This is a genomic window from Butyricimonas muris (assembly GCF_046365375.1).
GTDB lineage: Bacteria > Bacteroidota > Bacteroidia > Bacteroidales > Marinifilaceae > Butyricimonas > Butyricimonas muris.
Genome location: NZ_JBKEIT010000006.1, coordinates 1 through 115,343 on the forward strand (window position 1 = coordinate 1; position 115,343 = coordinate 115,343).

105 protein-coding genes, 2 tRNA genes and 1 pseudogene (1 of these 108 running past the window's edge) are annotated in these 115,343 nt (G+C 42.7%); 82 read left to right on the forward strand and 26 right to left on the reverse strand.

Translation table 11 applies throughout. The features are described from left to right. Nucleotides 1–93: 93 nt before the first annotated feature. A tRNA-Met gene (locus ACK8P8_RS10880) sits at nucleotides 94–167 on the forward strand. A gap of 117 nt (nucleotides 168–284) precedes the next feature. Here the strand turns inward: ACK8P8_RS10880 and ACK8P8_RS10885 are convergent. Then, on the reverse strand, nucleotides 285–1,058 hold the full coding sequence (locus ACK8P8_RS10885; RefSeq protein ID WP_410025873.1) for a DeoR/GlpR family DNA-binding transcription regulator: 774 nt from the start codon (nucleotides 1,056–1,058) through the stop codon (nucleotides 285–287). A gap of 345 nt (nucleotides 1,059–1,403) precedes the next feature. Between ACK8P8_RS10885 and ACK8P8_RS10890 the strand changes: the two genes are divergently transcribed. The 5 genes from ACK8P8_RS10890 (at nucleotide 1,404) to ACK8P8_RS10910 (ending at nucleotide 8,040) form a co-directional block, all read left to right on the forward strand. Further along, complete coding sequence (locus tag ACK8P8_RS10890; RefSeq protein WP_369860440.1) at nucleotides 1,404–2,981, forward strand: glycerol-3-phosphate dehydrogenase/oxidase; 1,578 nt, start codon at nucleotides 1,404–1,406, stop codon at nucleotides 2,979–2,981. A 48-nt stretch (nucleotides 2,982–3,029) separates the two neighbouring features. Beyond that, entirely contained in the window at nucleotides 3,030–4,376 is a 1,347-nt protein-coding gene (gene pgtP / locus ACK8P8_RS10895) for a phosphoglycerate transporter protein PgtP (protein ID WP_369860441.1), read from the forward strand. A 21-nt stretch (nucleotides 4,377–4,397) separates the two neighbouring features. Further along, complete coding sequence (locus ACK8P8_RS10900; protein WP_369860442.1) at nucleotides 4,398–5,819, forward strand: glycerophosphodiester phosphodiesterase family protein; 1,422 nt, start codon at nucleotides 4,398–4,400, stop codon at nucleotides 5,817–5,819. A 24-nt stretch (nucleotides 5,820–5,843) separates the two neighbouring features. After that, nucleotides 5,844–7,199, forward strand: a complete 1,356-nt coding sequence (locus tag ACK8P8_RS10905) for a putative porin (RefSeq protein WP_369860443.1) — start codon at nucleotides 5,844–5,846, stop codon at nucleotides 7,197–7,199. Between the two features lie 190 nt (nucleotides 7,200–7,389). Further along, a complete protein-coding gene (locus tag ACK8P8_RS10910; protein WP_099289762.1) occupies nucleotides 7,390–8,040 on the forward strand; it encodes a tetratricopeptide repeat protein in 651 nt (216 codons plus the stop codon). Between the two features lie 50 nt (nucleotides 8,041–8,090). Here ACK8P8_RS10910 and ACK8P8_RS10915 read toward each other — a convergent pair whose 3' ends face one another. Continuing rightward, nucleotides 8,091–8,687 (reverse strand): MarC family protein, encoded by a 597-nt coding sequence (locus ACK8P8_RS10915; protein WP_099289763.1) that lies wholly within the window; start codon nucleotides 8,685–8,687, stop codon nucleotides 8,091–8,093. A 103-nt stretch (nucleotides 8,688–8,790) separates the two neighbouring features. Between ACK8P8_RS10915 and ACK8P8_RS10920 the strand changes: the two genes are divergently transcribed. Beyond that, nucleotides 8,791–9,570 carry a short-chain-enoyl-CoA hydratase gene (locus ACK8P8_RS10920; protein WP_099289764.1) on the forward strand — a complete coding sequence of 260 codons (780 nt, stop codon included), beginning with the start codon at nucleotides 8,791–8,793 and terminating at the stop codon, nucleotides 9,568–9,570. A gap of 38 nt (nucleotides 9,571–9,608) precedes the next feature. After that, nucleotides 9,609–10,454, forward strand: coding sequence for a 3-hydroxybutyryl-CoA dehydrogenase (locus ACK8P8_RS10925; RefSeq protein ID WP_099289765.1), 846 nt, complete (start codon nucleotides 9,609–9,611; stop codon nucleotides 10,452–10,454). Nucleotides 10,455–10,529: 75 nt separating this feature from the next. On the opposite strand, the gene ACK8P8_RS10930 is transcribed toward ACK8P8_RS10925, so the two are convergent. Beyond that, complete coding sequence (locus ACK8P8_RS10930; protein WP_227217326.1) at nucleotides 10,530–12,230, reverse strand: outer membrane beta-barrel family protein; 1,701 nt, start codon at nucleotides 12,228–12,230, stop codon at nucleotides 10,530–10,532. A 466-nt stretch (nucleotides 12,231–12,696) separates the two neighbouring features. Here ACK8P8_RS10930 and ACK8P8_RS10935 point away from each other — a divergent pair, with 466 nt between their 5' ends. The 54 genes and pseudogenes from ACK8P8_RS10935 (at nucleotide 12,697) to ACK8P8_RS11200 (ending at nucleotide 61,418) form a co-directional block, all read left to right on the forward strand. Continuing rightward, nucleotides 12,697–13,329 (forward strand): UpxY family transcription antiterminator, encoded by a 633-nt coding sequence (locus ACK8P8_RS10935; RefSeq protein WP_369860444.1) that lies wholly within the window; start codon nucleotides 12,697–12,699, stop codon nucleotides 13,327–13,329. Nucleotides 13,330–13,338: 9 nt separating this feature from the next. Next, nucleotides 13,339–14,031 carry a hypothetical protein gene (locus ACK8P8_RS10940; protein ID WP_369860445.1) on the forward strand — a complete coding sequence of 231 codons (693 nt, stop codon included), beginning with the start codon at nucleotides 13,339–13,341 and terminating at the stop codon, nucleotides 14,029–14,031. Between the two features lie 12 nt (nucleotides 14,032–14,043). Beyond that, complete coding sequence (gene rfbA, locus ACK8P8_RS10945; RefSeq protein ID WP_099289768.1) at nucleotides 14,044–14,931, forward strand: glucose-1-phosphate thymidylyltransferase RfbA; 888 nt, start codon at nucleotides 14,044–14,046, stop codon at nucleotides 14,929–14,931. Nucleotides 14,932–14,934: 3 nt separating this feature from the next. Further along, nucleotides 14,935–16,389 (forward strand): lipopolysaccharide biosynthesis protein, encoded by a 1,455-nt coding sequence (locus tag ACK8P8_RS10950; protein WP_410025874.1) that lies wholly within the window; start codon nucleotides 14,935–14,937, stop codon nucleotides 16,387–16,389. Continuing rightward, entirely contained in the window at nucleotides 16,379–17,494 is a 1,116-nt protein-coding gene (locus ACK8P8_RS10955; RefSeq protein WP_227217323.1) for a DegT/DnrJ/EryC1/StrS family aminotransferase, read from the forward strand. Before ACK8P8_RS10950 ends, ACK8P8_RS10955 begins: the two co-directional genes overlap by 11 nt. Next, nucleotides 17,491–18,687 (forward strand): ATP-grasp domain-containing protein, encoded by a 1,197-nt coding sequence (locus tag ACK8P8_RS10960; protein WP_369860447.1) that lies wholly within the window; start codon nucleotides 17,491–17,493, stop codon nucleotides 18,685–18,687. Before ACK8P8_RS10955 ends, ACK8P8_RS10960 begins: the two co-directional genes overlap by 4 nt. After that, nucleotides 18,680–19,639, forward strand: coding sequence for a hypothetical protein (locus tag ACK8P8_RS10965; protein WP_369860448.1), 960 nt, complete (start codon nucleotides 18,680–18,682; stop codon nucleotides 19,637–19,639). Before ACK8P8_RS10960 ends, ACK8P8_RS10965 begins: the two co-directional genes overlap by 8 nt. After that, the gene (locus ACK8P8_RS10970) at nucleotides 19,639–20,253 is read left to right on the forward strand and encodes a GNAT family N-acetyltransferase (RefSeq protein WP_369860449.1); all 615 of its coding nucleotides are present in this window, start codon (nucleotides 19,639–19,641) and stop codon (nucleotides 20,251–20,253) included. The genes ACK8P8_RS10965 and ACK8P8_RS10970 overlap by 1 nt, the downstream gene beginning before the upstream one ends. A gap of 107 nt (nucleotides 20,254–20,360) precedes the next feature. Beyond that, nucleotides 20,361–21,419 carry a serine hydrolase domain-containing protein gene (locus tag ACK8P8_RS10975; RefSeq protein ID WP_176554840.1) on the forward strand — a complete coding sequence of 353 codons (1,059 nt, stop codon included), beginning with the start codon at nucleotides 20,361–20,363 and terminating at the stop codon, nucleotides 21,417–21,419. Nucleotides 21,420–21,423: 4 nt separating this feature from the next. Continuing rightward, nucleotides 21,424–22,566 carry a hypothetical protein gene (locus ACK8P8_RS10980; protein ID WP_369860450.1) on the forward strand — a complete coding sequence of 381 codons (1,143 nt, stop codon included), beginning with the start codon at nucleotides 21,424–21,426 and terminating at the stop codon, nucleotides 22,564–22,566. Nucleotides 22,567–22,630: 64 nt separating this feature from the next. Beyond that, nucleotides 22,631–23,365 carry an SDR family NAD(P)-dependent oxidoreductase gene (locus ACK8P8_RS10985; protein WP_186977560.1) on the forward strand — a complete coding sequence of 245 codons (735 nt, stop codon included), beginning with the start codon at nucleotides 22,631–22,633 and terminating at the stop codon, nucleotides 23,363–23,365. A gap of 26 nt (nucleotides 23,366–23,391) precedes the next feature. Beyond that, nucleotides 23,392–24,429: a ketoacyl-ACP synthase III gene (locus ACK8P8_RS10990; protein ID WP_227217318.1), complete on the forward strand. Its 1,038-nt coding sequence runs from the start codon at nucleotides 23,392–23,394 to the stop codon at nucleotides 24,427–24,429. A gap of 7 nt (nucleotides 24,430–24,436) precedes the next feature. Then, a complete protein-coding gene (fabD, locus tag ACK8P8_RS10995; protein WP_186977558.1) occupies nucleotides 24,437–25,366 on the forward strand; it encodes an ACP S-malonyltransferase in 930 nt (309 codons plus the stop codon). A 1-nt stretch (nucleotide 25,367) separates the two neighbouring features. Continuing rightward, entirely contained in the window at nucleotides 25,368–26,612 is a 1,245-nt protein-coding gene (locus ACK8P8_RS11000; RefSeq protein ID WP_186977556.1) for a hypothetical protein, read from the forward strand. Between the two features lie 30 nt (nucleotides 26,613–26,642). Further along, nucleotides 26,643–26,873, forward strand: coding sequence for an acyl carrier protein (locus tag ACK8P8_RS11005; protein ID WP_222621205.1), 231 nt, complete (start codon nucleotides 26,643–26,645; stop codon nucleotides 26,871–26,873). Between the two features lie 12 nt (nucleotides 26,874–26,885). Next, the gene (locus tag ACK8P8_RS11010) at nucleotides 26,886–27,110 is read left to right on the forward strand and encodes an acyl carrier protein (RefSeq protein ID WP_099289779.1); all 225 of its coding nucleotides are present in this window, start codon (nucleotides 26,886–26,888) and stop codon (nucleotides 27,108–27,110) included. 4 nt (nucleotides 27,111–27,114) lie between these two features. Beyond that, nucleotides 27,115–27,873 (forward strand): SDR family NAD(P)-dependent oxidoreductase, encoded by a 759-nt coding sequence (locus ACK8P8_RS11015; RefSeq protein ID WP_369860451.1) that lies wholly within the window; start codon nucleotides 27,115–27,117, stop codon nucleotides 27,871–27,873. 5 nt (nucleotides 27,874–27,878) lie between these two features. Then, on the forward strand, nucleotides 27,879–28,637 hold the full coding sequence (locus tag ACK8P8_RS11020; protein WP_099289781.1) for an SDR family NAD(P)-dependent oxidoreductase: 759 nt from the start codon (nucleotides 27,879–27,881) through the stop codon (nucleotides 28,635–28,637). 4 nt (nucleotides 28,638–28,641) lie between these two features. Continuing rightward, on the forward strand, nucleotides 28,642–30,042 hold the full coding sequence (locus tag ACK8P8_RS11025) for an AMP-binding protein (protein WP_303180947.1): 1,401 nt from the start codon (nucleotides 28,642–28,644) through the stop codon (nucleotides 30,040–30,042). Nucleotide 30,043: 1 nt separating this feature from the next. Further along, nucleotides 30,044–30,292, forward strand: coding sequence for an acyl carrier protein (locus ACK8P8_RS11030; protein ID WP_222621204.1), 249 nt, complete (start codon nucleotides 30,044–30,046; stop codon nucleotides 30,290–30,292). Nucleotides 30,293–30,305: 13 nt separating this feature from the next. Then, nucleotides 30,306–31,364, forward strand: coding sequence for a ketoacyl-ACP synthase III (locus ACK8P8_RS11035; RefSeq protein WP_099289783.1), 1,059 nt, complete (start codon nucleotides 30,306–30,308; stop codon nucleotides 31,362–31,364). A 15-nt stretch (nucleotides 31,365–31,379) separates the two neighbouring features. Continuing rightward, on the forward strand, nucleotides 31,380–32,576 hold the full coding sequence (locus ACK8P8_RS11040) for a carboxylate--amine ligase (protein WP_303180945.1): 1,197 nt from the start codon (nucleotides 31,380–31,382) through the stop codon (nucleotides 32,574–32,576). A gap of 108 nt (nucleotides 32,577–32,684) precedes the next feature. After that, entirely contained in the window at nucleotides 32,685–33,635 is a 951-nt protein-coding gene (locus ACK8P8_RS11045; protein WP_410025876.1) for a hypothetical protein, read from the forward strand. Nucleotides 33,636–33,645: 10 nt separating this feature from the next. Further along, entirely contained in the window at nucleotides 33,646–34,497 is an 852-nt protein-coding gene (locus ACK8P8_RS11050; RefSeq protein ID WP_099289786.1) for a polysaccharide deacetylase family protein, read from the forward strand. Nucleotides 34,498–34,562: 65 nt separating this feature from the next. Beyond that, on the forward strand, nucleotides 34,563–35,192 hold the full coding sequence (locus tag ACK8P8_RS11055; RefSeq protein WP_099289802.1) for a sugar transferase: 630 nt from the start codon (nucleotides 34,563–34,565) through the stop codon (nucleotides 35,190–35,192). Continuing rightward, on the forward strand, nucleotides 35,189–36,208 hold the full coding sequence (locus ACK8P8_RS11060; RefSeq protein ID WP_186977545.1) for a hypothetical protein: 1,020 nt from the start codon (nucleotides 35,189–35,191) through the stop codon (nucleotides 36,206–36,208). Before ACK8P8_RS11055 ends, ACK8P8_RS11060 begins: the two co-directional genes overlap by 4 nt. Further along, a complete protein-coding gene (locus ACK8P8_RS11065; RefSeq protein WP_186977543.1) occupies nucleotides 36,205–37,266 on the forward strand; it encodes a lipid II:glycine glycyltransferase FemX in 1,062 nt (353 codons plus the stop codon). Before ACK8P8_RS11060 ends, ACK8P8_RS11065 begins: the two co-directional genes overlap by 4 nt. 32 nt (nucleotides 37,267–37,298) lie before the next feature. Continuing rightward, nucleotides 37,299–37,892, forward strand: a complete 594-nt coding sequence (locus ACK8P8_RS11070) for an MBL fold metallo-hydrolase (RefSeq protein ID WP_186977541.1) — start codon at nucleotides 37,299–37,301, stop codon at nucleotides 37,890–37,892. A 9-nt stretch (nucleotides 37,893–37,901) separates the two neighbouring features. Beyond that, nucleotides 37,902–39,071 carry a DegT/DnrJ/EryC1/StrS family aminotransferase gene (locus ACK8P8_RS11075; protein WP_099289790.1) on the forward strand — a complete coding sequence of 390 codons (1,170 nt, stop codon included), beginning with the start codon at nucleotides 37,902–37,904 and terminating at the stop codon, nucleotides 39,069–39,071. Nucleotides 39,072–39,102: 31 nt separating this feature from the next. Further along, nucleotides 39,103–39,876 (forward strand): polysaccharide biosynthesis/export family protein, encoded by a 774-nt coding sequence (locus ACK8P8_RS11080; protein WP_099289791.1) that lies wholly within the window; start codon nucleotides 39,103–39,105, stop codon nucleotides 39,874–39,876. 24 nt (nucleotides 39,877–39,900) lie between these two features. Next, on the forward strand, nucleotides 39,901–42,246 hold the full coding sequence (locus ACK8P8_RS11085; RefSeq protein WP_303180939.1) for a GumC family protein: 2,346 nt from the start codon (nucleotides 39,901–39,903) through the stop codon (nucleotides 42,244–42,246). Between the two features lie 10 nt (nucleotides 42,247–42,256). Next, nucleotides 42,257–42,967, forward strand: a complete 711-nt coding sequence (locus ACK8P8_RS11090) for a tyrosine-protein phosphatase (protein ID WP_186977538.1) — start codon at nucleotides 42,257–42,259, stop codon at nucleotides 42,965–42,967. A gap of 207 nt (nucleotides 42,968–43,174) precedes the next feature. After that, nucleotides 43,175–43,381: a DUF6132 family protein gene (locus ACK8P8_RS11095; protein WP_186977537.1), complete on the forward strand. Its 207-nt coding sequence runs from the start codon at nucleotides 43,175–43,177 to the stop codon at nucleotides 43,379–43,381. Between the two features lies 1 nt (nucleotide 43,382). Then, nucleotides 43,383–43,730: a MarR family transcriptional regulator gene (locus tag ACK8P8_RS11100; protein ID WP_099289795.1), complete on the forward strand. Its 348-nt coding sequence runs from the start codon at nucleotides 43,383–43,385 to the stop codon at nucleotides 43,728–43,730. Nucleotide 43,731: 1 nt separating this feature from the next. Then, nucleotides 43,732–44,769: a TQO small subunit DoxD gene (locus ACK8P8_RS11105; RefSeq protein WP_410025878.1), complete on the forward strand. Its 1,038-nt coding sequence runs from the start codon at nucleotides 43,732–43,734 to the stop codon at nucleotides 44,767–44,769. 727 nt (nucleotides 44,770–45,496) lie between these two features. After that, nucleotides 45,497–46,066, forward strand: a complete 570-nt coding sequence (locus tag ACK8P8_RS11110) for a UpxY family transcription antiterminator (RefSeq protein ID WP_369860453.1) — start codon at nucleotides 45,497–45,499, stop codon at nucleotides 46,064–46,066. A 111-nt stretch (nucleotides 46,067–46,177) separates the two neighbouring features. Continuing rightward, a complete protein-coding gene (locus ACK8P8_RS11115) occupies nucleotides 46,178–46,927 on the forward strand; it encodes a hypothetical protein (protein ID WP_099289803.1) in 750 nt (249 codons plus the stop codon). Between the two features lie 19 nt (nucleotides 46,928–46,946). Then, nucleotides 46,947–48,257: a UDP-glucose dehydrogenase family protein gene (locus ACK8P8_RS11120; protein WP_099289804.1), complete on the forward strand. Its 1,311-nt coding sequence runs from the start codon at nucleotides 46,947–46,949 to the stop codon at nucleotides 48,255–48,257. Continuing rightward, the gene (locus tag ACK8P8_RS11125) at nucleotides 48,258–49,271 is read left to right on the forward strand and encodes an NAD-dependent epimerase (protein ID WP_410025879.1); all 1,014 of its coding nucleotides are present in this window, start codon (nucleotides 48,258–48,260) and stop codon (nucleotides 49,269–49,271) included. It abuts the gene before it with no gap. Nucleotides 49,272–49,309: 38 nt separating this feature from the next. After that, nucleotides 49,310–50,860, forward strand: coding sequence for an MATE family efflux transporter (locus tag ACK8P8_RS11130; protein ID WP_099289806.1), 1,551 nt, complete (start codon nucleotides 49,310–49,312; stop codon nucleotides 50,858–50,860). Between the two features lie 394 nt (nucleotides 50,861–51,254). Continuing rightward, nucleotides 51,255–51,404: pseudogene (locus ACK8P8_RS11135) on the forward strand (DapH/DapD/GlmU-related protein); the annotation flags it as partial. A gap of 43 nt (nucleotides 51,405–51,447) precedes the next feature. After that, entirely contained in the window at nucleotides 51,448–52,641 is a 1,194-nt protein-coding gene (locus tag ACK8P8_RS11140) for an O-antigen ligase family protein (RefSeq protein WP_099289807.1), read from the forward strand. A 178-nt stretch (nucleotides 52,642–52,819) separates the two neighbouring features. Further along, complete coding sequence (locus ACK8P8_RS11145; RefSeq protein ID WP_186977535.1) at nucleotides 52,820–53,914, forward strand: glycosyltransferase family 4 protein; 1,095 nt, start codon at nucleotides 52,820–52,822, stop codon at nucleotides 53,912–53,914. 2 nt (nucleotides 53,915–53,916) lie between these two features. Continuing rightward, nucleotides 53,917–54,729 (forward strand): hypothetical protein, encoded by an 813-nt coding sequence (locus ACK8P8_RS11150; RefSeq protein WP_141560851.1) that lies wholly within the window; start codon nucleotides 53,917–53,919, stop codon nucleotides 54,727–54,729. Next, on the forward strand, nucleotides 54,726–55,751 hold the full coding sequence (locus tag ACK8P8_RS11155) for a CapA family protein (protein ID WP_099289810.1): 1,026 nt from the start codon (nucleotides 54,726–54,728) through the stop codon (nucleotides 55,749–55,751). The genes ACK8P8_RS11150 and ACK8P8_RS11155 overlap by 4 nt, the downstream gene beginning before the upstream one ends. Nucleotides 55,752–55,756: 5 nt before the next feature. Beyond that, entirely contained in the window at nucleotides 55,757–57,046 is a 1,290-nt protein-coding gene (locus tag ACK8P8_RS11160; protein ID WP_186977534.1) for a phenylacetate--CoA ligase family protein, read from the forward strand. Nucleotides 57,047–57,057: 11 nt separating this feature from the next. Further along, complete coding sequence (locus ACK8P8_RS11165; RefSeq protein WP_255469577.1) at nucleotides 57,058–57,810, forward strand: glycosyltransferase family 2 protein; 753 nt, start codon at nucleotides 57,058–57,060, stop codon at nucleotides 57,808–57,810. A gap of 46 nt (nucleotides 57,811–57,856) precedes the next feature. Beyond that, nucleotides 57,857–58,465 carry a sugar transferase gene (locus ACK8P8_RS11170; RefSeq protein ID WP_186977532.1) on the forward strand — a complete coding sequence of 203 codons (609 nt, stop codon included), beginning with the start codon at nucleotides 57,857–57,859 and terminating at the stop codon, nucleotides 58,463–58,465. A 4-nt stretch (nucleotides 58,466–58,469) separates the two neighbouring features. Continuing rightward, nucleotides 58,470–59,630, forward strand: coding sequence for a DegT/DnrJ/EryC1/StrS family aminotransferase (locus ACK8P8_RS11175; RefSeq protein ID WP_099289813.1), 1,161 nt, complete (start codon nucleotides 58,470–58,472; stop codon nucleotides 59,628–59,630). A gap of 118 nt (nucleotides 59,631–59,748) precedes the next feature. Then, nucleotides 59,749–60,027, forward strand: coding sequence for a hypothetical protein (locus ACK8P8_RS11180; RefSeq protein WP_186977528.1), 279 nt, complete (start codon nucleotides 59,749–59,751; stop codon nucleotides 60,025–60,027). Next, a complete protein-coding gene (locus ACK8P8_RS11185) occupies nucleotides 59,957–60,364 on the forward strand; it encodes an RteC domain-containing protein (protein WP_186977526.1) in 408 nt (135 codons plus the stop codon). The genes ACK8P8_RS11180 and ACK8P8_RS11185 overlap by 71 nt, the downstream gene beginning before the upstream one ends. Before the next feature lie 153 nt (nucleotides 60,365–60,517). After that, nucleotides 60,518–61,150, forward strand: coding sequence for a hypothetical protein (locus ACK8P8_RS11190; protein ID WP_099289816.1), 633 nt, complete (start codon nucleotides 60,518–60,520; stop codon nucleotides 61,148–61,150). Beyond that, nucleotides 61,147–61,284, forward strand: a complete 138-nt coding sequence (locus ACK8P8_RS11195; protein ID WP_176554842.1) for a hypothetical protein — start codon at nucleotides 61,147–61,149, stop codon at nucleotides 61,282–61,284. The genes ACK8P8_RS11190 and ACK8P8_RS11195 overlap by 4 nt, the downstream gene beginning before the upstream one ends. A 2-nt stretch (nucleotides 61,285–61,286) precedes the next feature. Next, complete coding sequence (locus ACK8P8_RS11200; RefSeq protein ID WP_255301816.1) at nucleotides 61,287–61,418, forward strand: hypothetical protein; 132 nt, start codon at nucleotides 61,287–61,289, stop codon at nucleotides 61,416–61,418. Between the two features lie 51 nt (nucleotides 61,419–61,469). On the opposite strand, the gene ACK8P8_RS11205 is transcribed toward ACK8P8_RS11200, so the two are convergent. The 16 genes from ACK8P8_RS11205 to ACK8P8_RS11280 all read right to left on the reverse strand — a co-directional run bounded on the left by ACK8P8_RS11205 (nucleotide 61,470) and on the right by ACK8P8_RS11280 (nucleotide 78,128). Continuing rightward, a complete protein-coding gene (locus ACK8P8_RS11205; protein ID WP_099289817.1) occupies nucleotides 61,470–62,462 on the reverse strand; it encodes an electron transfer flavoprotein subunit alpha/FixB family protein in 993 nt (330 codons plus the stop codon). Nucleotides 62,463–62,577: 115 nt separating this feature from the next. Next, complete coding sequence (locus ACK8P8_RS11210; RefSeq protein WP_369860454.1) at nucleotides 62,578–63,360, reverse strand: electron transfer flavoprotein subunit beta/FixA family protein; 783 nt, start codon at nucleotides 63,358–63,360, stop codon at nucleotides 62,578–62,580. Between the two features lie 12 nt (nucleotides 63,361–63,372). After that, on the reverse strand, nucleotides 63,373–64,512 hold the full coding sequence (locus ACK8P8_RS11215) for an acyl-CoA dehydrogenase (RefSeq protein WP_099289819.1): 1,140 nt from the start codon (nucleotides 64,510–64,512) through the stop codon (nucleotides 63,373–63,375). Between the two features lie 47 nt (nucleotides 64,513–64,559). Next, nucleotides 64,560–65,762, reverse strand: a complete 1,203-nt coding sequence (locus ACK8P8_RS11220; RefSeq protein ID WP_369860456.1) for an acetyl-CoA C-acetyltransferase — start codon at nucleotides 65,760–65,762, stop codon at nucleotides 64,560–64,562. Continuing rightward, nucleotides 65,762–66,421 carry a 3-oxoacid CoA-transferase subunit B gene (locus tag ACK8P8_RS11225; protein ID WP_369860457.1) on the reverse strand — a complete coding sequence of 220 codons (660 nt, stop codon included), beginning with the start codon at nucleotides 66,419–66,421 and terminating at the stop codon, nucleotides 65,762–65,764. The genes ACK8P8_RS11220 and ACK8P8_RS11225 overlap by 1 nt, the downstream gene beginning before the upstream one ends. A gap of 82 nt (nucleotides 66,422–66,503) precedes the next feature. Beyond that, a complete protein-coding gene (gene kamE, locus ACK8P8_RS11230) occupies nucleotides 66,504–67,292 on the reverse strand; it encodes a lysine 5,6-aminomutase subunit beta (protein ID WP_227217283.1) in 789 nt (262 codons plus the stop codon). A 143-nt stretch (nucleotides 67,293–67,435) separates the two neighbouring features. Continuing rightward, entirely contained in the window at nucleotides 67,436–68,992 is a 1,557-nt protein-coding gene (gene kamD / locus ACK8P8_RS11235; protein ID WP_369860458.1) for a lysine 5,6-aminomutase subunit alpha, read from the reverse strand. Between the two features lie 12 nt (nucleotides 68,993–69,004). Further along, the gene (gene kamC, locus ACK8P8_RS11240; RefSeq protein ID WP_227217281.1) at nucleotides 69,005–70,405 is read right to left on the reverse strand and encodes a lysine 5,6-aminomutase reactivase ATPase KamC; all 1,401 of its coding nucleotides are present in this window, start codon (nucleotides 70,403–70,405) and stop codon (nucleotides 69,005–69,007) included. Between the two features lie 52 nt (nucleotides 70,406–70,457). After that, on the reverse strand, nucleotides 70,458–71,468 hold the full coding sequence (gene kamB / locus ACK8P8_RS11245) for a lysine 5,6-aminomutase reactivase subunit KamB (RefSeq protein WP_227217280.1): 1,011 nt from the start codon (nucleotides 71,466–71,468) through the stop codon (nucleotides 70,458–70,460). A gap of 88 nt (nucleotides 71,469–71,556) precedes the next feature. After that, the gene (gene kamA, locus ACK8P8_RS11250; protein WP_099289824.1) at nucleotides 71,557–72,801 is read right to left on the reverse strand and encodes a lysine 2,3-aminomutase; all 1,245 of its coding nucleotides are present in this window, start codon (nucleotides 72,799–72,801) and stop codon (nucleotides 71,557–71,559) included. 67 nt (nucleotides 72,802–72,868) lie between these two features. Continuing rightward, on the reverse strand, nucleotides 72,869–73,906 hold the full coding sequence (kdd, locus tag ACK8P8_RS11255) for an L-erythro-3,5-diaminohexanoate dehydrogenase (RefSeq protein WP_099289825.1): 1,038 nt from the start codon (nucleotides 73,904–73,906) through the stop codon (nucleotides 72,869–72,871). A gap of 102 nt (nucleotides 73,907–74,008) precedes the next feature. Further along, nucleotides 74,009–75,052 carry an L-erythro-3,5-diaminohexanoate dehydrogenase gene (kdd, locus tag ACK8P8_RS11260; RefSeq protein ID WP_099289826.1) on the reverse strand — a complete coding sequence of 348 codons (1,044 nt, stop codon included), beginning with the start codon at nucleotides 75,050–75,052 and terminating at the stop codon, nucleotides 74,009–74,011. Between the two features lie 31 nt (nucleotides 75,053–75,083). Continuing rightward, nucleotides 75,084–75,911 (reverse strand): 3-keto-5-aminohexanoate cleavage enzyme, encoded by an 828-nt coding sequence (kce, locus tag ACK8P8_RS11265; protein WP_186977520.1) that lies wholly within the window; start codon nucleotides 75,909–75,911, stop codon nucleotides 75,084–75,086. Nucleotides 75,912–75,921: 10 nt separating this feature from the next. Continuing rightward, nucleotides 75,922–76,308, reverse strand: coding sequence for a 3-aminobutyryl-CoA ammonia lyase (gene kal / locus ACK8P8_RS11270; RefSeq protein WP_099289828.1), 387 nt, complete (start codon nucleotides 76,306–76,308; stop codon nucleotides 75,922–75,924). A gap of 121 nt (nucleotides 76,309–76,429) precedes the next feature. Next, on the reverse strand, nucleotides 76,430–77,074 hold the full coding sequence (locus tag ACK8P8_RS11275; RefSeq protein WP_186977518.1) for a CoA transferase subunit A: 645 nt from the start codon (nucleotides 77,072–77,074) through the stop codon (nucleotides 76,430–76,432). A gap of 517 nt (nucleotides 77,075–77,591) precedes the next feature. Continuing rightward, nucleotides 77,592–78,128: a flavodoxin family protein gene (locus ACK8P8_RS11280; RefSeq protein ID WP_099289830.1), complete on the reverse strand. Its 537-nt coding sequence runs from the start codon at nucleotides 78,126–78,128 to the stop codon at nucleotides 77,592–77,594. A gap of 170 nt (nucleotides 78,129–78,298) precedes the next feature. Here ACK8P8_RS11280 and ACK8P8_RS11285 point away from each other — a divergent pair, with 170 nt between their 5' ends. Next, nucleotides 78,299–78,985, forward strand: coding sequence for an iron-sulfur binding domain-containing protein (locus tag ACK8P8_RS11285; protein WP_369860460.1), 687 nt, complete (start codon nucleotides 78,299–78,301; stop codon nucleotides 78,983–78,985). 141 nt (nucleotides 78,986–79,126) lie between these two features. Here the strand turns inward: ACK8P8_RS11285 and kbl are convergent, their stop codons facing one another. Together kbl and ACK8P8_RS11295 are read right to left on the reverse strand one after the other, a co-directional pair. Beyond that, nucleotides 79,127–80,317 carry a glycine C-acetyltransferase gene (kbl, locus tag ACK8P8_RS11290; protein WP_369860461.1) on the reverse strand — a complete coding sequence of 397 codons (1,191 nt, stop codon included), beginning with the start codon at nucleotides 80,315–80,317 and terminating at the stop codon, nucleotides 79,127–79,129. 111 nt (nucleotides 80,318–80,428) lie between these two features. Beyond that, nucleotides 80,429–81,001 carry a TlpA family protein disulfide reductase gene (locus tag ACK8P8_RS11295; protein WP_369860462.1) on the reverse strand — a complete coding sequence of 191 codons (573 nt, stop codon included), beginning with the start codon at nucleotides 80,999–81,001 and terminating at the stop codon, nucleotides 80,429–80,431. A 127-nt stretch (nucleotides 81,002–81,128) separates the two neighbouring features. On the opposite strand from ACK8P8_RS11295, the gene ACK8P8_RS11300 reads away from it, so the two are divergent. The 8 genes from ACK8P8_RS11300 to ACK8P8_RS11335 all read left to right on the forward strand — a co-directional run bounded on the left by ACK8P8_RS11300 (nucleotide 81,129) and on the right by ACK8P8_RS11335 (nucleotide 93,095). Beyond that, the gene (locus ACK8P8_RS11300) at nucleotides 81,129–81,704 is read left to right on the forward strand and encodes a sigma-70 family RNA polymerase sigma factor (RefSeq protein WP_369860463.1); all 576 of its coding nucleotides are present in this window, start codon (nucleotides 81,129–81,131) and stop codon (nucleotides 81,702–81,704) included. Between the two features lie 56 nt (nucleotides 81,705–81,760). Beyond that, the gene (locus ACK8P8_RS11305) at nucleotides 81,761–82,954 is read left to right on the forward strand and encodes a FecR domain-containing protein (protein WP_369860464.1); all 1,194 of its coding nucleotides are present in this window, start codon (nucleotides 81,761–81,763) and stop codon (nucleotides 82,952–82,954) included. Nucleotides 82,955–83,025: 71 nt separating this feature from the next. Beyond that, the gene (locus ACK8P8_RS11310; RefSeq protein WP_369860465.1) at nucleotides 83,026–86,601 is read left to right on the forward strand and encodes a SusC/RagA family TonB-linked outer membrane protein; all 3,576 of its coding nucleotides are present in this window, start codon (nucleotides 83,026–83,028) and stop codon (nucleotides 86,599–86,601) included. A gap of 12 nt (nucleotides 86,602–86,613) precedes the next feature. After that, the gene (locus ACK8P8_RS11315) at nucleotides 86,614–88,131 is read left to right on the forward strand and encodes a RagB/SusD family nutrient uptake outer membrane protein (RefSeq protein ID WP_099289845.1); all 1,518 of its coding nucleotides are present in this window, start codon (nucleotides 86,614–86,616) and stop codon (nucleotides 88,129–88,131) included. A 12-nt stretch (nucleotides 88,132–88,143) separates the two neighbouring features. Further along, nucleotides 88,144–89,088, forward strand: coding sequence for a hypothetical protein (locus ACK8P8_RS11320; protein ID WP_099289846.1), 945 nt, complete (start codon nucleotides 88,144–88,146; stop codon nucleotides 89,086–89,088). A 12-nt stretch (nucleotides 89,089–89,100) separates the two neighbouring features. Beyond that, the gene (locus ACK8P8_RS11325) at nucleotides 89,101–89,787 is read left to right on the forward strand and encodes a fibrobacter succinogenes major paralogous domain-containing protein (protein WP_099289847.1); all 687 of its coding nucleotides are present in this window, start codon (nucleotides 89,101–89,103) and stop codon (nucleotides 89,785–89,787) included. 105 nt (nucleotides 89,788–89,892) lie between these two features. Next, nucleotides 89,893–90,819: an ABC transporter ATP-binding protein gene (locus ACK8P8_RS11330; protein WP_099290040.1), complete on the forward strand. Its 927-nt coding sequence runs from the start codon at nucleotides 89,893–89,895 to the stop codon at nucleotides 90,817–90,819. 11 nt (nucleotides 90,820–90,830) lie between these two features. Then, nucleotides 90,831–93,095: a Gldg family protein gene (locus tag ACK8P8_RS11335; protein WP_369860466.1), complete on the forward strand. Its 2,265-nt coding sequence runs from the start codon at nucleotides 90,831–90,833 to the stop codon at nucleotides 93,093–93,095. Nucleotides 93,096–93,170: 75 nt separating this feature from the next. Here ACK8P8_RS11335 and ACK8P8_RS11340 read toward each other — a convergent pair whose 3' ends face one another. The 4 genes from ACK8P8_RS11340 to ACK8P8_RS11355 all read right to left on the reverse strand — a co-directional run bounded on the left by ACK8P8_RS11340 (nucleotide 93,171) and on the right by ACK8P8_RS11355 (nucleotide 96,783). Then, nucleotides 93,171–94,334: an aminotransferase class V-fold PLP-dependent enzyme gene (locus ACK8P8_RS11340; protein ID WP_369860468.1), complete on the reverse strand. Its 1,164-nt coding sequence runs from the start codon at nucleotides 94,332–94,334 to the stop codon at nucleotides 93,171–93,173. A gap of 168 nt (nucleotides 94,335–94,502) precedes the next feature. Beyond that, nucleotides 94,503–95,804, reverse strand: a complete 1,302-nt coding sequence (locus ACK8P8_RS11345) for a (Fe-S)-binding protein (RefSeq protein ID WP_369860469.1) — start codon at nucleotides 95,802–95,804, stop codon at nucleotides 94,503–94,505. Further along, the gene (locus ACK8P8_RS11350) at nucleotides 95,801–96,454 is read right to left on the reverse strand and encodes a hypothetical protein (RefSeq protein WP_369860470.1); all 654 of its coding nucleotides are present in this window, start codon (nucleotides 96,452–96,454) and stop codon (nucleotides 95,801–95,803) included. The genes ACK8P8_RS11345 and ACK8P8_RS11350 overlap by 4 nt, the downstream gene beginning before the upstream one ends. Nucleotides 96,455–96,465: 11 nt before the next feature. Then, nucleotides 96,466–96,783 (reverse strand): TusE/DsrC/DsvC family sulfur relay protein, encoded by a 318-nt coding sequence (locus tag ACK8P8_RS11355; RefSeq protein ID WP_369860472.1) that lies wholly within the window; start codon nucleotides 96,781–96,783, stop codon nucleotides 96,466–96,468. A 429-nt stretch (nucleotides 96,784–97,212) separates the two neighbouring features. Between ACK8P8_RS11355 and ACK8P8_RS11360 the strand changes: the two genes are divergently transcribed. The 3 genes from ACK8P8_RS11360 (at nucleotide 97,213) to ACK8P8_RS11370 (ending at nucleotide 100,737) form a co-directional block, all read left to right on the forward strand. Next, nucleotides 97,213–99,855, forward strand: coding sequence for a sensor histidine kinase (locus ACK8P8_RS11360; protein ID WP_369860473.1), 2,643 nt, complete (start codon nucleotides 97,213–97,215; stop codon nucleotides 99,853–99,855). 509 nt (nucleotides 99,856–100,364) lie between these two features. Then, entirely contained in the window at nucleotides 100,365–100,532 is a 168-nt protein-coding gene (locus ACK8P8_RS11365) for a hypothetical protein (RefSeq protein WP_227217264.1), read from the forward strand. Further along, on the forward strand, nucleotides 100,519–100,737 hold the full coding sequence (locus tag ACK8P8_RS11370) for a hypothetical protein (RefSeq protein ID WP_369860474.1): 219 nt from the start codon (nucleotides 100,519–100,521) through the stop codon (nucleotides 100,735–100,737). The genes ACK8P8_RS11365 and ACK8P8_RS11370 overlap by 14 nt, the downstream gene beginning before the upstream one ends. A 49-nt stretch (nucleotides 100,738–100,786) precedes the next feature. Here ACK8P8_RS11370 and ACK8P8_RS11375 read toward each other — a convergent pair. Beyond that, a tRNA-Asn gene (locus tag ACK8P8_RS11375) sits at nucleotides 100,787–100,863 on the reverse strand. A gap of 233 nt (nucleotides 100,864–101,096) precedes the next feature. Between ACK8P8_RS11375 and ACK8P8_RS11380 the strand changes: the two genes are divergently transcribed. From ACK8P8_RS11380 to ACK8P8_RS11415, 8 genes are all read left to right on the forward strand, one after another. Further along, nucleotides 101,097–101,669 carry an RNA polymerase sigma factor gene (locus ACK8P8_RS11380; protein ID WP_369860475.1) on the forward strand — a complete coding sequence of 191 codons (573 nt, stop codon included), beginning with the start codon at nucleotides 101,097–101,099 and terminating at the stop codon, nucleotides 101,667–101,669. A 203-nt stretch (nucleotides 101,670–101,872) separates the two neighbouring features. Then, a complete protein-coding gene (locus ACK8P8_RS11385; RefSeq protein ID WP_369860477.1) occupies nucleotides 101,873–103,036 on the forward strand; it encodes a FecR family protein in 1,164 nt (387 codons plus the stop codon). A 103-nt stretch (nucleotides 103,037–103,139) separates the two neighbouring features. Beyond that, entirely contained in the window at nucleotides 103,140–106,550 is a 3,411-nt protein-coding gene (locus ACK8P8_RS11390; RefSeq protein ID WP_369860478.1) for a SusC/RagA family TonB-linked outer membrane protein, read from the forward strand. 15 nt (nucleotides 106,551–106,565) lie between these two features. Continuing rightward, nucleotides 106,566–108,134: a RagB/SusD family nutrient uptake outer membrane protein gene (locus ACK8P8_RS11395; protein ID WP_369860479.1), complete on the forward strand. Its 1,569-nt coding sequence runs from the start codon at nucleotides 106,566–106,568 to the stop codon at nucleotides 108,132–108,134. A gap of 20 nt (nucleotides 108,135–108,154) precedes the next feature. Further along, a complete protein-coding gene (locus ACK8P8_RS11400; RefSeq protein ID WP_227217260.1) occupies nucleotides 108,155–108,895 on the forward strand; it encodes a DUF4843 domain-containing protein in 741 nt (246 codons plus the stop codon). 19 nt (nucleotides 108,896–108,914) lie between these two features. Continuing rightward, nucleotides 108,915–110,498, forward strand: coding sequence for a PKD-like family lipoprotein (locus tag ACK8P8_RS11405; protein WP_369860480.1), 1,584 nt, complete (start codon nucleotides 108,915–108,917; stop codon nucleotides 110,496–110,498). Nucleotides 110,499–110,655: 157 nt separating this feature from the next. Beyond that, a complete protein-coding gene (locus ACK8P8_RS11410) occupies nucleotides 110,656–113,319 on the forward strand; it encodes a zinc-dependent metalloprotease (RefSeq protein ID WP_227217258.1) in 2,664 nt (887 codons plus the stop codon). An 8-nt stretch (nucleotides 113,320–113,327) separates the two neighbouring features. Continuing rightward, nucleotides 113,328–115,343, forward strand: partial view of a zinc-dependent metalloprotease gene (locus ACK8P8_RS11415; protein ID WP_369860481.1) — the 5' portion only. Its footprint extends 558 nt past the window's final position; 2,016 of the gene's 2,574 nt are visible here — the first part of the coding sequence; its start codon is at nucleotides 113,328–113,330; its stop codon lies off the right edge, out of view.

Below are 115,343 nucleotides of genomic sequence, written 5' to 3' on the forward strand. Positions count from 1 at the left end.
AGTTAAGCCCGTTAGCGCCGATGGTACTGCCGAGAGGTGGGAGAGTAGGTCGATGCCAGATTTCCAAATCACTGGATAAGTTCAGTGATTTATGGCGAGGTAGCTCAGCTGGTTAGAGCGCATGATTCATAATCATGAGGTCGGCGGTTCAAGCCCGCCTCTCGCTACGAAGAGAAAAAGTCTTTCAGTATTGAAAGACTTTTTTTATTTTAGATTGAATGATTTTAGATTTCTACAAATTGAGAGTGTGTTTCAAAAAGTATATAAATACTTGAAGTATTTGATTAATTTGCGATAGTGACTTCCAAGCCTCGTTCTCTTAACTCTTCCAAAATCTTGGGTTGGATGTGGCTATCGGTAATGACGTGTTCAACTGCATCCAAATCGCAAATTTTTCCAAAGCCCCTGCGTCCGAACTTGGATGAGTCAGCAAGGACGATAGTTTTTTGGGCAGCTTTCATCATAATTCGATTCAAGTTGGCTTCCATCATATTGGTTGTAGATAGTCCATATTCCAAATCAATACCATCAACTCCCATAAATAGTTTACTACAAGAGAAATTTTCCAGCATTTTTTCCGCGTAACTTCCTACGGCAGATACAGAACGATTACGCACTACACCTCCTAGTTGAATAATATCAATGTTTTTATTACATGCAAGTATATGCGTTACATTGATTGCAGCCGTGATGACTGTAAGATGTCCTTGTGGGACGATTTGGCGAGCTAAAGCGTGCATGGTTGTGCCGGAAGCGATGATAATGGAATCGTCCGGGGTGATCAGATTAGCCGCTTGCATTCCGATAAGACGTTTTTCTTCGGTATAGAATTTTTCTTTTTCATTGACGTGGCGATCATTAATATAAGGATTGATTAAAATCGCACTTCCGTGAGTACGGTATAACATTTTCTTTTCTTCAAGCAACGTGAGATCCTTGCGGATGGTTACTGAAGATACTTTTAGTTGATTGGCAAGATCGATTACAGCAACAGAGCCTTGCTGCCGCAACAGATCAAGTATGTAGCTATGTCTTTCACTTAAAGATAATGATTTCATCCTATTCCGATTATCAATAATATACTCAATGACTTACGTGTACGTCTAAATATTAGATCATCCCTCAAAAAGGTATGACTAAGATAGTGATTTATTTTAAATGAATATTGCTAATTTCTAAAAAAAAAGAAACTTTTATAGCCTAATTCCGTAAATTATTTCGATACCAAAGGAGTCAAATTCTTATCTATTGAATTGACGTAGACCAATAACAAAAAAGGATTGTTGTTTCAATATTCCGATTCACCCGTGTGTAGGCACGAGGAGGACGGAGGGGCTTTCATAGGTAGGATTGATTGGTTGTTGAACTTAAAATTAATTGTAAAACAAATAAATAATTGCGTTATGAACCGAGAGGATATGTTGAATAAACTTCAAGAATCCGAGAAGGTATGGGATATGGTTGTAGTGGGAGGAGGAGCCACGGGTTTAGGTGTTGCGGTTGATGCCGCAACACGGGGATATAGTGTCGCCCTTCTTGAAATGGCGGACTTTGCAAAGAGTACTTCAAGCAGGAGTACGAAATTGGTACACGGGGGTGTACGTTATCTGCAAAAAGGAGATGTTGCTTTAGTGTTGGAGGCATTGAGGGAAAGAGGGCGAATGAAAGCTAACGCCCCGCATCTGGTAAAAGATCAAGCATTTGTAATATCAAACTATACGTATTGGGATAATTTCCTTTATTTCTGCGGACTTACTTTTTATGATTTACTTTCGTTCGGTTTCGGGTATGGAAGGAGCAGGTTTATTTCTTCCAAGAAAGTAATGGAGTATTTACCGACGTCCGTGAAGAAAGGGTTGAAGGGGGGAATCGTGTATCATGACGGACAATTTGATGATTCGCGGATGGCTATAAATCTGGCACAGACTTGCGTGGAGAATGGTGGAGTAGTGTTGAATAAGGCGCGAGTATCGGGTATCGTACATGACAAGAACGGAAAGGTTGCCGGGGTGAAATTCGTGGATACCGAGTCGGGTAAAGAAATGCAACTGGCAGCCAAAAGCGTGGTCAATGCTTGCGGGGTGCTTGTGGATGATTTGATGGCGATGGATTCCCCGGGACACAGCAAGATGGTAACTCCAAGCCAAGGGGTACATCTTGTGTTGGATATGAAATTTTTGAAAAGTGATTACGCGATAATGGTACCCAAAACGAGTGACGGACGTGTGCTGTTTGCCGTGCCTTGGCATGACAAGGTGGTTGTGGGGACAACGGATATCATGCGTCCTACTCCGGAGATTGAGCCGAAGCCGTTGAAGGAGGAGATTGATTTTATTTTGAAGACGGCATCCTTGTACATGGATCCGGCGCCTACTTATGACGATATTGAATCCGTGTTCGCGGGACAACGTCCTTTGGCTGCGCCGAAGCACGAGGGAAAAAGCACGAAAGAGATTTCCCGGGGACATAAGATTATCGTTTCGGACAATAATCTGGTCACGATCACGGGAGGTAAGTGGACTTCTTACCGGAGAATGGCAGAGGACACGGTGGATAAGGCGATAGCTCTCAAATTGCTTGAACCGAGGAAATGTATAACCCAGAAATTTCATATTCACGGGTATCGGAAGAATCCGAACCTAAAAGATCATATGTACGTTTACGGAAGTGATCAAGACGCTATTTTGAAATTGATAGCGGACCATCCGGAATACGGTGAAAAATTGTCGGATAAATATGACTATACCGTTGCCGAAGTGGTATGGGCCGTTCGGAAAGAAATGGCCAGAGAGGTCGAGGATGTTCTCGCTCGAAGGGTTCGTTTGTTGTTCGTTGATGCTAAAGAGGCTATTAAAGCAGCCCCGAAAGTAGCGGAAGTGATGGCCAAGGAACTTGGGAAGGATCAGACATGGATAGATGAAGAAGTGAAGGAATTCACGGAATTGGCAGAAAATTATATCGCGGCTAAGATCATTATTTGATCTTAGCTGATGTATATGTATAAATAATAATTTATAAAAATTGATGACATGTGGAGTTTTCTAAAACCTGAACCCCACAAGCCTTTATTGCCCAAGGAGAAGATCGATCCGACATACAAACGATTGCGATTGCAAGTCTTCCTCGGGATTTTTATCGGTTATGCGGGTTACTATCTTGTTAGAAAGAATTTTACGCTGGCAATGCCTTATTTGCAGGAGCTGGGATTTGACAAAGGAGATTTGGGAGTGGCGCTTTCGGCAAATGCTATTGCTTATGGCATATCGAAGTTTTTGATGGGAGGGGTTTCTGACCGGAGTAGTGCCCGCAAATTTTTGCCGTTAGGATTATTGTTGTCGGCTTTTGTTACCTTATTCTTGGGGACGAGTGCCGGAATATCTTCTATTGTGATGATGTTTGTCACGCAGTTCTTGATCGGTTGGTTTCAAGGAATGGGCTGGCCCCCGAGTGGGCGCGTGATGACGCACTGGTTTTCACATAACGAACGGGGAACGAAGATGTCGATCTGGAACGTGGCGCATAACGTGGGAGGAAGTTTGGTTGGTATCATGTTCTCGCTGGGGTTGGTATGGTTCGGTTCATGGCAGACCGCCACGTTTGTTTTCCCGGCAGTGGTCGCTCTTGTTATCGTGGTAATTTCTTTCTGGCTTATCCGGGATACCCCGCAATCGGAAGGATTACCGCCTATCGAGGAGTATCGTAATGATTACCCGAAGAATTATAGTGCCAAGTCGGAGGAAGAGTTGACGGCGAAAGAGATATTTTTCAAGTACGTGTTGAATAATAAGATATTGTGGTATATCGCGATTGCCAATGCTTTTATTTATCTGGTGCGTTACGGGGTTTTGGACTGGGCCCCGACCTACTTGAAGGATGTGAAGGGGTATGATAGCGGTGCGGTAGGTTGGATTTATTCGGCTTACGAGATTGCGGCTATTCCCGGAACGATCATTTGTGGTATCGTGAGTGATTATCTGTTCAAGGGACGGCGTGCGCTTACCACGATGACTTATATGGTATTAGTAGCTTTATTCGTGTTTATATACTGGAAAACGGATCATAATCTTGTAATGGATAGTATTTCATTGATTGCTATCGGGTTCTTGATTTATGGTCCCGTGATGTTGATCGGAGTACACGCTCTCGATCTGGCCCCCAAGAAAGCTGCCGGAACAGCTGCCGGGTTGACCGGATTTTTCGGGTATTTTTTTGGAACGGCGCTTTTGGCGAATATTATGATGGGGTACGTGGTTGAAAACCTTGGATGGGATTGGAGTTTTATCATCCTGTTGGTTGCTTGTGCCCTTGCATTTGTATTCACCGCATTTACCGTGAAAGAGGAACAATATTTAGTGAAAGGAGAAAACAAACATTAACCGCTCTAAAATTCAAAAACTATGATCAAAAAGTTTTTTTATGCAGCAATGGCATGCGGGCTATTAGCTTTCGTCATGTCGTGTGAAGACCAAAAATTCAACAATATCAATGTTGACGTGGATCGGGTGGAGCTCGATCATCTCACGGAGGACATGATAAAGGTTAGGGATTACGTGCCGGAGTATGCTGTTGTTGCACACCGGGGATCTACATTCTGGGCACCGGAGGAAACAGAAGCCGCTTATCGCTGGGCAAGAGAGATTGGTGCCGATTATTTGGAATGTGATATGCAGGTGTCAAAGGACGGGGTTGTGCTTGCTTTGCATGATGATAATCTGAAACGCACGACGAATATCGAAAACGTATTCGGGGAGACGTTGCCGTTTGATATACGGAAAGCGTATTACCGGAAGATCGGGTACACGGAAGCCGAGGCCGATTCTCTTACACGGGTGGATGCTAAGAATTTTGTACCGAATCTCCCGGCTTATTACACTTACGAGGAGTTGTCCATGCTGGATGCCGGAACGTGGTTTAACGAGACAAGTATTGAGCAGGCACGTCCGAGTTTCTCGGAGCAACACCAGTATGTCTCTACCTTGGAGGACCTTGTTAATTTCGCCCGTGGGAAAATATTGAAGAGAGATGGCGACGGACAACGTGTTTTCACGATAGGTCAGAAAACCGGGGAGAAGATCAAGAGTTTGAGTGGTACTGCCGATTTGATCAAGTATACTTTCGAGTACGAGGCGGATCCGGAGGACACGGGACACAGACCGGGTATCTATATCGAGTTCAAGGAACCGTGGTTGAATCCGACCGGGTTCGAGGAACTGGTTTACGAGGAGCTGGATCGTTTGGACATGAATATTATTACCAAACCGGAGGCGGAGAATACGCCTTTCTACGTGAACGGTAAGGTGAACACGGGGAACACGAACGGTAAGGTGATTTTACAGACTTTCTCGTTGGAGAGTTTGGTACGTATAGCCGAACATTACATGGGGCAGGTTCCGATGTGTTTCTTGTTATGGAAAGGAACGGGAGCAACCGATCTGACTTATGATGATCCGCTGGGATACGCTTCATTTATCAACTTGGGCGTGAAGTACAAGGCACATTTTATAGGACCGTGTATTGCCGGAGCCCCGAATGATTACCCGGAGTTGAATAATCCTTGGCAGGATTACCTGATACATAAAGCGGGAATGAAGAATCATCCTTATTCTTTTGACACGTATGACCAAATGGCAAAGTATTTCGGCCAGTATAATTTCGGCGTGGAGATTGACGGGAAGTATAAAGCTCCTTATCTGGATGCGTTGTTCACGAATCACTCTGACATGAGTATCAATTACATGATTACGCAGGGATGGAGAAAGAGTCCGGCATCACAGGATTTGGTGGATGCGAGAGTTGTGTTAGAAAGGTTAGGATACTAAATCATCATTTAAATACAGATCAGTATGAAAAGATATATATTATTTCCCGTGATGTTGGTCGCCCTCGTGATGTTATCTAACGGGGTAAAAGCTCAGGTCGAGGATGTGCCGAATCCCTTGTTACAATATATAAATAAGGAAAACGGACTACGGTTTACCGCGGGAGCCCGCCTGTTTGCCGATGTCGCTTATTACCATTCGGAGTACACCCCGATGAAGTCCGGTGCGGCGATTACCGATGCCCGTATCCGTACGTCGTTGACATATAGACAATTCTATTTTTATGCCGATTTCGATTTCTCGAAAGGCAAGTTTACCCAAAAGAATATTTTCGTGCGGTATAATTTCTGTGAATCTCCATTCGCGATTCATAGTTTGAAAGCGGGATATTTTAATGAACCGTCAAGCATGAGTCTGAACGCCAGCTTGTATAATTATCATTTTATTGCCCGTGCGGCTCCTGCCATGGCGTTATCTGCCGGACGCGGTTTAGGTATTACTTACAAGTATTACGATGCCAGTTTCTTTGCCGATCAAGGTATTTTCGCCGAGAACAAGTATAATGATCAAATCTCCGGATTCCAAGGAGTGAGTCTTAGCGGGCGTTGGTTGTACAAACCGATTAATGACGAGGATATCACGTTACACGTGGGGGCTTCTTTTCATTATGCCAGAACGAACACGGGTGAAGTGGTCGATAATGTTTTCCGGACGAATATGGAATTGGAGTCGAATATGCAGACCTACGTGGATGCCACGACCAAATTCCTGAGTGCTGATGTACCTTGGGCAAAGAATACAATTACTTTCGGACCGGAGGTTTTGTTTAAATCTGACGATTTCTTTTTTAGAGGGGAGTATATTTATAAGCGCATTTACAAGAATAGAAATGACCGGGAGCTTTTCGAGAACCAATTGGGAGGAGTTTGGAGTTGGACAACGCAAGAGTCTTGGTTAGCGGGTAACCCGATAAGAAGTTCTAAATTTCAAGGTGCTTACGCGGAGATGGGATATCTGATTCGCGGAAATGCATACAAGTACGATGATGAATACGGTTTGCTGGGAGGATGTAACAGTAAGGGCGACTTGGAGGTTGTTGCCCGCTATAGCTACACCGAATTGAATGATATTAACAAGGGGGATTTCTTTCTGATCGGTAAACATGTATTCTATCCGGACGGGGTGGTTTCCGACTATCCGCCTGTTTCGACCAGCATCGGGGGAGGACGTTTGCATACTGCCACGGTGGGGATTAACTACACGTTGAACCAGTACGTGAAGGTGATGGGTGAATATCAATACAGTAACTTGAAGAACGTGTATTATCCTTTGGATAAGAATTTTCATCAATTGCAGATGCGCTTGATGGTATCGTTCTAATACAGGTTTATAAAGTTGTCCCATTGGGATTTAAAGTTCATAAGGTATGTTATTTTTGACATACTTTATGAACTTTATAAATTTCATGAACTTTACAAACTAAATTCTTCTCTTGCATTTTTAATTCCGTTTTATTATTTTTGACTTTTGATACACACAAAACACTAATCTATAATTTAGCGGGAAAACTATGAGAAGAATTACTTTACTCTTGGTGGCGTTGGTTTCTGTGGCAAAGTTTGCGGTGGGGCAAGTTGATGTAAGTGCGATTAATAAGCCTATCGAGTTGTTGCAGGAAGCGAATAAAGACATCGAAAACGGGGATTATCAAGATGCCGTGCAAAAGTTAATAGCGGCAAATCGCTTGAATCCTAAGCTAAGGGAAGTTTATTTATCACTGAATGTAGCCTGTTCGCACACGAATCAGATTTCTTTATTGAAAGATTATTTGATTAAGGCAAAGAAAATTTTCGAGGAAGACGATGAATTATGTTATTATCTGGGGAACCTTTACCAAAATCAAAAAAAGTACACGGAAGCGGTGAAAGAGTATTCTCTGGCAATTGACTATTCGAAAAAGAACGGTGAGGATTACGAATTGGTATACGCCTATTATTTGAACCGGGGAAATTGCTATCTGAAACAGAACGAGTTTGCCAAGGCTATTCCGGATTACACGTATTCGTTAAAACTGAACAAGGACAACGGGGCTATTTACGCTAACCGGGGCATTGCTTATTTCCAAACGGGTAAACGGAAAGAGGCATGTGTTGATTGGCGGAAGGCAAAAAGTTTAGGCGTTACCAGCGTGAATGCGTATATTAATCGCTATTGCAGATAGCGATTGTTGCAGGTTACATGTATAACATAAAGGGGCATTCAGCCCCTTTGTTATTTAAAAATATCGATTAGTGATGTGAGATTGCTGGTGAAAAGTTTCACGGAAATTGCCAGAAGAATAATCCCCAAGAATTTGCGTAGTATGTATACTCCGCCTTTCCCGAATACTTTCTCGACCAGCGTGACATTCTTTAATACGAAATAGACAACAATAATGTTTAGCGTTAAGGCTATAATAATGTTAATAATATGATACTCGGCACGTAACGATAGCAACGTGGTAAGTGTACCGGCACCCACGATTAACGGGAAGACCAGAGGGACAATGGAGGCAGTACCGGAAGGACTGTCATTTTTGAAGATCGGTATACCGAATATCATTTCCACGGCAAGCACAAAGATAACGAGTGAACCTGCCACGGCGAAAGAGGATATATCCACGCTAAACAAGTTTAACAGGCGGTCGCCGACATACAGGAACGCGATTAGTATGGCAAAGGATGCCAATGCGGCTTTCATGGCACTTATTTTGTGTCCGTTTTTTTGAATGTCAATGATAATGGGGACTGTGCCCGTGATATCGATGACTGCAAAAAGTACCATAAACGCGCTTGCTAATTCCTGAATGCTAAACTCTGAAAAACTCATGTCAAAAAGGTTGGTTTATTCTCAATTAATATTGTAATTTTGTGTGCAAAGATACGGAAACGGACGGTGTTATCAAAATGAATTATAATAATACGGAAAAGCTATGGCTTACACGAAATTAATCATAGAAAAGCAAGAGAATATCTGCACGGTGAAGATCAATAATCCTGAAGCGTTGAATGCGCTTAACTCTACTATATTGAAAGAGTTGGATGCAGCCTTTGCCGAGATAAAAGAAGATAATAGTATTGATGTGGTAATCCTGACGGGTGAAGGGCGTTCCTTTGTTGCCGGGGCGGATATTTCACAAATGTGTGAGATGAACGCTATCGAAGGAAAGGCATTCGGTGAATTGGGAGCATCCGTCTTTAGAAAAATTGAGTTGTTGGATAAGGTTGTTATTGCTGCCGTGAACGGTTTCGCGTTGGGTGGCGGTTGTGAATTGGCAATGGCTTGTGATATCCGTGTTGCCTCTGTGAAAGCGAAATTCGGACAACCGGAGGTCGGTTTGGGTATTACTCCCGGCTTCTCGGGGACTCAACGTCTGGCTCGTATAGTGGGGATCGGTAAGGCAAAGGAGTTGATCTACACGGCAGACGTTATTGTTGCGGAAGAAGCTTATCGTATCGGATTGGTAAATAAAGTTGTGGCACCCGAAGTCTTGATGGATGAATGTATGGCTATGGCGAAAAAGATAGCATCCAAGGCTCCGCTTGCCGTTCGTTATGCCAAGGAAGCGATAAACCGGGGTATTGAAACGGATATAGATACCGGGATCTCAATCGAGGCCGATTTGTTCGGGCTTTGTTTCTCGACGGAAGATCAGAAAGAAGGGATGCAAGCATTTTTGGGCAAAAGGAATGCCGATTTTAAGAAAAGATAGTAATGATATTTTTTTAATAAACGAAAGAATTAGATAATATGAAAATTTGCGTTGTAGGAACAGGTACGATGGGTAATGGCATTGCCCAGACTTTCGCCCAAGCAGGGCATGATGTCCTGTTGAAAGGTCGCTCGGAAGCATCTTTGGAGAAAGCTCACAAAACGATCGAAAAGAGTCTTTCCAAATTGGTTGAAAAAGGCAAGATGGAAGCCGCGGAGAAAGAGGCGATAAAGGCTCGTATCAAAGATACGATGGATTACGGGGATTGTAAGGATGTCGATTTGGTAATCGAGGGTGTTGCCGAGGATATGCCGACTAAGCTCGAGATATTCAAGACGTTGGATGCTATCTGTAAACCGGAAGCTATTCTCGCGACGAATACTTCTTCTCTTTCTATTACCGAGATCGGTGCCGCTACAAGTCGTCCGGATAAAGTGATCGGGATGCACTTCTTTAATCCGGTGCCAATGATGAAGTTGGTAGAAGTGATCACGGGACAATTGACCTCTCAAGAAACTCATGACAAGGTGATGGCTATCGCTACCGAGATCGGTAAAACTCCGGTAAGCGCGAACGAGGCTCCGGGATTCGTCGTGAACCGGATCTTGATTCCGATGATTAACGAGGGAATCAGTATTTACGCCGATGGAGTGGCTTCCAAGGAAGAGATTGACGAGGCCATGAAACTGGGTGCCAATCACCCGATGGGACCTTTGGCTTTGGGCGACTTGATCGGATTGGATGTATGTCTGGCAATCATGGAGGTATTGTTCCATGAGTTTGAAGATTCTAAATATCGCCCGCATCCGTTATTACGCAAAATGGTTCGTGCCAACCAGTTAGGACGCAAGACCGGAATCGGTTTCTACGATTATCGTAAATAATCGGGGTTGTAAATTGCTGGTTGCAAATTGTGATATGAAAGCGACGCTGTTCGGGATGAGCAAGCGTCGCTTTTTTTACTGTCCCAAACGAACGGAAGAGCGTTTGACGGGATGCGGGTCGTCCACTATTTGTCGCGGTTTGTAAGAATTGAAATGAAATGTCAGTCCGATCCAATAGGCGTGGGTGGCTTCTTTACTGTAGTTTTGGAGATAGTGTTGACCTTTGAGGGAATGAATATTCCATTCGGAAGTGTCGAAAACGTCCGTGACGGAAAAGCTTATTTGAAGCCGATCACCTAAGAAACCTTGGCGGACGGATAAATCAAGATAGTAGTCTTCTTCCAGCTTGAATTGTGGAACTTTTGTAGGGGAACGATACCGGAAATTAGCTTGGAATTCCATGTATTTACGGGGAATTATAGTTATCCTCCAATCGCTGTTCCAACAGAAAGCATTGGTGTGGAGATCGATATCCCCGGATTTGCCGGAAGAGTGCGTGTGTGTGAAGGAAAACGCGGGATGCACGGTTAGCCACGGGGTAGGTTCAAAAGGAATTTCTATATCCAATCCGATTTCGTTTTGTATGATACCGTTCATGTAACTCAGGAGTAAGCTGTTGTCCGGGGTGAACGAGTACACCGGGGAAATGAATTTTTCGGTTGCGTTGAAGTAGAGGGTGCTGTTTACTTGTATTTGTTTACCCGAATACGAGTGATTGATTTCCGCCCGATTCATAATTTCCGGTCGTAATGTCGGGTTACCTTGTTCGAATGTTACGCGGTCGATATATGTCAGAGATGGAGTTAATTGCGTGTAGTCCGGTCGTGTGGACTGCCGGGTAAAGCGGAACGCTAATTGTTGATTGTCTGCAAGCGAGTAGCTGACAGCCAGTAACGGATACGGGTAAAAATGTCCTGTATCATCGTAATCGGCTTGCAGACCTATTTTATAATGGAACTGTTTACCCGCTTGATCGGAATAGAAAAGGTAAGGCGAAAAGATATATTCATCATGGTTTAGAACCTCACGGGATGGAGAGTGGTTTGAATTTTCTTCCGGTGATTCCTCGCGGATATAATTTATTTTATTCCAGCGGGAGAAAAATTTGATTCCGGTTTCCAAATGTCTTTTGTCGGATAGTGATTCTATGTAGTCCATTTGTAGGTGAACGAAGCGAGGGATTTCTTTGCTGTTGGATACATGGACAATATTATGATTTACATGGTATTTGGATGGATGGGAATCTTTCGTGTACGAGAAAGTACCATTTAGTGACAGTTCCTGCCTGTCTTGTTCGAATATGTGTTTGTAAGCCAAGGAGGTTTCAAATGTTTTTCGGACGAAAGCGATCCTGTTATGTTCATTATCACCTATCTCCTGATTCGTGGTGATTTTAGGAAGGTGTACCTTGAAGTCCCAAAGAAATAAATTACGGGTAGAGGGATGCAGATTAATTTGAAGGTTTATCAAATGGCTTAAATGATGTTGTTCGGTTTCGATGGATTGGAATATTTTGTTATCATGAAAATAACGTGATAGTTCGCTACTGATTTCAATCCGATCGGAATGTCCGGAATAATCCATGTATAAATCCCAATTCTTCCGATTGTATCCCAAGTTGATGTTCCCTGTGAAGTTGTTCGTGAAATCATAATTCAACGAGATCGAGCCATTGAATGTGCCTTTTGCTTTTTTGCTGTCCTCTTGTCCTTGAATCTCGGAGCACACGCATAATGTCAGGAAAGAGAAAATGAGTTGAATGCCCTTTTTCTTCATGTATATCCGGTTTATTGTTTTTAAACAGGAATATGACAAGAATACCCCGAGATTCCTTGCGTTGAATGGTTCATTTTTAGGATTTATTAGAAATTAGAGAGGGAGGTCGGTATGTCGAGTTTGTGTGTATGAAAAATAATATTGAGCATACTTGTCGATTCGACAAAAACAACACATGTTTCAATAATAATGTCATAAATCGTATTTTTTCAATTTGTAGTTGTGGTATTAGGTTTCGAGAGAGAGGTAAATGTCTACGAAAAGTCACCATTTTCCATGCTTCAGCCAATACTTTTGTGGTGTCCAAAAAAGAGCGGATATTGTGGAAAATTATTAACGTGCGGTTCTGTTTTTATTTACAAAATAACATGCATGGGTAAATAGTGCCATTGAAAACTCTTGGTTGGATAGTGGAAATTTCCCAAAAGGACAGTTTTCATATATTGTACCTGTTTAAGGATGGTATATGGAACACATGGTAAAAACGTCGATTCCTGATGAAAAAGGTCAGTGCGCGAAGCGCATCCGAACGGTTTTAATGAATGATCTATTAATGCAAGAGGGTACTTTGAAAATGTCAGATAGAGAGCGAAAAATATTTTGGTTCGCGGCTTACACGAAGACAAACCAGGAATTAACAATCAAGAAGCGGTTGGATGGACTGGGAATAGAGAACTATCTGGCCATGCGGGAAGAGGTTCGAGAGACGTCTGCCGGTAAAAAAAGAGTACGAGTGATATTAATACCACATTTAATTTTTATCCGAACGGATCAAATAACCGCTTTTTCATTAATTAATGAGTTGGGAGTGAATGTTGTTTATCTTAAAGACCCTGTAACCCGCCATTCTCTAATTGTCCCGGACAGACAGATGAATGATTTTATGTTTTTACTTGATTTTTCGGAAAGTACGGTGGAAGTAATTAATGAAGAATTAAAACGGGGTGATCGGGTTCGGGTGATCAAAGGACCTTTAGCGGGATTGGAAGGCGAACTGTTGCGAATCAAAGGTCATAAAAGAGTCATTGTACGGTTGGAAGGTGTGGTTTCAATAGCGACCTCGTATATTCCGGGGTCATTCTTAGAGAAAATAGGATAATAATAATAAATGGATACGAGAGCATTTAAGGATTTATACCGTAAGGTATGGAATACGCGTGTGAAAGATTTTCCCGTGTCTTCATTATCGTGTTTGCTGCATGGTTTTTTGGCGGTTTATTCGATGGTACGTGTTTTTCCTTGGCTGGAAGATCGTTATGTTTCCCGGTGGAAAATACATGAACGTATACGGGAGATCGCGAATGTTTTGTCGCTTCAATTGGGAAGTACTTCAATCTCCGTGGAAGAACGGGTAGGGCATGTGGCGGATTTGATGGATTCTTATTTGACGTATTCGGATATGGATATTCTAAATAAGGCGTTGGATGAGGCTTGCGAGATTCTCCGAGCATTGGAAAACGGGGACAAAACAGTTGAAACTTGCCGTACCCCTGAAATGTGTCGGATGTTGTGCAGCTGTTATTATTTCATGAATGAAGAGAAGTATTTGGAATTTGCGTGGCACATCATCCATGAATGGGAGGAGGAGAAATTCACTATAAACGTGGAAAAAGGATGGAGAAAAAATCGTGCCGTGGACTTCTATTACAATATTGTCGGAAGTAATAGGAATACCGACGAAAATACGTTGTTTTTGGATAAGATGATTGTAGAGCAAGAGCCCGATGACCTTTGTACATTGGCATTGCAGTTTGATATATTGTCTGCTCGTGAATACGAGGAAATGAATTTGAATTCATAAGTATTATTTTCAATGAAAGGAATTGTATTGGCCGGAGGGTCCGGAACTCGATTATATCCTATTACCAAAGGGGTAAGTAAGCAATTGTTGCCGGTGTATGACAAACCCATGATCTATTATCCGATATCAGTATTGATGTTAGCGGGAATACGTGAAATTTTGATTATTTCCACCCCGCAGGATCTGCCTGCTTTTCAACGCTTGCTTGGGAATGGGGATGATTACGGGGTACGTTTCGAGTACGCGGAACAGCCTAGTCCGGATGGGTTAGCACAGGCTTTTATTATCGGTGAAAAGTTTATCGGTGAAGATCCTGTTTGTCTGGTACTGGGAGATAATATATTTTATGGTAGTTTCTTCACGAAACTTTTGTCCGAAGCCGTGAAGACGGCAGAACGAGAAAGTAAAGCGACAGTTTTCGGCTATTGGGTTTCTGATCCGGAACGTTATGGCGTGGCGGAATTTGATAAGGAGGGGAACGTGCTGTCCATAGAAGAAAAACCGCGGGAACCGAAATCGAATTACGCGGTAGTGGGATTGTATTTTTATCCTAATTCAGTTGTGAAGGTGGCTAAAACAATCAAACCTTCCGCTCGTGGAGAATTGGAGATAACCACGGTTAATCAGGAGTTCCTGAAAGATAACGCACTGAAAGTTCAATTGTTGGGACGAGGGTTTGCTTGGCTGGACACGGGAACTCACGAATCTTTGGCTGAAGCATCTACTTTTGTTGAAGTAATCGAAAAACGCCAAGGACTGAAAATTGCTTGTCTGGAGGCAATTGCCTATCGTAAAGGGTGGATTACTCGAGAACAAATGCGGGATGTGGCACAACCGATGATAAAAAATCAATACGGGCAGTATCTGCTTCGTGTCGTTGAAGAACTGAAAGGTAGATAGTTCATGTCTTCATTAAAGCAAAAGACAATAAAGGGTACAGCTTGGAGTTTTGCCGATAATATAGCCAACCAAGGAATAATGTTTCTGGGCGGGTTGGTATTGGCAAGATTACTTACCCCGGAAGAATACGGTTTGATAGGTATTATTACCATATTCATAGCCGTGTTCAATAGTATTGTTGACAGCGGTTTTTCTAATGCTTTGATTCGAAAGAACAACGCTAAAGATGTAGACTACAACACGGTGTTTTTTTCTAACTTGCTGTTGAGTATTTTATTATTCTTTGTTCTTTTTGCTTGTTCGCCTGCTATCAGCCGTTTTTTTGATAACTCGGAATTGATTCTCTTAACCCGTGTTATGGGAATAGTGTTGATTATTAATGCTTTTGCTATTATTCAACAGACGATCTTAATGAAGCGTGTTGACTTCAAGACGCAGACTAAAGTCTCTTTAATTGCCTCTATCTCGAGTGGAATTATCGGAATCAGTATGGCATTCGGGGGAATGGGGGTATGGAGTTTGGTCGGGCAACAGATATCCCGGCAATTACTGAACACCGGTTTTCTTTGGTTTTATAATAAATGGCTTCCCAAACTGCAATTCTCGTGGCAAAGCTTTCGTGAATTATTCGGGTTCGGGTGGAAATTATTGGTATCAGAACTGATCAACACGACTTGGAAAGAAATTTTTCAAGTGGTTATCGGGAAATGTTATAGTGCGCAAATGTTAGGACAGTACACCCGTTCCAAACAATTTGGTGCCATCTTTTCCAGTAACCTGACTACCATCGTGCAACGCGTGAGTTATCCGGTGTTGAGTTCTATTCAAGATGATAAGGAACGATTGAAGTTGGCGTACCAAAGGGTGATCAAGGTTACGATGTTGATTACTTTTGTTTGTATGTTGGGATTGGCCGCTATTGCCAAACCGATGATATTGGTTTTAATCGGGGAGAAATGGCTGATCGCGGCAGGTTTACTGCCTATTATATGTTTTAACATGATGTTGTATCCCTTACACGCTATCAACTTGAACATGTTGCAAGTACAGGGGCGTTCAGACTTATTCCTGAAATTGGAAATTCTAAAGAAGATCATTGCTGTCGGACCTATTCTGTTAGGTATCTTTATCAGTATCTATTGGATGCTTTGGGGGAGCGTGATCACGGGTTTTGTCGCTTATTATCTAAATGCTTATTACTCCGGTAAGTTTTTGAACTATACCATGAAAATGCAGATCAAAGATATATATCCTTCTTTTTGCATCGGGGGTGTAATGGCCGTTGTTGTTTACGCGGTTTCATTCCTTCCGTTATCTCCTTTCCTCTTGCTTCCGCTTCAATTATTTATCGGGGCAGGTATCGCCTTGGGGTTGTGCGAGATGACTCGTCGGGAGGAATATATCGAGATAAAAACGATCGCCTTGTCAGCATTACAAAAAATTAAAAATGGAAGATAAACAAATTACAGTAACCTCCCCGTTACTCCCGGATCTTGATGAGTTTAACGATTTACTGAAACGTATCTGGGATAAAAAGTGGATTACCAATAACGGGAGTTTTCATAAAGAACTGGAAGCCGCATTATGCGAGTATTTAAAAGTGCCTTACATTAGTTTGTTTACTAACGGTACCTTACCTTTAATGTGTGCGTTGCAGGCTTTACGAATAACGGGAGAGGTCATTACCACTCCTTATAGTTTTGTCGCCACGACACATTCTTTGTGGTGGAATGGTATCAAACCGGTATTCGTGGATATTGATCCCGAAACCTGCAATCTTGATCCGGATAAAATCGAGGCGGCAATAACTCCTAAAACCACGGCAATTATGCCTGTCCACGTGTACGGAAAACCTTGTGACACGGGACGTATTCAAGCAATAGCCGATACTTACGGGTTGAAAGTGATTTATGATGCCGCCCATGCTTTTGGTGTGGAGGTAAACGGAAAATCTATTTTGAATGCCGGAGATATGTCCACGTTGAGTTTTCACGCGACTAAAGTTTATAACACGATAGAAGGCGGGGCTTTGGTGTATCACGACGAAAAGACCAAAAAGAGGATTGATTATTTGAAAAACTTCGGTTTCGCGGATGAGGTGACTATCGTGGCGCCCGGTATTAACGGAAAAATGGACGAGGTGAGGAGTGCTTACGGTTTGTTAAATCTAAAACAAGTGGATGCCGCGATCGAAGGTCGGAAGCAGGTGGCTGTAAAATATCGGGAAGGACTCCGGAATATAAAGGGTATCCGTGTCATGGAAGATATGCCGGGAATCCGCCATAATTATTCTTATTTCCCGATTTTTATTGATGCCGAGGAATACGGGATGACTCGCGATGAACTTTATTTCAGAATGAAAGAATGGAATATCTTGGGGCGTCGCTATTTTTATCCGTTGATCACGGAGTTTTCTACTTACCGGGGATTGGAATCCGCCAACCCGGTGCATCTTCCTGTTGCGGTGAAAATGGCGGATAGTGTCATCTGTTTACCAATGTATTACGGGTTAACGGAGAATGATATTGATAAGATCTTGAATTGTATTCAATCCGGTCAATGAAAAAGTTGTTGATTCTTGGTGGTACATATTTTCAAGTACCGGCTATTAAATACGCTAAATCACAAGGTTATCATGTTATAACCTGCGATTATTTACCGGGTAATCCGGGGCATAAATGGGCTGACGAATATTATAATGTAAGTACTACTGATAAAGAGAAAGTTTTGGAATTGGCTCGCTCTCTTCATGTGGATGGGATTCTTTGTTTCGCTTCAGACCCGGCAGCTCCCACGGCAGCCTATGTCAGTGAAAAATTAGGCCTGCCGGGAAATCCGTATGATAAGATTGTACTTTTAGGGGAAAAGCATTTGTGGAGGGAGTTTTTAAGAAAAAACGGTTTCCGTGTCCCGAAAGCAAAACCTTATCTTGATGTTCGAGAAGTGAATACAGATGAATGGAGGTTCCCGGTCATGATAAAACCGGTTGATTCGTCCGGTAGTAAAGGAATTTCTAAAGTTTCGGATAAGAATGAGCTTGCGGGGGCTTTTCACTATGCTCTGTCGTATTCTAGGCTTAAAATTGTGTTGATAGAAGAATATATTGAAAAAGTCGGACCCCAGATCGGGGGAGATGGTTTTTTTGGTACTTCCCGGTTGGATTTTGTATGTTATGGAGATCAGGTGGTAGATGACAGTATTAATGGCTATGTCCCCTGCGGGATGAAATTTCCTTCTTTACTATCTTCCGTTTTGAAAAAGAATATTACGGATGACATCGAGCGGGCGATTCAGCTTTCCGGTTTAAAAAATTTATCCTTTAATCTTGAAGTGATGGTCGATAAAAACGCTCATGTTTATCTTATGGAGCTTGGTCCTCGCAACGGGGGAAATTGCATCCCGGAAGTAATACAAAATTATACCGGCGTGAATATGGTCGCCTTGGCTGTCGAGGCTTCTTTGGGAAACACGATTCCTGTAACGCCCGGTTCTAATGAGCATGTTTTTGCTTATTACGCGCTGCATAGTCATATCCCCGGGATATATAAAGGATATTGCTTATCCGGACATTTTAAAGGAAGAGTGAATAATTCCTATATATTCCTGAACGAGGGAGATAAAATAGATGTTTTTTTAGGTTCCAACCAAACAATCGGAATATTGTTGTTGGAGTTTGATACCCGGGAGGATATGGATGCTTTTTTTGAAACACCGTCGACTTATGTTGAAGTAATGATAGAGCAAGGAAATGCATAAAGAAATCGGGGGATATTTTCAGCTGGAATTGTCGAATAAAGGCAGTTTTATGCATGATAACGGGGTATTGTTGAATTCCGGAAGAAATGCTTTGGAGTATATACTTCGGGCAAAAGGGAATATCAGTCGTTTGTGGATACCATATTACACGTGCGATACCGTCTTGGAGCCTCTTGTGAAATTGAATCTGCCTTATTCTTTTTATTCGATTGACGAGCAACTGGAACTTCAGAAGTTAATAGAATTGCAACAGGGGGAATATATTCTTTATACAAATTATTTCGGCGTGAAAGATAGGTATGTCCATTATCTTTCAGAACAATACGGGAGTCAACTGGTCGTGGATAATGCTCAGGCTTTGTATGCGGAGGTTATCAAAGGTGTATCAACCCTGTATAGTCCCCGGAAGTTTGTCGGAATACCTGATGGGGGTATTGCTTATGAAGATTTGCCATTGGAGAGGCAAGTTTACGAGTTGGATAAATCTTATTGTCGATGCGGACATCTTTTAAGACGCTATGATGAACCAGCGTCAGACGGGTATATTGATTTTAGAGCAAACAGTGGCCAACTTGTGATGCAACCTGTGAGGGAAATGTCTTTGTTGACTCGTGCATTACTTTCAAACATTGATTTTATTCAAGTTAGAGAGCGCAGACTGAAGAACTTCGCGTATTTGCATAAACATTTAGGTACTTCCAATCTATTGGATTTGAACATATCCTTTTCCTGTCCTATGGTATATCCTTATCGCGTGAGGGAAGGTGCTGATATAAGAAAGAAGTTGATAGTTGATAAAATATATGTAGCCACCTATTGGCCGAATGTGTTTCAATGGTGTGCTTCCGATGCGTTGGAGTGTCGTTTGGCTGATGATATATTGCCTTTGCCCATTGACCAGCGGTACGGCAGTTGTGACATGGAGCGTATTTTGAATGTAATAAATAATTAATGATGGAAGAGAATAAAATATTTTTAAGGGGATTCGAGCCCGAAGATTATATTTTAATAAATCAATGGAGAAATGATCCGGAAATGCAGAAACTTCTTTCCGGTAATTTTCGGTATGTTTCTTTAGAAATGGAGAGAGAGTGGGTTAGACAAAAGATGATGAATAACACCAAAGAGATTTATCTGTCTGTTTGTCTGAATGATGAAAGTCGTCGGATGGTTGGTTATGCATCCGTTAATGATATTGATTACGTGAGTCGATGTGCTCACGGGGGTGGGGTTGTTATTGGAGATAAGCAATACCGGGACGGAGAAATAAGACATGAGGTAGGGAGACTTATTCGAGAATTGGTATTTGATCACTTGAACATGAATCGTTTTACTGCAGCCTGCCTCGCGGAACATAAAACATCCAGAATCATGATCGAAGCCTGTGGGTTTCAATTAGAAGGTATAAAAAGGCAGGCCGTGTATAAAAACGGAACTTATCATGACCAATTCATGTTTTCTTTATTACGCGAAGATTACTACCGTTTGTTGGAGGAAGGACAATATAGTTTGAGAGCTTTTGCACGGCAGATAGAAATTGTAAGAAAACGGTTGAGAAACAAGTAATGCATTTCATCGGAAGTTTTTTATTGATATTTTGGCTTGGTTTTTGGGGTAATCATTCTATTGCCACGGACAAGGATACCAAGGTGCAAACCGAGCTAAAAAAAATCATGGAAGAATTACACGCTATCGGTTTGTCTGTTGTTGTGGTGGATAAAGGGCAAATCGTGTATAATGAATCTTTGGGTTATAAGTCAATTGATACGTCCAATGGAAATGGTAAAGAACCGTTACGAAACGGGTATATCTTTAGAATTGCCTCAATCTCAAAAACGTTTGTGGCTACGGCTATTTTTCAGTTGATCGAAAAAGGTCAGTTAGCGTTGAATGATGATATAAATCGTTATTTGAATTTCAAGGTGTCCAATCCGAAGTACCCGGAAATCCCGATAACTGTAAAAATGTTATTATCCCATCGTTCGAGTATAAACGATAGTCAGGGATACCATTCTTTTGATCACATAAGCCCCCGAAAAGGGAAAAATTATCAATCGTGCTATAATGATTATGCCCCGGGAGAGGGATATCAGTATTGTAATTACAATTATAACTTGTTAGGAGCCATTATTGAGAAAATATCCGGAGAACGATTTGATGTCTATATAGAAAAGTATGTAACAGGGCCGTTAAATCTTAATTGTAGTTTTAACGTGGAGCAATTAGATAGTAATTTACTTGTCCCATTGTATAAATATAATGCAAGCACAAAACGTTTCAATTTGATGCCTGAAGCGTATAAATCATATAAAGATTATTTGAATAATTACAGGTTGGCTTCCTATACTCCTCTTTTATCCCCGACCGGTGGTATGAAAATATCGGCTGAAGATTTGGCGAAGTATATGATTATGCATATCCAAAGAGGCAGGGATAATAATAGTCGGATTATTACCAAAAAAAGTGAGAAGCTTATACGACAGGTGGTTACACCGGAATCCGGGTATGCTCTTTCATTTAGGGAATATAAAGGACTTATTTCCGGAGAAATATTGTGCGGGCAAACCGGTGGAGCTTATGGGTTATTTAGTGCGATGATCTTCCAACCGGAGAAAAAATATGGTTTTGTCGTTATTACGAATGGCTGTATTTCGGAATCCGCGGATGGTTATCAAGATCTTCACAAGAGAGTGATAAATTGTTTATACGATAATTTTATAAGGAAGAACTAAATATATGGGTATATTACATTTGTGTTTTGATGGTAATTTTATAAATAATAGCCTGAAAGTATTCGAGAAGTATTACCCGGGACAAAATCTGTTTATCGTAAATAAGGAAAAAAAGGATTTTCAAATGTTACAAGACGATGAACGTTTACTGGGTATTCCCTTGGAGGAAGAGGATTTTCCTAAAGTTCATCAATTGTGTATTGAACATCATATTGATAAAATTATTATACATGGCATAAAACCAAGTTTCGTGGATTGTCTTCAATATTTAAAGAAACATGGTGAATTTAAAGTTTATTGGATTTTTTGGGGATATGAACTTTATTTTGCGTTAGGGCAATTAGGGAAATATAAACTCGTGGATGGGGGTGTAAATCCATTTTTGTTACAAACCTATTATTCTTCGAATCGATATAGTTATTTCGTAAAACGGATATGGTATGGGAAAAAGGTATTCGCAGATCTATTGAAAAAGTTTTTACCTATGGTAGATTACTTTTGTTTTTGGAATTATAAAGATTATGAATTATTACAATCTTATTTTCATACTGATATAAAATATAAATTTTTTGCATATGCGGCTTATACCGGACAAGAGGAACCGGGGCATGGAGAAAAATTGCCTGCCAGAAGCTCGAGAACGATAATGATTAATCATCAAGCTTCTAATACAGGAAATCATTGTACTATAATGAACAAAATAGCTAGTTTGGATGCAAAAAATAGTTATAAAAAAATAGTACCACTTTCTTATGGCAGCCCTCGAGTAAGAAATCACGTTTTAAAAATAGGAAAGAAGTTATTTGCCAGTCAATTTCAACCGATATTTGAATATATGCCGCGGGATGAATATTTTGCATTGATTACTTCCGTGGAGGTTGCTGTATTTGGGGCAAGGAGGCAAGAAGCTTCTGGCAATATATCTACTTTACTTCGCAATGGTGTAAAAGTTTTTCTACGAGAAAATAATAATCTTTTGCAGTATTACAAAGAGAAGGGTTATATCCTTTTTTCGTTTGAGAATGATTTGCACTCGATGGAGGATTTAAAACCGTTAACGGTAGAAGAACAGAAACATAATAAAGAATGTAGTATCAAAAATAGAATCCTTCATGATCAATTTATGCCGTCTTTTTTTAATGAGTAGTTGATGAATTGAATGAAAGATATAAGCGGTTCATTCGTGTAAATTGATATTAAAAAAATAAAAAATGAATTCGGAATTTTTGTTGAATACTAAGACCGTACTGGTCACTGGGGCTTCTTCCGGTATTGGGAAACAAATTGCTTTGCGCTGTTCTGAAGCGGGGTGCTCTTCCATTGTCATAGGACGGAATGAAGATCGTTTGAATAATGTTTATCAAGCACTGGAGGGTGATAATAAATTAAAGTTTATTTGTGATTTATCTGATGAAAAAGAGATTGTTGCATTAGTGTCTTCTCTTCCCCCGCTTGATGGAGTTGTTTTGTGTGCAGGAATGGTAAAAACGTCACCTGTAAAATATAATTCACGAGCCGGCGTAGAAGAGGTATTTAAAACAAACACTTTTTCTAATATCACTTTGCTTCAATATTTACTGCGTCAAAACAAGATTAATAAAGGTGCATCAGTTATATTTATTTCATCGGTGGCTTCGTTAAAGCCTTATAAAGGAAATTCGCTGTATTCGGCTTCTAAAGGTGCGATAAATTCTTTTGCGAAAGTAATGGCTTTGGAATGCGGAGTTAAAAGTATACGTGTAAATTGTATTCATCCGGGTATTATTCGTACAAAATCTGAGAGTAATTTCTCCGAAGAGGATATGGCCAAACAGGCTGCTATGATTCCGTTAGGTTTTGGAACTCCTGATGATATTGCTTATGGATGTATCTATTTACTTTCCGATGCCGGTAGATGGATTACCGGTACCGACTTGATTATTGACGGAGGACAGGCAATTAGTTAATTACTTACATGTAAATATATAGTGTAATGAAAGTATTGATAAAGAATGTAAAGATCAAGGCTGTGGCAACTTGTCTTCCGGAGAAGACGTTTGAAATGGATTCCTTGAAAGGCGAGTACGAGGAGAAGGAGATTGATAATGTAAAGAAAACGACGGGTGTTGTCCGGGTGCACGTGGCGGGACAGAATCAAACGACCTCGGACTTATGCTTTGAAGCCGCCGAACTTTTGATAAAAAATGAAAAAATCGATCGGGATATAATTGATGGAGTTGTGTTTGTTTCTCAAACCTTTGATTATTTATATCCGGCTACCTCTGTGGTTCTACAGCATAAACTCGGATTATCGCAGGAAACCATTTGCTTTGACATATCCTACGGGTGTTCCGGATATTTGTATGGCTTATTTCAAGCGGCATCCATGATTCATTCCGGGGCATGTAAAAACGTGTTGCTAATGGCCGGAGATACGAATACAAAGATATTGAATCCGAGTAATCTCGGGGCAAGGATGGTTTTTGGCGATTGCGGTTCGGCAACGTTAATTTCAGAAGGTAATTCTTCAATCGGTTTCCATTTATGTTCCAATGGAGCGGGAGCCAATACCGTGATAAATGTTAATGGTGGTTTCCGTCATTGGCCGGATAACGTGGGGAAATTGGATTATAGTAAGAATGCCAATAAAGGGGATGATGTTTTTGCGTTTATAGTATCGTGTGGTACCAAAAGTATTAAAACGATGCTGGAATTTATGGAATGGGATAAGGATGAAGTAGATTTTTACGCTTTGCATCAAGCGACTAAGTTTACATTGGATTTTATGAAGAAGAAGATGAAACTTGATCAAGAAAAAGCTCCTTTTAATATTAAGAATTATGGGAATACCGGACCTACGACAGTTCCTTTGGTGTTGACCGATTACGCGAATGGAATAACAAAACCGGATACACGTCAGTGGCACAAGGTCGTGTTGGCGGCCTATGGTGTCGGATTATCATGGGGAAGTGCCGCTTGTGATCTGTCGGAAACGAATATTTACAAACCGATTAACCAAGATTTGAGATAATTTTTATATGAAAGTTTTCATGTTTCCGGGGCAAGGATGCCAGCACGAAGGAATGGGAAAGGAATTGTATGACCGTTTTTCTAAAGCTAGAGATATTTTTGAAAGAGCAAACGATTTGTTGGGGAGAAGGATAACTGATGTCATGTTTTATGGTACAGAGTTGGAGTTGATGGAAACTCGAAATACACAACCTGCAGTTTTCTTGTATGAAGTTGCATTGGCTTTAGCTCAGGAAGAACTGAAGCCGGATCTGGTTGCCGGACATTCGTTGGGAGAGTTTGCCGCTCTTGTTGTAAACGGCACTATTAGTTTTGAAGATGGATTGAATTTGGTATTGCATAGGGCGTTGATTGCTCAAAAGGCTTGCGAAACAGTAAAAACAGCTATGGGGGCAGTTATCGGACTTCCCGATGAATATATAGCCCGAAGGATTAAAGAAATTTGGGATGAAACCGGAGAGCCGATTTATTTTGCCAATTATAATGGACCGGGACAAGTTGTTATTTCCGGTTCAAAAAAAGGTATTCGATTAGCTTGTAAGGCTTTTATGGCAGAAGGAGCCAAAAAGGCAGTTCCATTAATGATCGGTGGTAGTTTTCATACCCCGTATATGAAAGAAGCTCGTTTGGAATTAAAAGAACATATTGATAAAACAACTTTTCATACACCTTTTGTTCCTGTTTGTCAATGTGTGGACGGGCTATTACATTCGGAACCCGAACGGATAAAAGATAATCTGATAGAACACATTACGCATCCCGTGTTATGGACTCAAATGGTGCATAACTTGGCAAAAGAGGGGGCAATGGATTTTTATGAAGTGGGTCCGGACGATACTTTGCAAAAAATTGTAGCCCGTATGTACCCGGATAAGCGTGTATGTTCGATTTGGACGCTTCCCTTGTATGAATCCTACCAGCCATTAAGTATTCATTAATATGCAGATGAATCTTGTTAGCGGATTTTCATCTTTAGCCGGATTCCTTTGGATATTTACGGCTATAAATCCTTTTTATCTTTGGAATCCGCTTGAAAATAGATTGACAACACTCGTTGGGGTTTTGGTAGTTATAGCTACGTTGTTTTTGTATAATAGAAGAAAATTGTTTTTTACCTCAAAGAGATTATTGTTGGCTTTTTCTGTGTTTGTTTTTTTTGCTTATTTAACGTGGAGGTTGGATGATGGAATTTTAGCTACGGCAATTCGTTTTTTTATTTTTTCCCCACTGATACTGTTGGCTTTTTGGCGGAATGAGCTTCTGTACAAGGTGTATTCCCTATTTAGAAATGTAATCATTTTTTTAGCCATAGGTTCATGCGTTATCGCCATTTGTGCGGTAACGGGGATTATACAGTATTTGCCCTATTACGAGTTGGAAGCACAGTCCAACGTTCATGAAATGGCAGGTGTAACCTATCGGGTGTATGGTTGTATCGTTGTTACGGCTAAAGGAGGCTTTCTATCTTCTGTCATTCCGCGGGCGTGTGGCCCTTTGCAAGAACCGGGACACTTTGCCATTATTTTGGGTTTTATATTTTTGATAGATCGATTTGCCCGAAATAGTATCAGTAAGTGGATCGTGATCTGTGGTATGTTGACGTTTTCAATAAATTTTGTCATCCTTGCCGGATTGGGAGAGTTATATGACATGATGGTCAATAAGGTAGGATGGAGAAAGTTGAAAATTTACCTGTCTTTTTTGTTATTTTGTACGATTATCTTTTTTAGTTTAGATGAAAGTTTACAAGCACAGTTATCGTTTTTACTTTATGAAAGAAATCTAGAGCAAATTGTAGGTTCTTTTATCTCAACAAATTCTTTACAGGGGGCTTTGGATGAACGTATTAACCAAACAGGGGCTTATTACTACGAACAGTTTACTCATTCGTCCAAGGTGATATCGGGTTTAGGTAAACTTGACAGTGAAGTTGTTCTTTCTGATTATCGCGGATTAATTCTTCTTTTAGGATATATCGGTTTGATTTTATCTGTAATTTTAGCTTATACAGCTTTGTTAGGTGCTAAATTCAGACAGGGAATATTCCTGATTTGTGCGCTATTTCTGGTTTATCTTCATCGGGCATGGATGATGCACCAACCTTATATATATTTTTTGATATTTATTGCTATTTGCATGTATAATTATAGCATATATAGTAAACGAGTTTACGATTCAAAATAAAATTAGTATTAATATAATTGAGTATTTATTATGATTACATTAGATGAATTTGTGCAGAGATTTGCAGCAGAGTTTGATGAAACTCCTATTGAAACTTTTACTCCTGATACAGAATACAAAAAATTGGAAGAATGGGGATCTTTGGTAGCGCTTTCAATTATATCAATGATTGATGAGGAATTTGATAAATTCCTTACGGGAGCGGATCTGCGTTCCGTGTCTACGATTAAGGAATTATATAATTTAATACAAACTCGATAAATTGATACGGATATGCAAAATTTCATAAAACAATTTGCGGAGTTATTTGAAGAAACGGATCCGGAAGTGTTTAAGGCGGGAACAAAATTCAGAGAGTTGGATGAATGGTCTTCCTTGATTGCTTTGGCATTAATCTCCATGATTGATGAAGAGTATGATATTGTACTTAATGGAGAAGATATTCGTGATGCGGTGACAATAGAAGATTTGTATAATAAAGTGTTGGAGAAGAAATAATATTATGGGTTACAATCCATACTCTCTGGACGGGAAGGTGCTATTGATAACCGGGGCAGCCGGAGGAATTGGCAGAACTACTGCTATCGAGTGTTCAAGGTTGGGTGCGAGCTTGATTTTGACAGACATAAATGAAGAGGGGTTGAAAGAAACTTTATCTTCCCTTGAGGTTGTTTCCGGTCAAGAACATCGCTATTATAAGATTGATCTTACCGAGGAACAAGAAATAGCGGACTTGGTCGAGAATGTACCTGCTTTGGACGGGTGTGTTTGTAATGCCGGAGTCATGAAACTTACCTTAACTCAATTTATTACAATAGCCGAGATCGAAAGGGTTCAGCGAATAAACTTGATAGCCCCGATGTTATTGACAAAATATCTCGTGAAAAGGAAGAGAGTGAAACGGGGTACTTCGATTGTCTTTACGGCTTCGGCGGGTGGTGTTTTTCGGGTTTCTGTCGGGAACGGGATTTATGCTACCACTAAATGTGGAATAGATGCGTTTATGAGGACGGTGGCACTTGAATTGGGACCTAAAGGTGTTCGATGCAATAGTGTTAATCCCGGTATGGTGGAAACCAATTTAGTGTGTAATGGACAATTCACGGAAGAAGATCACCGAAAAGAATTGCAAAACTATCCCTTGGGGCGATATGGGCAACCTTTAGATGTAGCCTTGGCTGTTATTTATTTGTTATCGGATGCTTCCTCGTGGGTGACCGGAACTGCTTTAAAAATAGATGGAGGGATGACTTTAAGTTAATACTTATGGAAAGATTGTTACAAGGTAAGGTTTGTATAATCACGGGTGCTGCCCAAGGTATCGGTAAAGCTATCGTTGAGCGTTTTGCCGGGGATGGAGCGGTGGTATATGCTTTTGATCGGCAGGTTGGAGTAATGGAGCAATGGGTAGGGGCTTGTGCTGAACGTTTCGGGACAAGAGTAATACCCGTTTGTTGCGATATTACGAATAGTGCAGAGATGAAAAGAGCACTGATGTCAATTCACAAGCAGGAGGGAAGAATAGATGTGCTGGTGAATAATGCGGGAGTGGTTTTCAACCGGAAGATGGGAATGATTGTTCGTGATGAAACGGAATTGATGTTTCGGGTGAATGTGATCGCCGTCTTGGAGTTGGTACAACTGGCCGCCCGATTTATGGCAAGAAATAAGACCGGTTCGATTGTGAATATTGCTTCTGTGACAGCTGTATTAGGATCGCCGGGACAAGTTGCTTATTCGGCAACAAAGGGGGCGGTTATATCCTTGACAAAATCGGCAGCGAAGGAACTTGCTTCACAAGGAATACGGGTGAATGCGGTGGCTCCGGGAATCGTGGAAACGGAACGCTTCACTGAGTTGTACGAAACCACGGGAAACAAGATTGATCAACGCATAGGAAAAATTGCTCTCGGACGTTTGGGGAGCCCGGAAGACGTGGCTAATGCCTGTGCTTTTCTGGCTTCCGAGAGGGCTTCTTATATTTCCGGACAGATTTTAGGAGTGGACGGTTGTGCGTCAATATAAAGGTATGGTACTGAATATTAATAAGCATGATGCTGATTCTTTGGCGGTAGTAGATTCTGCCGGAAACAAGTTGAGATATGGGGAACTGGTGGAGTTTTCAGAAGAATTGAAACGAGAGCTCCCCAATCGTTCTCTGGTGTTCGTTTTTGCCGATAATGACGCGGGTGGGATTGCTTGGAGTATGGGATTCATAAATACCGGAATTGTCCCTTTGTTGTTGAATCCTAAGATAGATGGGGAATTATTGGAACAGCTATACTCAATTTACCAACCCGGTTATGTATGTGTTCCAAGTAGGGATGCTAAACGATTCGGTTTTGGACAGAAGTTGAGTCGTTTCGGTTATTCCTTATTGAAAACGGGGAATATGGCTTATCCGCTACATGAGAAGTTATCGCATCTTTTACCCACGTCCGGTTCCACGGGCAGCCCGAAATTGGTGCGGCACAGTTACGAGAACGTGGAGGCTTCCGCGTTGAACATCTCGACTTTTTTTCAATTAAAAAAAAGTGCTAGACCGCTACTTGTGTTACCCTTGTATTACACGATGGGGTTATCAGTTGTGTTCAGTCATTTGTTCGTTGGAGCGACTATTCTTGCCACGGATTTGAGTATGACACAGCGGGAGTTTTGGATTTTTTTAAAAGAACAAAAAGCGACGAGTTTCACGGGAGTACCTTACAGTTTCGAGATCTTGCGAATGATGCGTTTTTTCAGGATGGCTCTGCCCGATTTGGAGTTGTTGACACAAGGCGGGGGAAAACTGTCAAGGGAATTGAATCTTCAATTTGTGGAATACGCACAACAAACAGGGAAACGATGGATAGCCACTTACGGTCAGACGGAAGGAACAGCCAGAATGGCGTATTTACCGCCGGAATTTGCTTTGTCAAAGTGTGGTAGTATTGGTAAAGCTGTGCCTAACGGGGAATTGTACCTGACGGACACGGGGGGACAAGTGATTGAGGAAAATAATCGGGAGGGGGAATTGTGCTACCGGGGAAAGAATGTGACATTGGGGTATGCCTTGTGTAAGGAGGATTTGGCTTTGGGAGATACGCGAAACGGAAGTCTGAAGACGGGAGATTTGGCGTATCGGGATAGTGACGGATTTTATTATATCGTGGGGCGTACAGGGCGTTTCCTGAAGCTATACGGGACTCGGGTAGGGTTGGACGAGTGCGAGCATATCATTAAATCGAAATACCCGATAGAATGCGGTTGTGTGGGAACGGACGTGAAGATGATGGTTTACATTACGCGACCCGAACTGCAAGAACAGGTAAAAGGAGAACTGGTGGTAAAGACCGGGATTGTGGCTTCGGCTTTCGAGGTAAGGGTGATTCCCGAGTTGCCTAAGAATAACGTGGGGAAGATTTTGTATAGTAAATTGAGTAACCAATAAAATGAAAATAATAATAATGGAGCAGAAATATAACAAGGTATTCACGGAAGTCTTTGGTGTGGCAGAGAATGTTTTGAATGATGATTTTTCAAAGGATAGTGTAAAGGAGTGGGATTCCGTGCATCAATTGAATGTAATTGCATTACTGGAAGAAACGTTTGATATCATGTTTGAGCCGGAAGATATCATGGGTTTCACGTCTTATAAGACGGGCAAAGAGATATTGAGAGTGTACGGGGTGGAAATTTAACACGGTAAGACTTATGGCAAGGTGGGAGATAAAAAACGTGAGAGTGGCAGGAGTTGCGGCAGCTGTTCCTCGAAACGTGATTCATACGACGGATTTTGACTTTTTTACCCCGGAAGAAGCCGAGGTATTCAATAATACGGTTGGTATTAAGCAAAGACATCTTGCTTCGGATGATGTTTGCGCATCGGATCTGTGTTTTGCTGCTGCGGAAAAACTTTTAGCTGACTTGAAGTGGGAACGAGAGAGCGTGGATGTTTTGATATTCGAGTCGGTAACCGGAGATTATAAAACTCCGCCCACGTCTTGTTTATTGCAGGAACGGTTGGGATTTTCGGAGAATTGTTTCACGATGGATATCCCGATGGGGTGTTGCGGTTGTATGTATGCCATTACAACAGGAGGAAATTTATTATCTTCCGGTAGCGTGAAACGCGCCTTATTGCTTGTCGGGGACACGGCTTTAAGAATGGGATCCATGAAAGATAAAAGCCGAGTACCGTTGTTTGGTGATTGTGGTACGGCAATGGCGTTAGAATATGATCGGACAGCACATGACATCGTGGTTGATTTTCACTCGTACGGGAAAGGATACGAGGCGTTGATGACTCCCCACGGGGGATTTCGTCACCCGATCACGGAAGAGTCTTTCGTGTATGAAGATTTCGGGCACGGGATTGTTCGAGCACCCGTGCACACGTTGATAAACGGAATGAACGTGTTTTCTTTTGCGATTTCCAAACCACCCAAGTCGATAGAAACCTTTATGGCGGATTATAATATTGACAGAGATCATGATATAGACTATTTTCTTATCCATCAAGCAAACAAGATGATTGTTGATCGGATTGTTAAAAAATTGAAGTTGCCATTAGGAAAGGTACCATATAATTTGGAAGAATTCGGGAATCTGGGGGGAGCTTCTATTCCCTCGTTAATGGTGACACGTTTGCGGGAACAATTGATAAAAGAAGAGAAAACTTTACTTATGTCTTCTTTCGGATTAGGATTGACTTGGGGAACCGTGTGGATGAAGTCCCAACCGATGATTGTGCCCGAGTTGGTTTTGGTATAGTAATTTGGGAGTCTTGTGCAGAATAGATTTGATAAAGTTCCGGCAAACTATATGTATAATATTTTAGTACTTGATGGCGGAACGCAGGGACTAATAATAGTCAAGTCTTTACGTAAACTGGGTAACAGGGTCGTGATGATATATCACGGAAAACATTCGTACGCGGATGATTCAAAATATATTTCGAAAAAATATTTCTGTAACTTAAAAGACGATACTGTTTTATTCTATGACTTCGTTGTTGATGTTGTAAGAAAAGAAAAGATAGATGCGGTTATTCCGATGTCAGATATGGCTTCTAAGTTTTTAAGTAAAAATAAAGAGGCATTATCACAATATGTTAGGTTCCAAGTTCCGGATTATAATGTATTTGAGAATGGATATGATAAAAACAAATTGATGAGTTTATGCAAGGCTAAAAATTATCCACATCCATTTACAATCAATTCATTAGAGAATATAGAAAAAGTCGGTAAAGAGAAATGCGTGTTTCCGCTATTAATAAAACCTAATCATACCTGTGGAGGAAGAGGTATGACGCTGGTTCATTCCTATGAAGAGTTATTGGAAAAATATCCGATAATTTATGCCCAATATGGTGATTGTCATTTGCAGAAATACATAAAACAAGGTGGAGCTCAAGTGGAAGTTCAGCTATACGTGAACGAGAAGCAGGAGTTGGTATGTTCGTCTGTCATTTATAAATATAGATGGTATCCGGAAAATGGAGGAAGTAGTTGTTGTGCCGTAACTGTTGAGAATAAGGAAGTGGTAGAGATTTGTTATAATCTGTTGAAAGATTTAGGTTGGGTAGGCTTTGCTGATTTTGATCTTATCGAAGACCCGGAAGAAGGTGATTTGAAAATCATGGAGTTAAATCCAAGAGTTCCGGCTTGCGTTAAAGCGGCGATTGTTTCGGGTATAGATTGGGGAAGAATTATTTTAGACGAGTATATGGGAAATCCTCAACAAAAATACGAGTATCGCTATGGTAAATTTTTAAGGCATATCGGTTTTGAAATGTTATGGTTCTTTTATTCATCCAAACGTTTCAATACATACCCGAGTTGGTTCCGTTTTTGGGGTAAAAATTTGTATTTTCAGGATTTAGATATTAAAGACCCATTACCTTTTATTTGGGGAACCATGCATAATATAAAAAAGCAACTAAGCCCGTCTTTTAGAAAATCTAAAGATGGAACTAGAGTTTAATGGTTTGATATTTCTTGATTGGTAACACATTTGGGTTTCTACACGAAAATGACGGATATAAAGACAGTTTTGTATACACCGGAGTGGCACGAGAGGTTATTGACTTTCATGATTGCAGAATATCCTAATAGGAGTCGATCTTATCTGGATTGGTGGTTGACTAATTTGGATCATGGAAAACAGGAAAATTGGAATAAGACCGTGATCTTGATGAATGAAAATAAGATTATTGGTTGTACAACTGCTAATGAAACAAGAATGTCATTGCATGAAGGGAAAGAAAAGAATGTTTTTTTTGTTGCGAACGTGATTATTTCCAGTCATTTCAGGGGAAAAGGATTAAGTAAAATGTTATACGGTCATATAAATCAATTTACGAATTGGTTTTCGACAGGTATTACGGATATTGCGTGGAATATACAATCTAAGCTAATGGATGTATTCATTAAGCTTGATCCGGTGAGAGTGTATATTTCATTGAATCGATTTGTTGTAACTGCCGCTTTAAAGAAAATAGGACTTTTAAGGTATAAACCCGGAGAAAATTATCCCGATACATTTGAATTAAACAAGAACGAATTATTCGTGAAAGTCGATGATGTTGAAAAAACAGATATTCCTGAAAATGGTTATTGGATGGAGGATACAGTTGAGTTTGTTCGTGACAGGTCATTCTTGAAAAATAGATTCTTCAATATGTATAGGAAGGATGAGTATCATATGTATAATTATCTGATTGATGGAATAACGAAGGGGTATCTGGTCGTGAGAAAAACACGTCTTAGCGGGATTGATATGTTGTCCCTGGTGGATTTCAGGTGTAGCCGATCTATTTACGAGAGGAGAATGATGCTAGCTGTTGTAAAATTGGCAAAAATGAATAAAATAGGTATCGTTATCACCTTAACATCGAGAAATTATTCATGGATTTCATGTAACCCGTTGACAATAAAAATGAAAAAAAAATTGCATACTGCAACAGGTGCTCCAAAGATGATGAGAAATGAAAATATTTTGATCACGTCAGCAGATTCAGATTTGGATTTTGTGTATTATTAAGTCAGGAATCATGAACATACTAACTTTTGATATAGAGGATTGGTGGGCATATGAATATTATAAACTAGGCAATAAAGTTGATTGGCTGCCTCGTTTAAATGATTATTTGGAGCGTATTTTGGATATTCTTGAGGAGCATGGTTATAAAGCAACTTTCTTTATTCTTGGCGAGATGGCTCGTTGTGCTCCGGATGTCGTTCGTAAAATAGATCGGGCAGGGCATCATATAGGAAGTCATTCCAATTCTCATACTTTTTTGTATAAATTTGATTATGCCGGAGCGGAAGAAGATACACGAGTGGGAATTGATTCTATCGAGCAGTTAATAGGTAGAAAAATCACGGCTTATCGAGCTCCTGCTTTTTCAATTTCGGATGAGAACAAGTATATCTTTGAAATTTTGCATAAGTACGGGATTGAAATTGATTCTTCGGTTTTCCCGGCTAATCGTTCTTTTGGCGGTTTTAATAATTTTCAGACAGATCGGCCTGCGATAGTAGAATACAATGGGATTCGTATTAAAGAGTACCCGATCCCCATGGTCACGTTGTGTGGAAAATCCGTGGCCTATTCCGGGGGAGGATATTTTCGATTGTTTCCTTATGGCATGATTCGTTCTTTCGTGAGGGAACACGATTACGTGATGACGTATTTCCACATGAAGGATTTTGATAATAAACAGGAAAGGCGTTATAAAGGATGGGAACGAGAACCCGCTGCAATACGTTATTTTAAAACTTATTACGGGCTTAAAGGGAGTTTTGGGAAGTTTCAAAAGTTGGTCAAAGACTTTGAGTTTATTTCTCTTCAAGAAGCTGATAATTTATTTGATTGGCAAAAACAACGAATCATAAATATTTGATTTTTTTTCTATCGTGTAATAGAAAATGTTTGTGTTTTTTCTTGTTGTTATAAAATTTCATGGTGGTGTATAAATATTTTTTTAAGCGTGTGATTGACTTTATCGCAGTATTCTGTGTATTGTCGGTTATTTGGCCGATTTTAGGAATTATTGCTATATGGCTTTTTTTCGCGAACAAGGGTGCGGGAATTTTCTTTGTACAAGAAAGACCGGGTAAAAATGGAAAAATATTTAAAGTCATAAAGTTTAAATCCATGACTGATGAGCGTGATAAAGATGGAAAGTTATTACCGGATGCGTTAAGACTTACAAGAGTGGGACGTTTTATTCGCGGGACTTCGATAGATGAATTGCCTCAGCTTTTTAATGTGCTGAAAGGTGATATGTCGCTTATAGGACCAAGACCGTTAGTTATCCAATATCTCCCTCTGTATTCCGCGGAACAAAATCGAAGGCATGAAGTACGACCCGGGATTACCGGTTGGGCTCAGGTTCATGGTAGAAATTTGCTTTTGTTGAGTAAAAAATTCGAATATGATGTGTGGTATGTCGATCACTGTACCTTAATGACTGATATAAAGATTGTTTTTATTACGATTAAAAAAATCTTTACCAAAGAAAATATCGGAGAAGGTGCGGGGAATATGAAGGAAGTGGATGATCTTCATTTTTTAGAGCGGTTAAAAAAACAATGATAGAATTTGGTTCTGATTTTCATGTGATAGATAATTTCCACGGGGAAAAATCTATCGTAAACTTTTATCCTAATTCCCAATTTTTAGCGGATGGAAGACAATGTATACTCTGGCTTATTGATTATTTTAAGTGGAAACGCATTTGGATGCCGGTCTATTTCTGCTATGAGGTTGTAGATACGATAAAGAATAGTCCAGTTGAAGTTGTCTTTTATGAAGATTCGCCTTTGGCTAACGATACATCCTTGATATCTAAAATAGACTTCAAAAAAGGTGATGTTTTATTAAGGGTAAATTTTTTCGGACTTCGGGGTTTTAGAAGTAACGTTGACATACCTGTTCCTGTAATAGAAGATCATTCGCACGATTTAATTGGAGAGTGGGCACAAAAAAGTGATGCAGATTGGTGTATCGCTTCTTTGAGAAAGACGATTCCTATTCCGGAGGGGGGGATTTTATGGTCACCGAAAGGATTCTTGGGAGAGAAAATTTTTCAACGTGTTGAAGAGAATGAAAGCCTTGCCCAAAAAAGGTGGCGTGGCATGGAATTAAAAAAGTTGTATTTACAGGGGAGCATTGATGATAAGAATTGTTTTAGAAATTTATACTTAGATACTGAGAAAGAATTTGAGCGGCTTCCTGTTTCTCGTCTGGATGATAGGAGTTTAGAATATATTGCAAGTTTTGATATCGTAACGTGGTATCTTCAAAAATCCGAGAATCAAAAAAATCTTGCCCGTATCGCCTCAGCTTATTTTAAGATACTTAACACGGAGAATAGTAAATGTAATCCATTTTCATACATCCTTTTATTCGAGGATACAAGAAGACGGGATGAGGTAAGAGAAAATCTTATAAAACGGCGTGTTTACCCTGCTATATTATGGAACATTTGTGATTCCCAGTCTATTGAGATACAAAATATTGGAGATAAAATTCTTTCTGTCCATTGTGATGGTAGATACACTGAAAAAGATATAGAGGAATTGAAACAGATAATAGAATCCGTGTTATGATAAACATTATTGGCTTGGAACACTCGGAACAATGGGACGAGATAGTTAAATCATTTAAAGAATATGATGTATATTATTTAAGCGGTTACGCTAAAGCCTTTCAAATCCACGGGGATGGTATACCAATTCTTGTTTATGTGGAGAGAAGCGAGTTGCGAGGAATGTGTGTGTATATAAAACGTGAGATTTCTCTTAACAAGCGTTCACGTGTATCTGAAAAAAATCAAATATTCGATCTGATTACACCTTACGGATACGGTGGTTTCCTTTTTGACGGGGCAGATAAATCAAAAATTGATGCAATGCTCGTCGAATTACAAGATTACTTCTTTAAAGAAGGGATCGTTAGTGAGTTTGTTAGATGGCATCCGCTTTTAAATAATGTGGATAGCCTTAGGGGTAAGATTGATATTATTGATTTGGGACATACTATTCATATGGATCTTACTTCTAAAGAAACTATTTGGCAGAATATTACGAGTAAAAATAGAAATACAATTCGGAGAGCGCAAAAGTGCGGAATTGTAATTCATCATAAACAGGAAAGATATTTCCTTTCAATATTTAAGGAAATCTATAATTCAACCATGCGGAAAGATAATGCTGAAGAATATTATTATTTTGAAGATGCATTTTATGATTCCATTCACTCTGATTTGAAAAATAATTACGAATTATTTTATGCGGAGATTGACGGAAAGATTATAGCAATGGCGATAATTCTTTTTGCTAACCGAAAAATGCATTACCACCTTTCCGGCTCATTGGTAGAGTACCGTAACTTAAATCCTACAAATTTACTTCTTTATGAGGTAGCATGCTGGGGGGCTGAACAAGGATTTGAAACTTTTCATCTTGGAGGTGGTTTAGGTGCTTCAAAAGACAACCTGTATAATTTTAAAGCGGCTTTTCATCGTTATGCGGCGAATCAATTTTCTATTTCTAAAATGATATATAATCAAGGCGTTTACGATTATTTAGTAAATGAACGTATAAAAGAATCGGATTCTTTTGATACAGGGTCACATTTTTTCCCTTTATATAGAAGTGGCAGTTAAGAAATACATCTCATTTTTCAGAAAAAACTTTGATGGATATTATTCAAGTGGTGAATGTTGTGTTTAATTCCAATACTTACGTTTTATTGGAAGAGGGGCATGAGTGGTGTTGGTTAGTAGATGTGGGGGATGTAGCTCCGGTGTTGGATGCTATTCCCAAGGGGGGAACGGTACGGGGAATATTTCTCACGCATACGCATTATGACCATTTATACGGGATTAATCGTTTGGTCGAATTGTTTCCGGATTGTGTTGTATACACTTCGGAAGCCGGAAAAGAAGGATTATTTTCTGATAAATTGAATTTCTCCAGATATCACGATGACCCCATTTTATTCTCAGGAAACAATTTGTGTGTATTGCATGATAATGATGAAATAGAATTATTTCCGGGGGAGTTGTTGACTATAATGGAAACCCCCGGGCACGATAGCAGTTGTTTGACTTACTACACGAAGAAAGTAATATTCACGGGAGATTCCTTTATCCCCGGCTTGAAGATTATAACATCTTTTCCTCGTAGTGACAAAGAAGAGGCTGCCCGATCACTACAATTTATTCTAAAGATTGCAGAAGGTCGAAACCTGTATCCGGGGCATGGGGAGTTTTATATTTTTAATGAATAATATATTAGAATGAATTCAAGAATTTGGATGTCTCTTGCCCACATGGGGGGAAGAGAACAGGAATTTATACAAGAGGCATTTGACACGAATTGGGTTGTACCGTTAGGTCCAAACGTGAATGCTTTTGAAAAATCTTTGCAGGATTTTTTGACAGGAAACGGCGAATCGGGAGATGGGGGCAGAAGTGTTGTGGCGTTGAGTGCGGGAACGGCAGCATTACATTTGGGGTTGATTCTGTTAGGAGTGAAGATGGGGGATGAGGTAATCTGCCAATCGTTTACCTTTGCGGCATCTGCCAATCCTATTGCCTATCTTGAAGCAAAACCGGTGTTTGTCGATAGTGAACCGGATACGTGGAATATGGATCCGGTATTGTTGGAAAAAGCGATTAACGATAGAATTGCCATGACTGGTAAAAAGCCAAAAGCCATTATACCGGTTCATTTGTATGGTATGCCCGGAAAAATGGACGAAATACTAGCAATAGCCCGAAAATACGAAATCCCTGTTTTAGAAGATGCGGCAGAGTCACTCGGATCCGAGTATAAGGGAAAAAAGTGTGGAATGTTTGGAGAGTATGCGGTACTGTCTTTTAACGGGAATAAAATAATCACGACTTCGGGCGGAGGGGCTTTGGTGTGTCCTTGTAACGATACTGCCGGGCGGGCGTTATTCTATGCCACGCAAGCAAGGGATAAGGCTCCTCATTATCAGCATTCTTGTATCGGGTATAATTATCGGATGAGTAATATATGTGCCGGTATAGGGCGGGGACAAATGTTCGTGCTGGAAGAACATATTAATAGAAGACGGGTAATACATGATTTATATGCACATCTGTTTGAAGGAATGAAAGGTGTGCGTGTGATGAGTCAACCGGAAGGTGGGGATTTTGATTCTAATTACTGGTTGACATGCATCACGGTGAATTCGAATGAAGCAGGATTTACGAGAGAAGACGTCCGTTTAGCATTGGACGCGGATAATATCGAGAGCCGACCATTGTGGAAGCCGATGCATTTACAACCCGTGTTTGCAAATGCTCCATTTTATGGCAATGGAACGAGTGAACATTTGTTCGAGATCGGCTTGTGTCTGCCGTCGGGACCAACGTTGACCGACGAGGATATCGCACGGGTGGTAAACGTCATTCGTGATTTACAAAAAACAAATTCTTGAATTTAGATCAAAAAATAATAATATTGAATATATGTATACTTGGGGTAGAATTATTTTATTCCTGTTTGGGGGAATGTTGCTCTTTTCTTGTGGTTCCCGTAAGAAAGTCGTGTATCTGCAGGATGTTGAAGTTAATAAAAGAATAAAGGCAGAGTGTGAATACAAGACCGTGATTCATACGGATGACTTATTATCTATTATCGTGTCATGTGATGATCTGGAATCGGCATTGCCCTTTAACACGCCAATGATCGGTTTGGGCAGGGAAGTAAATACCACGACTACCCAACAGATTCCGCGTGGGTATCTGGTAGATAAGAACGGGGAGATTGATTTTCCGGTTTTAGGAAAAATAAAAGTAGAAGGCATTTCGCGGAATGATTTGGCGGAATTATTAAAAGAGAAGTTGTCGGTCTACTTGAAGAATCCTATCGTGACGATTCAATTCCAGAATTTTAAAGTGACCATTTTGGGTGAAGTAAAAAATCCCGGCAGTTATAAAGTCGCTAGTGAACGAGTTTCAATATTAGATGCCCTTGGTATGGCAGGAGATTTGGGGATTAACGGTAAACGGAAAAATGTACTGGTGATGCGGGAGCAAGGTGACGAAAAAATCTTTACTCGTGTAGATTTGACATCGAGTGAATTTATCGATTCGCCTTTTTTCTATTTACAACAGAATGATGTCGTGTACGTGGAACCCAACAAGGGACGGATCGCGGGAGGAAGTGTCAGTGCTTTCTTGCCCTATATATTGTCAAGTATGTCGACAATCGTGGCTTTAATTACTTTAATCGTGAAATAGTGTAAATGAAATCGTGTTAGGTGCATGAAAACGAATAATCAGGAAAACAATTTATTACAGACGGAAGAAGAAGAGTATTTTGATCTGCGGGCTTTTTTCTATAAACTTTTGGCACGTTGGTGGTGGTTCGCAATCAGTGTACCTTTGTGTGTGGGATTCGCCCTGTACATTTGTTTTAGTTCAACTCCGGTATATAAAGTCGGGGCAAAAGTTATGATCAGTGATTCCAAAAAAGGAGAACTGGGAGTGAATCCCATGTTGAAGGAATTGGGATTTTTGCAAGGGAATATGTTAGTGGAGAATGAGATTGTTGAACTCATGTCCAAAAACTTGGTTATGGATGTGGTGAAAGAGTTGGAACTGAACATTGATTATACCCGGAGGAAGATGTTGCGGGATGAGAAATTATATAGAAGTACTCCGATTAAGGTACTGGTAGATATTCCCCGGAATATCAAGGACACGACAATCTATGTGATGCTCGAAAGTGCGAATAAAATAAAAGTGTATGATGCTGATAAAAATCTTGCATTCGAAGGGAAATACTCTACAGCCATCCCGATGGGAGGTTATAATATAGCAATAGAAAAAAGTGACTCTTTGGCTTCGGTAGGCGATGAGATCCGGGTGGATATTATATCATACGAGTCGGCTACAACTAAATTTCACAAGCAATTGGAAGTTGCTTTGCTTGAGAAAAACACGAGTGCTGTTCAGGTTTTATTGAAAGAAACAAATCCGGAGAAAGGGAAGGATTTTCTTTACACGATGATTCGTCGTTATAACGAGAACGGGATCGGTGACAAGCAACTTGTTTCGGCTAAAACGGTAGATTTTATCAACGAACGTTTACGGGTGATCAACCAAGAATTGGGCGACATTGAAAATGATGCGGAGAGTTTTAAAAAGGCACATCAATTGACTAATATCGCCTCTGATGCGGCGTTCGTGATGGAACGTAAAAAAGTCACTGAAGCAGAGTTGTTAAAACTTGAGATGGAGATGGAGGTTGTAAAAAGCGTGAGGGCTTATCTCGAGGGGAATGAAGGAGAAGAGTTTAGAATATTGCCGGAGCGTTTGGGATTATCAGACGAGGCATTGAATAGTGGAATCAGTAAATACAACGAGTTGGTATTGCGGAGAGGGAAGTTATTGCTGTCTGCCCGCGAGAGTAATCCAATCGTAACAGGATTGGAAATGCAACTTCGGGAGTTAAAGAAAAGTATTCTCTCGGCTATCGCGAACGTGGAAAAGGGAATGGATATTAAAATTGCTAATTTAGAGCGGGAAAGCCAGCAAGTGGAGAAAAAATTGACATCTGTACCAACGCAAGAAAAACAATACCGTTCTATCGCTCGTCAACAAGAATTAAAGGAAAATTTATTCTTGTTCTTGATGCAAAAACGAGAAGAAGCCGAGATCGCTAAATTGATGTATGTGCCTATGGCGAAGATTATTGAAAATCCGGATCCGGGAGAACGACCGGTTGCACCGAGAAAAATGTTGATCTTGTTATTCGGTATGTTCATGGGGATAGCGTTGCCTGTCGGTGTGTTGTTTGTGATGGACTTGTGGGATACGAAAGTAAGGGATGCATCGGAAGTGGAGAAAGTTATACATTCACCCCTGCTGGGTACATTGCCTCAGTTACAAGATGGTAAGACTTCCGTTGATCAGGATGATTTCATGATGTCGGAATCCATGCATTTGATTCGCGAAAATCTGAATTACCTGATCAAACAAAAAGCGACTCCTGTGATTATGGTATCGTCCACGATCCCGAGAGAAGGGAAATCTCTGGTTGCGGCTCATTTGGCGAATGCTTACGCTAAGGCCGGCAAAAAAGTGGTGGTTATCGGTTGCGACTTGCGGAATCCTCGGCTGAACGAGTATTTCAAACGGGAGAATAGAAAAGGTTTGTCTGCTTATCTTGCCGGAATGGAAGATGATCCGGGTAAAATCATGGAGAAAGTGGATGATAATCTGTACGTGATATTCGGGGGAACCGTACCGCCGAATCCGACACAGTTGGTTGCTAGTCCCCGGATGGGTGAGTTGCTGGAAAATTTGAAGAAAGAGTTTTCGTATGTCATCATGGATACCCCTCCCTTGGGAATTTTAGCTGACGGTTTCTCGTTGAGCGGGTACGCGGATGCTTGTGTGTACGTGATTCGGGCAAATGTATTGGACAAAAAAGGATTGCGAGTAATTTCCGATTTGGAGAAAGGAAATCGTTTGGAAAATCTGGGAATCGTGGTGAATGGAATCAAGTTGAGTCGCTCCGGAGGCTATGGATACGGATACGGTTATGGCTATGGGTACGGTTATGGCTATGGTCAGGAAAATACAAAGAAGAAGAAGTCGAAATAATTTCTTTCCCATGGCTTGGTTTCAAAAAGAGAATAAACAGTATTTTTTTTACGAGCATGATATGCATTCCCATATATTGCCGGGATTGGATGATGGCGTGAAGACGATCGAGGAGTCGGTCGCTATCGTGAAAAGGATGTTGGCATTGGGAGTCAGAAGATTTTCTTTTACCCCTCACATCTCTTTTCCTTCACCCATGAATACCCCGGAGATCATACGGGACAGGTTGAACTTATTAAAGGAATGTCTTTTGAAAGAAGGGATTTCTTTGGATGCGGACGCGGGGGCGGAATATAAAGTAGGAGAATACATGCTGGAGTTGATCGAGAGGGATAACATCGCTTCGTTTCAAGGAAGAAGAGTTTTGATAGAACATAGTTTTGTATCTCCTTCGCCTTCTTTTGAAGAGGTCGTTTTCCGGTTACAGGAGAGAGAGTATATCCCGGTGCTGGCTCACCCCGAACGATACCCGTTTTACGCGGGATGTATACTGGAACGTGTGAATACGTTGAAAAACAGAGGGTGTAAAATGCAGGTGAATTTGTTGTCCTTTACCGGGTTCTATGGGAAAGAAGCTACGCGTGGTGCGCAGATACTGTCGGATGCAGGGGTGATAGATTACCTTTCAGGGGATATTCATTCCATGCGACAAATAGAACATTTGGAGAAATTTATGAAATCAAAGAATTCTGCTTTTTTGTTCAAACGTATGAATACTTAGCTTTATTGAAATAATAGATGATTAACAAGGAAAACCTCGGGTGAGAAAACCCGAGGTTTTTTTGTGATGTATTTTTTATCGAGAGAATTTAAATATTTTCCATTGGAAAATTGTTTTATTGGAAAATATACGATACTTTTGTATATGTGTTTCATTAGAAAAGTGAATTTATAAATTATGAAGTAATTAAAAGCAGGAGGATTGATTATGGCGAAAGTATTTTTCAAACGATATGGTTTAACTTTGTTGGGGGTTTTATTAGGGGCGTTGGGTGGTTTCTTGTATTGGCGGTTCGTGGGATGCGCGAGCGGGACTTGTCCGATCACGTCCTCACCGCTATATAGTTCTTTGTGGGGAGCCGCGATGGGAGGCTTGTTGTTGAGTATGTTTATCCCAAAAAATAAACGCGATTAGTATGGATACCTTGTGTAAGATACGGGATATGTATCGGGCAATTGCAGAATTTGAAGCTCGTTTCGAGAAAGTTTATCAATTGGGTTTGAACGAGGGGATGGTCTTGTGCTGTCTCTCCAGAATGGAAAAACTTTCTTCCGGGGAGATTGCCGAGCAATTGAATTTAACAAATTCGAATACCTCGAAAGTGATTAAATCCATGGAAAGTAAAGGTTTTATCCGACGAACCATCGGGGATAATGACAAGCGGCAGATGAATTTTTCCCTGACGTCCGAGGGAGAAATGAAAATTAGGGAAATAGAGGGGGGAAGCATTGAAATACCGGAATTACTAAAAAAACTATTATAATATGGCTTCTCTGGATAAACAAAATGTTACAGGCTCGTACGCGTTAACGGGTTTGTTCACGCTGGCTTTGCGTTTGGTGGTAGGTTGGACTTATTTTTCGGCCTTTTGGCGTCGTTTGGTGCTGGAAAACAAATTGATACCCGATACCGCCGGGTATATCGGAGAAAAGTTTAATCACTTTCTCCCGAATTCGATAGGTATAAAATCCGTTATCGAATACTTGGTTACTCACCCGGAATTGTTATGGTGGGCGATGGTTGTTTTCACGTTGGTGGAATGTATTGTGGGATTGTCTTTTATGCTCGGGTTCTTTACACGTCTGATGAGTGTGGGAGTGATGGCGTTGGCAGGAGGTATTCTACTCGGTTCCGGTTGGTTGGGAACCACGTGTCTGGATGAATGGCAAATCGGAATACTTGGTGTCGCGGCGGGATTCACGATTTTCTTGTCCGGGGGAGGGCGATATTCGGCGGATCACTTTCTACTCTCCCGAATAACGTGGTTACGTGATCGCCAATGGTCGCGATGGTTGACTTCCGGTGACTTGCCGTTATCTGTAAAACAAGTGAATCGAGTGGTCATGGTTGGTTCTGTCGCCATCCTGTTCTTGACGCTCTTCACGAATCAGGTTTTTCATAATGGTGTTTGGGGACCTTTACACAATAAATCTGTGAAACCGAAGATTGAAATTTCTGATGCAAGTATCAAACAAGGGGAATTGCAGTTTACGGTCTATCGGGTAGAGGGGGTTGATGTGTACGGCTCATTCTTGATCGGGATTACGCTAAAAGATACAGCGGGAAATATTGTGTTTGATAAAAATGGGGAAGAGTTGTCCCGTTTCCCGGGAACAGGCATTCAAAACAAGTACGTCGCGAAGGTGCAGCCCGGCAAGCATAGTCTGGTGCTCCCTTTGGGGGGAAAGGCGGAGTTGATGATCCGGGATGAGGCTATCACGGGATTACCTGTCGGAAAATACGAGTTAATCCTTACAGATATAAGCGGTATCACTTGGAATCAGGATGTTTTTGTGAAATAAGGAAGATTCTTTGATATAACTTTTAAGAGGTCGACCGGGAAGTAAAATTCTCGGTCGTTTCTTTTTTAGTTTCTTGTGTAGCTGTTTTTTTTACTGTTTTGCCGGTGATATTCAACCGTGAAGTCATGCGGGCAAGACGTTCATGTAATTTGTGTGACCAATAAGAGGACCCAATATAATCCTACCGAAGAACTAGGGTAATCAGTACATGGGGCTGTGTTTGCTATCGTGCATCTTCGGTGTTTCTATATGGAAGATAATAGGATGTACGGGGTATGAACGGAGGAAGACCGGAGATGGGGTATGATTACGGTATTACTTGGGTAGGATTACAATGGGTTCTCTCTAGGTTCAGGTATTGGATTAAATGGAATATTCTTGTTTGTAGAAGAGTGTTTAGCAATAATTTAGAGCGTATTATTTATCGATCGTTTATTGCGTTGCAAATATACATCATTTTTGTTTATCGCAAATTTTCATGACAATATTTTTTATTACTCGCAATTAGATGATTGCGGATTTGCAGATTTGATTAAAGAGTAAATTTTATTAATGTCAATAAACGATGGTTTTTTCATATTAAAATGTCGTTTGGCGAAACAGTTTTCGTGTACCTATAAGAAATATCACTGTTTAAGTGGGGTGCGTGAAACACATGGCAATAAATAATCTAAACCCGTGATAGGGTCAGTGCGCGAAGCGCATCCGGACGTAGTGTGCCGGGAAAATGGCGAGAAGGTGGAGAATCGCTTTTCGTAACAGAATCAACAATTACATGATCGAGGAGAAAAAAATACACTGGTATGTCGCTTATACGCGGGTAAATCAGGAATTATTTATCAAGAAAAAGTTGGACGAGTTGGGGATCGAGAATTTTCTCCCGCGTGAGGAGCAGGTTCGGGATACCCCGCTGGGTCGTAAGACTATTCGTGTACTTTTGATCCATGGTATGATTTTTATCCGTACGGATAAAGCCACGAGTTTCTCCTTGATTAACGAGTATTCCTTGAATATCGTTTACCTGAAAGATATAGAAGGGCGTTGTTCTTTGATTGTTCCCGACAAGCAGATGGAGAATTTCATGTTCTTGTTGGATTTTTCGCCGGGTGGCATCGAGATATTGAACAAGGACCTCAAGCGAGGTGACCGGGTGCGGGTGCTCAAAGGTCCCTTGCAAGGGTTAACGGGAGAGTTGGTACGTTTGAGAGGGCACAAACGAGTGGTGATCCGTTTGGACGGTGTGGCATCGATAGCCACGTCTTATATTCCGGGTTCCTTTCTTGAAAAAATAGAGTAGAATAGAACAATCGAATTAATTTAAGATTCATGAATTATGATTTGCGATTAAAAAAGTATCGATAAGTACAATTGAAATCATAAATCTAAAATCATAAATCAAGAAATATAAATGGAAAAAGGTTTATTTCACGATTTGTACAAGCGATTGAACATGCTTGATATCCGGGCGTATCCCCCGGGGCAATTGTCTGGCTTGTTACACGGTTACTTAACAGTGTATTCTATGGTACGGGTGTACCCGTGGTTGGAGGGGACTTTCGGTCACCCTGGTGATATTCACGAGCGGGCGAAAGAGATTGCACGGCTATACTCGGGGCAGTTGAGGAATGAGGATATTCCCGTGGATACCCGGGTGGGGTATGCGGCGGATATGATGGATGTTTATCAGGTATACTCGGACTTGGGGTACTTGAAAAATGGTGTGGATGCGGCTTACCAGATACTCTCGGTGCGGGAGAATGGTAAAATCGCTTTGCCTTGTCGGACACCGAATGTTTGTCGGTTACTGTGTAATTGTTACTATTTTGCCGGAGATGAGGTGTGTGGTGAATTGGCGGGGAGGTTGGTGATGGAAGCATTGGGATATAGGCGAGGCGGGGAACGTGATGTGTTGTTGGCGTGGTGGAGTGCTATTTGTTTGTACAATGATGTGGTCGGGGCAATGGAATTACCCAAAGAAGAACTGGAGCGGTTGAACGAGGAACGGACTCGTTTACGGGTCAGCGTGGAGCGGGAGGAGGACGAGAGGATCGAACGTTTCCGACAAGCGGGACAGGAAGCGGACTTTGGTTTGGTATCGGAGGTTTTTTATATTTTGGCGAAGCGGCAGTTCGAGGAATTGAATAAAACGTGTGGGTAGAATTATTTAATTTATAATTATGAAGATAGCGATAGTGGGAACCGGTTACGTGGGCTTGGTATCCGGGACGTGTTTTTCGGAAATGGGAGTTGATGTAACTTGTGTTGACGTGAATAAAGAGAAGATAGAACAGTTACAACATGGGATGATCCCGATTTACGAGCCGGGACTGGAAGAGATGGTACACAAAAACGTGAAGGCGGGAAGGTTGCATTTCACGACCGATTTGACCGAGGTTTTGGACGAGGTGGAGGTCGTGTTTAGTGCCGTGGGGACACCCCCTGACGAGGATGGTTCGGCAGACTTGAAGTACGTGTTGGAGGTGGCACGAACCGTGGGACGCAACATGAATAAATATCTGGTGGTGGTGACCAAAAGTACTGTACCCGTGGGAACGGCAATTAAGGTAAAACAAGCAATTCGGGAGGAACTGGAACAGCGTGGTGTGACGCTCGAGTTTGACGTGGCTTCTAACCCGGAGTTTTTGAAGGAAGGGGCGGCGGTAGAGGATTTCATGCGTCCGGACCGTGTTGTCGTGGGAGTGGAAAGTGACCGTGCTAAAGAGAGCATGACCCGTCTTTATCGTCCTTTTATGTTGACCAATGATCGGATGATTTTTACCGATATACCTTCTGCCGAGATGATTAAATACGCCGCTAACTCGATGTTGGCAACCCGTATTTCTTTTATGAACGATGTGGCGAACTTGTGTGAACTTGTTGGCGCAGATATCAATATGGTGCGTAAGGGAATCGGGGCAGATACCCGTATCGGGCAGAAATTCCTGTACGCGGGTTGCGGGTATGGCGGAAGTTGTTTCCCGAAGGACGTGAAAGCGTTGATCAAGACTGCCGAGCAAAACGGTTACGAGATGCAGGTGTTGAAGGCGGTGGAAAGCGTGAACGAGCGTCAGAAGTCGGTTCTGTTCCGCAAGTTTGTGAATCATTTTAGCGGGGATGTGAAGGGGAAAACTGTAGCGTTGTGGGGTTTGGCTTTCAAACCGGAAACGGATGACATGCGTGAGGCGCCCGCTCTGGTGTTGATTGATTTGTTGTTGAATGCGGGTGTGACGGTGAAAGTGTATGATCCTATCGCTATGGACGAGTGTCATCGCCGAATCGGGGATACGGTAGTTTACTGTAAAGATATGTACGAGGCGACGGTCGATGCGGATGCTTTAATGCTTGTCACGGAGTGGAAAGAGTTCCGGGTACCGAGCTGGAGCGTGTTGAAAAAATCGATGAATGGTCGTGTGGTGATTGATGGGCGGAATATATACGAGAGGCGGGAGCTGGAGGAGAACGGTTTTGAGTATTATAAAATAGGATAAATGAAAATACTGGTGACAGGTGCAGCCGGTTTTATCGGGTTTCATGTTGCCCGGCATTTGCTCGAGCGTGGTGATGAAGTGGTGGGACTGGATAATATCAACGATTATTACGATGTAAACTTGAAATACGCCCGTTTGGCAGAAGCGGGGATTGATAGGGAATGCGTTGAATACGGGAAACCGGTACAAAGTGTGAGGTACCCGTTATATCGATTTATAAAATTGAATCTCGAGGACCGGGAAGAATTACCGGGATTATTCGAGCGGGAGAAGTTCGAGCGTGTGATAAACCTTGCAGCTCAGGCGGGAGTCCGTTACTCAATTGAGAACCCGTTTGCTTATGTGGATAGTAATCTCGTGGGATTTGTCAATGTTTTGGAGTGTTGCAGGCATAATCATGTTCGACATCTGGTTTACGCTTCCTCGAGTAGCGTGTACGGGGCAAACGATAAAGTACCTTTCTCGGAAGACGATCGGGTGGATGAGCCCGTGAGCCTGTATGCTGCCACGAAGAAGGCGAACGAGTTGATGGCGAGTTGCTATTCCAAACTTTACGGGATGCCTGCCACTGGTTTGAGATTTTTCACGGTTTACGGTCCGTGGGGACGACCGGATATGGCGCCCATGCTTTTCGCTAAAGCGATCATGAACGGGGAGTCTATCAAGGTATTTAATCACGGGAATATGATGCGGGACTTTACGTACATCGATGATATCGTGGAGGGGATGATTCGTGTGTTGGACAAGGTGCCGGGAGTTAATAAAGATCGTCAACATAGCGTGTATAATATTGGTTGTTCCTCTCCCGTGCGGTTGATGGATTTTATTGAGAACCTAGAGCGGGCTATGGGAAAAGAAGTGGAGAAAGTTTATTTGCCGATGCAGCCGGGGGACGTGTATCAGACTTATGCGGATATTGGGAGTTTACAAAAAAATGTAGGATATAATCCGAATGTATTTCTTAAAATAGGAATAAGGGAATTTGTGAATTGGTTTAAAGGATTCTATTTGTAATGAATTAAGTGTATGTATATTAAATATTATTATTATTAATGAAGCCTTCTAATGTGGTGATTGTCAATACTGTATTTTTGTATGTGAAAATAGTGTTGACAGCATTTATAACTTTATTTTCAACAAGAATTATTTTAGATGTATTAGGAGTAGAAGATTTTGGTATTTATAATTTGATAGCTGGAAGTGTGGCTATTTTAAGTTTTCTAAATGGGGCAATGATGGTTTCAACACAGAGATATTTGTCTGTATGTTTGGGGAGTAATGATGCCTCAAAATTGTTTAAAATATTTAATACTAGTTTTATACTTCATATTGCAATAGCGTTATTAATATTTTTTGTAATTGAGATATTAGGATTATGGTTGTTTGATGGAATATTGAAATTTGATTTAGAACGATTTGATGTTGCTAAATTGGTTTATCATATTGTTGCGTTTACATTATTTGTGACAATTGTAGGAGTTCCTTATAATGCTGCTATAAATGCAAGGGAGGATATGTGGTTTTTTGCATTAGTTGAAATATTGTTAGTCGTGTTGAAACTATTGGCAGCTTTTTATTTATATTATACACCCTATGATGCCTTGGTTGTTTTTGCTGTTTCTACTTTATTGATAACTTTTGTTGGCTATATAATTAAATGGTGGTGGTGTCAATGGCATTATCAAGAAACAAAAATAGATATAAAAAGGGGTGTTGATTTTAAAATATTAAAAGAGATTCTTGCATTTTGTGGTTGGAATACCTTGGGAGCTGCTGCTCAGGTTGGTCGAAATCAAGGGACAGCTGTTGTCTTGAATGTATTTTGGGGAACTTTGGCTAATGCGGCTTACGGAATAACTAATCAAGTGAACGGATTGTTAGTGTCTTTTTCTCAAACTTTGACTAGTGCTATTGCTCCACAGATAATGAAAAGTAAAGGTAGCGAAAATCAGTCAAGAATGCTTTATTTAGCAATGTTGTCATGTAAGTTTTCCTTTTTTTTATCTTCGTTGTGGGGAGTGATATTATTGTCTGAATTACCTTTAATATTGCGTTTTTGGTTGAAAGAAGTTCCCGTGAATACAATTGAATTTTGTCGTTGGACGATATGGATATTTTTAATAATGCAATTGTATCCGGGGTTAGTGCGGGCATTACAAGCTGATGGTAGAATAAAGTATTATCAGATAGCGATATCGATATTGTTGTTATTGCCTCTTTTGATAGGATGTGGATTATTTGCTTGGGGATTTTCGATTAATAGTATTTTTGGGGTGATGATTTTTGCTCAAGTAATGACATTGTGTGTAACGCTGTATTTTTCAAAAATATACGTGGGATTAATTATAAAAGACTATTTATGGAATGTCGTTTTAAAATCTTGTATGATGTTCTCGGTGAGTCTTTTAGTGGCTTATATTTTTCATTATATAGAAAATGAATGGCTTCGTTTTATTTCTGTTGTGTTGACGGCGTTAATTACTCAATGTTTATTTTTTGGGAAGATTATATTGTCTGGAACAGAGAGAGAAAAGGTATATAGTATAGCATGTAAGTTAATATGTAAAATATTTGGAAATGTTAATGAAAAACGTTTTAGTTAAGATGTTTTCTCTTTTTCAAAAGAGAACTTTAAGGAGAAGGGTTAAGTTGCTCGGGAGTGGGCAAACTTTTAATAGATTTAGTAAGATCATATTGAATGATGGGTCTATGCCTTCAGATATAACTTTAGATTCTCATGTAAATATGTATGGTGTACTTACATCTTGTAATCATGGTAAAATATTTATGGGTGAATACTCGAAAATAGGAGTGAATTCACATATAAATTGCTCTAATATGATTACAATAGGGAAAGATACGGCAATAGCCAGTAATACTGTAATACAGGATAATAATACTCATCCAGTTAATCCAATTGATCGTAGAATTATGAGAAGGACTCCTCATGGATCAGACTTGAGGAGTTGGAAACATGCAGCGAGTGCCCCTATTATTATTGGAGAGAATGTTTGGATTGGGGAACATGTGCGGATTTGTAAAGGGGTAACTATTGGTGATAATGCAATTATTGCAGCTTGTTCTGTTGTAACTAAAGATGTTCCAGCAAATTCTGTGGCAGCTGGAAATCCAGCTAAAATAGTAAAAACTGATATAGATAAGTCTAGTACTTCTGTTTTTAGCCAAAGTAATGAAGATTGATAATTTTTTATTACTTCTATTTTCGTTTTTTTTAGGGCTAGGAGGGGTTTCTTTCTGGGGAAGTGCAAGCTCAGAAGGTGGGTCTGTATTTACTCAACTGTTTTTATTATTATTCATTTGTGTAGCATTTTTTTCTAAAAGAAATAGACTACATACTTTTAGTTATGGCAATTATATTTTTGCTTTGCTGGGAGTATGGTTAATTACTTTCCTTTCAAGTATTTTTCACCAGATTAATCTATTTGATGTGTTTTATCTGGTGTATTTTTTGAAGTATGCGTTGGCTATGTTGACGTTTGTTATATTGTTGATCTATTTTGAAAGGGATGAAAAGTTATTATTTAAATCTTTGTTTTGTTTTTCTTTTGCTTCGGGGCTTGTCGCTTTAGTTTTTCTTTTGAATTTGCTCCCAGGAGCTTTTGATTTTCATAATGGTCGTTTAGCGATAGTTGGGGAAAATGCTAATACAACAGGAGGGCGTTTTGCATTATCATTTATAGTATTATCATCATTTATCATTTTTGATGTTTTTAAGTGGCGGGTTAAGCGATTGGTTTTGATATTTTTCGCATTACCAATATTCTTCATGGTTGTAGCAAGTGGTTCAAGAGGGGCTTTTTTAGCAATGATAATAGTAACGATGATAATGTATTGGTATTCTATTGCTAGTTGGAAAAAAAGAATTCTTGTATTTTCTCCAGTATTATTGATTTCAGTGTTGTTTGTGATTTATTGGATGGGGACAAAGGAAGAGTTTGTAATGGCGGAACGTCTATTAGACGTGGTTAAGTATGGTAGTAATGGTGGACGTGATATGTTGATGGTACAAGCAATGGATATTTTTTCTGATTATCCATTATTTGGGTGTGGAGAACCGTTGTACGTTTTGGAACGTTCTATACGTTTTAATGAACATTTACCAGTCCATAATCTTTTGATTCATACGTTAGTAACAGGAGGAGTTGTTGCTCTTTTGTGTCTAGTCGCGTTTTATGTTTTATTGTTTAAAGATTCTGTTGAAGTATTACAAAAAACACCACTTCCGATGTGTTTGTTTTTGTATATTTTAATGCTAGCGATGAAATCAGGTGGATTCGCAACATTTTTATCGATGTGGTATATTTTTTCAATTGTTGCCGCATTATCAAGATTGATTAAAAAAAATGAATCTATGTCTTTATAGAAAATATTGGATGGAACTCACTTTATCGATTGATGATTATCTGAAAATATGATTATCCGCCGCGCGGAAAAGTGTTTGGTGTGACGATAAGAATTTCGTGTGATTTTTTGAATTATGTTATCTAATGAATGATAATTATTAAAACGAAATTGATACTTGTTTATTATAGGAAATATATATGAATATTTTGTTTTGTTCTAGGATATATGCTAATAAAGATACTGGTTTGTATTGGAGTATCCCTAATCAAGTAAGAGCTCAAGGGAAATGTGATAATGTTTTTTGGTACAATTTGTGGATGGGTGAAACTGAAGAATGGAAAATAACAAATTATTATCATTCGTTACAGGATTATCCGAGCGGACGTCTTAAGGATTTACCTGCTCCTTTTGATACTCCTGATTTAGTTGTATTTGAAACAGTATATATATTTGCTTTTAAAGCAATCGTCTTTGATGTTTGGAAAAAGAAAATACCATATATTATTATCCCTAGAAGTTCTTTGACGGCTCCAGCCCAAAAAATTAAACCTGTGAAAAAATGGATTGGTAATTTGCTTTTCTTTTGGAAATTTACGAGAAAAGCACTTGCAATACAGTATTTGACAGAAAATGAATATAAAGAATCTGGTGATAAGTGGAATAAGAAGCATATTATTATTGGGAATGGGATAACTCCCCCTTCTAACAGAAAAGAATTTTTTTCACGAGAAGGATTAAAAGGTGTATTCATCGGGCGTTTAACTTTGTATCATAAAGGTCTTGATTTGTTGGTTGAGGCATGTAATGAGGTGCAAGATGAACTGCGTAAAGCTAAGTGTTCAATTCATATATATGGTCAAGATAGAGAAGGTGTAGTTGAATATTTAGATAATTATGTGCGTAAAAAACATTTGGATGATATTGTTTTTTATCATTATGGAGCTGTATTTGGAAAAGTGAAAGAAAAGGTATTGTTAGATAATGATTTTTTTATTTTGACGTCACGTTTAGAGGGGCATCCGATGGCGTTAATTGAAGCTTTGTCTTATGGTTTGCCTTGTTTGGTTACGCAAGGTTCTAATATGCGAGAGGAAATTGAGGATGTGGATGCTGGGTGGGGTACCGAAGTGAATGTTGATTGTATTGCGAAAGGATTGTTAAAGATTTTATCTGAAAAAGCCTTGTTAGATTTTAAAAGCAAGAATGCTATTATTTTAGCAGAAAGATATAATTGGGATAGGTTGGCTCTAAAAGCTCATGGTGTGTACGAAATGTTATTAAAGACCAAATGATTATGGCATGGATAAATTATAATCATGTACTTGTAAATAAATCTATTATAAATTCTAATTTGGATTTTGATGAAATGTATCACCTTCTGCATACAGAGAATGTATTCATGGCAAAGTATATAACTGATTTTGACATGAGATCGTCAACAGAATGGTGGTATGTTATTAAAGATGATAAAATAGATTTATCTAAAATGAAATCTAAATATCGTAATGAGATTAATAAAGGATTAAATAATGCAACTACTAGAAAAATAAATCAATGGGAATTTAAGGATGAAATTCATCAGCTATTTATGAAAGTTATGAAAAAACGTAGCCAACATAAAGATAGGAATTTGGAAGATATGTTTATGGATAGATTTGAGGAATCGAATGAATCAATTGAATGGTGGGGTGTATTTCTTAATGATAATAATAAATTGGTAGCTTTTGCGATAGTTGATTCTTATGAAGAGTATGTGGATTTAAGAGAATTTTTCTTTGATTATGATTATTTGAGGTATCATATAAGTAATTCACTTGTCTATGCTTTATGTGTTCATTATTTGAATGAAAAAAATAAACGCTTTATATCTGATGGAGAACGTTCCATAAATCATCCTACAAATATACAAGATTATTTGATAAGGACTTTTGGATTTCGGAAGGCTTATTGTACTTTGCATATTGTTTATAAAAATGCTATAATTAAAAATATTGTTTCCTTTTTGTGGAAAATACGGAAAGCGTTGCTATTTCTTAACAAATTCTCTTTGGGCAAACAAATAAATACATTAATAAGATTAGAAACTATATATAGATCATTTAGATGATTCATTTAGCCGGAGATATTAATTTAACGGATGGTTTTTTTGATACTGGATTCGGAGTTGGAACGAGTCTAATGAAAAGAAATAATCCATATGTACATTTGGATAGAGAAGCTGAAGATGTTTGGGTCGGAAATTTTGAGGGTGTTTGTGCAAGTTCCTCGGATAAAGAAGGAATATATAAACGACAATTTTTGATAGCCCCTCAATATTTAGCTCATATAAAGCATTTTGATTATTATGGCGTGGCAAATAATCATGTGATGCAGCATGGACAAGTTGCCTATAGGGAAATGCTCCGAAATCTTTCTGAATTGGGGTGTGGTATATTTGGAGATAATATTCGAAAAAGTGTAACATTTGAACATCAAAATAAGAAGGTTAGTATACTTGGCTTTTCTGTACGTACAGAAAATTTTTCAAAAGAACCATTATATTGGTATTGTCCGGAATATATAGAAATACAAGAAGAATATCAGAAGATTTCTGATAGTGATTTCAAAATTGTTTATATTCATTGGGGAAATGAATTTATCGACAGACCTTATGAAGAGCAAAAAAGATTTGCCCATTGGTTGGTAGATTTGGGGTTTGATTTGATTGTGGGAATGCATCCGCATTTGTTGCAAGGTTTTGAATGTTATAAAGATAAATATATATTTTATTCCATAGGAAACTTCGTTTTTAATATGGTGTGGGAACCATTGAGATATTCTGTATTGATAAATGTAGATCTGGAAAAAAGTGATCCGTCAATCTCGTATAGTTATATTTATATTGGAGATGATTTTTTCCCAAAGCAAGTTGAAGAATGTCATGTACCTAAAATATATAGGTTTGAATATCTGAATACTTTGTTATGTGATATCGTTGCTAATGAATCTTACTACGACATGGTGTTTCAACGGATGAGAAAATATAGAAGGAACAATTGGAAAAATTTTATTGGCAATATAAGTCATTTTAAATTTAAAGATATACATGCACTTGTGCGTGATTTCATATATAGAAGAATAAAGAAATAGTATTAATGCTACATCGATTAATTTATTATTTAGGGATGCTCAAAAGGAATCCTTCTCTTTTGGAGTATTATAATTTTTTGAAAGAATCTGATTTTTGGTCATTAGAAAAGTTGCAGAAATATCAATTGGAAAAGGCAAAAGTTTTTTTTCAATTTGTGTATGAGCATTCAGTTTTTTATAGAGAATTGTTTGATCAAGTAGGGTTTAATGCACAAAAAATTACGTGTGTTGATGACATAAAAGTATTACCGATTATTGATAAAAATATTCTTCTAAGGGAAAATGAAAGAATACAATCGGATTATCGTTTTAAGAAATTGTTTTTTTCTGAAACTTCAGGTACAACGGGTCAAGTCTTGAAATTTTATAGAAATGAAGAATGGGAATCGGGACATCGGGCTGCAATGTTTAGGGGATATCATTGGTATGGTGTGAAAGTTTGGGAGAAAAATGGTTATTTCTGGGGATATAATATAGATAAAAAGCAAAAGTATAAAGTTGCATTTCTTGATTTTTTGCAGAATCGTTTTAGAATGTTTTCATATGACAAAGAAGAGTTGAAACGTTTTATAAAACGTTTGAGAAGAGCAGCATATTTAGAAGGATATTCTTCTATGATTTATGAAACGGCAAAAATGGTGAATCAGTTACCAGAGAGGAAGAATGATTTCAAGTTAAAAATGGTAAAAGGGACTTCAGAGAAAATTTACGAGAGTTATCAAGAGGAAATTCAAAAAGCATTTGGTCTAAAAATGATTAGTGAATACGGTTCTACTGAATCTGGAATTATAGCATACGAATGTCCGGAAGGAGGACATATGCATATTTGCATGGAAAATGTTATCGTAGAAGAGGTGAATGGTGAAATTGTAGTAACAAATTTATTGTCGTATTCATTTCCAATTATTCGCTATAAGTTAGGTGATTATGTGAAACTTGCGGATAAGACCTTTAGATGTAAATGCGGTAGGGAGCATTCTGTAATATTGGATATTCTTGGGCGTGTTGGTAAATGTGTTAAAGGGTATGTGCAACAATATCCTAGTTTGATGTTTTATTATGTGTTTAAGAATATTGCACTGACTACTAGTATTTCTTTAAATTATCAAGCAATACAAAAGGAGATAGGAAAGGTTGATTTGAGAATAGAACAAAATCAACCGGAATATCAATATATATTGCAGCGAGAATTGGATAAATACTTTAAAAAAGATGTTGATTTCAAGATTGTTTGGGGACAAACATTACATACTTGGAATGGAAAATTACGGGATTTTATTTCAGAATTAGATTGAGAGGTCTTTTTATGGAAGATTTAGTTTCTGTTATAATGCCGTCCTATAATTCTTCTCGTTTTATAGGGGAGTCAATATGGTCTGTGTTGAAGCAAAGTTATGTGACTTGGGAATTATTAATTGTAGATGATTGTTCGCAAGATAATTCGGTAGAGATTATTAATCAATATATTGAGAAAGATTGTAGGATACGATTAATTGCACTGAAGTATAATGTTGGGGCGGCTGCGGCTAGAAATATAGCGCTAGAGAATGCTAGAGGAAGATTTATTGCTTTTTTGGATAGTGATGATGTTTGGCGAGAGAATAAATTGGAGTATCAAGTGAAATACATGTTAGAACATAATATTCCTTTTTCTTTCTCAAGTTATGATATAATGAAAGAAGATGGAGAACGATTAAATAAAATTGTAAAAGTTCCTTCTAAGCTTTCTTATTGTCGTTATTTATGTAATACAATTATAGGCTGTCTAACGGTTGTGATCGATAGAGATGTTGTTGGCGATTTTAGGATGCCTATAATTAGAAGTAGTCATGATATGGCTTTGTGGTTGTTAATAATGAAACGAGGTTTTAAGGCGTATGGATTAAAGGAGTGTCTGGCAACTTATAGACTTGTAGCAACTTCTAATACTTCTAAAAAATGGAAAGCGGCAAAAGACGTATGGAAAGTGTATCGAGATATAGAACATTTGTCTGTTTTTTATTCCATGTATTGTTTTTGTGGATATACATTTAATGCGATATGCAAAAGGGTGTTGTGAAATTGTATTTGCAGTGATGTAATAATGTTGAGTTAATCTTTTTATTATGTTTCTAAAAGAGGTGTTTGACCGTTTCATGGCATTGCTCGGCTTAGGTGTGTTATGGCCTTTTTTATTAGCCGTCGTGATTTTGATACGAGTGAAAATGCCGGATGGTCCGGTGATATTTAAGCAAAAACGGGTAGGTAAGGAGGGATGTTTATTCACGATGTATAAGTTTAGGAGCATGACGGTGAGGCATAGTGGTTCGTCGGTGTCTGTGGCGGGGGAAAGTCGTATAACTCCATTAGGAGCGGTGTTGAGAAAATATAAATTGGATGAATTGCCGGAGTTATGGAATGTGTTGAAAGGAGATATGAGTTTCGTAGGGCCTCGACCGGATGTTCCCGGATACGTGGATTGTCTAACTGGGGAGGAGCGGGAAGTGTTGAAATTGAAACCGGGGATAACGGGACCCGCTAGTTTGAAGTACCGATGTGAGGAAGAGGTGTTAGCTAAGGTAGAAGATCCTCAAAAATATAATGATGAAGTGATTTTTCCGGATAAGGTGAGGATTAATAAAAATTATATTAAGCATTGGAGTTTCGTGTTGGATATGAAAATTATTATTTACACGATTATTAGAAAAGATTTGGAAGAAGAATTTTTGAGATAATAGTATGAAAGATAGAATTTGGCTTTCTCTCGCTCACATGGGTGGACGAGAGCAGGAGTTTATACGTGAGGCATTTGAAACGAATTGGGTGGTACCGCTGGGACCGAACGTGAACGCCTTCGAGAAATCCTTGAGGGATTTTTTAATTGAAAATGGAGAATTGAAAGTTGAAAATGAGGATAAGTGTGTGGTGGCGTTGAGTGCAGGGACAGCGGCGTTGCACCTGGGGTTGATACTTTTAGGTGTGGGAGAGGGGGATGAGGTGATTTGCCAGAGTTTCACGTTTTCGGCATCGGCGAACCCGATCGCTTATCAGGGGGCAACTCCGGTGTTCGTGGATAGTGAGGCGGATACTTGGAATATGGATCCGGTGTTGTTGGAGGAGGCGATAGAGGACAGGTTGAAGAAGACGGGGCGGTTGCCGAAAGCGATTATTCCAGTGCATTTGTACGGGATGCCGGGGAAGATGGATGAGATTTTGGAAGTTGCTGATAGATATAAAATACCCGTGTTGGAGGATTCGGCGGAGGCGTTGGGTTCGGAATACAAGGGACGGAAGTGCGGTACTTTTGGGGAGTATGCGGCGTTGTCGTTTAACGGGAATAAGATTATCACGACTTCGGGCGGTGGGGCATTGGTTTGCCCTTGTGAAGAGCGGGCGAAACGGGCGTTGTTTTACGCCACGCAGGCGAGGGAACAGGCTCCGCATTACCAACACGAGAAGATAGGGTATAATTACCGGATGAGTAATATATGTGCGGGGATAGGTCGGGGGCAGATGTTCGTGTTGGAAGAGCACGTGAGGAGAAGGCGAGAGATACATGATTTGTACGTGAGGTTGCTGGAGGGGGTGAAAGGAGTGAACGTGATGTGTCAGCCGGGGGGTGGAGATTTTAATTCGAATTATTGGTTAACGTGTATCACGGTGGAACCGGAAAAGGCGGGCTTCACACGTGAGGACGTGAGGTTGGCTTTGGATGCGGATAATATAGAGAGCCGCCCGTTGTGGAAGCCGATGCATTTGCAGCCGGTGTTCAAGGATGCGCCTTTTTACGGGAACGGGACAAGCGAGAGGTTATTTGAGGTGGGGTTGTGTCTGCCTTCGGGACCGATGTTGACGGATAAAGATATTGAGAGTGTGGTTGGGGGAATTTTAGATTTATGATTTATGATTTTGGGATTTAGTGATTGCTGACGATTTGATTAATTGATGAAGATAGAGGATACGCCTCGGGAGATGAGTTCCCGGGGCTTTTTTGTTTTATAAATTAAAATATAGAATTATGAGAAATTTAATGAAAGCGAGGTTATTTTCTTGGTTGGAGGATACTCAAGAAGAGATGACAAGGGAAGAGATTGGTTTGATGGTACAGGAGTTCATGGGGGATTTGGAGAGGTGGCTTGACGAGGGACGGGATTACAAGGTGGTTGCCCGTGGGTTGGAGCGGGTACGGGTCCGATTGGCGGTTTCGTGCGAGATGTTCCGGTCTGGTGACGGGATGGAAAAAAAAGAAGATAGTCAGTCGGTGTGCGGTTGCCGTGTTGGAATTGGTGGAACGTGAGATCCAGCTGGTGCGGGAAGGATTGGAGTACCCGGAGTGGTTCGGGGCGAGGTTGAAGGGGGGACCGCTTGCCGTTTGGCGCTCGGGTTCGTTTAAGATGGAGATTGTTGAATTGGCCTTGGGGCTTTTCTTGGCAAAGGTGTTGTGGACACCGGGTGGCAAGTTGATGGAATATGACGAGATTATCAAGTTGATGGAGTCTGTATTGGGAATAGAGTTGCCTAATTACCGGGAATTGAAGCGGGATATATTTAACCGGAAAAAAGAGTTGACGGTGTTCTTGAAGCGGTTGATCGTTTTGATTGAACGGGAAAGAGATGAGAAAGATGGTTTGTAGGGGTAAAAAATAGTGCTGATAAATAGAGCGTTATAAAGTAAGTTACTACACGTGTGCTTCACGTGTAGTAATGAAGTATCGGGGCGGGTGTAATTTTGCATTCAGTAAAATGAGAGAGAATTGAAATTAGTATCCATTTAAAGCGAGAGTATTATGGCAGAAGTAAAAAATTGTTTGGGAATTAGGGGACGGATAGGGGATTATGTTCTGTTCCGGTTGGGGGGCAAGACGTTTTTAAAAAGGAGGGTGAAAGAGAATAAATCCAACACGGAAAAACAACAAGTGATGAGAGCAAGATTTCGGGCGGCAGTGTGTTTTTACCAGCGGTTGAAAGAGATGCCTTTGAAACAGGTGTTGAGTGTGGCGGCTAGAGGGAGATGTGTTAGCGGGTATGCTTTGTTCATGAAAATGAATCTGAAAGCTTTTGGGGCAGATGGGAGAATTGCGGACTTCGCGTTGTTACAGTTCACGGTGGGAAAGCGTCAACGGGCTTATAGTTTGGAGGGATGGATTGCTCCGGCGGGGAGGGTGACGTTGGAATGGAGAAACGGGTGGATTAGCGAGTTGAGAGAAGGACAGGATCGATTGGAAGTGGTGGTATTGAAAGAAGAGTGTTCATTTTCTCCGGTGTTGGTGAGCGAAGGTGTTACCCGGAATGATAGAGGAGCGTGTTTTTGGGTGGCGCATAAGCCGGGGCGGAAGGTACACGTCTATTGTTATTTTGTTTCCCCGGACGGGAAAGAGTTGTCGCAGAGTCAATATGTTTGTTTGAAAGAAAGAATATGAAACCGGTGCAAGGTATAGTTAGTGCGGTCAGCGAGTTGATTGGGCGGCTGACCTTCCCGGCGAGGGAGAAGAAGCAGTTGGAAACGGATCTGTTGAAGGTTTTTATTTTTTTACCAGAATATTTTTCACGCTGAGTTTGAATGCATTTTTCACGCAATTGGCGGATAATTTGGTGGCAGGAATTTTGAGCATCGTGGGAGGTGTGATCAGTTCGGTTGTAGTGGCTTGGTGCAAATACCGATGGGAACGGAAGCGTTCCGGAAGGTGAGAAAGGGAGAATGAAAATGGAGCCCGTTACAGGCTCCATTTTTTATCGGTTTTATTTTTTCAGTCTTTCGGTGAGAAGAGGAACGATCTTGCGAACGTCGCCAACGATACCCAAGTCTGCCACGTTGAAGATCGGGGCAAACTTGTCTTTGTTGATGGCGATGATGAAGTCGGATTCTTCCATACCGGCAAGGTGCTGGATGGCTCCGGAAATACCCATAGCGAAGTACAAGTCGGGACGTACGGTTTTACCGGTTTGTCCTACCTGACGTTCGTGACCGAGAACTCCGGCGTCAACCATTGCACGGGAAGCGGATACTTCCGCACCGATGGTACCTGCCATTGCACGCAACATATCGAATCCTTCTGCATTACCTACTCCGCGACCTCCGGAGATAAGAACTTTAGCCTCGGTGATGTCGATCAGATTTTTGGATTCTTTCACGGTTTCGATAACACGTACACGGAATTTAGATTTGTCGAAATTGATTTTCACGTCTTCAATGTTGCCTTTCCGGTTCAAGTCACGTTGTGCCATGCGCATTACCCCGGGACGTACGGTTGACATCTGCGGGCGGTGTTCTTTACAAATGATGGTGGCCATGAGGTTTCCCCCGAACGCGGGACGAGTCATTAACAGACCGCCGTCCTCGGCTATTTCCAATCCGGTACAGTCTGCCGTCAATCCGGTTTCAACCCGTGCGGACAGGCGGGGACCCAAGTCACGACCGATCGTGGTGGCTCCGATTAACACGATGCTCGGCTTGTTCTCGATGATGATTTGGTGGATTGCTTGGGCATAAGGTTCCGTCGTGTAGGTTTCGAGTTCCGGTGCGTCTACACGCAACACGGTGTCGGCACCGTAAGCAATACATTCTTGGGCTTGCGTGGAAAGGTTATGACCTAATAGCATGGCATACACTTTCTCGTTCAAGGCATCAGCTAATTCTCTGGCTTTGCTCAACAATTCCAGAGCCACGTTTTGGATAATGCCTTCTCTTTGCTCGATGAAGACATAAACGTTTTTATATTGTGCTTTATCCATCTTTCAATTTTAGATTTTAGATCCTATTAATTTCTTGATTTATGATTTTAGATTCCGATCGCATAAATTCAACGTTTTGTTCAATCGTAAATCATAAATCATAAATCCGAAATTTTTAAATAATAAATTTCTCTTTCAACTTGTTGATAATGATATCTGCGGCTTCCGCAGGTTCTACCTCGTAGATTTGTCCTGCTGCTTTCACTCCTTTCGTGAATGATTTGAATACACGGGTGGGAGAGCCGTTCAGACCGATCTTTTTCTCGTCAACAGTGATGTTGTCGAAGCCCCAGACTTCTATTTCTTTGTCGTAAGCTTCCACGATTCCTCTCACGGACATATAGCGGGGTTTTACGCCTGATGCCAAGGCGGTTAACACGCACGGGGTGTCAACTTCCACCATTTGGTAACCTTCTTCCGTTGACTTTTTCACGGTAAGGGTTTTATTACCGTCGAAAGTCAGTTTTTCCACGTAGGTTACTTGCGGTAAATCGAGGTGCTCTGCGATTTGCGGTCCTACCTGTGCGGTATCCCCGTCGATTGCCTGACGTCCGGTGATCACCAGATCAAAATCCAAAGTTTTTAAAGCGGCGGCAATGGTATTGGAAGTTGCCAATGTATCGGCTCCACCGAATTTCCGGTCGCTTAACAAGATGGCACGGTCTACCCCCATGGCGTAAGCCTCTCTCAAGATAGCCTCTGCCTGTGGCGGTCCCATGGTAAGAACTGTCACGTGTGCATCGTATTGGTCTTTTAATTGAAGGGCAAATTCAAGTCCTCCTTTATCGTCAGGATTCATGATACTGGGTACCCCGTCTCTGATAAGGGTTCCTGTAACGGGATCCAGTTTGATTTCCGTGGTATCCGGAACTTGTTTAATACAAACAACTATCTTCATTTCAATCTTCTTTTACTTTAATAAATTTGCAGCGATCACCATTCTTTGAACTTCTGATGTTCCCTCGTAGATTTCGGTGATCTTGGCATCTCTCATCATTCTTTCAACCGGGTATTCGCGGGTGTACCCGTATCCCCCGTGGAATTGTACCGCTTTGGTGGTAACTTCCATGGCTGTTTCGGCTGCAAATAATTTACACATGGCAGCATCCGTGGAATAAGCCTCTTTTTGGTCTTTTTTGTAAGCGGCTTGTCTTACCAGTAAACGGGATGCTTCAATTTTGGTCTGCAGGTCTGCCAGTTGGAATTGTGTATTCTGGAACTGACCGATGGCTTTTCCGAATTGTTTCCGTTCTTTCACGTATTTCACGGTTTCGTCCATAGCACCTTGCGCGATACCTAATGCCTGAGAAGCGATACCGATACGTCCGCCATCAAGTGTTTTCATGGCGATACCGAATCCTTTACCTTCTTGTCCTAACAGGTTTTCAGCCGGAACGATGCAGTTTTCCATGATCAATTCGCAGGTTGCAGAACCGCGGATACCCAATTTTTTCTCTTTTTTACCCACGGAGAATCCCGGGAAATCTTTTTCCACGATAAACGCGGAGATTCCTCTGGTACCCTTGGATTTGTCGGTCATAGCCATGATGATGTACACGTGAGCGTAACCGGCGTTGGTAATGAATATCTTGGAGCCGTTAAGCACGTAATGATCTCCCTCTTTCACGGCAATGGTCTGTTGTGCGGATGCGTCCGTACCGGCGTTCGGTTCGGTTAACCCGAATGCTCCGATCCATTCCCCGGAAGTTAGTTTGGGAAGATATTTGGCTCTTTGCTCGTTGGTTCCGTGTTCCATAATCGGGGCGCAGCACAATGACGTGTGTGCGGACACGATTACTCCCGTGGTGGCGCATACGCGGGACAATTCCTCTACTGCCATCGTGTAGAGTATGTTACTGCCTCCGGCTCCGCCGTATTCCACCGGGAATGGAATACCCATGATACCCAATTTCGCCATTTTTTCAACGGTTTCTATGGGGAATCTTTCTGATTCGTCCACTTCTGCCGCCAAGGGTTTTACCTCTTTTTCCGCGAACTCTCTTATCATTTGTAAGAAGAGTTGCTCTTTTTTTGATAGACTGAAATCCATTATTATTAATGTTTTTTTAGTTGAACGAAGCTAGTTGTAATTCTAAATCAGCATTTTTTTAGAATCAATGCCGTCCCCATGCCACCCCCTATACAGAGAGAGGCAAGCCCTACTTTAGCTTCACTGTTTAGCATTTCATATACAAGTGATACGATGATACGATTGCCGGATGCTCCGATGGGGTGCCCCAGAGCAATGGCACCACCGTTGACGTTTGTACGTTCGTTTATCCATTCTCTCGTTACGCCGTGTTGTGCCATCAACTCGTGAATTACTCCCAGTGATTGTGCCGCAAATGCCTCGTTTAGTTCAATCACGTCGATGTCGGATAATTTTATTCCGGCATTCTTCAACGCATTGGCGATTGCGGGCACGGGTCCCATGCCCATGATAGCAGGAGCCACACCACCCTGTCCGACACCGATGATCTCGCATAGAGGAGTCAGGTTGTTTTGTTTAAGAGCCTCTTCCGAAGCGATCATCACGAAGGATGCACCGTCGTTGATTCCGGACGCGTTACCGGCTGTGACGGAGCCCTCTTTTTTGAAAGCGGGACGTAAAGTCGATAATTTTTCCAGAGATGTCTTTCTGTTGGGAAATTCGTCCGTGTCGAATTGTAAAGTCTCTTTTTTGACTTTATACTCGATAGGCACAATTTCAGCTTTGAAGTTACCGTTATCGATAGCAGCTATAGCACGCTTCTGCGATTCCATGGCAAATTCATCCTGTTCTTCGCGGCTGATAGAATATTTTTCCGCTATATTCTCTGCCGTTATTCCCATGTGGTATCCTTCGAAAGCATCCGTGAGGCCATCGAATACCATGTGGTCGATAACGGTTACATCTCCCATGCGATGTCCGTCACGGACATGCCCGGGGAGAATATATCCCGCTTTGGACATGGATTCGGTACCTCCCGCGATGATCAGATTCGCCAATCCCGCTTTGATAGCGCTTACACCGTTTAACACGGCTTTCATTCCGCTACCGCATATCATGTTGATACCATAGGCCGGTACTTCCTGAGGGATTCCCCCTTTGATAGATGCCTGACGGGCTACACCTTGCCCCTGTCCGGCGGATAGTACGTTACCCACGATTACTTCATCGATATTTGCAGGGTTTACTCCGGTTTCCGCGATTATATTTTTGATTACCGCTGCACCGAGGTCTGCTGCTGATAATGAAAGAGTACTTCCTAAAAATTTGCCGATCGCTGTTCTTTTTGCTGCTACGATATATGTCTTCATTATTGAGGCATGGGTTTTAAGTTTTTAGAAACGATTAATTCACAGCCTGTTGCTGCTTTGATGTCATCTAATGTAAATTCACTGTTCAATTCTACCAGTTCGATTCCTGCCGGGGTTACGTTCATCACGCCCATCTCGGTGATGATCATGTCAACTTCGCCCGCGGCGGTCAACGGTAGGGTACATTCTTTTAGTATTTTGTGATTTCCTTTTGCCGTGTGTTCCATGGCAAGGATTACTTTTTTAGCGCCTACCAGAAGGTCCATGGCTCCACCCATACCCGGTGCTTTTTTGCCGGGGATAATCCAGTTTGCCAAGTTTCCTTTCTCGTCTACCTGTAAAGCACCAAGGATAGTTACATCCACGTGTCCGCCCCGGATGATGCCGAAAGAAGTGGCGCTGTCAAAGCTACAAGCTCCGTCTACAGCCGTGATGTATCCACCACCGGCATCCGTCAATTCCGGATTTTCTTTTCCTGCTTCCGGTTTCGGTCCCATGCCTAACAATCCGTTTTCGGATTGCAGCACCACGTGTACGTCACTTTGCAAGTAATTAGGAACCATTGTCGGTAATCCGATACCCAAGTTTACCACGTCGCCGTTTTTTAATTCGAGAGCTACCCGTTTGGCGATAACTTCTCTTACTTGATCTTTATCCATAACCGTTTTAATTTTTGATTTCAGATTTCGGATTTTAGATTAATGGTAATCATAAATCGTAAATCTCAAATCGTAAATGTAATTATTTATTTTTTCTTCTAACAAATTCCTGTGCGATAAATGAAGCCACGTCATCGGCATAAGTATTCATACCGAATCCGGCATCATAACCCAGTTCTTTCGCTAATTCGTGGGAGATACGGGGTCCCCCGCAAGCCAAGATTACCTTGTCCCGCAAGCCTTCCGCTTCGAGCATTTCCACGAGTTCAATCAAGTTTTGGATGTGAACGTCTTTTTGCGTAACGGTTTGTGAAACCAGAAGAGCGTCCGCTTTCAACTCGATAGCCTTGGCGATAAACTCTTCGTTGGGTACTTGACTTCCCAAGTTGTGAGCCTCTACCATCTCGTACCGTTCCAAGCCGTAGTGTCCGGCGAAGCCTTTCATGTTCATGATGGCGTCGATTCCCACGGTATGGGCGTCGGTTCCGGTACTGGCACCCACGACAATCAACGGGCGTCCGATGTTTTCACGGATAAATTCGTCCGTTTCGTGCATATCCCATTTCGTCCCTTCCACTTTAGGCACATGAATATTCGTGAAGTCCACAGTGTGCGTGCAACTTCCGTAGCAGTTGAAGAAGGTGTATCCTTCGGTCAATTCCTTGTGGAATACGACTTGCGGGTTCTCGAATCCCATTTTCTTCAATAATTGTTTAGCGGCTTCGATAGCCTCATCCCCGGCAGGTACGGGTAACGTGAAACTCAATTGAGTTTTCCCGTCGTTCATCGTGTCACCGTAGGGTTTTATTTTTTTCAGATCCAGTGTCTGGTCAAAATCATTTTTATCGGTAGAATATAATCCTCCACTCATAATTAATTGAAAATTGAAAATGCAAAATTGAAAGTTATCAATTGCATAATTGGTTAAATTTTATTTTATTCACTCTTTTGAAAACTTGAAATTAAAAATGATAGTCATAGGACATCTCATTTTCAATTTTCAATTCTCAATTTTCAATTGCTTTTCAGCATTAGCTCAATAAACGGGTTATAGTAATTGGCACCCTTGGCGGCAACTCCGTCAAGTCCTTTACCACCATTCTTCGGGCGTTTCACGTCACCGAAGATACCTTTTTCCAGCGCGGTGAAAAGTCCTTCACGCTCGATGTTTTCGAGTAGAGCGATCGCGTTGTCCAATACTTCTTTGGCACGACTCTGGATGATACCGTCCTTTTTAAATTCTACCTCGTCGCCGATGTTTTTCATGTTACTGAAAATGTATTTGGCATTCTCGATAGAGAGGTAACGGTCGGACATGAAAGGCGTGTGGATTGCTTCTGTCGGCATTCCCAACAATTGGATACCTTGTGAAGTCCATATTCCGATCATGTTGAAGAGTGCATCCTGTATGTGTCCGCGGAAGATATTTCCCGTCATGAACTTGGTTGGAGGCATATATTTTAACGTGGCTTTCGGGAAAATTTCACGAGTCATTTGTGCTTGGGAAAGCTCCAGCAGGAATCCGTTTTCCAGTGACGGGTCCATCTCAAAAGCGTGTCCCAATCCCATTTGTTCTTCTTTCAGTCCCGCGAGTAAAGCCAATTGTTCGTTGATAAGGTCAGAAGCCAGCACGGTATGCGCTTGCTCCACGGCATCGGCGGTAGTCAGATAGTTGTCCTCACCCGTGTTGATGATCACTCCGGCAAACCCGTTGATTACACGTGACATGAACTGGTCAACCAGCGTGCGTTGCATGTTGATGTCGCGGAAAAGAATCCCGTAAAGAGCATCATTCAACATCACGTCCAAGCCTTCCAAGGCTCCCATGGCGGCAATTTCCGGCATACATAACCCGGAACAGTAGTTGCACAAGCGGATGTAGCGTCCGACTTCTTCGCCCACTTCGTCCAGTGCTTTACGCATGATGCGGAAGTTTTCCTGTGTCGCGAAAGTTCCCCCGAATCCTTCTGTTGTTGCTCCATAAGGCACGTAATCCAACAAACTCTGCCCTGTTGTACGGATTACGGCGATAACGTCAGCACCCTGCCGTGCGGCTGCTTGAGCTTGTACCACGTCTTCGTAGATATTTCCGGTAGCGACGATCACGTACAGGTAAGGTTTCGGGCCTTCGCCTATCGTTTTCAGGTAATGTTCTTTTTTCGCCCGCCGGTCACTGATACGCTTGATACTTGCATCCACGTATGGTTTCAAGGCCGCTTTGATTTTCTCCATCGAGTGAACGGGTAACGTGGTCATATCCAGCTGTCCCTCCGCGACTTTCTCTGCTATTTGTTGCGGGTTCATTCCGGTTTCCACGATGGTGTTCCCGAGGAAAAAGAGAATACCTTGTCCCAATACTCCTTTGTCTTTGATCTCGTCTACCAACACGTTGGGGAGCGGTACCGTGTTGGCATCCACGCCATCGATGCCGAGTAAACGGCATAAAGTACGCTCAACGGCAACGGTCGAGTACTGAACCACGAATTTCTGTACGTCGTCGGCTATCTTTCGTGACACTTCTTTTGCGTGTGCCACTTTGTTGAAATCTAACCCTAATTTACTGTTCTGCATATTTTTGTTCTGTTATAAATTCTGTTCCAAATAGTTCTCCGCTTTGTCCAACAATTCCTCGTCTACACCCAGAATACGGGCAATTCTCATCGCTTCATGCGGCACGGAGTCTTGAGTCTCCTCGATTAGCGAATAATCGATAAACTCGTTTATGTTATTGATGGTCAACCGACCGTCTGTTTTGTCTTTAATAAATCCTTTTACCCGCATCTTTTTGCATCCGGCTTTGATGCCGCTGTAATGTGAGGTAATGAGGGAACGGACACCTTTACCCGTGAGAAAGTCGAGCACCGCGTTGACGATGGCCTTTCCTTCCGTGGGATTGGTTGTTCTTGCCAGTTCATCAATCAAGATAAGAGCGTTTTTCCCTGCTTTTACATCTTGAATGATGGTATTGAGCCTTAGCATCTCCGAGGCAAATGAAGAGAGGCCGCTAAGTTCCGATTGCTCGTCACCGATGCACAAAAGAACTTCGTCTACCAAAGCGATTTCAGCGTGTTCTGCCGGAACGTAGAAACCGAATTGGAATAAGGTTTGTGCCAGAGCCACGGTTTTGAGGATGACACTTTTACCTGCCATGTTTGCCCCGGTAATCAAGCATGCCCCGGGGGCGATGTCAATGTCGATAGCTTGAAATTTCTTACCTTCCGTCTTCAGGACTTCTTTTACCTGCGGGTTGAAGATGTTTTTGTAACGGGTGACTGTTTCCGAAATCTCCGGTTTACACAATTGCATCTCGATGGCCTGCTTTGCTTTGGCGAGCAAGATGTCAAGCGTGGCAATATTGGCGAGCGCTTCGTTGATTTCAAGTTTATACGGGTGTATTCGTGCGGACAATTTTTCCCGGATGCGGTCTTCCAGCACGGTATGCTCGAATTGTAACTGCTCCAGCACCTTGCTGTCGGTTCGCTCGTTCATTTTTAGCGTTTTTATTTTTACCCGCAAGGCTGCCAGTTCTTCGGAATAAGCATCATAAACGTAAAAATGAGGTATACGCATTCTTTCCGGGTCCAGCGTGTTGACTACCGGTTCCAAGTCCGGAAGTGATACCACGTCGATACGGGCGGCAATGAGCAGTTGCCGGATATCCATAACGAGTAAAGAGAATGCCTTTAATTCAAACAGTTCAATGTCGTCCAATGCTTGTGCTTCTGTTATCCGGTTTGCTGTACCCCGGATATCTTTCACTTGCATGAGCTTTACATTGATCTTGGTAATGGTGTCCGTCAACAAGGAATCACGCGAGATGTTGATTGTCGCTTCCGTTTTATCCAATTCGGCGATAATCTCTTCCCTCGTGTGTAAGTACGGTAGTGTGTTCAATACACGTTTTGCCAGACCGGATTGAATTTCCAGTTTGTCGATCATGTATCTGAACCCGTTTACTTCTTCTATTGCGCCGCGTAAAAACACCTTAATTCAATTTTAGATTTAATGATTTTAGATTTTAGATTGAGAATTATTTTCAATTTTCAATCCTTTTCACATCGTATACCGGGATGCCTAAACTCGTTTGCATGGCGACCCGTAGTTCGTCCGAATCCAGACAATATCCATCCGGTGATTGGGGATTTATACAGACTGCCAGTAGTTTACTTTTTTGCAAAACCTGTATGGTACCGCCTTTTTTCACGAAGGCGTAATAGGTTTCCATGGAAGCGAACATTTTCGTGAAATCCCGCATGATTAGAGTGATTTCCCGGATTTGTTTTTGCTGCCGCAGGAATTGCAATAATTTGTCACTTATGGCGCCTGCCACGTATAACGTGTTCCCGTGCTTGAAAATATCGTCTTTTTTATTTTCAAGCATAAACACGGAGGGGATGTCTAAATCGTAGATGTTCCCTTCATCATCTATCGACCACACACCTTGCTCGATTGCCATCAGCTTCCGCACGATGTCGGGTGCTGCTTCATTCAGGCAGATGAGGTCGTAAACGTATTTTGTTTTTCTTACCAGTTGAGGAATATTACAGGATAAAGCTGCTCCCGTGGCAAGTACCATCGCTTCAGTCACTGCCGGAGAGCTCAGACTGAGGCGGGAGAGAGCTCCGTCCACGATTGTCGTGTCGACATCCCAACGCTTCATATCATGAATCAAGGTACGCAGCGAACCCGTGTCAGCGGGTCCGGATAGCAACACTTTTCCCGACGAAACGGCTCTGGCGGTAACCAAGCGTCCCAAAGAGGTTTGTTGTGTGCTGACATCCATGATTTCTGCCACCAGCCTTTTGTCTCGGTAGTGCATCTCGGACGTGATGAATATCATATCCTCGAATACCTCTATTTCCGGTTTGGGCGTTTGGCAGACCTGATCTCTGCTTTCCCCGTCAATGCCTATGGAGGTGAGGGCAAAACGCTTCCCCGTATTCTTCACTCGCCGAAGAATGTAGTTCAAGCATTCTGTCTTACCGGCGTTTTTTGCCAGTCCCACGATTGCAATACTGTTGTATTTTAATATTTCCTCGATAAACACGGTTTCAATTTTAGATTTTAGATTTTAAATTTTAAATTTATTATTCCGTGAAGAATTTAAAATCTAAAATTTAAAATCTAAAATTAGTTTATTCGTGGTGATTTCTCTCGTTACGTGCCAAATGTTTCGGCTCGATAGAGAGGGCATCACCATTTAACAGGGCGGCTACCCCTTCTTTGCGAGCTTTTTCGCATTCCGGGCAGTGGCACTCTTCTTCGTATCTTTCCGGTTCCGTGTAAGTGGTAATAACACCCTCGTAGTTTCTCAACACGATGCGTTTGGGTGATTGAGAAAGGATATACGTCGGCATTACCGGGGTTTTACCTCCTCCTCCGGGAGCGTCAACCACGAACGTGGGAACGGCATATCCGGAAGTATGTCCTCGCAAGTTCTCGATGATCTCGATACCTTTGGATACAGGAGTACGGAAGTGTTCGATACCCATGGAAAGGTCACATTGGTAGATATAGTACGGGCGAACACGCATTTTCACCAATTCGTGCATCAATTTCTTCATCACGTAAGTGCAGTCATTGATACCTCTCAGTAACACGGTCTGGTTTCCTAGAGGGATTCCGGCGTCAGCCAAGCGGGCGCATGCTGCCTTTGACTCTTCCGTAACCTCGTTCGGGTGATTGAAATGAGTGTTCAACCAGATCGGGTGATATTTCTTCAGCATGTTTACCAGTTCCGGGGTAATACGTTGCGGTAATACAACCGGGGTACGGCTTCCGATACGGATAATCTCCACGTGCGGGATAGCTCTCAATTTGCTGATGATGTATTCCAAACGGTCGTCGCTAACCAACAGGGCGTCACCTCCGGAAAGCAATACGTCGCGTACTTGCGGGGTTTTCGCGATGTAATCGATACATCTGTCGATGCGCTCGGTCGGGGATGCACAGTCATGTTGTCCCGCGAAGCGTCTGCGGGTGCAGTGACGGCAATACATGGAGCATTGGTCGGTAATCAGGAATAATACCCGGTCCGGATAACGGTGTGTCAATCCCGGGACAGGAGAATCGCTATCCTCGTGTAACGGATCTTCCAGATCGGCTGCTGATTTGTGCAATTCGAGAGCCGAGGGTACGGATTGTTTCCGTATCGGGCAATGCGGATTGTTCTTGTCAATCAAGCTCAAATAGTAAGGGGTAATCGCCATTCTCAGCGTCTTTAAAGACTCGCGTATACCATCCTCTTCTTCTTTGGTTAACTCGATGTATTTCTTTAATTGATCGAGTGTTTCAATTCTGTTTTTCACTTGCCATTTCCAATCGTTCCATTGTTCGTCGGTAACTTCCGGGAAAAACTCTTTTCGTCTGCTTTCTGACATCACTTTATTTATTTTAGATTTTAAATTTTAGATTTTAGATTCCAGCCGCACAAGGCTGGCACTTTATTTATTTTACATACAGTTTTTCAAATAACTCGCGAATTTCTGCGGACTCTCGGATAATATTCAGGGTTAGTTCCGCATGTCCTTTCGCGTATCCGTTTCCTACGATTAAATTTATATCTTTTCCTACTCCCTCGGCTCCCAACGCCGCTTTCGTGAAGCTGGTCGCCATAGAGAAGAAGTAAACACATCCTTGTCCTTTGGTGACTAGAATAGAGGTCATTTCTGTCGAGGGCACGTTCACGTTGTTGATTGTCACCTCGCAACCTCTTTCGCCCGCTATGGCGGTCACTTTCTTATACACGTCCATCACTTTTGTCGCATCGGCTACAATCACGTGAGTGGCGAGATTCATTTCTTTTATTCTTCGGGCGTTCTCTTCCGAGTATTCCACCACGATGACCTTTCCGTAAGGTCCCACGTTTTTCATTGCCTGATAGCAGCAAAGTACTCCCGACTTGCCGCCTCCCCCGATGATACATACCGTATCACCTTCTTTTACCAGACGAGCCACTTGAGCCGGGGCTCCTGCCACGTCCAACACGGCTAATGCCAGTTTTTCCGGTATATCGTCAGGCAGTACGGCGTACAAGCCGCTTTCGAAAAGAATGGCTTGCGCTTCCACGTCGACCTGATCCGATGCCGGGTCAAGATTCTTGATTTTATTAATTTTCAATGGGGTAAGGGAAAGAGAAACCAACGTGGCGATTTTGTCGCCCACTCTTAATGATTTATCCGGGAATGCCGGACCTATTTCGTTTACCGTACCGATTAACATTCCCCCCGAACCGGTCACCGGGTTTTGCATCTTGCCCCGTTCTTCCACGATGGAAAGAATCATTTCTTTCATTTTTGACGCATCCTTTCCGCAAGCACCTTTGATCTGCGTGTAACTGGCAGAGTCTATATTCAGTGTTTGCACGTCTATCAACAACTCGTTGTCATAAATGCTCATCGTGTTATCCAGCTTTTGTGCCGGTTGAGGAAGTGTTCCTTCCGGGATAATTACCCTGTGTGTACCGTATCTACAACCCTTGTCCATCGAATAATTTTAGATTTATGATTTTAGATTTCAGATTATGATTTACGATTGATAATTACCGTGAAAGCAATCATAAATCGTAAATCATAAATCGTAAATTAATTAAGCGTAAAGTTCCGTAAAGATCTTTCTTAAAGCTTCTGATTCTCTCAGTTCTTGAAGAGTGATCTCGGCATGACCTTTCGTGTAGCCGTTACCCACGATCATGGTTACGTCGCTTCCCACTCCTTCAGCACCGAGAGCTGCTTTCGTGAAGCTGGTCGCCATAGAGAAGAAGTAAACGACACCCGTGTTTTTCGTGCAAAGAATAGAGGTCATTTCCGTGTCGGTGATGTTCACGTTGTTGATGGTTACGTCGCACATCTCGCCATTCGTCAATTCCTCGATTTTTTCCATCACGGGAACGGGTTGAGTCGCGTCTGCGGAGAATACATAGTCGCAGAAACCGAGTTTCTGTAAACGTTCGGTACTCTTCTGGCTGTGGCACAATCCGATTACTTTACCGGTAACTCCTGCACGTTTTTTAGCCTCGTAACAGCACAACATACCTGATTTACCACCCGCGCCGATGATTAAAACGGTATCACCCGGTTTAACCAATTTGGCAGTTTGGGCGGGAGCTCCGGCAACGTCCAATGCTGACAATGCCAAATTCTCGGGAAGGTCTGCCGGAATCTTGGCGTAGATACCGCTCTCGAAAAGGATTGCTTTCCCGTCGATGTCAACTTGGTCAATGTCCGGACGGATATCTTTAATCTTGTCGATGCGTAGCGGAGTTAAAGAAAGAGAAACCAAGGTTGCGATTTTGTCGCCTTCCTTCAAGTCGATTTTACCTTTCAATGCATCACCTATTTTTTCAACCGTACCCAACAACATACCGCCTGATCCGGTTACCGGGTTGCGGTGTTTACCTTGTTTTGCCACGATGTCCAACATGATTTCGGCAATCTTGGCTTTGTCGCCGCCTGCTTGTTGCTCGATCTGGGTGAAGCTGGCTGAGTCGATATTCAAGGTTTGTACATCAATCAAGATCTCGTTGTCATAGATCTCGTCCATGTTGTTGTCAATCTTGTTAGCGGGTTGGGGTAACACACCTTTCGGTTCAATCACACGGTGAGTTCCGTATTTGTTTCCTTTCTTTTGCATAGTATTTAAAATTTATAAGTTTGAAAATGAATTACTTTAAAGGTTTTAATCCTAAAATTTCTCTTGCTTCGGCTGGAGTAGCGATTCCGCGGCCTAATTCTTTGGCTATGCGAACCACTTTTTCTACCAATTCGCCATTGGATTTAGCGAGGACTCCTCTTTCGAGATACAGGTTATCTTCAAAACCTACTCTCACGTTACCGCCCATGGCAATAGCCGCGGCAGCAAGAGGGAAAGCGTGACGTCCGATTCCGGTTGCCGTCCAAGTAGAGCCTGCCGGAATAGCGTTTACTAACCAGCAGAGATTCGGTACAGTGGCAGGGGTACATCCGGGAACGCCGAGAACGAAATTGAATTGCATGGGAGCCCCGGGAACCTGACCTTTTCTGGCCATGGTTAGTATCGTGTCGAGATGTCCCATTTCAAAACATTCGTATTCCGGTTTGATATTGTTTTCTATCATTCTCTTGCCAAAATCCCGCATCATGGGCATGGTGTTCTCGAAAACATCGTCACCGAAATTGCAAGTACCGCAATCGAGGGTAGCCATTTCGGGGAAAAGTTCAGTCGGTTGAAGACGTTCTTCAGCGGTCATACCTACGGCGCCTCCCGTGGAGGGGATAAGGATCACATCGGGGCATACCTTGTAGATAGCGTCGATGCACTCTTTGAAGCGTGCTTTGCTTTGGGTAGGAGTACCGTCGTCTTCACGAACGTGAATGTGAACAATGGCTGCTCCCGCGTCCACTGCTGATTTGGCTTCTCTCACGATCTCTTCTACCGTGTATGGAACGGCGGGATTTTGTTCTTTGGTTACTTCAGCCCCGCAAATGGCTGCTGTGATAATTAATTTCTCCATAAATAGTCATTTAATTTTTTCTCTGGTCTTCTTTTTTGACAACGCAAGTCCCACTGGCACGGCACACCACGATCGGTTCTTCCAGCACGTCGGCGGCGGAAGCCGAGATGTCCGGACGGGCTACAACCACTTTCTTTGCCTCGAAAACCATCTTGCGAGAAGTGTTTCCTACTTTCACGATTTCTCCGGTAGCCTCGATGTAATCCCCGGCGTAAACCGGCGCAAGGAATTCGATGTTGTCGTAAGCAACAAACAGGCCTTCGTCCCCGTCATGCATGATTAACAATTCCGTGGCAACGTCACCGAACAAGTGAACCATGTGTGCACCGTCTACTAAATTTCCACCATAATGAGCATCTTTAGCGCTCATTCTTAAACGTATCATTGTTTTTTCCATCGTTTTATAATTTATGATTTAAGATTCCACGATTTATGATTCTATTAATTTACGATCCGGTTAATTTATGATTTACGACTTGTTTTTCTTTAATCGTAAATCATAAATCCAAAATCGTAAATCACTTGATTATATAGTCTACCATGATAGACGGCGTTTTCACGTTTTCGGCAGCGATTTCTCCTACTTCCACGAGTTCATTCACCTCGGCAATCACCAAATCGGCGGCGGCAGCCATCAGCGGATTGAAGTTTTGCGACGTTCCCCGGTAGACCAGATTTCCGGCTTTATCCCCGAGGCTTGCGCCCACGAGGGCGATGTCCGCTCTCAACGGTTTCTCGAGCAAATAATCTTTGCCGTCCACGTTGATCACTTGTTTTCCCTCGGCAACGATGGTTCCCATTCCGGTTTGAGTCAGGATACCACCCAATCCGCAACCGCCTGCACGCACGCGTTCAGCCAAAGAACCTTGCGGGCAAAATTCGATTTCCAGTTCGCCGCTATTCATTTGCTCGCTCGTGCAAGGGTTTGTCCCGATATGTGACACGAAAAGTTTTTTTACTTGCTTGTTAGCGATCAACTGACCTACCCCTCTGTCCGGGAATGCCGTGTCGTTGCAGATTAACGTAAGGTTCTTCATGCCGGACTTTGCCAAGGCGTCAACGAGCTTGTTAGGGGTTCCGTTTGCAAGGAATCCGCCAACCATAATGGTCATACCATCCTTTACTTTTGATACAGCCTCTTCGATAGAAATAAATTTACTCATAAGGAAGCATTTTTTATATTGTTTCAGTTAAATATTTAACACATTCGCATTGATTTGTCAAATTTATATCGTTTTCGGGAATAAATGAAATATTTTCAACACAAAAACGGAAAAAATTCTTTATTGAGAATCATTTTACGTAGTCGAAAACATCCTTTACCCGTTCTCTCACACTTCACGGCTATAAATTTACACAATTTGTAACGTGTTTCCAATTTTTTTTTGCGTATTATTTTATTCGAGCAAAAAGGGAGTAATACGGAAGAAAGCAGGATAATAGTAGGATAACTTACGGGTATTTGGCATGTCGATAGGATATATTCTAGTGCGAAGATACAGTAGCAGGTAGCGAATTTCCAAATAACAGGCATGAATATTTTATGCTGATAGGAGGTTGATAGGGGTTTCGTGGGAGTATCATAGAAGTATTTCCCACGAAACCCTAATGGAAATGTATTTTATATTGCGCGAAAAGGTATTTCTTCTCCTGTATATCCCTTGATTGTTGGTAGGAATATCAGCATCGCTTGCCCATCGTCAAGGCTTGTTCCATGGCTTTCGTTTGTTTGATTTCGCCGATTTGCCAAGCTCCCACGCCATAGATTACTCCTTTTTCTTTTGCCTCTTCCAGGCAATCGGTAAAGCCCCGGAAGCCTTCGACGGTGCGTTCCATGGCGGGGATGCTCGTGTCGGCAGCTGTCACGATAAAGTAGAATTCCTTGTTACTGATTTCGGTGTAACGGGAACATGTCCGGTCTATCAGGGTTTTCATCTGGGCATCCATCGTGTAGAAATAGACGGGAGTGGCCATTACGATGACATCCGCGGCGATCATCTTTTCCAGAATTTCGGACATGTCATCCTTTTGCGGGCAAGGCTTTCCCGCGTTACAGATGCCGCAGCCCGTGCAATAATGAATCGTCCGGTCTTTTAGAAATATCTTTTCTACTTGGTGTCCGGCCTCTTGTGCGCCTTGCATGAATTGGTCGCATAATAAGTCGGAGTTTCCGCCTTTCCGTGGGCTTCCGGATAAAATAAGTACTTTCTTGTTCATGTCGTTTTTGTTTTTTACAAAGATATGGAAAAATAGGGTGTCGGTTGTTATATATATTACGGGTATATATACCCTAATTACTGATTCCTGTTAATAATAAGGGGATGAGTGATGACATCTTGAAACGATTTCTTAGATTTGCATGATTGATTAAGAGTTAATGAAACGATATGCGAGAAGTAATGGTTCAATATTTACAACACCGTCTGTTACGGTGGTTTGATGAGAATCAGCGGGTGTTCCCGTGGAGGGAAGCTCGTGCGACGAAGTATCAGCAGATCGTATCCGAGATTCTGTTGCAAAGGACGAAGGCGGAGACCGTGGCGAGATATTATGATACTTTTTTCTCGAAATATCCGGATTGGGAAGCTCTTTGCGGCGCAACGCTGGAGGAATTGGAAGAGGTGATGAGGCCGTTGGGATTATACCGGCATCGAGCGCGGAGGCTTTATAAGCTGACGGAAGATTTGCGTCGCAGGGGAGGGCAACTTCCGGGGGACGCGAACGAGTTGAGGGATTCCGGTTTCGTGGGTTTATACGTGACGAACGCTTTCGAGTTGTTTATATTGAGAAATCGTAAACCGTTGTTGGACGTGAATATGTCCCGTTTATTGAAGCGTTATTTTGAACCGGGTGATTTTATCGATGTGCGTTTTGATAAAGAAGTGCAGGAGTTGGCGAATGACATAATCGAGGTGCGGCGCTGCAAGGAGTTGAACTGGGCGATACTGGATTATGCCGCTATGGTATGCCGGAAAAGAAACCCGTTGTGCGGGGAGTGCGTGTTGAACAAGTATTGCAAGTATTACGCCCAACAATCATCTTCTGCTATGCCATCTGTCGAAGAGAAAGAATAATTTGATTCTCGTATTGTACGAATAGGGTATTGAGAAATGTTGATTTGCCTTTTGATTGTTAACAAAAAGGTGTGATGGAAATTTAAAAGAAAGAGCGTGCTCGTGCACGCCCTTTCATAATATAATACAGGATTATCTCGTTTACTTGATGACCCCGAGTTTCTTACCGATCTTGATAAAGGCAGTCAAGGCACGATCCAGTTGCTCGCGGGTGTGTGCGGCAGACAATTGGATACGGATGCGGGCTTGTCCCTTCGGTACAACCGGGTAGTAGAATCCGGTAACGTAGATGTTTTCTTTTTGCAGTTCGGCAGCGAATTGTTGTGAAAGCACTGCATCGTAAAGCATCAAGGCACAGATGGCTGATTCGGACGGTTTCAAGTCGAATCCGGCTTCCGTCAATTTAACGCGGAAGTAGTTGGCGTTGTCCATCACGCGGTCTCTCAATTCGGTGCTCTTTGTCAGCATGTCGAATACGGCGATAGATGCACCGCAAATTGCCGGGGACAAGGAGTTGGAGAACAGGTAAGGTCTTGAACGTTGGCGCAACATGTCGATGATTTCTTTCTTACCGGTCGTGTATCCGCCCATAGCACCACCGAGAGCTTTACCGAGGGTTCCGGTGAAGATATCTACCCGGTTCATGCAATTGTGGTGTTCGGCTGAACCGCGTCCAGTCTTACCGATGAATCCGGCAGCGTGGCTGTCGTCAACCATTACGAGCGCATTGTATTTTTCAGCCAAGTCGCAGATTTCGTTCATCTTGGCGATATCCCCGTCCATGGAGAACACACCGTCGGTAACGATGATGCGGTAGCGTTGAGCTTGAGAAATCTTCAATTGTTCCTCTAGGTCAGCCATGTTGGCATGTTTGTATCTGTAACGTACGGCTTTGCAAAGACGAACTCCATCGATGATAGAAGCGTGGTTCAATTCGTCGGAGATAATGGCATCTTCCTGTCCGAACAACGGTTCGAATACACCGCCGTTAGCATCGAAGCAAGCGGCGTAGAGAATCGTGTCTTCCGTGCCGAAGAATTGAGAAATTTTAGCTTCCAGTTCCTTGTGTATATCTTGAGTTCCGCAAATAAAACGTACAGAAGACATACCGTAACCGCGGCTGTCCAATGCTTTCTTGGCACCCTCGATGACCGTCGGGTTGGAAGAAAGTCCTAAATAGTTGTTCGCACAAAAGTTTAACACTGTTTCTCCCGTGGCAAGTTTAATCTCCGCATCTTGCGGGGTCACGATAATTCTTTCGCTTTTGTATAAGCCGGCGTCTTTTATCGACTGTAATTCAGTCTTTAAAAAGTCTTGAAATTTTCCGTACATATCGCTAATTTTAATGTTTGTTTTAATGGTGCCAAAAGTAATCATTTTTTACTTACAACGTATTCGAAAATGAATATATCGTACTTTATTCGGGGAAAAAATTCGAAAGTGTTATTTTCTCGTTTGTTCGTGTTTACGGATAGTTTTGTTCTCCTTTGCTGGAGATGATAGTTTCTTGTATTTGTCAATAAGTAAGCGAATGGTGTCTTTGGTTAATTCAAATCCGGGTAATTTAGGGATCCCTTCCCAAATGACGGTTTTGTCGGGTGCGAGTAATTTGCAATGGGGAAAGGAATCAATCCAGCATTCGTTTATCGTGGTGCTGGTCGAGTCTGCTGCGCTATAATATTCTATGACGGGCTTTTTCATTTTCTTCACGTCTTTTGCTGTTTGATTGGCGACGCCGATGACCACGAGGTCGTCTTTAAATTCTTTTGCAATTTCGTTCAGGTGGGGAATTTCTTGCACGCACCAGTAGCACCAGGTGCCCCAGAAATCGATGAGAATGAACTTACCCGTGGTGTCCGGGATTTCGGATATCCATTCTTTGATGACAATCGGCGGCATTTTTTGGTTGATGAGTTCTTTGTCTGCACCGGTATCTTTCCCGTGGTTGGATTCTTGCGCCTGTCCGGAAATGCATATGCAGGCAGTCATGCAAAGTAATAATAACATTTTTTTCATAGTATAATAATTCATGTGATTTATATGAAGACAGACATGAAAAATCAAAAATGGGTGAATAATTTTTCTCTTTTTGTTGCAAATAAAATGAAGAGCAGTATTTTTGTCTATCTGAAATATCGGCGAGATGGTGATAAAAGACAGTGTTATTATACAAGCATTGCAAAAAAATTGTAATACCGGAGGAGATTTGTTGTTCGACCGGTATTATAAGCCATTGGTTTTATTTGCCGATTCTTTGATTACAGACCGGGTGTTTGCCGAGGATTTGGTTCAGGAGGTTTTTTATCGTTTTATGAAAGAACGCGTGTACGAGAATATTGTTCCCGATGCCTTGGGTACTTATTTGTTCCGGGCGGTAAAGAATATTTGCGTGAATAGTTTGAATGCTAAAAGGGAGGTGTACTCGGAACTGGAAGTGTTGAGGTGTGATGCTGTCGAGGAGGAGAGTAAGACGATAGATCCGGAACTGATTGTTGCTATTTACAAGGCGATAGAGGATTTGCCGGCGAAGACGCGTATTGTGGTGCAGGAAATTTTGATTAAAGGAAGAAAATATAAAGAGGTAGCGGAAGAGAATGGTACGTCTGTCAATACGGTGAAAACGTTGCTTTCTAGTGGGTTGAAGGTGTTGAGAAATACATTCTCCGACTCGAGTATATTATGTCTGTTTATAAAATATGTGCTTAACGGGAAAAATTGAGTGAAAATCATTCACCCATTTTCGATTTTGCTGGTCTGTCTATACAAAATCGGAAAATGATGAATAATTCGGATGTAGATATAGAAGCATTAGTGGCGGTTTTTTTCTCGGGGAATTTGGACGAACGGGAAACCGGGGAACTCTTGGCTTGGGTAAAGGAAAGTAAGAAGCACGAGGTTCTTTTTAAGAAAAGGATGCGTGAATTATACGCGTTGCAAGTTGCCGGGGAGTGGAACACGATCAATACCGGAGTTGCGAGAAATAAAGTTTTTCGAAAATTGCATCGTACTCGAAAATTGTGGCGTGTGTGTGTAGCGGCTGCAGCAGTTGTCGTGTTGTTATTTTCATCAGTTGTCCTGTATTGGCAGGAGAGGGCGGGCGACTTGTTCGTCCAGAAAAAGATATTTTCAGAATTGGTACAGCGGCAGGACAGGCAGCAGGCGATTTTATCTATCGGTACGGAGAAGAAGGTGATATTAAACGCTACCATAAAGAAGGCGATATTTACAGATTCTTGTAGCCATGTTTTCATGGATGATAGTTGTATGATGCGTTACGAGAGGATACATTCGCACGAGGCGCACGAGGTACAGGTACATACTTTGGAAGTCCCCCGGGGAAGTGAATTTCGTTTGACCTTGAGTGACGGGACCCGGGTTTGGATGAATGCCGGGTCGAAGTTGTGTTACCCGGAGTTTTTCGATGGGGAAAAACGAGAAGTGACTTTGACGGGTGAGGCTTATTTTGAGGTTGAGCATGATGCAGAAGTTCCTTTCATCGTGAAAACGGTGGATATGGATATCACGGTTTTGGGGACAAGTTTTGACGTGAAAGCTTATCCCGAGGACGAGTACGTGATAACGACTTTAGCAACCGGCAGGATCAGGCAGAAGTATGTTGCCAGTGGTGAAGAAATTGTATTGAGCCCTTCGGAGCAAGCTGTTTATATGAAAAGTAACGGGCTTTTGAAGACGGAGCGGGTGGACGTGGGGGAGGCGATCGGTTGGAAGAACGGACGGGTTATCATGAAGAATAAGCCGTTGAAGGAAATTTTCAAGGAACTCGCGAGATGGTATGACTTTGAGGTGGAGTATAAAAATGACCGTTTGCGGGATACGCGTTTCTATTTGAATATGGATCGGTATGATGATATCAAGATGGTATTGGAAAAATTACAGAAGACCAACGGGGTTAAATTTATTTTTTACGGGCGAAAGATATTCGTGTATGATGATACAATTTTAAAATAAATCAAAACAGGAGGGATTAGGGCTCCCTCCTGAAAACATCAAAAGATGTTTAACTAAAATCGAACAAAAGTATGAAAAAAAACAGGATTAATGTTTTTTGCGGGCAGCGAAAAACGGAATGGATGTTATCTAAACTCAGGGGGATATCCCTGCTTATTTTGATGGTGGTCGGTTTCTTGTCGACGTATGGGCAAACGCAGCGTGTTTCTTTGCGTTTGGAAAATGAATCTCTCGTGAAGGTGTTATCCGAGATCGAGCGACTCTCGAATTATTCTTTTGTTTTTAAGATGGAAGACGTGGAGAACGTTGTCCATTTGACCGTTCGGGCAGAGAACAAGATGGTGAAAGAAATTTTGGATTCTTGTTTGTTGAACTCCGGGTTGAGTTATTTGCAGGAAAATAATTTAATCATTATCAAGAAAATGGCTCCCAAAGTGAAGTCTGTTGTCGTTACCGGAGTGGTGAAAGATGAACAAGGTTACTCCATTCCGGGGGTTACCGTGTTAATTATGGGGACGAGTCTCGGAACGGTGACCGACGAGGATGGAAAATTTGAATTGGAATTTAACGAAGGGCAAAAGATTGTGTTGCGGTTTTCTTTTATAGGGATGAAAACGAAAGAAATCGTTTATTCCGGACAAAAGAATATCGAGGTTGTGTTGGAAGAGAATGTTACCGAGATGAATGAGGTGGTGGTAACCGGGTATCAGGTGATTGACCGGAAAAAATTGACGAGTGCGGTGAGTTCTGTAAAAGCAAAAGATATCATGGTTCAAGGTGCGATGTCTATTGACCAGATGCTGAAGGGGCGTATTCCGGATATGATGATGACAACTAATTCCGGGGAGGTGGGAGTAGTACCTCGAATCCGGATCAGGGGGACTTCCACGTTGATCGGGAACCGGGAGCCCCTTTGGGTGGTGGATGGTATCGTGCTGAACGATCCGGTACCTATTTCTCCGGAGGAACTGAATGACCCGGATTACGTGAACCGCATCGGTAACGCGATTGCCGGGCTTAATCCCCAGGATATTGACCGTATCGACGTGTTGAAAGATGCTTCCGCGACAGCCTTGTATGGGACGAAGGCTGCGAACGGGGTGATCGTGATTACCACGAAGAAAGGGCACGTGGGGAATATCTTGGTACGGTACAATGCGACAGGTACTTTCAAATTGCGTCCCCGTTACACGGATCGCAAAGTTAATGTCATGAATTCCAAGCAAAGAGTCGATTTTTCCAAGGATTTGGTTGCGAATCATCATGTTTACCCCTCGGATATGCCTCAGGTGGGGTACGAGGGATTGATTACCCAAATGTACCAGGGAGTTGTTTCCGGGGATGAGTTCACGCGAAAAGTGAAAGACTTGGAGAGGATGAACACGGATTGGTTCAAGATATTGACGGAGGATGTTTTCTCTCATCAACATACGATTAGTTTATCCGGCGGAAGTGAACAATTACGTTACTATGCTTCAATCGGGTACGCTATTGATAATGATGTTATTAAAGGTGCTAATAACGAGCGTTATACGGCTAGTTTAAATTTCGATGCTCATTTTTCGGATTGCTTTACGCTGGCTTTAAGTTTGTTGGGAAATGTCAGTTCCAGAAAATATAATCAATCGGGAATTAACGTGATAGATTATGCTTACACGACAAGCCGATGCATTCCGGCGTATGACGAAAAAGGTCGCTATTATTATAAGCCTAGTTCGACAGACTATAACTTCAATATTTTGAATGAATTGGAGAATAGTCATTCTAATCAGGAGGCTTCCGGTTTTACTTGCAACGCGAATTTGAATTATCGTGTCACGGACTGGCTGAACGCTCAAGCTATTTTGTCTTATTCCACGTCAAATACAGAGCAGGAAGGCTATTGGTCGGACAAAACAAATTATGTTGCAAATATGCGCGGTTCCGAGTATGGGGTAGAGCCTCCTAAAGGTGAATACACGCATTCCCTATGCCCGTACGGGGGTGAATTGACAAAGATTTATGACCGTAATAACTCGTACACGGCACGTTTGCAGTTGGATATGAACAAGAGTTTCGGTGAGAATTTCCAGCATAATATCGTGACTAATCTGGGATTTGAGGCTTCTTCCACGCGTGCCCATGGCTACAATCGTGTAGAACGGGGGTATTACGAGGAACGGGGCAAGCAGTTTGCCGCCGATGTGAATATTGATGATTATCCCGCTTACAAGAGTTGGCTGGGAAACAACTATCCCTCGATTTCGGATAATTTGTCTAATTTGATCGCGGCTTATATATCCGTGTCTTACACGTACAATAATTTGTTCACGTTGAATGCTAACACCCGTATCGACGGGTCTAATAAATTCGGGGACAGGAGTAACGAGAAGTTATTGCCGATCTGGTCTGTGTCCGGTTCGTATAATATTTCGGAGCACATGAATATGGATCCCCGATGGGTTAGTAATTTGGCATTACGGTTGTCTTATGGTTTTCAAGGAAATATGTTGGACGGACAATCTCCGGTGATGATATTGAAAAAACTTCCGCTAAACGCTCACTACAACGAGTTGATGTCTAAGGTGGAAGTATACCCGAATCCGAGTTTGAAATGGGAAAAAACGAGTTCATTTAACGTGGGATTGGATTTCGGCTTGTTTAATAACGCGTTGCAAGTGAACACGTCTTACTATTATAAATTAACGAAAGATGCTTTCATGAACAGGACGGTGTCTTCTGTCAACGGGCGGAAGTCTTACGTGATTAATTCCGGGGAGATTCGGAATAGCGGTTACAGCGTAGATGTTTCGTTATCTCCGGTTTCTACGGATAATTTCAGGTGGACGTTGTCAACTTCTTTTTCTCAGGTATTTAATGAAATGAATACCGTGCCCGGTGCGGAAGAGTATGAACTGGATGATTTCCTGTCCGGGAATGCATTGACGAAAGGTCACGCTGTCGGTACATTCTATTCATATAAATTTTTAGGTTTGAATCCCGTGGACGGAGGTCCGATGTTCGATACGATGCAGGAGAGAAAAGAGGAGTTAATTGGTAAAAGTAAGTATGACGTGTTCACGACCATTTTGACTCCTTCCGGTCAGCGTGACCCGAAAATACAAGGCGGGCTTAATAATAGTTTCCGTTACAAGAGTCTTCGTTTGAATATATCTTTCAATTATAGTTTGGGGTCTAAGGTGCGTTTGTTCAAATTATACGATAACGGGATCGAGTTTAGTGCGTTGGAAAATGTAAACAAGGATTTAACCAAGAGGTGGAGAAACCCGGGGGACGAGCGTTACACGAATATTCCTTGTATGGTTAATGCAACGACGGGGGCGAGTAAACGGTATGGTGCTAATGTGATCGTGGGGGAGAATATTATGGTGGGAGAGAACGCGTGGACCATGTACAACTATGGTAGTCAACGGGTGGTAAGTGGAAATTATCTTCAGTGTCAGGACTTGAGCCTCACATATGATGTACCCGAGAAATGGTTGAATCGAATCGGGTTGACCAGTTTGTCTGTTACTGCTTCGACCTCGAACGTGTTCACAATCTGTTCTTCAAAACTGAAAGGTCAAGCTCCGACACAGAGTGGATTCGCTGAAATCCAATTATCGGACAGACCGGCGTTTTCGTTGGGATTGAATGTTGCATTTTAAATTTGATGAGTTATGATACGGATATTTACGATTGGAATAATACTATTGTTGACGGTATCTTGTTCCGGCTTTTTGAAAGATTACTCACAGGATTTGGCGTATGTGCATTCATACACGGATCTGGACGAATTGTTGATTGGTGGTGCTTATCTGGCACCTGATTTTACGAGTCTGGAGGGGGTGACGCCTTACGTGCATTTGATGGCAGACGAAATACGAGAGAATATAGAGGATGCGAATGGTTTCGGTTCGGACTTGAATACACACGGGAGAGATAAATATTTCGGCTACTACACGTGGCAAAAACGAGTTGACCTTGGAATTGATAATTTGGAGAAAGTGAACCAGAGTTTAGATTGGCAATGTTTTTATGAACGTATCAACGTTGCCAACATGATTATCGCGGGAATCGCAGACCAGAAAGCGTCTAACGAAGAAGAGGAAGCCGATATAGCCCGCATACGGGGCGAGGCTTATTTTTTACGAGGTGTTTATTATTTTTGGTTGGTGAATCTTTACGGGAAGCCATATACAGCATCAACGGCATCAACTGATCCGGCAGTACCTTTAAAAACGACGGAATACGTGGAAGATAAGAAATTTACCCGTAATAGTGTTCAAGAGGTGTTCGATCAGGTGATTAAGGATCTGGATGAAGCGGAGAAAAGTTTGGAGAAAGCGGTGCATAAGTCTATTTTCCGTGCGGACATTACGGCGGCGTACTTGTTGAAAAGTCGGGTTTACCTTTATATGCGCGATTGGGAGAAGGCGAAGTTTTATGCTGAAAAAGTATTGGAGAATAATAATAGTTTGGTTGATCTCAATACATTCCCGGCAAAAGGGAAGTTTTTGGATGACGATTGTGCGGAGATAATTTTTTCAACCGGCAATAATTGGTTAGGACTGAATACTACTATGCAGCAGAAAGGAATGAGTACTTCACAAGATTTGATAGATGCGTTACAAGAGAACGAAAATGATTTGCGTTTTAATATATTTTTGTCGAAGGATTATCCTCCTTATTATCCTTGTAATAAATACGAGGGATACGGGGGAAATATATCTGATGTATGCGTGTACAGGACGGCGGAGGCTTACTTGAATCTGGCGGAAGCGTGTGCTTACTTGAATGATGAAGGCGGGGCTCGCGAAACGCTGAACGCTCTTAGAAAGTGTCGCATTCATGAAGATTATGAAGTCACTTCTTCTGGTAAAGCGTTGATGGAGGATATTCGGAATGAACGTTATCGCGAACTGTGTTTCGAGGGACACCGGTGGTATGATTTGAGGCGTTATAGCGTGTGCGAGCAGTACCCGTTGGAAAAGGTCTTGCGTAATACATACACGACATTCCTATATGATTATGACGTGTATAAGAATATTCCCCAGCAAACGTTCGTGTACAAGTTGAAACCCGGTGATCCGGCTTATGTTCTGCCTATCCCGAGAGAGGTTTTGGAATTTGATGAATTGATGAATGATAATCCTCGAAATGATAGAGGTGTAGCTGAAACTATAAATTATAATTAAAGACAGAGAGTTATGTATCGAATATTGGGTTTTATAATATTGGGACTGTTAGGTGTCGCTTGCCAGAAAGAAGGTAATTTAGTATCCGGTGAAGGTATCGAGAACTATTTTGAAGTCCCGGGTACGGCTATGGATGAGGAGTCCGTGTTGCGACGGGAATTTCAGAAAGAAACGGGTAGCTATTTACTATTTAACGATACTCTGCGGAAAGAATTTCTGGGGAGGGACGAAGACGGTTTTCCGCGATATTCTTTTGAAACGGTTGAGTTGGGATATGGCATTCTCTCTTCCTCCATGGATAAGTTCACGTTCCATTATTTGGAGAATATGGAAATAAAGAGGGCTGGCGTGAGTTTTGTAAAAGAACGTTTGTTGGCTTTGATGGATAAATCATTGGCTCCTTATTCGTTTTTGCTAGTGAATACGATTTTACAATACCCGTTTTATTTAGAGGAAGGGATGGAAGCAAGTGAAGGTTTTTATGGAGAAGGTTATCCTATAAATTTTTATTCCGGAACCCGATGTATGGCGATTTCAATGGGGGATATCTTGGGTATGGACGACGAGGAACAGGTTGGTTTTCTGAAAGAGATCATGATTGCGATGGTTAGTAATATGTTGACAGCTCGTCCTTCTGTATTGCTTGATTTTTATGCCCCGGGAAAAGATTATTACGATAAATCGGGCTATATGTATGAGTTATTTCCTGATCTTTATATTAACGATTTGCGAGAGTTGGGCTTTATTACCGGTTCGCTGGAATATGATGAGGACTATTGGGATTATCGTGTTCAATTTCCATCAGAAAAAGAAGATGTTCTTAGTTTTATGGAGGTAATGTTCGGGGACGAAGATGTATTTTTGGAAGAAAATGCAGCTTATCCGATTGTTATCGAGAAGTATAATTTATTAAAGAAGGTGGTGACGGATTTGGGAATTCATTTGGAAATGTTTTAATAGGAAGTAATTATGAGAAATAGATATATAATAGTTATTGCATTGTTTCTTCTGGCAGTTGGTGCGTGTGATGATAACGAGAGCGTTTTGCCCCGGGTCTTACCAAGTGAGGAGGGTAATTTTACGGATCAACGAGATGGTAGTGTGTATCATTGGGTACGTTATGGTGATCTGGAATGGATGACCGAAAATATGCGGGTGGAGGTGGAAAACGGTGAGAGCCAAATTTACTCTGAAATTCAGATTACCCCGGAGGAGAGGAAGGACCAAGAAGCCCAGAATTGTATAAAATACGGGTATTTATATGATTATGAGGCTGCTCAAGAAGCCGTGCCGGAAGGATGGCGGATACCTACTGATGAGGATTGGCAAAAGTTGGAGAAGCTGATGGGAATGTCCGAAAGTGAATTGTCCGTGTTCGGGTGGAGAGGCGACCGACAAGGTGAAATGTTGCAACAGAAAGAGATGTTATGGTTGCGTCCCGGCGGGTTTGTAAACTATGAGGATAAGTCGTTTGGAAGTTATACTCCTGATTTTCTCGGTTTTTATGGTTTTTTCTGGTCATCCTCAGAAGATACGGGAAAACAGAAAGCAATAATATACAGGCAAATATGTTACAATACGTCCCAGATCGGACGTTTCAGTACATTGCCTGAAAAATTATTGAGTGTACGTTGCGTGAGAGACGTTTCTAAATAGTAAAGTGTAATGAGGGATCCGATTGGGAGAGTTTTTTAACTCTCCCAGGGTTTCTATTTGTGATTAAAAACATATTCGGGAATAAAAAATGTAAAGATGTATTGTATGGAAGAACCTATTGTTTTAGTGAAAAATTTATCTCATCGTTATTCGGTTCAATGGGCGATTAAAGATATAAATTTTGAAATTAATAAAAGCGGTGTTTACGGTTTGCTCGGTTCTAACGGAGCGGGGAAATCAACCACGATGAATATCATGTGTGGTGTGCTAAAGCCGACTCAAGGTGAGGTGTTTATCAGGGGTATTAATTTGCGCAAGCATCCGGTTGAGGCGAGAAGGCATAACGGTTTTTTGCCCCAGAAACCTCCTTTACAGGTGGAATTAACCGTTAAAGAATATTTGACGTATTGTGCTAATTTACGACAAATTCCTTCCAAGATGATCCCTGGAGCTGTTTCGGAAGTCATGGCTCAATGCGGTATCGAACATTTCCAAAAACGCTTGCTGCGGAATTTGTCCGGGGGATACCAGCAGCGCGTGGGGATTGCTCAAGCGATTATCCATAAACCGGAATTGGTGGTGTTGGACGAGCCGACAAATGGGTTGGACCCGAACCAGATCGTGGAAGTCAGGCATTTGATTAAGGAGATTGCCCGGGAGCGTACTGTACTTCTTTCAACTCATATATTGTCGGAAGTGCAAGCCGCTTGCGATTATATCCGGATGATCGAGCATGGTCACGTGGTTTTTTCCGGTACGGTGGAAGAGTTTAATAATTACGTGGCATCGGATACCTTGTGTGTAACGTTTGCCAATGAAGTGAAACCGGAAGATTTGGAAGCCTTACCGCAAATCCGGAAAGTGGAAGTTGAAGATAAAAATAAATACCGTGTTCGATTTGAGGAAGGGAATGAAGCTATTCATCAAATTGTGGAAATGAGTGTGGTTCAAAATTGGGAATTGAGAGAAATATACGTGGAAAAAACTTCAATGGATACTGTTTTCGCGGAATTGTCTAAAAATAATAAATAAAAGAGTGGTGTATGAGAACGATATATAAAATAGCCAAGACAGAATTGCAGGTCTTGTTTTATTCCCCGATAGCCTGGATGATTATCATTATTTTTACTTTTCAGGCAAGCATGATTTTTTCTGTTTTATTTGAAGGAACGATAAAGTTTCACTCCATGGTAGATCATGGAACGTACAATCTGACCGCTATGACGTTTGCCGATAAGAAAGGACTTTTTATGCAGATATTATTTTCTCTTTATCTCTACATCCCGTTGTTGACGATGGGATTGATGAGTAGGGAGTATAGTAGTGGGTCTATTAAATTGTTGTACAATTCACCCATCACGAATACCCAGATTATATTGGGTAAATATCTGTCCATGATGGTTTACGCGTTGGTGTTGATTGCAATCCTTTCGGTATTTGTCGTGTTTGCCGGGATTACGATCCCGCATTTTGATTGGGGGCTTTGTTTTTCCGGGTTGCTGGGAATTTATTTATTAATATGCGTGTATTCCGCCATCGGTTTGTTTATGTCGAGTATTACCTCGTATCAATTGGTGGCGGCTTTATGTACATTGTCTTTGTTAGCCGTGTTGAGTTATATGCGGGAAGTGTGGCAAAACATTGAGTTCGTGCGGGAGCTGACGTATTGGTTATCTATATCCGGCAGGGCAAATCAATTTATCCATGGGTTAATTTGTAGTGAAGATCTACTTTATTTCTTGATCTTGATTGCTTTGTTTCTGTGTTTGACGATTATACAGCTTCAAGCAGCCCGGCAAAAGAGTAGATGGACAGTTACATGGAGCAAGTTTTTTATGTTGTTTGCGGGGGTTATGTTTTTGGGATACTTGACTTCCCGCCCGAAATTGATGTTTTTTTATGATGCAACGCAGACTAAAGCGATGTCACTCGTTCCTAAAACACAGGAGTTGATTTCAAAGTTGAAAGGAGGCATGACGATTACCACTTACGGGAATATCATGGAGAATGATTTTGGATACGTGGCGTCCAGATCCGTGAAGGAAGATATTGCTGGTGAATTGATGCCTTATATTCGTTTCAAGCCGGAAACTGATACAAAATATGTCTACTATTACCCAAAAGACACGGAGACGAGAGATTTGTATTATATGGTAGATTTGTTGGATGAGAATATAAATAAGGTATTACGTTCCGACAAGGTGGATATTCCAATAGATTCCGTGGCGGAAGGGATAAGTATTGTACGTATTTTTGAACGGGAGAATGGGCAGAAAGAGATTTTGCCCGTGTATAATGACGCGACAAAATTTCCGAAGGAAGAAGACTATTTTACGATGTTCAGGCGTTTTGTGGAAACTCCTCATCCAGTCGGTTATTTGACAGGACATGGAGAACGGAATATGTTAAAATCTGCGGATCGGGATTATCGTTTGATTATGAGGGAGAGATCATTTCGTCAATCTTTTATAAATAACGGATTTGATGTGGTAGAATTGACTTTGGAACAGAAGGTTCCCTCGGATGTCAATTTGTTGATTATTGCGGATCCTCGAGGGCAATTGACAGATCTTGAGAAAGGAAATTTACAGGAGTATATTGATCGGGGTGGTAATTTGTTTATGGCATTGAATCCGCAAAGTTCTCAGAGTTTTAAAGAGTTCATCGAGCAATTCGGGGTAGATGTTGTCCCGGGGTCTTTGGTGAGACCGAATAGCCGGACGACCGCTGATATTGTTTATTCTATAAGTATCCCGAATAGTGCGGATAAAATGGGTGGAATCTTTGGCGATTTGTTACGGGAAGAAACTTTGATGGCTGGTGCTCGTTGTTGTGGGTTTAATTATCCCGCGAATAAAGGATATGATGTAACTCCTCTTTTTACAACAGCCGGTAAAGGTGTTTGGAATGAAGTGGAAACAACGAATTTTGCTGATGATACTGTGCGGTTGAATCCCGTGGCAGGTGAAGTCGAGAAAGCATACGTGACAGGTCTTGGAGTTTCCCGGAAAGTGGACGATCGAGTGCAAAAGATCATGTTGTTCGGGAATGCAGACTACTTTAGTAACACGGGGCTTGATTTTAAAGCGGAGGAAGGAGTTCTGAATCTTGACGTTATGGGGGCATCCGTTTATTGGTTGTCGGATGGGTATTCTCCGGTTCAGATTGTTCGTCCCGTCCCGCCAGATGAATATATAAATATTACCCGAAAGAATTCAAAATGGATCAGTATTTTCTTCTTGGGGATTTATCCCGGAATATTATTATTGATCGCCTTGGGATTGTGGCTTATGAGAAGAGGAAAGTAACACAAGCGGTTATTTAATTGCTAGGTATAAAGAGAGCGATTGAAAACTTCTTTTCAATCGCTCTCTTGTATAATATTAGTTTCTGATAGCGGCAATTTCCTTTACTGCCTCGATCGCCGTGTTCACGTCTTCTTCCGTGGTGAAGGCGCCGATGCTCATGCGGACAGTGCCGTGGAGATCGAATGTGCCAATCACCTCGTGTACTTTCGGTGCGCACTGCAATCCGGTGCGCACTGCAATATTGTAGTCCACGTCAAGCATGGTACCCACGTCAGCGGAATCGAATCCGTTGATGTTGAAGCTAAGTACCGGGTTCTTGTTTTCGGGGCTGTTGGCGCAATAGGTGGTGACACCTTCTATGTCTTGTAACGCTTTACGCAGTTTATTCCATAATTGGATTTCCCGGTGGTGTATATTCATGATACCCTGCTCCTGAATCCATTTTACCCCGGCATTCAATCCGGCAACACCTAACAAGTTCAATGTACCGTATTCCAAACGATACGGATACTCATCCAGATGCACGGGATAAGCGGAACGCACCCCGGTACCACCGGCACGGGTATGTTTGATCTCGATGCCTTCACGCACGTATGAACCGCCGATTCCCGTCGGTCCCATGAGGCATTTATGCCCGGTGAAGCAATACACATCTATGCCGCAGGCTTGCATATCCAAGTCCACGGCTCCGGCACCCTGACTGCCGTCTACCACGAAGATCACCCCTTTTTCTTTACATACCTTTCCGATCTCTGCCAAAGGTTGAATTGTTCCCAGTACGTTGGAGCAATGGGTAACCACCACGAATTTGGTGTTCGGTTGAATTGCTTTTTTGATGTCATCGGGATGCACGTAACCGTTCTCGTCAAAGGGAACGTAAGTCACGTCAATCGTACCGTTTTGATGGTGCATATTGAGGGGGCGCAATACCGAGTTGTGTTCCAGCATGGTGGAAACCACGTGAATACCTTTCTCTACCAGACCGTTGATGATGAGGTTTAATGAATCCGTGGCGTTATAGCTGAACGTCAGACGGTTGTGGTCTGTTCCCCCGTTGAAGAGCTTCGTCAGCATCTTGCGGGTGCTGTTCACCACTTCTTCCGTTTCAACGGCAGCATCGAATCCGGAGCGTCCGGGATTAACACCATGTTTGCGATAGAAATCGTTCATGAAATCATAAACGACATCCGGCTTCGGGAAGCTGGTTGCTGAATTGTCTAAGTAGATTAATTTGCTCATAACTTGTATTAATTTTAGATTTTAAATTTTAGATTCCAACCGCACAAGCCGACCATTTTTTTGTTCAAAATTTGAATTACTCACGACCTTCGAATTAGTCACCAACTCCTCCTCTGTTTATAGAGGAGGTGGCACGGAGTGCCGGAGGAGTTTCTTTATTTTTAATTTTCAATTTTCAATTATCAGGGCGTCCGCGACCAATTCCGCCACGGTCTTTATGGTAATGCCCAGATTGTACGTGTGATTGATTTGCGTTAATTGGTCCACGCAGTTGTGACAAGGGGTGACCACGATTTGTGCCCCGGTGGCGGTAATTTGGTCGGCTTTGACTTTACCGATTTTGAGGCGTCGTTCGTTGTACTCGCTCATGGCAAGAGCCCCGCCGCCGCCGCCGCAACAGAAGTTGTCGGTGCCGTAGGGCGTCATTTCCACCACGTGGGCTGCCGCCGCATTCACGACGAAACGGATTTCATCGAGTAATCCGCCGTTGCGCACGAGATTGCAGGGGTCGTGTATGGTGACCACTTTATCGTTGAGCGTCTTGTCCAGTTTGATGCGTCCGCCACGGATATATTCCCCGATCAATTCAACCACGGTAATCGTGTCGAAATCGTACTTCGTTTTGAGGTAGTTCGGGCCTTCCCAGCGCATGGCACGGGAACCGTGACCGCATTCTCCCAGCACGAGGCGTTTGCAATTGAGTTTGTGTATCTCGTCGTAGAGGTTACGGGCGATTTGGGTTGCCTCGGCGTTGTTGCCGTTGAAGTAGCCGTAATTCGTCACGTCGTAGTACTTGGACGAGAGCGTCCAGTCCTCGCCGGCGGCGTAGAACACTTTGCCCATGGCGGCGATGGAGAGCGGGAAGAACTTCGGTTCGCGCGGGTTCACGGTGTAAAACACGTTTTTGTCCGTCCGGTCGAGGAACAAGCCTGCTTTCGGGTCTTCCATTTCGTCCTGCAATTCTTCTTCCATCCATTGAATCGTGTCCACGAATTCTTCCGTGGGGATAGCCATGTTGTTGCCCGTGTTAACTGCCGCGTCAACCGTGGATTGCAGGGTTTTCGGCACCATGCCCATCTCGGCGAGCATTTCCCTTCCTTTCTTCACCACGAAGGGAATATCTACCCCGATAGAGCAATGTTTCACGCAGCGCCCGCACATGGTGCAAGCCCCGAAAAGGGAATCGATCATCTCGTCGCACATCTCCCGGTTCAATTCCCGGGCGCGGAACAATTTTGGGAACGCGGCTCCCTGCCATGTCCGGTAGCGCCTGTAAATGGAGCTGACGAGGTCTACTTTTCTCGCCGGGATGAACTTGCTTTCTTTCATGGTGAGATAGTACATGCAACTATCTGCGCACAGCCCGCAACGCACGCATGAGTTCAAGTGGGTTTCCAGCTTGCTGTCATTCGTCTTGTCGAGGACGGCAAGGGCTTTGGCTTTTTGTTCGTTCGTGATATTGTTCATCATACGGTAGCTTTTTTAGGAGGCCATGTTCCACGCCAGCCGTAGAAAAAGCCCAAATGGTATCTCGCGAAGAAGAAATAAAGCACGTGTTTGATCTTGCCGATCGGCATCCATATAAAAAGGAGTGCCATCGTGACGAAGTATACCGCCCCGAATTGGAACATCCACAGGGAATACGCCGAAACGAAGAGCATGACCGTGCAGAGAAAATTGGAAATGTAATCGTCCGCGCAGGATAGTTCCCGGAGTTCTTTTTTCACGATACGTTTAATGAATAAGGATAGTCCGCAGATACCGGCAACGAGAATCGCGGCTGCCGGCACGATGATGACCGAGTTCGTTACGCTTTCAACAGGAATCACGAGGCTGAAGATTGCCGACGCGGCGATAACCACGTACACGAGCAATGCCAAGAAGTTTCCTATATGAAAAATAATACCTGCCGAATAGGTGGGCAGGTGTAAATAAGCTGATTCTTTTTGCACGGGTGACATGGCTCCGATACAAGAGTAACAGACTGCTTGAGCGATATTCCCGGATTTTTGGGAAAGGTCTTTCGGCGACCCTTTTTTCAAAAGCCGTAGGAAATATCCCCCTAACAGCACCACGCAAAAGAGAAGTGCAGCCAACGAGGTCCAAATATACCAAGACATAGTCGTGTGTTTTAAACGCACCCGTCCGGTTTCGGCAGACCTGCTACCCGGCACGCGCCGCGGGCTGGTCCTAACGGGAATAGTTCATAAATTTCTTTCAGTTTCAATCCGGTTTCTTTGCAGATTGTCCGGACCATCGGTGCGTTCCCCTTCTCCTCGAAATTGTTGCGGATAATCTTGATGATAGCCCAATGTTTATCCGTCAACTCGTTGATTCCGTCCGCTTCGGCAAATAATTGTGCTACCTCTTCGTTCCAGATTGCAGGATCGGTGAGGAAACCGTCACCATCCACTTCAAACATCTTTCCTTTAATTTCTAGTGTTGCCATAATGTTTATTTGGTTTTAGATTGTCCTGCAATATAATAAATATTTGAAAAAACAACAATGATTTTAATATGTGTTTCAAGCAATATAGGGGGAATATGATATGAACCGGGTTGGATGGTAGGCTTGAGTGGTAATATATTTTGCTGTATACCAGATTGATATATAATATTTGGAATTACTTGAAAGAGAATATTCATGGTACGTCTTGATGATAGGATTTTATCTTTAGTATAATGTATTAATTATTTTCTGCGCTGATAGCTGCTTTGTTTTTACCTTTTTTAAGTAGCTGTATGGCGAGTTTATTTGGATGTATAAATAATTTACACGAGCGAAGAAATAACAAAATAGGCTATTCTTGGATAATTGTTGACTAAAAAACATTACCTTTACAAAATAAATATTGTGGTTGTTATAAAATATTCCTTGATGAAAATAATCCGATTATTATTGGTAATATTTTTAAGTGGATTCGTGTTTCGTGCCCAAGGAGGAGCGACGGTTGCTCCTGCGAGCGAGAGAATATTGTTTATTAGCTCGAATCAAGCAGGGCAAGCCGCGAATCAAAGGATGTCGGTATCTTTCATCCAACAATTCCGTTCAGCCCCGTTTAAGATGGAACTGGAAGAAATCTATCTGGGAGCCAAGAAAGTGTTGAACGCGGAAGAGAGGCGTCGGGTGTTGGATTCCTGCTTGAGGGATATAAAAGGAGATATGGATTTAATCGTGGCGTCGGACGAAGAGGCTGCCGCCGCTCTTTTTTCTTTAAATATTCCTTTGACCCGGGAGATTCCCGTTATCTTTTGCGGGATGACCGATTACCGGTGTGTATCCGGTCGGGATAACGTGACGGGAGTGGTTTATCCGGTTGATTACGAGAGAGTATTCTTGTCCGGACGCAAGTTGTTCCCTGAGGTGCAGCAAGTATATGTCTATTCGGACCGGACGGAGGAGGGACAGGTTCAAGCTCGTCTGGCAAGGAAACAACTGGAGAAGTACACGAAAGATTTTCCCCTTTATTTCGTGAGCGATACCACGATGGGAGTGGATGCTTTCGCGAGTGAATTGCAGAATATATTCCCGCTTTCATTTGTTATTTTGACCACTTGGCAACAGGGGGAGAACGGGGACTATCTTAATCCGGATATTTATTACGCCACGTATGCGAACGAGTCCGCGGTACCGGTTTTCACGGCTTTTGACCGCGGTCTGGGGAAAGGGGTTTTCGGTGGGTACGTTACTACATTAGGACAGCAGGGTACCCGGCTGGGGGAAATGGCGGTGGACGTGTTGAAAGGGAAATCTGTTCGCTCTATTCCTGTCGACACGTTGAAGCCGGTTCACGTGTTCGATGACAATCTGTTAAGAATGTGGCGTTTGAAACATTCCGAACTACCGTCAGACAAGGTGATTTTGAATAACCGAGGCACGTTTTGGATCACGTATAAAACTTACATCGTGGCTATATGCTTGGTCTTCTGTGTTCTGGTATTTATGTTGGTATGTCTGGTCTTGTACCAGTTGCGTTACCGGAAAATGTTACGCCGGAGCGGGTATCTCGAAAAGGCAGCCCAGCAAATGGCAACCATGTTAAAAGAAAAAACGGAAATCTTATCGAACACCTTATCTTCCATGAGCGAGGGTATTCTGGTCGTGGATAAAGAATTGCGGATTATCGAGTTGAATCGCGCCACGGTCGAGGGATTGGGACTTGCGGGGAAGATTATCGGAAAGCCGCTTCACGAGGTTTGTGAAGTCGCCAGAGATAAAGTGGGGCATGGTATCGAGGAGTTGGCGGAAGGTGTGATGCGGGAGAAAGCGCGTAAGGATCTGGCTTTGGATACCGTGTTGATTCCCGGTGGGGATGCCCCGATACAAAAGGTGGCGGGTAGCATCTCTCCTTTGTTGAACTTCGATAACGAGGTTTACGGTGCGGTGATTATGTTCCGGGATATAACGAGGGAGTGGCAGCAACAGAAATTCCTGCGTATTTCGGTGAACGCTCTACAGGCGTTCTCGTGGTATTACGATGTCGAGAATGATATATTGAATATCGGCGAGGGCTTTGCCGAAGACGAGTTCGTGAAGGAAAACCTGAATACTTTGAACAAGTTTGTGGCACATATTCACCCGGATGACAGGGATAGCGTCATCTCTGTTTTTCAGCGAGTGTTGGAGGGGAAGATGAAGGAATTTGCCATTGAATGTCGGGTCGATTTCTCGCGAACGGGGAATTATCACTGGTGGGCAAGCCGGGGTGTCATGGAAATAGTCGTGATGGCAGACGGGAAGAAGGTGCAGTATCTTTACGGGATGGGCATAAGCATCGACAAGCATAAACAGGCGGAAGAGGAGTTGGCGAGCGCCCTGCGGCGGGCGGAGGAATCGGACAGGTTGAAATCCGCTTTCGTGGCGAATATTTCACACGAGATCAGAACACCGTTGAACAGTATTGTCGGCTTCACCAATTTGATGACGGAGGAAGGGTATTCGGACGAGGAGAGAAAGTTGTTCAGGGATTCAATTTCAAATAACAGCAGGGATTTGTTGGGGTTGCTGGATGACGTGCTTGACTTGTCGCGTCTGGAAGCGGGGCAGGAAATGTGTTACCCGGGTGTGTGTGATATGCGTTTTCTCGTGCATTCGGTGTTGGATATCGGGCATTTGAACGCCGCGGAAGGAGTAGAATTTATTGAACGGGGACCACGGGAAGAGTTGCTGGTTATAACTGACGAGATTAAGTTGACAAAGGTGTTTTTGAATCTGGTAAGAAACGCGAAGAAATTCACTTCCCGCGGGCATGTTGCCGTCGGTGCGAAAGTATCGGATGACGGAAACTGGATCGAGTGTTTCGTGGAGGATACGGGTATCGGAATATCAAAAGAATCTCTCGGGCATGTTTTCGACAGGTTTTTCAAGGCGAACGAGTTCGTGCAGGGAACGGGACTCGGTCTGCCGATATGCAAGGCGATTATCGAGTTGTTGGACGGAGAAATTTATTTGACCTCGGAACCCGGTAAGGGAACGACGGTTTATTTTAGAATACCTTATAAAAGACCGGAGACAGTGTAGTTTTCGCCTTCGGCGAGTTGCAAGTTACATGTTGCATTTGCCTTCGGCAAGTTGCAGGTTATTTTATTGTTTTTTATTTATTTACAGGGGGGGGACGGTACTGTTGCGCTTCACGTAAACCTGCTTTTAACCTGCCCTTGAATTGCCGCTAACCCGACAAGGCGGTTTAACAGCACGATAACAGCACATTCACGGTACTCCCCGGAAAAACGTGACATCCTCGCGAACTCCTTGAGCGAGCGGGCGACCTGTTAGCCTCACCCCGGGCATTCAAACGGGAGAAATACCCCCTTGCCAGGCAGAAAATCAAAAAAAACATCCCGTTTTTATTTTTTTTACGTTATAAAGGGGGGGTATTTTTTACGAAAAATCTATTATATAAGAAAAGAGAGTATCATGATAAGAACAGATTTAGAATTATTACATGGGAAAAAACGGTCAGGGGAACCACCGCCACTCTCTACTGGCGGCTGGGCAATCCCGTTATCCGGAGAAGGAGAAACAGGAACGTGTCCGGCAAAAAATGGAAACGTACCCCCGGACGGGAACAAGCGATAAACAAATTCACCAACGGGAAACGACTGGTGACTGAGTTCCTGCTGGAACTGGGAGAGGTATCCTCGTGGAGGCGGGCGGCAAGGCTGTACAGCAAGAACGGGCGGGGTGTGGAGAGGTGACGGAAAAGCCGTGTTCTCCCTTGACCCGGCGCGGGGAACATGCGTGCACCTGTACCCTTTCTTCGAGCGGGAGGATAATTCGAAATTTTCGGAGAACGATTATTTCACGTGCGAGATTACCCCCTATCTTCCCCTGCGGACGCTCGTTCTACACGTCTTTCTTCGCGAGAATATCCCGACTCTTTCAAAAAGGAGGTTGGAATGAAGAATTGTATAAAAGAAAAAAACCGACATTTCTGTCGGTTCACCCTGCTTGGCTCCTCAGGTAGGACTTGAACCTACGACCTACGGATTAACAGTCCGCCGCTCTAACCAACTGAGCTACTAAGGAATTTTTTTCAAAAGCGATGCAAATATAGGGGTTTTGTACTATCGAGCAAAATTATTTGGAGAAAAAATTGTTGAATGATACAAAATATTTTTAGTGTCTTGTCAGGTGATTAAAAATCAAAGAAATAGGATTTCGTTTGAATTGGAGGTAAGTATATTTTATTTTGGTTTCTGTATAAAGTATTAGTTTTTTTATATATTTGTAAGAATTAGCGAAAGAACGTAATGGTTGATATGGAGATAAATATACTTCGGGATTTGAATCAAGGTAAGGAAAAGGCGTTAAAGGAGGTTTACCGCTTATTTTTTCATGCCTTATGTGCCTTCGGGAGTCGCTTTGTCAAAGATGATGCAGCCGTTGCCGATATCGTGCAGGAAGTATTTATAAAGGTATGGGCTCGCCGGGAGGATTTCGAGGCGATTTATTCTTTGCGTTCGTTCATGTATCTTTCGGTGCGTAATGCCTGCTTGAATTATAATCGGGATCGGGTGCGGGTGAAAAAGATTTCCTTGAATGATACGGTTCCGGAAACTTTTGTCGAGGAGGATGATTGTTTCGTGATCGAGGAAGAGTTACATCGCCGGATCCGGAACGAGGTGGAGCGTTTGCCCGAGGCAATGAAGAAAGTTTTTAACCTTACCTTGCTGGATATGTCCATATCGGAGATCGCCGAAGTGTTGGAAGTGTCGGAAAACACGGTACGCAATCAGCGTGCCCGTGCCCGGGAGATTCTCCGTGCTCGGTTGAAAGACAAGATATTCCTGTTGTTTCTTTTTTATTTTGTCGATGTAAATCATATTAATTAATTCAAGTTTTTTCCTGCTCGATGAACAGAGGAGGAGTTAAAATACCGTCTTGAAAAGCAACCTGTAACTTGCCGAAGGCAAATGCAACCTGCAACTTTTCCAACTCTCAATTGTCCTTACAATTGAGAGTTGGAAAAAAAATGTGGGTATGGATAGTATGCCGTGTACTTTTTCGTGTTATAGGGTTAAAAAGAGAATAGAATATGTCGGAAGAGAATTTGAAAATCGCGGATATTATTTATGCTTATATTGACGGTTCGATCACGGAGGGGCAACTTGGGGAATTGACCCGATGGTTGGGAGCTGCCGCAGAACACCGGGAGGTATTTGAACGGTTGATTGCGGCTGCTTCATACCGGGACAAGGAGGCCATTTACCGACGGTTCGACGAGTATTATAATTTTGATCGGTTGAGGCGTGCTATACGGCATCAGCGGCGTATCGAGTGGAGGCGTATTGCAGCCGCGGCAGCCGTGGTGATTCTGCCGTTGCTGGTGACTTTTTTCTTGTTGGAACAGCGGGTGGACTCCGTGCGGCAGGAGTACCCGGGAGAGATGACTTTATTGCCGGGCAAGTCGATGGCGACGTTGACGCTGTCAGACGGGAGTAGCAAGGCGTTGAACCGGGAGAATTTTACGGTGGTGGACGGGAGTAAGCGAATCGTGAGTAACCGGGGTGGGTTGGTTTATACCGGGAAGGACACGAGTTCTGTCGAGGAGGAAGTGTACAACACGATACGGGTTCCCCGCGGGGCGGAGTTCAACGTGACTTTGGACGACGGGACGAAGGTATGGTTGAATTCGGAAAGTTCAATCCGTTTTCCCGTTGCATTCTTGGGGGAAGAACGCAGGATATGGGTGAGCGGGGAGGTATTCGCAGAGGTGGCGGAAGATGCCGGGCGACCTTTTATCATGAACACGGGGAAGATTGATATAAAAGTGCTTGGAACGAAGTTTAACGTGCGGGCGTACAGTGACGAGGAGTGTATTATGACGACACTGGTGGAAGGTGCCGTGCAAGTGGACGATTCATCGGGAGAGGTTGCCGTGTTGAGCCCGTCGGAACAACTGGTGTATGATAAGACGAGCGGGAGGAACGATGTGCGGAAAGTGGACGTCGAGTTGTTCGTGTCTTGGAAAGACGGGGTGTATTTGTTTGAATCCCAACGTTTGGAGGATATCATGACGTTGATATCCAAGTGGTATGATGTCGAGGTATTTTACCAGAATGCGGGGGTGAAGGATATTATATTCTCCGGAAGATTGAAACGTTACGAGAATGCGGAAACGTTGCTGAACGTGTTCGAGAGTTTGGGTGGAGTGCGGTTTACCGTGCAAGGGAAGACCGTTGTTGTAGAGGCTGAGTAAAGCAAATGAGCGATAGGAAGGTGCAACTTCTAACCGCTCATGTATGACTCCCGACCGGGTGCAACCGGGCGGGCATTGTTTAATCATATAATGGTACAAATGTATGAAAAAAAATCGAGAATGTTATCTCCGTTGGTCGGGGATACGAAAAATCTTATTAACTATGCGTTTTCTAGCTCTTTTCCTTTTTTGTACGGCTATGCATTTATCTGCGGCAGTACATTCGCAACATGTGGTGTTCAGTTTTAACCTGAAGAACGCGACATTCGAGGATTTAATGAAAGAGATTCGCCAGCACAGTGATTATTATTTTATTTACAAGGACAGCGAGGTGGCGAGTGTCAACAAGTTGAACAAGCGGTTTAAGGCGGTGGAAATAGACGAGATTCTCCGCGAATGCTTGAAAGGTACGGGGTTGACTTATTTCGTGGAGGATAAATTGATTGTTATCCGGAAAACGAACGAGGTGCTTGCCTGCGACACGACCGACAAGAAAAATGTTGCCCAGTCGGTGAAAGGTACGGTGGTGGACGAAACGGGGAAGCCGTTGCCGGGGGTAACGGTGGTGATCAGGGGAACGACCGTGGGTGTCGCTACTGATATCGATGGCGGGTTCAGTATTGTTTTGCCTGTTGATACGGCAACGCTGGTTTTTACTTTTGTCGGGATGGAAATGCGATACGTGAAGATCGCTGCCCTAAAGAAAGGCGAAACTCGCAAGGCTCTCCGGGTGGTGATGAAAGAGGATAAGATCGCATTGGAAGATGTTGTGGTGACGGGATATGCGAATATCCGAAAATCGAGTTTCACGGGTAACGTGACTTCCGTGGACCGGGATCAGTTGCTAAAGGCGAATAACCAGAATATGATTTCGGCGTTACAGAATTTTGACCCTTCTTTCCGTATCCGGCCTAATTCATTGTGGGGGTCAGACCCGAACGCCTTGCCGGAGATAAATATCCGCGGCGAGTCGAGTATCGGGATGAATAAAAGTTTGGAAACGGAGTATATGAAACAGACGCAACGGACGAATCTGACGGATAATCCTAATTTGCCCGTGTTTATTCTGGATGGTTTCGAGGTGAGCGTGCAGAAGATTTACGACATGGATATGAACCGGGTGGAGAATGTCACGATATTGAAGGATGCCGCGGCGACCGCCATGTATGGTTCCCGTGCGGCCAACGGTGTGGTGGTCGTTACGACGATAGCCCCGAAACCGGGAGAAATGCGTATTTCTTATAATTTTACGGGCGGTGCCGTGTTGCCGGATTTGTCCGATTATAATATGTGTAATGCCGTCGAGAAATTGGAAGCGGAGCGGCTCGCGGGCGTGTACACGTCGGATAACACGAGTACTCAAGCCAGTTTGGATATTGATTATAACACGGTGAAGAACAAGATACTGAGAGGGGTTGACACGGATTGGTTGGCTCGACCTTTACGTAACGTGTTCAATCACAAGCACACGTTATATGTAGAAGGTGGGGTGGAGAGCATCCGTTACTCTATTGATTTTAATTATGACAGTAACGGGGGAGCGATGAAAGGCTCTTATCGTGACCGCATGGGGGCGGGGATGTCTTTGGATTACCGTTACAAGAAGTTGCAAATCCGGAATTACGTGTCCTACAATTCTACCCGTTCGGAGGATTCTCCTTATGGATTGTTCAGTACGTACGTTAATTTACTTCCCTATTACGAGATTTATGACGATTTCGGGAATTTGCTGAAGAATTTCTCGGGGTTTGCGGGGGCGATAAACCCGTTGTGGAAGGTTAAAAATTTGCGAAGTTATTCGGGACGGAGCCGTTACCACGAGTTTATGGATAATTTCAGTATTAATCTGTACATACTGGAAGGGTTACAGTTCAAGGGACAATTCAGTATAACGAAGACCGAACAGACGACGGAGAGTTTCTCTGACCCGAACGATCCGACTTATGATTATTATGACGCACAGGAAAAGGGGCGTTTGACCAAAAACCTGAGTAGCGGGTATAATTGGAACGTGAACGCCATGTTCTATTACAACAGGGCGCTGGGCAAGCATTTTATAAACGCCACGTTGGGTATCAATGCGAAACAGGATCATTCGGAAAGTCATAATATGGGTTTTAGAGGATTTCAGTTGGGTAACCTGCATAGTGCGGCATTCGCGGCTTTACAACCGGATAAGACTACCGTTGGCAAGACGGAAAGCCGTTTATTCGGTTTCTTGGCATCTGTGAACTATTCCTTTAACGATATCTATCTGTTCGACGGTTCGTTCCGGTTGGACGGTTCCTCTCAGTTCGGCTCGGACAAGCGTTTTGCCCCGTTCTGGTCATTGGGCGCGGGTATTAACGTGCATAATTACAGCTGGCTGAAAGATAACGGGATATTGAGCAAGTTGCGGGTACGTGCATCGTATGGAAGTACGGGTAAGGTGAATTTCCCCTCGTACACGGCTGTAACCACTTACGAGATTGACGCGGATGGTTGGTATTACACGGGGCCTGCCGCTTATCTGGTGTACTTGGGTAACCCGAAGTTGAAATGGGAAACGACGAAAACATTAGATGCCGGTATCGAGTTGGGATTCCTGAATGATCGTATTACTTTCTCTGCCAATTATTATAACAAGAAAACAGAGGATTTGATCGATCAGATTTCTATACGCCCTTCTTCCGGTTTTTCCGAGTATCGTTCTAATTCGGGTGCAGTGGTGAACAAAGGTTTTGAGTTGGATTTGATGGCAACCGTTTACAGGGATAAAGATTGGGTGATTACTTTGATCGGGAATCTGGGTGCGAATAAAAACGAGATTACGGAACTGGGTGCTGCTTCTGAAGCTTATAACAAGGCTATTGACGAGAATTACGAGGCCCGCTACGGGTACAGTGCGTTGAAAGCGACCCCCCTCCGGAAGTATTACAAGGGAGCCTCGACAACGGCAATTTATGCTGTTCGTTCTGCGGGAATTGATCCGGCAAACGGGAAAGAGAAGTTTATTAAAAAAGGAGGAACCAGTACTTACACGTGGTGCGCGGACGATCAGGTAGTGGTGGGAGATGAGTCTCCGGATGCTCAGGGTACTTTTGCCATTAACGTGGGGTTCAAGGGGATTTATCTGAATGCCGCTTTCCGGTACCAGTGGGGAGGACAGACGTATAACGAAACGTTGTTGAAGAAGGTAGAAGAGGTTGATATCAAAACTAGTAACGTGGACAAAAGGGTGCTTTCCGACAGGTGGAGGAAACCGGGAGACATAGCTCCGTTCTATGACTTGGGACAGCAGATATCAACCCGCCCGACGACTCGTTTCGTTCAGGATGAAAATATCGTGGAGTTTGCCAGTTTGTCCGTCGGTTATGATTTCAGGAGAGAGATGATCTCGAAATGGAGATTGACTTCATTGGGATTGCGGTTTAACGCTAATGACTTGTGCCGGTGGTCGACGGTGAAAGAGGAACGGGGTATTAATTACCCGTATGCCAAGAATTACAGTTTTACCTTGAGTATTGGTTTTTAATTAAAAGTTAGAGATATGAAAACCTGTATAAATATAATTATTATATCATCGTTATTCTTCCTCGTGTCTTGTGATTCTTGGTTGGATTTGAAGCCGGAAACGCAGGTGACGGAGGACGAGCTTTTTAATTCTGGGGACGGGTACCGTGCCTCGCTGAACGGATTGTATAAAACTATGGGAACTGCCAGTTTGTACGGGCGGGAGTTGTCGTTCGGGATGGTGGATTGTATTTCCCAACAGTACCAGATGGATTTGGGTACTACTATCACTTATGACCAGAAATACGTGGATATCGCCGGATTTAATTACATGACGACGGATGCGATCGCGCTGATAGAAAGTACATGGAGACAAGCCTTTAACGTGGTGGCGAATGCAAATAATCTGATACAGAACGTGGCGAACGAGTCGCCGGACTTGTTCGCGCAGGGGGAAATGGAGAAGAATCTGATCTTGGGAGAGGCTTATGCGTGCCGGGCTTTGATGCATTTTGATATGTTGAGGTTGTTTGCCCCGTCACCGGTGAATGATGACGGGAAAATCTATGTTCCTTACGTGGAAACTTATCCCGATATCACGGCTATCCCGATAGCGGTCAAACCGTTTCTGGACAAGGTGATCACGGATTTGGAGTATGCCAGAACGCTGGTCGCGGAATGGGATACCTGTAACGTGGGCGTAGGGACGTTGATTACCGGGAAAGTGCGTTTCTATAACACGTTTTCGTTCGGTACGGAAATCTATGACAATAGTAATTTGAGAATCGAGAATTTCTTCAAGGGGCGGGGGTATCGGTTGAATTACTACGCGATAACGGCATTGCTGGCACGGGTATGTCAATACGCCGAGTTGGAACAAAAGGCTTTCGAATACGCCCGGGAAGTGATGGCTTTCGAGGTGAAGGATTATTACGGTTGGCAGAAGGCTTTCGCCATCGATGATTATTCCGGAGTGACCAGCACGAACTGGAACTCAAAGAGTGATCTGCGGGTGGTGAGTAATTTGATTTTTGCCGTTTATAATGAAAAGGCTTATGATGAATTGAGTTTGTCGAAGTTCTTTACCCCGCAATCGAACGGGTACCCGACGTGGTTGGTCATAAACAGGACGAATCAGAAGACGTTTGAAACCCGCGAGGGTACGGATGAGTCTGTCCTTGACTATCGTTCTTTGAATATGATCTTTTACGGGAACGGTCAATATCCTCTCTCCGGAAAATGGTATTATAGCGAGAACGAGTCAGTGAGAGATAATAACGTGACGATACTTCCCGTTATCCGCGCTACCGAGATGCGTTATATTATGGCTGAATATTATGCCCGGCAAGGAAATTTTGCAGAGGCTAAAAGTATCTTGACGGAGATCAGGAGCCGGAGAGGTTGTTCCGAGGCAATTTCCATATCGAATTGGGCGGAATTCGAGGAGGAACTGATACGTGATGCCCGCCGGGAGTGGATTGCCGAGGGACAGTTGTTTTATTTATATAAACGGTTGAACGCCGCGGTGAATTTTGGTAGAAATGTTATTCGACCGCTAAACAGGTCTGAATATTTATTACCGATACCAACGAATGAATCATTGTAATAATTTTTCAATTGAGAGATATGAAAAAGTGTATATTATTTATATTACCGGCTTTGCTTTTTGCTTGTACGGAAAAGAAGATTCCGACTTTTAACGACGGGCGAGAAATCTTTTTCGAGAAATTTTATATGGACGAAGTATACCCGGGTACGGCCTCGGCTGATTCCACGGTTATTTCTTATTTCTTTTATCCGGACGGTACGCGGGATATAGAGATTCCTCTGGTCGTGTGTTTATCCGGACGACTTCTGACGTCTGATGTCACTTTCGGGTTGAAAACGGTGGCAGACGGGACGACAGCCGTTGGGGAGGAATACACGCTGGAACCAGTGTACACGTTTAAATCGACCACAGTCGGGGAGGACGCCACGGAAGTGAAAGACACGGTTTTCGTGAAAATACACCGTAGTGCCCGGATGGACGACGCTCCCGTGAGGTTGATCGTGGAATTGGTACCGAATGAGATGATAGGGTTAGGGCAGTATGAACGTTGTCGGGCAAAAATTATTGTATCGACAATAGCGATAAAACCGGATTGGTGGACAACCGAAGTGACAAATAATCTGTTGGGTACTTATTCCGAGAAGAAATACAAGTTGTTCCTGAACGAGATTGACACGAATGCGGAGATGAGTGCCCGTTTGATACAGGAGCGTCCGGATCAGGCGATCAAGCTGGTGATGAAATTCAAGGCTTGGTTGAGTGAGCAAAATCCGCCGGTTACCGAAGAGGACGGAAGTATAATGAAGGTCGCAATTTAATTATCAAAAACGAGAGAGTATGAAGAATCTGATAACAATAGGATATTTCCTTTTTATCTTCTTCCTGACGGGATGTTTTGAAGACGAGGGAAATTATGATCTGAAAGAGACAAACGAGCCGACATGGTTGTGGAACTACACGCAAAGTCCTTTATACATTACCACGTACGCGGGGGATACGATTAACGTGAATGTGCCGTTCCGTTTTGATAAAGATTCGGCGACGGCATTGGCAAACGCCCGCTACGAGTGGAGGTTTAACGGGACTCTTTTCTCCGAAGACCGGAATCTGAGAATGCCGGCGGATACTATCGTGAAGAAGTTGAATCTGCCTTTTTCCGAAACATCGGGCGGAAGCGGTACTTACGCGATTATAGACAAAACAACCGATATAAAGTATATGGTTCGCACGTGGTTGACTATCCGCCCCATGTATTACAAGGGAGATTGGCTGATTCTTTCGGAAAACGGGGCGGACTCGAAACTTTCTTTTTATAAAATAAAGAGAAGGACTGTCGGGGGAATGTCGACGACGACTTACACGTTGTATGATAACGTTTATGAAGAGTTGAACCCCGGGATGAAATTGCCGGGCACTCCTCGCAGATTGCGTTACCACGTGGCAAAGCATATATCTGCACCCATGGGGGCGACCACGATTGTCACGAGTCAGTCCGGTTACACGTTGAATAATGAGAATTTATTGGCGGTGGGGGACGTGAAAGAGGAATTTGAAGACGGGATTCCGGCGAACTTTAATATTTCCAACGTGTTCCACGGGGGACAGGTGTCATGGATAGCGACGGAGGACGGACGTTTGTTCCGACGGATTATGAGTGATAACTGGTTGGGCGGTAAGTATCTGGCAGACCCGTACGTGGTAGACGAGAAGGGATACAAGGTGACGGATTTCGGTCAGGGAAGAACCCCTTCAAATATTACTTCCCCGTGTTACGACGAGTTGAATAGGAGGGTGTTGATGATTCGGATGAGAGCTCCTTTCAGTATATTACCGGTAACGTATATTGCGGGAACAAATCATCCGCTTCCCGTGTGGGATATGCCCGCTGGAACGGAAGTGTTGCATTTGTACGCCTCTTCTCATAAAAATCTACCATACGGTGATAATCAGATGTATTCTATGATATTTAATGATGCGAATGGCGATACATGGATGGCTGATTTCGTGTTGAATAAGAATAACGGACTTTGCGTGGAGCATGAACACGCCAGTTTGATACGTTTCCCGGGTGGGAATTTGCCTAAGGGAACGAAATTCCTGACGGCAGCTGCCGATTATAAACCTTATTCGAATATTTACACGTTTTATACCAAGGGAAACGAGTTGCGTTACGTGAATCGGGTGAACGACGTGGATTACCCGTTTATGACTTTCGACCACGAGATTACGGTGGTCCGTTATAATGCGTATAATATTAATTATAACAGGTTGGGAATCGGGTTGGAGAACGGAGATTTCTTTTTGGTTGATCTGACGGATATCGCGAATCCCGTGATTATGGAGGAAACAAGGGTAAACGTGGGTGGTAAGGTCGTGGATTTGATGGAGTTTGCCACGGATACGTATGTGGATTTGTATTAGTGTGTTTTATAAGTAATAGATGAACGGAAGGGTGTGTCACGGGACTCCTGTTCTTGATGGATACATCGGCACATCCTTCTTTTTTAGATTGCCTTCGCGTAAGAGTGTAAAGTACGTGTTGGTGTAATATCACGTGTGAAATTTAAATGAAGAAGTTATGAACAAATCAATTCGGATTTCTTTCTTGCTGGTGGCGGCTTTGGCTCTAGGGAGCGGGGATGCCGTGTTTGCGAGGAAAAAGAAAGCGGCTGCTAAAGACAAGGAAACTAAAAAGGAAACTCCTTACGAGAAATTATTTAAGGGAAAAGCCTGTGAAACGGTAAAAGGGTTATTGACAATCCACAAGACGGATAATAAGGTGTATTTCGAGATTCCGTTTAACTTGTTGAACAAGGATATGTTGCTGGGTTCCACGATTTCGGAAACCACGAGTAACTGGTTCGGGAGCGTGGGGGAAAAGCCGACAGACCCGTTGCACGTGGTGTTTACCCGGACGGACTCCATTATCAGTTTACGTCAGGTGAACACGTCTTACGAAACTGACGTGGAAAGTTTGAGGCAGCGTATTGCCGAGAGTACTCGTCCCGCCGTGATGCATAATTTTGGTATTCAGGCTTACAATCCGGACAGTACGGCGGTCGTGGTTGACGTGAGCGAGTTCTTTCTGGCGGATAACGAACAGATGCCCCCGTTTTCGCCCTACGCGCCGATATTGGGGGGCGGGTGTTGGATTGTGAAAGAGTTCAAGAAAGATAAATCCCAGTTGGGCAAGGTAAAGGCTTTTGATGATAACGTGAGTGTACAGTCTTCCCTGAGTTACGAGGTGAACGTGCGGGACGGAAGATATTATTATATATATAAATTACCGTTCACGGCGGTATTGACCCGTAGTTTCGTGCTGTTGCCGGAGGAGCCGATGCGTCCCCGTTTTGCCGACCCGCGGATCGGGATATTTTACAGTAATAAATCCGCTTTCAGTCACGAGAACAAGGGCATAGAGCCAAGGTATTACGCGAATCGCTGGCGGTTGGAACCTGCTGACGAGATTGCTTTCAGGCAGGGGAGATTGGTGGAACCGAAGCAACCGATCGTGTTCTACGTGGATAACGCTTTCCCGGAAAGCTGGAAAAAGTATATCCGTGCCGGGGTGGAGGAATGGCAAAAGGCGTTTGAAGAAATAGGATTCAGAAACGCGATTGTCGCGAAGGAGTTTCCAATGGATGATCCCGCGTTTGATCCCGATAACTTGAAGTATTCCTGTGTACGATATTCCCCGTCGCCGGTGGCGAACGCCATGGGACCCTCGTGGACGGATCCCCGGACGGGCGAGATATTGAATGCCTCGGTGTACTTGTACCACAATCTGGTGAAACTGGTGCAGGACTGGCGTTTCTTGCAGACTTCTCCCGCTGACGCTGACGTGCGCAAGGTGATGTTCGACGAGGAAACCTTGGGGGAATGTATCTGTTACGTGGTGGCGCATGAAGTAGGACACTGTCTGGCGTTGATGCACAATATGTCCGGTTCGGCAGCCATACCGACGGATTCGTTGCGCTCCCCGTCGTTCACGGGTAAATACGGGACGACGTACTCGATCATGGATTACGCCCGTAACAATTACGTGGCGCAACCCGGTGATAAAGAACGGGGGGTGAAATTGACCCCGCCGCGCTTGGGCGTGTATGATTTGTATGCTATCAAATGGTTGTACACCCCGTTATTGGATGCCAAGAGTGCTAAAGAAGAGGTGCCGACGCTGAATCAATGGATTACCGAGAAGTCGGGGGACCCGGTGTATCGTTACGGGAAGCAACAGATTTTTGCCCGTTTTGACCCGAGTTCCGTGGAGGAAGACTTGGGGGATGACGCTATGAAATCGTCTGCTTATGGAGTGAAGAACCTGAAATATGTATTGGATAACATGAGCGATTGGGTGGGGAAAGATGACCCGGACTATACTTTCCGTCAGGGAATGTATAACGAGATCGTTTACCAGTACGTGCGTTACGTGAATCACGTGTTATTGAATATCGGGGGATTATACCTGAACGAGCGTTATGACGGGGACGAGTTGCCGAGTTTCGCGGTCGTGCCGAAAGAGAAACAGCAACGGGCTCTTCGTTTCCTGTTGGAACAGATCGGGAACATGGATTGGTTGAATGCTGCCAAGATGCAGGCGCAATGGCCGTTGATGAGTAATATTTCTTCCGAGTTGGAAGACAAAATATTCGGGGCGGTGATGTCCCGTCTGGCTTCCGTGGCGTTGAGTGCCGTGAAGGACGAGAACCCGGAAACATACACTCCGCGGGAGTTCTTGGCGGACGTGCAGGATTTCGTGTTTGCCCCGACCAAAAAAGGAAAAACACTCACCGTGCCGGAAAAGAATCTGCAAATGAAACTGTTGTCTAACGTGATGCTGTTCTCTGGGGTGGCGAAGAAAGGAATATCCGGCGATCCCCTGTCCGTGGCGTCCGTGAGCCGGATGATAGAGGTCCCGGAGTGCGTGAAGGCTTTAAGCAGAGAGAGATACGGTGTTCTTCCCGCTGAATGGTTAGGTATGTTTACCAATCAGGAAACGGTAGAGGCTTGCGGGGAAGCGGTTCCGGTTCCGGAGAGTTTACCGAAGTATCTCGAGCGGCAGGGTTTCGGTTACTGGGTGAACGTCAATTCCAATATGGTCGTTGAGCCGTTGGATCACCTGTATTTCGATATGTTGAAGAGAATACAAGTTCTGGTAAAAAGTAAGGCGAACACGGGTTCTGAGGATACCCGCCAGCATTACCGGTTACTACTCTACAAGTTGGAACAAGCATTTAAATAACTCATCCTATGAAAAGAATAATATGCATCATATGGGTATCTTTTTTCTTGTTCGGACTTTGTAATGAAGGGATGGCAAGGAAGAAAAAACAAGATGCCAAAAAAGAACAGCGAGAGAAACAATCTCCTTACGACGAGCTCTTCAAGGGAAAGACGATGAAGACCGCCAAGGGGTTGATGACCGTACATAAATGGAAGGATAAAGTATATGTAGAATTTCCCGTCGAGTTGTTGGGAAAGGATATGATGCTTGTTTCTTCTATCGAAGATATCAGCGATAACGGAGAAGGGGTAGTCGGGCAGTTTGCCGGTTATTCTTTGCCGCTTTGTTTTACCCGTTTGGATTCGTTTTTGCATGCTCGAATCTCGTTAATTGACAAACCTCTGAACAACAGTAACCAGCGGAATATAGACGAGGCGATAGACCAAGCAAACGCGGGCGGGATTTACGCCATGTTCAAAGTTTTAGCTTTTACACCGGATAGTAGTGCTATCGTGGTAGACATGACCTCTCTATTTATGGAGTATTCCCCGTACACGACTCCCTTTGCTCCGTACGCTGCCAATTCATTTTACGGGTGGATAGCCCGGGAGCATGACTATAAAAAGGAATGCTCTTTCCTGAAAGACGTGAAAGCTTTTGACAATAACATTGCCGTGCAGTGTGAACTCGGGTTCGTGGAGAATCAATATTTGTTCGGGGCTTTCAAGATAGTTCCCGGTGACGTGAAAGTATCGGTAACCGTGAATAAGATTCTGTTGCAGTTGCCCGAGGAACAAATGAAACCCCGTCTGGCAGATCCCCGTCTGGGGGTTGCCTATACACGGGTTTCTCATTTCCCGGACGAGAGGAAACCGCTGGAACAAACGCATTACACGAAGCGTTGGCGTCTGGAGCCGGCGGATGAGGCTGCTTATAACCGGGGAGAATTGGTCGAGCCTGAAAAGCCGATCGTGTTTTATATGGATTCATTGATGCCGCGGACATGGAAAAAGTACGTGAAAGAAGGCGTGGAAGCGTGGAATCGGGCGTTTGAGGCAATCGGGTTTAAAGATGCGGTACGGGTGGTGGATTTCCCGCGGAATGACCCGGAGTTTGACGCTAATAATATAAAATATTCGACGATTCGTTACGCTCCCCTGTGGTTGGATATGCAGAGTTCAATGCATATAGACCCGAGAACGGGCGAGATATTGAATGCTTCCCTGTATTTGTATGACGGCATGGTGTCCGGCTTGCAGGACGAACGGAAATTAACCACGATGGCTGCTGACCCGGGGGTGAGAAAGACTTTCCTGTCGGAAGAAATGGTAGGTGATCTGATTCGCTCAACCGTGACGCGGGAAACGGGAATCAACTTGGGACTCCTTTACAACGCGGGAGCTTCGAGTGTCTACCCGGTTGATTCGTTGCGTTCTCCCGCGTTCACGCGAGAGTACGGGCTAAGTCCATCGATTATGGATGATGTACCCTGTAACTATATTGCCCAGCCGGGAGATTTGGAACGGGGGGTGCGAATGACTCCCAAAGGATTGGGCGAGTATGATTATTATGTCATTCATTGGCTGTACAAACCGATTTCCCCGGCGGCGACACCTTGGGATGAGTTTGCCGTTTTGGACGGGTGGATCAAGGAGGGACGGGGTAACCCGAATCTTCGTTACGGTAAAATGCCTTACTATTATTATGATCCTACCTCTTTCTCCGGGGATTTGGGCGATGACCACCTGAAGGCTTTACGCTACGCGATCAATAACTTGAAACTCTCTTTGCGGCATTTCTACCGGTGGTATGCGGATGAGGATATCGATCAACGGAAACGTGCGGCCATGTATAACGCTTTGGGGTATCAATTGCGCAAGCGGATTAATGACCTTTCCGTGAATTTGGGCGGATTTTACCAGCATGAGGCATTCTCGGATGAAAACACGCCTTCTTATGTCGTGGTGCCCCGGGAAACACAAAGGGCGGCTTTGAAATATATGGTCGAACTGGCGAAAGACCTCTCGTGGCTGGATAACAAA

Coding starts and splice junctions, on each gene's coding strand:
- ACK8P8_RS11285 (WP_369860460.1), top strand. CDS start 78,299: ATGCGAGAAGTAATGGTTCAATATTTACAACACCGTCTGTTACGGTGG.
- ACK8P8_RS10975 (WP_176554840.1), top strand. CDS start 20,361: ATGGAAGAATTACACGCTATCGGTTTGTCTGTTGTTGTGGTGGATAAA.
- ACK8P8_RS11225 (WP_369860457.1), bottom strand. CDS start 66,421: ATGGATAAAGATCAAGTAAGAGAAGTTATCGCCAAACGGGTAGCTCTC.
- ACK8P8_RS10910 (WP_099289762.1), top strand. CDS start 7,390: ATGAGAAGAATTACTTTACTCTTGGTGGCGTTGGTTTCTGTGGCAAAG.
- ACK8P8_RS11220 (WP_369860456.1), bottom strand. CDS start 65,762: ATGAAGACATATATCGTAGCAGCAAAAAGAACAGCGATCGGCAAATTT.
- ACK8P8_RS10900 (WP_369860442.1), top strand. CDS start 4,398: ATGATCAAAAAGTTTTTTTATGCAGCAATGGCATGCGGGCTATTAGCT.
- ACK8P8_RS11000 (WP_186977556.1), top strand. CDS start 25,368: ATGCAGATGAATCTTGTTAGCGGATTTTCATCTTTAGCCGGATTCCTT.
- ACK8P8_RS10955 (WP_227217323.1), top strand. CDS start 16,379: ATGGAAGATAAACAAATTACAGTAACCTCCCCGTTACTCCCGGATCTT.
- ACK8P8_RS11100 (WP_099289795.1), top strand. CDS start 43,383: ATGGATACCTTGTGTAAGATACGGGATATGTATCGGGCAATTGCAGAA.
- ACK8P8_RS11385 (WP_369860477.1), top strand. CDS start 101,873: ATGTCGGAAGAGAATTTGAAAATCGCGGATATTATTTATGCTTATATT.
- ACK8P8_RS11320 (WP_099289846.1), top strand. CDS start 88,144: ATGTATCGAATATTGGGTTTTATAATATTGGGACTGTTAGGTGTCGCT.
- ACK8P8_RS11345 (WP_369860469.1), bottom strand. CDS start 95,804: ATGATGAACAATATCACGAACGAACAAAAAGCCAAAGCCCTTGCCGTC.
- ACK8P8_RS11390 (WP_369860478.1), top strand. CDS start 103,140: ATGAAAAAAAATCGAGAATGTTATCTCCGTTGGTCGGGGATACGAAAA.
- ACK8P8_RS11070 (WP_186977541.1), top strand. CDS start 37,299: ATGGATATTATTCAAGTGGTGAATGTTGTGTTTAATTCCAATACTTAC.
- ACK8P8_RS10985 (WP_186977560.1), top strand. CDS start 22,631: ATGAATTCGGAATTTTTGTTGAATACTAAGACCGTACTGGTCACTGGG.
- kdd (WP_099289826.1), bottom strand. CDS start 75,052: ATGCAAAAGAAAGGAAACAAATACGGAACTCACCGTGTGATTGAACCG.
- ACK8P8_RS10990 (WP_227217318.1), top strand. CDS start 23,392: ATGAAAGTATTGATAAAGAATGTAAAGATCAAGGCTGTGGCAACTTGT.
- ACK8P8_RS10885 (WP_410025873.1), bottom strand. CDS start 1,058: ATGAAATCATTATCTTTAAGTGAAAGACATAGCTACATACTTGATCTG.
- ACK8P8_RS11195 (WP_176554842.1), top strand. CDS start 61,147: ATGAAACCGGTGCAAGGTATAGTTAGTGCGGTCAGCGAGTTGATTGGG.
- ACK8P8_RS11175 (WP_099289813.1), top strand. CDS start 58,470: ATGAAAGATAGAATTTGGCTTTCTCTCGCTCACATGGGTGGACGAGAG.
- ACK8P8_RS10935 (WP_369860444.1), top strand. CDS start 12,697: ATGGAACACATGGTAAAAACGTCGATTCCTGATGAAAAAGGTCAGTGC.
- ACK8P8_RS11315 (WP_099289845.1), top strand. CDS start 86,614: ATGATACGGATATTTACGATTGGAATAATACTATTGTTGACGGTATCT.
- ACK8P8_RS11005 (WP_222621205.1), top strand. CDS start 26,643: ATGATTACATTAGATGAATTTGTGCAGAGATTTGCAGCAGAGTTTGAT.
- ACK8P8_RS10960 (WP_369860447.1), top strand. CDS start 17,491: ATGAAAAAGTTGTTGATTCTTGGTGGTACATATTTTCAAGTACCGGCT.
- ACK8P8_RS11190 (WP_099289816.1), top strand. CDS start 60,518: ATGGCAGAAGTAAAAAATTGTTTGGGAATTAGGGGACGGATAGGGGAT.
- ACK8P8_RS10915 (WP_099289763.1), bottom strand. CDS start 8,687: ATGAGTTTTTCAGAGTTTAGCATTCAGGAATTAGCAAGCGCGTTTATG.
- ACK8P8_RS10965 (WP_369860448.1), top strand. CDS start 18,680: ATGCATAAAGAAATCGGGGGATATTTTCAGCTGGAATTGTCGAATAAA.
- ACK8P8_RS11205 (WP_099289817.1), bottom strand. CDS start 62,462: ATGGATAAAGCACAATATAAAAACGTTTATGTCTTCATCGAGCAAAGA.
- ACK8P8_RS11060 (WP_186977545.1), top strand. CDS start 35,189: ATGATAGAATTTGGTTCTGATTTTCATGTGATAGATAATTTCCACGGG.
- kamD (WP_369860458.1), bottom strand. CDS start 68,992: ATGCAGAACAGTAAATTAGGGTTAGATTTCAACAAAGTGGCACACGCA.
- ACK8P8_RS11125 (WP_410025879.1), top strand. CDS start 48,258: ATGAAAATACTGGTGACAGGTGCAGCCGGTTTTATCGGGTTTCATGTT.
- ACK8P8_RS11035 (WP_099289783.1), top strand. CDS start 30,306: ATGGCAAGGTGGGAGATAAAAAACGTGAGAGTGGCAGGAGTTGCGGCA.
- ACK8P8_RS11030 (WP_222621204.1), top strand. CDS start 30,044: ATGAAAATAATAATAATGGAGCAGAAATATAACAAGGTATTCACGGAA.
- ACK8P8_RS11295 (WP_369860462.1), bottom strand. CDS start 81,001: ATGAAAAAAATGTTATTATTACTTTGCATGACTGCCTGCATATGCATT.
- ACK8P8_RS11305 (WP_369860464.1), top strand. CDS start 81,761: ATGATGAATAATTCGGATGTAGATATAGAAGCATTAGTGGCGGTTTTT.
- ACK8P8_RS11325 (WP_099289847.1), top strand. CDS start 89,101: ATGAGAAATAGATATATAATAGTTATTGCATTGTTTCTTCTGGCAGTT.
- ACK8P8_RS11275 (WP_186977518.1), bottom strand. CDS start 77,074: ATGAGTAAATTTATTTCTATCGAAGAGGCTGTATCAAAAGTAAAGGAT.
- ACK8P8_RS11130 (WP_099289806.1), top strand. CDS start 49,310: ATGAAGCCTTCTAATGTGGTGATTGTCAATACTGTATTTTTGTATGTG.
- kamA (WP_099289824.1), bottom strand. CDS start 72,801: ATGTCAGAAAGCAGACGAAAAGAGTTTTTCCCGGAAGTTACCGACGAA.
- kal (WP_099289828.1), bottom strand. CDS start 76,308: ATGGAAAAAACAATGATACGTTTAAGAATGAGCGCTAAAGATGCTCAT.
- ACK8P8_RS10925 (WP_099289765.1), top strand. CDS start 9,609: ATGAAAATTTGCGTTGTAGGAACAGGTACGATGGGTAATGGCATTGCC.
- ACK8P8_RS11045 (WP_410025876.1), top strand. CDS start 32,685: ATGATTGCAGAATATCCTAATAGGAGTCGATCTTATCTGGATTGGTGG.
- ACK8P8_RS11080 (WP_099289791.1), top strand. CDS start 39,103: ATGTATACTTGGGGTAGAATTATTTTATTCCTGTTTGGGGGAATGTTG.
- ACK8P8_RS11170 (WP_186977532.1), top strand. CDS start 57,857: ATGTTTCTAAAAGAGGTGTTTGACCGTTTCATGGCATTGCTCGGCTTA.
- ACK8P8_RS11020 (WP_099289781.1), top strand. CDS start 27,879: ATGGAAAGATTGTTACAAGGTAAGGTTTGTATAATCACGGGTGCTGCC.
- ACK8P8_RS11165 (WP_255469577.1), top strand. CDS start 57,058: ATGGAAGATTTAGTTTCTGTTATAATGCCGTCCTATAATTCTTCTCGT.
- ACK8P8_RS11120 (WP_099289804.1), top strand. CDS start 46,947: ATGAAGATAGCGATAGTGGGAACCGGTTACGTGGGCTTGGTATCCGGG.
- ACK8P8_RS11355 (WP_369860472.1), bottom strand. CDS start 96,783: ATGGCAACACTAGAAATTAAAGGAAAGATGTTTGAAGTGGATGGTGAC.
- kamE (WP_227217283.1), bottom strand. CDS start 67,292: ATGAGTGGAGGATTATATTCTACCGATAAAAATGATTTTGACCAGACA.
- ACK8P8_RS11380 (WP_369860475.1), top strand. CDS start 101,097: ATGGAGATAAATATACTTCGGGATTTGAATCAAGGTAAGGAAAAGGCG.
- ACK8P8_RS11140 (WP_099289807.1), top strand. CDS start 51,448: ATGAAGATTGATAATTTTTTATTACTTCTATTTTCGTTTTTTTTAGGG.
- ACK8P8_RS11405 (WP_369860480.1), top strand. CDS start 108,915: ATGAAGAATCTGATAACAATAGGATATTTCCTTTTTATCTTCTTCCTG.
- ACK8P8_RS11210 (WP_369860454.1), bottom strand. CDS start 63,360: ATGAAGATAGTTGTTTGTATTAAACAAGTTCCGGATACCACGGAAATC.
- ACK8P8_RS11155 (WP_099289810.1), top strand. CDS start 54,726: ATGATTCATTTAGCCGGAGATATTAATTTAACGGATGGTTTTTTTGAT.
- ACK8P8_RS11150 (WP_141560851.1), top strand. CDS start 53,917: ATGGCATGGATAAATTATAATCATGTACTTGTAAATAAATCTATTATA.
- ACK8P8_RS11310 (WP_369860465.1), top strand. CDS start 83,026: ATGAAAAAAAACAGGATTAATGTTTTTTGCGGGCAGCGAAAAACGGAA.
- ACK8P8_RS11050 (WP_099289786.1), top strand. CDS start 33,646: ATGAACATACTAACTTTTGATATAGAGGATTGGTGGGCATATGAATAT.
- kce (WP_186977520.1), bottom strand. CDS start 75,911: ATGGAGAAATTAATTATCACAGCAGCCATTTGCGGGGCTGAAGTAACC.
- kbl (WP_369860461.1), bottom strand. CDS start 80,317: ATGTACGGAAAATTTCAAGACTTTTTAAAGACTGAATTACAGTCGATA.
- ACK8P8_RS11335 (WP_369860466.1), top strand. CDS start 90,831: ATGAGAACGATATATAAAATAGCCAAGACAGAATTGCAGGTCTTGTTT.
- ACK8P8_RS11095 (WP_186977537.1), top strand. CDS start 43,175: ATGGCGAAAGTATTTTTCAAACGATATGGTTTAACTTTGTTGGGGGTT.
- ACK8P8_RS11105 (WP_410025878.1), top strand. CDS start 43,732: ATGGCTTCTCTGGATAAACAAAATGTTACAGGCTCGTACGCGTTAACG.
- ACK8P8_RS10930 (WP_227217326.1), bottom strand. CDS start 12,230: ATGAAGAAAAAGGGCATTCAACTCATTTTCTCTTTCCTGACATTATGC.
- ACK8P8_RS11280 (WP_099289830.1), bottom strand. CDS start 78,128: ATGAACAAGAAAGTACTTATTTTATCCGGAAGCCCACGGAAAGGCGGA.
- ACK8P8_RS11115 (WP_099289803.1), top strand. CDS start 46,178: ATGGAAAAAGGTTTATTTCACGATTTGTACAAGCGATTGAACATGCTT.
- ACK8P8_RS11300 (WP_369860463.1), top strand. CDS start 81,129: ATGGTGATAAAAGACAGTGTTATTATACAAGCATTGCAAAAAAATTGT.
- ACK8P8_RS11010 (WP_099289779.1), top strand. CDS start 26,886: ATGCAAAATTTCATAAAACAATTTGCGGAGTTATTTGAAGAAACGGAT.
- ACK8P8_RS11395 (WP_369860479.1), top strand. CDS start 106,566: ATGAAAACCTGTATAAATATAATTATTATATCATCGTTATTCTTCCTC.
- ACK8P8_RS11410 (WP_227217258.1), top strand. CDS start 110,656: ATGAACAAATCAATTCGGATTTCTTTCTTGCTGGTGGCGGCTTTGGCT.
- ACK8P8_RS10905 (WP_369860443.1), top strand. CDS start 5,844: ATGAAAAGATATATATTATTTCCCGTGATGTTGGTCGCCCTCGTGATG.
- ACK8P8_RS11180 (WP_186977528.1), top strand. CDS start 59,749: ATGAGAAATTTAATGAAAGCGAGGTTATTTTCTTGGTTGGAGGATACT.
- ACK8P8_RS11075 (WP_099289790.1), top strand. CDS start 37,902: ATGAATTCAAGAATTTGGATGTCTCTTGCCCACATGGGGGGAAGAGAA.
- ACK8P8_RS11085 (WP_303180939.1), top strand. CDS start 39,901: ATGAAAACGAATAATCAGGAAAACAATTTATTACAGACGGAAGAAGAA.
- fabD (WP_186977558.1), top strand. CDS start 24,437: ATGAAAGTTTTCATGTTTCCGGGGCAAGGATGCCAGCACGAAGGAATG.
- ACK8P8_RS11025 (WP_303180947.1), top strand. CDS start 28,642: ATGGTACTGAATATTAATAAGCATGATGCTGATTCTTTGGCGGTAGTA.
- ACK8P8_RS11145 (WP_186977535.1), top strand. CDS start 52,820: ATGAATATTTTGTTTTGTTCTAGGATATATGCTAATAAAGATACTGGT.
- rfbA (WP_099289768.1), top strand. CDS start 14,044: ATGAAAGGAATTGTATTGGCCGGAGGGTCCGGAACTCGATTATATCCT.
- ACK8P8_RS10970 (WP_369860449.1), top strand. CDS start 19,639: ATGATGGAAGAGAATAAAATATTTTTAAGGGGATTCGAGCCCGAAGAT.
- ACK8P8_RS10920 (WP_099289764.1), top strand. CDS start 8,791: ATGGCTTACACGAAATTAATCATAGAAAAGCAAGAGAATATCTGCACG.
- ACK8P8_RS11090 (WP_186977538.1), top strand. CDS start 42,257: ATGGCTTGGTTTCAAAAAGAGAATAAACAGTATTTTTTTTACGAGCAT.
- ACK8P8_RS10890 (WP_369860440.1), top strand. CDS start 1,404: ATGAACCGAGAGGATATGTTGAATAAACTTCAAGAATCCGAGAAGGTA.
- pgtP (WP_369860441.1), top strand. CDS start 3,030: ATGTGGAGTTTTCTAAAACCTGAACCCCACAAGCCTTTATTGCCCAAG.
- ACK8P8_RS11015 (WP_369860451.1), top strand. CDS start 27,115: ATGGGTTACAATCCATACTCTCTGGACGGGAAGGTGCTATTGATAACC.
- ACK8P8_RS11110 (WP_369860453.1), top strand. CDS start 45,497: ATGGCGAGAAGGTGGAGAATCGCTTTTCGTAACAGAATCAACAATTAC.
- kdd (WP_099289825.1), bottom strand. CDS start 73,906: ATGGACAAGGGTTGTAGATACGGTACACACAGGGTAATTATCCCGGAA.
- ACK8P8_RS11160 (WP_186977534.1), top strand. CDS start 55,757: ATGCTACATCGATTAATTTATTATTTAGGGATGCTCAAAAGGAATCCT.
- ACK8P8_RS10950 (WP_410025874.1), top strand. CDS start 14,935: ATGTCTTCATTAAAGCAAAAGACAATAAAGGGTACAGCTTGGAGTTTT.
- ACK8P8_RS11065 (WP_186977543.1), top strand. CDS start 36,205: ATGATAAACATTATTGGCTTGGAACACTCGGAACAATGGGACGAGATA.
- ACK8P8_RS11330 (WP_099290040.1), top strand. CDS start 89,893: ATGGAAGAACCTATTGTTTTAGTGAAAAATTTATCTCATCGTTATTCG.
- ACK8P8_RS10940 (WP_369860445.1), top strand. CDS start 13,339: ATGGATACGAGAGCATTTAAGGATTTATACCGTAAGGTATGGAATACG.
- ACK8P8_RS11400 (WP_227217260.1), top strand. CDS start 108,155: ATGAAAAAGTGTATATTATTTATATTACCGGCTTTGCTTTTTGCTTGT.
- ACK8P8_RS11215 (WP_099289819.1), bottom strand. CDS start 64,512: ATGGATTTCAGTCTATCAAAAAAAGAGCAACTCTTCTTACAAATGATA.
- ACK8P8_RS10980 (WP_369860450.1), top strand. CDS start 21,424: ATGGGTATATTACATTTGTGTTTTGATGGTAATTTTATAAATAATAGC.
- ACK8P8_RS11340 (WP_369860468.1), bottom strand. CDS start 94,334: ATGAGCAAATTAATCTACTTAGACAATTCAGCAACCAGCTTCCCGAAG.
- ACK8P8_RS11360 (WP_369860473.1), top strand. CDS start 97,213: ATGAAAATAATCCGATTATTATTGGTAATATTTTTAAGTGGATTCGTG.
- ACK8P8_RS11350 (WP_369860470.1), bottom strand. CDS start 96,454: ATGTCTTGGTATATTTGGACCTCGTTGGCTGCACTTCTCTTTTGCGTG.